The sequence below is a fragment of the Pseudonocardia petroleophila genome, assembly GCF_014235185.1.
GTDB classification, from domain to species: domain Bacteria; phylum Actinomycetota; class Actinomycetes; order Mycobacteriales; family Pseudonocardiaceae; genus Pseudonocardia; species Pseudonocardia petroleophila.
Genome location: NZ_CP060131.1, coordinates 5473625 through 5587603 on the forward strand (window position 1 = coordinate 5473625; position 113979 = coordinate 5587603).

At 75.4% G+C, this 113979-nt stretch carries 107 protein-coding genes (2 of these 107 only partly in view); 26 read left to right on the forward strand and 81 right to left on the reverse strand.

Going from position 1 to position 113979, the window contains the following annotated elements; translation table 11 throughout:
• From msrB to H6H00_RS26980, 3 genes are all read left to right on the forward strand, one after another.
• Positions 1-39, forward strand: partial view of a peptide-methionine (R)-S-oxide reductase MsrB gene (msrB, locus tag H6H00_RS26970; protein ID WP_185718461.1) — the 3' portion only. 390 nt of this gene lie to the left of the window's left edge; only the last 39 of its 429 coding nucleotides appear in the window; its start codon lies beyond the left edge, outside the window; the stop codon is at positions 37-39.
• Between the two features lie 39 nt (positions 40-78).
• Entirely contained in the window at positions 79-1437 is a 1359-nt protein-coding gene (locus tag H6H00_RS26975) for an alpha/beta hydrolase (protein WP_185718462.1), read from the forward strand.
• A gap of 64 nt (positions 1438-1501) precedes the next feature.
• Positions 1502-2452, forward strand: coding sequence for a DMT family transporter (locus H6H00_RS26980; RefSeq protein ID WP_185718463.1), 951 nt, complete (start codon positions 1502-1504; stop codon positions 2450-2452).
• Here H6H00_RS26980 and acs read toward each other — a convergent pair.
• Positions 2396-4309, reverse strand: coding sequence for an acetate--CoA ligase (gene acs, locus H6H00_RS26985; RefSeq protein WP_255425390.1), 1914 nt, complete (start codon positions 4307-4309; stop codon positions 2396-2398). The two genes, H6H00_RS26980 and acs, sit on opposite strands and share 57 nt — an antisense overlap.
• 98 nt (positions 4310-4407) lie before the next feature.
• On the opposite strand from acs, the gene H6H00_RS26990 reads away from it, so the two are divergent.
• Positions 4408-4587: a hypothetical protein gene (locus tag H6H00_RS26990; protein WP_185718464.1), complete on the forward strand. Its 180-nt coding sequence runs from the start codon at positions 4408-4410 to the stop codon at positions 4585-4587.
• A 3-nt stretch (positions 4588-4590) separates the two neighbouring features.
• On the opposite strand, the gene hemQ is transcribed toward H6H00_RS26990, so the two are convergent.
• The 3 genes from hemQ to hemE all read right to left on the reverse strand — a co-directional run bounded on the left by hemQ (position 4591) and on the right by hemE (position 7845).
• Positions 4591-5286 carry a hydrogen peroxide-dependent heme synthase gene (gene hemQ / locus H6H00_RS26995; protein ID WP_185718465.1) on the reverse strand — a complete coding sequence of 232 codons (696 nt, stop codon included), beginning with the start codon at positions 5284-5286 and terminating at the stop codon, positions 4591-4593.
• Between the two features lie 76 nt (positions 5287-5362).
• Entirely contained in the window at positions 5363-6778 is a 1416-nt protein-coding gene (gene hemG, locus H6H00_RS27000) for a protoporphyrinogen oxidase (protein ID WP_185718466.1), read from the reverse strand.
• Entirely contained in the window at positions 6778-7845 is a 1068-nt protein-coding gene (gene hemE, locus H6H00_RS27005) for a uroporphyrinogen decarboxylase (RefSeq protein WP_185718467.1), read from the reverse strand. The genes hemG and hemE overlap by 1 nt, the downstream gene beginning before the upstream one ends.
• A gap of 117 nt (positions 7846-7962) precedes the next feature.
• On the opposite strand from hemE, the gene H6H00_RS27010 reads away from it, so the two are divergent.
• The 3 genes from H6H00_RS27010 (at position 7963) to H6H00_RS27020 (ending at position 10767) form a co-directional block, all read left to right on the forward strand.
• Entirely contained in the window at positions 7963-8559 is a 597-nt protein-coding gene (locus H6H00_RS27010) for a DUF3000 domain-containing protein (RefSeq protein WP_185718468.1), read from the forward strand.
• Between the two features lie 295 nt (positions 8560-8854).
• Positions 8855-9508 carry a LuxR C-terminal-related transcriptional regulator gene (locus H6H00_RS27015; protein ID WP_075949948.1) on the forward strand — a complete coding sequence of 218 codons (654 nt, stop codon included), beginning with the start codon at positions 8855-8857 and terminating at the stop codon, positions 9506-9508.
• A complete protein-coding gene (locus tag H6H00_RS27020; RefSeq protein ID WP_185722807.1) occupies positions 9508-10767 on the forward strand; it encodes a ribonuclease D in 1260 nt (419 codons plus the stop codon). Before H6H00_RS27015 ends, H6H00_RS27020 begins: the two co-directional genes overlap by 1 nt.
• Before the next feature lie 9 nt (positions 10768-10776).
• Here the strand turns inward: H6H00_RS27020 and H6H00_RS27025 are convergent, their stop codons facing one another.
• The 8 genes from H6H00_RS27025 to H6H00_RS27060 all read right to left on the reverse strand — a co-directional run bounded on the left by H6H00_RS27025 (position 10777) and on the right by H6H00_RS27060 (position 20212).
• Positions 10777-11877, reverse strand: a complete 1101-nt coding sequence (locus H6H00_RS27025; RefSeq protein ID WP_185718469.1) for a sensor histidine kinase — start codon at positions 11875-11877, stop codon at positions 10777-10779.
• A 4-nt stretch (positions 11878-11881) separates the two neighbouring features.
• Positions 11882-12547 carry a response regulator transcription factor gene (locus H6H00_RS27030; RefSeq protein ID WP_185718470.1) on the reverse strand — a complete coding sequence of 222 codons (666 nt, stop codon included), beginning with the start codon at positions 12545-12547 and terminating at the stop codon, positions 11882-11884.
• Positions 12547-14472, reverse strand: a complete 1926-nt coding sequence (gene dxs / locus H6H00_RS27035; protein WP_185718471.1) for a 1-deoxy-D-xylulose-5-phosphate synthase — start codon at positions 14470-14472, stop codon at positions 12547-12549. The genes H6H00_RS27030 and dxs overlap by 1 nt, the downstream gene beginning before the upstream one ends.
• A gap of 35 nt (positions 14473-14507) precedes the next feature.
• Entirely contained in the window at positions 14508-15800 is a 1293-nt protein-coding gene (locus H6H00_RS27040; RefSeq protein WP_185718472.1) for a GGDEF domain-containing protein, read from the reverse strand.
• A gap of 80 nt (positions 15801-15880) precedes the next feature.
• Complete coding sequence (locus H6H00_RS27045) at positions 15881-17152, reverse strand: GGDEF domain-containing protein (protein ID WP_185718473.1); 1272 nt, start codon at positions 17150-17152, stop codon at positions 15881-15883.
• Between the two features lie 733 nt (positions 17153-17885).
• Entirely contained in the window at positions 17886-19112 is a 1227-nt protein-coding gene (locus H6H00_RS27050; protein ID WP_185718474.1) for an MFS transporter, read from the reverse strand.
• Between the two features lie 57 nt (positions 19113-19169).
• A complete protein-coding gene (locus tag H6H00_RS27055) occupies positions 19170-19784 on the reverse strand; it encodes a histidine phosphatase family protein (RefSeq protein ID WP_185718475.1) in 615 nt (204 codons plus the stop codon).
• A 2-nt stretch (positions 19785-19786) separates the two neighbouring features.
• On the reverse strand, positions 19787-20212 hold the full coding sequence (locus H6H00_RS27060) for an HIT family protein (protein WP_185718476.1): 426 nt from the start codon (positions 20210-20212) through the stop codon (positions 19787-19789).
• Between the two features lie 26 nt (positions 20213-20238).
• On the opposite strand from H6H00_RS27060, the gene H6H00_RS27065 reads away from it, so the two are divergent.
• Both H6H00_RS27065 and glgX read left to right on the forward strand, forming a co-directional pair.
• Entirely contained in the window at positions 20239-20700 is a 462-nt protein-coding gene (locus tag H6H00_RS27065) for a PPOX class F420-dependent oxidoreductase (protein WP_185718477.1), read from the forward strand.
• A 68-nt stretch (positions 20701-20768) separates the two neighbouring features.
• On the forward strand, positions 20769-22937 hold the full coding sequence (gene glgX / locus H6H00_RS27070; RefSeq protein ID WP_185718478.1) for a glycogen debranching protein GlgX: 2169 nt from the start codon (positions 20769-20771) through the stop codon (positions 22935-22937).
• Between the two features lies 1 nt (position 22938).
• Here the strand turns inward: glgX and H6H00_RS27075 are convergent, their stop codons facing one another.
• From H6H00_RS27075 to H6H00_RS27085, 3 genes are read right to left on the reverse strand one after another with little or no spacing between them, the layout of a single operon-like run.
• A complete protein-coding gene (locus H6H00_RS27075) occupies positions 22939-24540 on the reverse strand; it encodes a thiamine pyrophosphate-dependent enzyme (RefSeq protein ID WP_221775681.1) in 1602 nt (533 codons plus the stop codon).
• The gene (locus tag H6H00_RS27080) at positions 24537-25769 is read right to left on the reverse strand and encodes an MFS transporter (protein ID WP_185718479.1); all 1233 of its coding nucleotides are present in this window, start codon (positions 25767-25769) and stop codon (positions 24537-24539) included. Before H6H00_RS27080 ends, H6H00_RS27075 begins: the two co-directional genes overlap by 4 nt.
• Entirely contained in the window at positions 25766-26563 is a 798-nt protein-coding gene (locus tag H6H00_RS27085; protein WP_255425391.1) for an IclR family transcriptional regulator, read from the reverse strand. The genes H6H00_RS27080 and H6H00_RS27085 overlap by 4 nt, the downstream gene beginning before the upstream one ends.
• A gap of 63 nt (positions 26564-26626) precedes the next feature.
• On the opposite strand from H6H00_RS27085, the gene treY reads away from it, so the two are divergent.
• A complete protein-coding gene (gene treY / locus H6H00_RS27090) occupies positions 26627-28933 on the forward strand; it encodes a malto-oligosyltrehalose synthase (protein ID WP_185718480.1) in 2307 nt (768 codons plus the stop codon).
• Between the two features lie 45 nt (positions 28934-28978).
• On the opposite strand, the gene H6H00_RS27095 is transcribed toward treY, so the two are convergent.
• Positions 28979-29839, reverse strand: coding sequence for a DUF8692 domain-containing protein (locus H6H00_RS27095; protein ID WP_185718481.1), 861 nt, complete (start codon positions 29837-29839; stop codon positions 28979-28981).
• Between the two features lie 314 nt (positions 29840-30153).
• Between H6H00_RS27095 and treZ the strand changes: the two genes are divergently transcribed.
• Positions 30154-31893: a malto-oligosyltrehalose trehalohydrolase gene (treZ, locus tag H6H00_RS27100; RefSeq protein ID WP_255425392.1), complete on the forward strand. Its 1740-nt coding sequence runs from the start codon at positions 30154-30156 to the stop codon at positions 31891-31893.
• Here treZ and H6H00_RS27105 read toward each other — a convergent pair.
• Together H6H00_RS27105 and H6H00_RS27110 are read right to left on the reverse strand one after the other, a co-directional pair.
• Positions 31890-32426: an OsmC family protein gene (locus H6H00_RS27105; protein WP_255425393.1), complete on the reverse strand. Its 537-nt coding sequence runs from the start codon at positions 32424-32426 to the stop codon at positions 31890-31892. The two genes, treZ and H6H00_RS27105, sit on opposite strands and share 4 nt — an antisense overlap.
• Before the next feature lie 192 nt (positions 32427-32618).
• Positions 32619-33611, reverse strand: coding sequence for a malate dehydrogenase (locus H6H00_RS27110; protein ID WP_185718483.1), 993 nt, complete (start codon positions 33609-33611; stop codon positions 32619-32621).
• 96 nt (positions 33612-33707) lie between these two features.
• On the opposite strand from H6H00_RS27110, the gene H6H00_RS27115 reads away from it, so the two are divergent.
• Positions 33708-34868, forward strand: coding sequence for a DUF418 domain-containing protein (locus H6H00_RS27115; RefSeq protein WP_185718484.1), 1161 nt, complete (start codon positions 33708-33710; stop codon positions 34866-34868).
• A 10-nt stretch (positions 34869-34878) separates the two neighbouring features.
• The gene (locus H6H00_RS27120; RefSeq protein WP_185718485.1) at positions 34879-35301 is read left to right on the forward strand and encodes a hypothetical protein; all 423 of its coding nucleotides are present in this window, start codon (positions 34879-34881) and stop codon (positions 35299-35301) included.
• Here H6H00_RS27120 and H6H00_RS27125 read toward each other — a convergent pair.
• The 6 genes from H6H00_RS27125 to H6H00_RS27150 all read right to left on the reverse strand — a co-directional run bounded on the left by H6H00_RS27125 (position 35273) and on the right by H6H00_RS27150 (position 40598).
• Positions 35273-35758, reverse strand: a complete 486-nt coding sequence (locus H6H00_RS27125) for a CoA-binding protein (RefSeq protein ID WP_185718486.1) — start codon at positions 35756-35758, stop codon at positions 35273-35275. The genes H6H00_RS27120 and H6H00_RS27125 overlap by 29 nt on opposite strands.
• Positions 35755-37050 (reverse strand): O-acetylhomoserine aminocarboxypropyltransferase/cysteine synthase family protein, encoded by a 1296-nt coding sequence (locus H6H00_RS27130; protein WP_185718487.1) that lies wholly within the window; start codon positions 37048-37050, stop codon positions 35755-35757. The genes H6H00_RS27125 and H6H00_RS27130 overlap by 4 nt, the downstream gene beginning before the upstream one ends.
• Positions 37051-37110: 60 nt before the next feature.
• Complete coding sequence (locus tag H6H00_RS27135; RefSeq protein WP_185718488.1) at positions 37111-38514, reverse strand: hypothetical protein; 1404 nt, start codon at positions 38512-38514, stop codon at positions 37111-37113.
• Positions 38511-38843, reverse strand: coding sequence for a hypothetical protein (locus H6H00_RS27140; protein ID WP_185718489.1), 333 nt, complete (start codon positions 38841-38843; stop codon positions 38511-38513). The genes H6H00_RS27135 and H6H00_RS27140 overlap by 4 nt, the downstream gene beginning before the upstream one ends.
• A gap of 101 nt (positions 38844-38944) precedes the next feature.
• Positions 38945-39535, reverse strand: a complete 591-nt coding sequence (locus tag H6H00_RS27145; RefSeq protein WP_185718490.1) for a DUF3558 domain-containing protein — start codon at positions 39533-39535, stop codon at positions 38945-38947.
• Between the two features lie 154 nt (positions 39536-39689).
• Positions 39690-40598: an acyl-CoA thioesterase gene (locus H6H00_RS27150; protein ID WP_185718491.1), complete on the reverse strand. Its 909-nt coding sequence runs from the start codon at positions 40596-40598 to the stop codon at positions 39690-39692.
• 58 nt (positions 40599-40656) lie between these two features.
• Here H6H00_RS27150 and H6H00_RS27155 point away from each other — a divergent pair, with 58 nt between their 5' ends.
• Together H6H00_RS27155 and H6H00_RS27160 are read left to right on the forward strand one after the other, a co-directional pair.
• Positions 40657-40944, forward strand: coding sequence for an ArsR/SmtB family transcription factor (locus H6H00_RS27155; protein ID WP_185718492.1), 288 nt, complete (start codon positions 40657-40659; stop codon positions 40942-40944).
• On the forward strand, positions 40941-41138 hold the full coding sequence (locus H6H00_RS27160; RefSeq protein ID WP_185718493.1) for an SRPBCC family protein: 198 nt from the start codon (positions 40941-40943) through the stop codon (positions 41136-41138). Before H6H00_RS27155 ends, H6H00_RS27160 begins: the two co-directional genes overlap by 4 nt.
• Here the strand turns inward: H6H00_RS27160 and pyk are convergent.
• From pyk to H6H00_RS27200, 8 genes are all read right to left on the reverse strand, one after another.
• On the reverse strand, positions 41135-42556 hold the full coding sequence (gene pyk / locus H6H00_RS27165) for a pyruvate kinase (protein ID WP_185718494.1): 1422 nt from the start codon (positions 42554-42556) through the stop codon (positions 41135-41137). The two genes, H6H00_RS27160 and pyk, sit on opposite strands and share 4 nt — an antisense overlap.
• 60 nt (positions 42557-42616) lie before the next feature.
• Positions 42617-43252 (reverse strand): DUF2461 domain-containing protein, encoded by a 636-nt coding sequence (locus tag H6H00_RS27170; protein WP_185718495.1) that lies wholly within the window; start codon positions 43250-43252, stop codon positions 42617-42619.
• A gap of 2 nt (positions 43253-43254) precedes the next feature.
• Positions 43255-44241 (reverse strand): prolipoprotein diacylglyceryl transferase, encoded by a 987-nt coding sequence (gene lgt, locus H6H00_RS27175; RefSeq protein WP_185718496.1) that lies wholly within the window; start codon positions 44239-44241, stop codon positions 43255-43257.
• Between the two features lie 102 nt (positions 44242-44343).
• Entirely contained in the window at positions 44344-45150 is an 807-nt protein-coding gene (gene trpA, locus H6H00_RS27180) for a tryptophan synthase subunit alpha (RefSeq protein WP_185718497.1), read from the reverse strand.
• Positions 45147-46499, reverse strand: coding sequence for a tryptophan synthase subunit beta (trpB, locus tag H6H00_RS27185; RefSeq protein WP_221775682.1), 1353 nt, complete (start codon positions 46497-46499; stop codon positions 45147-45149). The genes trpA and trpB overlap by 4 nt, the downstream gene beginning before the upstream one ends.
• Before the next feature lie 14 nt (positions 46500-46513).
• Complete coding sequence (gene trpC / locus H6H00_RS27190) at positions 46514-47398, reverse strand: indole-3-glycerol phosphate synthase TrpC (protein ID WP_185718498.1); 885 nt, start codon at positions 47396-47398, stop codon at positions 46514-46516.
• A gap of 1 nt (position 47399) precedes the next feature.
• Complete coding sequence (locus tag H6H00_RS27195) at positions 47400-47954, reverse strand: Trp biosynthesis-associated membrane protein (protein WP_185718499.1); 555 nt, start codon at positions 47952-47954, stop codon at positions 47400-47402.
• A complete protein-coding gene (locus H6H00_RS27200) occupies positions 47951-49486 on the reverse strand; it encodes an anthranilate synthase component I (protein WP_185718500.1) in 1536 nt (511 codons plus the stop codon). The genes H6H00_RS27195 and H6H00_RS27200 overlap by 4 nt, the downstream gene beginning before the upstream one ends.
• Positions 49487-49524: 38 nt before the next feature.
• Between H6H00_RS27200 and H6H00_RS27205 the strand changes: the two genes are divergently transcribed.
• Entirely contained in the window at positions 49525-50136 is a 612-nt protein-coding gene (locus tag H6H00_RS27205; protein WP_185718501.1) for a TetR/AcrR family transcriptional regulator, read from the forward strand.
• Here H6H00_RS27205 and H6H00_RS27210 read toward each other — a convergent pair whose 3' ends face one another.
• Together H6H00_RS27210 and H6H00_RS27215 are read right to left on the reverse strand one after the other, a co-directional pair.
• Positions 50137-50817, reverse strand: coding sequence for a response regulator transcription factor (locus tag H6H00_RS27210; RefSeq protein WP_221776037.1), 681 nt, complete (start codon positions 50815-50817; stop codon positions 50137-50139).
• Positions 50805-51986, reverse strand: coding sequence for a sensor histidine kinase (locus H6H00_RS27215; RefSeq protein WP_185718503.1), 1182 nt, complete (start codon positions 51984-51986; stop codon positions 50805-50807). The genes H6H00_RS27210 and H6H00_RS27215 overlap by 13 nt, the downstream gene beginning before the upstream one ends.
• 106 nt (positions 51987-52092) lie before the next feature.
• Here H6H00_RS27215 and H6H00_RS27220 point away from each other — a divergent pair, with 106 nt between their 5' ends.
• Positions 52093-52761, forward strand: a complete 669-nt coding sequence (locus H6H00_RS27220; protein ID WP_185718504.1) for a hypothetical protein — start codon at positions 52093-52095, stop codon at positions 52759-52761.
• 250 nt (positions 52762-53011) lie between these two features.
• Here H6H00_RS27220 and hisI read toward each other — a convergent pair whose 3' ends face one another.
• From hisI to H6H00_RS32525, 4 genes are all read right to left on the reverse strand, one after another.
• Positions 53012-53362, reverse strand: coding sequence for a phosphoribosyl-AMP cyclohydrolase (gene hisI, locus H6H00_RS27225; protein WP_221776038.1), 351 nt, complete (start codon positions 53360-53362; stop codon positions 53012-53014).
• Positions 53363-53370: 8 nt separating this feature from the next.
• Complete coding sequence (gene hisF, locus H6H00_RS27230) at positions 53371-54159, reverse strand: imidazole glycerol phosphate synthase subunit HisF (RefSeq protein ID WP_185718506.1); 789 nt, start codon at positions 54157-54159, stop codon at positions 53371-53373.
• A gap of 185 nt (positions 54160-54344) precedes the next feature.
• A complete protein-coding gene (gene priA, locus H6H00_RS27235) occupies positions 54345-55136 on the reverse strand; it encodes a bifunctional 1-(5-phosphoribosyl)-5-((5-phosphoribosylamino)methylideneamino)imidazole-4-carboxamide isomerase/phosphoribosylanthranilate isomerase PriA (protein ID WP_185718507.1) in 792 nt (263 codons plus the stop codon).
• Between the two features lie 23 nt (positions 55137-55159).
• Positions 55160-56884: a serine/threonine-protein kinase gene (locus H6H00_RS32525; RefSeq protein WP_185718508.1), complete on the reverse strand. Its 1725-nt coding sequence runs from the start codon at positions 56882-56884 to the stop codon at positions 55160-55162.
• A gap of 73 nt (positions 56885-56957) precedes the next feature.
• Between H6H00_RS32525 and H6H00_RS27245 the strand changes: the two genes are divergently transcribed.
• Positions 56958-57650, forward strand: coding sequence for an SDR family NAD(P)-dependent oxidoreductase (locus H6H00_RS27245; RefSeq protein WP_185718509.1), 693 nt, complete (start codon positions 56958-56960; stop codon positions 57648-57650).
• Here the strand turns inward: H6H00_RS27245 and hisH are convergent.
• From hisH to nadA, 8 genes are all read right to left on the reverse strand, one after another.
• Entirely contained in the window at positions 57647-58282 is a 636-nt protein-coding gene (gene hisH / locus H6H00_RS27250; RefSeq protein WP_185718510.1) for an imidazole glycerol phosphate synthase subunit HisH, read from the reverse strand. The genes H6H00_RS27245 and hisH overlap by 4 nt on opposite strands.
• Positions 58282-58881 (reverse strand): imidazoleglycerol-phosphate dehydratase HisB, encoded by a 600-nt coding sequence (hisB, locus tag H6H00_RS27255; RefSeq protein WP_185718511.1) that lies wholly within the window; start codon positions 58879-58881, stop codon positions 58282-58284. Before hisB ends, hisH begins: the two co-directional genes overlap by 1 nt.
• Positions 58878-59981, reverse strand: coding sequence for a histidinol-phosphate transaminase (locus tag H6H00_RS27260; RefSeq protein ID WP_185718512.1), 1104 nt, complete (start codon positions 59979-59981; stop codon positions 58878-58880). The genes hisB and H6H00_RS27260 overlap by 4 nt, the downstream gene beginning before the upstream one ends.
• Positions 59978-61297, reverse strand: a complete 1320-nt coding sequence (gene hisD, locus H6H00_RS27265; protein WP_185718513.1) for a histidinol dehydrogenase — start codon at positions 61295-61297, stop codon at positions 59978-59980. The genes H6H00_RS27260 and hisD overlap by 4 nt, the downstream gene beginning before the upstream one ends.
• A gap of 32 nt (positions 61298-61329) precedes the next feature.
• The gene (locus H6H00_RS27270; RefSeq protein ID WP_185718514.1) at positions 61330-61548 is read right to left on the reverse strand and encodes a hypothetical protein; all 219 of its coding nucleotides are present in this window, start codon (positions 61546-61548) and stop codon (positions 61330-61332) included.
• A 130-nt stretch (positions 61549-61678) separates the two neighbouring features.
• Positions 61679-62527 (reverse strand): carboxylating nicotinate-nucleotide diphosphorylase, encoded by an 849-nt coding sequence (nadC, locus tag H6H00_RS27275; RefSeq protein ID WP_185718515.1) that lies wholly within the window; start codon positions 62525-62527, stop codon positions 61679-61681.
• Entirely contained in the window at positions 62524-64137 is a 1614-nt protein-coding gene (locus H6H00_RS27280) for an L-aspartate oxidase (protein ID WP_185718516.1), read from the reverse strand. Before H6H00_RS27280 ends, nadC begins: the two co-directional genes overlap by 4 nt.
• Positions 64134-65123 (reverse strand): quinolinate synthase NadA, encoded by a 990-nt coding sequence (nadA, locus tag H6H00_RS27285; protein WP_185718517.1) that lies wholly within the window; start codon positions 65121-65123, stop codon positions 64134-64136. Before nadA ends, H6H00_RS27280 begins: the two co-directional genes overlap by 4 nt.
• Before the next feature lie 139 nt (positions 65124-65262).
• On the opposite strand from nadA, the gene H6H00_RS27290 reads away from it, so the two are divergent.
• Positions 65263-66021 (forward strand): NUDIX hydrolase, encoded by a 759-nt coding sequence (locus H6H00_RS27290; protein WP_304632931.1) that lies wholly within the window; start codon positions 65263-65265, stop codon positions 66019-66021.
• 46 nt (positions 66022-66067) lie between these two features.
• Positions 66068-66703 (forward strand): LON peptidase substrate-binding domain-containing protein, encoded by a 636-nt coding sequence (locus H6H00_RS27295; RefSeq protein ID WP_379539808.1) that lies wholly within the window; start codon positions 66068-66070, stop codon positions 66701-66703.
• 12 nt (positions 66704-66715) lie between these two features.
• Here H6H00_RS27295 and H6H00_RS27300 read toward each other — a convergent pair whose 3' ends face one another.
• The 8 genes from H6H00_RS27300 to H6H00_RS27330 form a co-directional block, all read right to left on the reverse strand.
• On the reverse strand, positions 66716-67237 hold the full coding sequence (locus H6H00_RS27300; RefSeq protein ID WP_185718519.1) for a type II toxin-antitoxin system PemK/MazF family toxin: 522 nt from the start codon (positions 67235-67237) through the stop codon (positions 66716-66718).
• A gap of 68 nt (positions 67238-67305) precedes the next feature.
• The gene (gene bsaP, locus H6H00_RS27305) at positions 67306-67497 is read right to left on the reverse strand and encodes a biotin synthase auxiliary protein BsaP (RefSeq protein WP_185718520.1); all 192 of its coding nucleotides are present in this window, start codon (positions 67495-67497) and stop codon (positions 67306-67308) included.
• Positions 67497-68507, reverse strand: a complete 1011-nt coding sequence (gene bioB, locus H6H00_RS27310; protein WP_185718521.1) for a biotin synthase BioB — start codon at positions 68505-68507, stop codon at positions 67497-67499. Before bioB ends, bsaP begins: the two co-directional genes overlap by 1 nt.
• Positions 68504-69196 (reverse strand): dethiobiotin synthase, encoded by a 693-nt coding sequence (bioD, locus tag H6H00_RS27315; protein WP_185718522.1) that lies wholly within the window; start codon positions 69194-69196, stop codon positions 68504-68506. Before bioD ends, bioB begins: the two co-directional genes overlap by 4 nt.
• Positions 69193-70326, reverse strand: a complete 1134-nt coding sequence (locus H6H00_RS27320; RefSeq protein WP_255425395.1) for an 8-amino-7-oxononanoate synthase — start codon at positions 70324-70326, stop codon at positions 69193-69195. Before H6H00_RS27320 ends, bioD begins: the two co-directional genes overlap by 4 nt.
• Positions 70327-70335: 9 nt before the next feature.
• On the reverse strand, positions 70336-72459 hold the full coding sequence (locus H6H00_RS27325; RefSeq protein ID WP_185718524.1) for a SulP family inorganic anion transporter: 2124 nt from the start codon (positions 72457-72459) through the stop codon (positions 70336-70338).
• Between the two features lie 111 nt (positions 72460-72570).
• The gene (locus H6H00_RS32530; RefSeq protein ID WP_255425396.1) at positions 72571-72696 is read right to left on the reverse strand and encodes a hypothetical protein; all 126 of its coding nucleotides are present in this window, start codon (positions 72694-72696) and stop codon (positions 72571-72573) included.
• Between the two features lie 18 nt (positions 72697-72714).
• Positions 72715-73983, reverse strand: a complete 1269-nt coding sequence (locus tag H6H00_RS27330) for an adenosylmethionine--8-amino-7-oxononanoate transaminase (RefSeq protein WP_185718525.1) — start codon at positions 73981-73983, stop codon at positions 72715-72717.
• Positions 73984-74017: 34 nt separating this feature from the next.
• Between H6H00_RS27330 and H6H00_RS27335 the strand changes: the two genes are divergently transcribed.
• Entirely contained in the window at positions 74018-74890 is an 873-nt protein-coding gene (locus tag H6H00_RS27335; protein ID WP_185718526.1) for a PaaX family transcriptional regulator, read from the forward strand.
• Between the two features lie 10 nt (positions 74891-74900).
• Here the strand turns inward: H6H00_RS27335 and H6H00_RS27340 are convergent, their stop codons facing one another.
• A complete protein-coding gene (locus H6H00_RS27340; protein WP_185718527.1) occupies positions 74901-75941 on the reverse strand; it encodes a hypothetical protein in 1041 nt (346 codons plus the stop codon).
• Between the two features lie 126 nt (positions 75942-76067).
• On the opposite strand from H6H00_RS27340, the gene H6H00_RS27345 reads away from it, so the two are divergent.
• Together H6H00_RS27345 and H6H00_RS27350 are read left to right on the forward strand one after the other, a co-directional pair.
• A complete protein-coding gene (locus H6H00_RS27345) occupies positions 76068-76745 on the forward strand; it encodes a response regulator transcription factor (protein ID WP_185718528.1) in 678 nt (225 codons plus the stop codon).
• A complete protein-coding gene (locus H6H00_RS27350; RefSeq protein WP_185718529.1) occupies positions 76742-78151 on the forward strand; it encodes a sensor histidine kinase in 1410 nt (469 codons plus the stop codon). Before H6H00_RS27345 ends, H6H00_RS27350 begins: the two co-directional genes overlap by 4 nt.
• 25 nt (positions 78152-78176) lie before the next feature.
• Here the strand turns inward: H6H00_RS27350 and dnaE are convergent, their stop codons facing one another.
• The 4 genes from dnaE to H6H00_RS27370 form a co-directional block, all read right to left on the reverse strand.
• The gene (dnaE, locus tag H6H00_RS27355) at positions 78177-81740 is read right to left on the reverse strand and encodes a DNA polymerase III subunit alpha (protein ID WP_185718530.1); all 3564 of its coding nucleotides are present in this window, start codon (positions 81738-81740) and stop codon (positions 78177-78179) included.
• A gap of 240 nt (positions 81741-81980) precedes the next feature.
• The gene (locus H6H00_RS27360) at positions 81981-83159 is read right to left on the reverse strand and encodes a glycosyltransferase (protein WP_185718531.1); all 1179 of its coding nucleotides are present in this window, start codon (positions 83157-83159) and stop codon (positions 81981-81983) included.
• 44 nt (positions 83160-83203) lie between these two features.
• Complete coding sequence (locus H6H00_RS27365) at positions 83204-84184, reverse strand: DMT family protein (protein ID WP_185718532.1); 981 nt, start codon at positions 84182-84184, stop codon at positions 83204-83206.
• The gene (locus H6H00_RS27370) at positions 84181-84348 is read right to left on the reverse strand and encodes a hypothetical protein (RefSeq protein WP_185718533.1); all 168 of its coding nucleotides are present in this window, start codon (positions 84346-84348) and stop codon (positions 84181-84183) included. Before H6H00_RS27370 ends, H6H00_RS27365 begins: the two co-directional genes overlap by 4 nt.
• 193 nt (positions 84349-84541) lie before the next feature.
• Here H6H00_RS27370 and H6H00_RS27375 point away from each other — a divergent pair, with 193 nt between their 5' ends.
• On the forward strand, positions 84542-85429 hold the full coding sequence (locus tag H6H00_RS27375; protein WP_221775683.1) for an alpha/beta fold hydrolase: 888 nt from the start codon (positions 84542-84544) through the stop codon (positions 85427-85429).
• Complete coding sequence (locus H6H00_RS27380; RefSeq protein ID WP_185718534.1) at positions 85426-86490, forward strand: glycosyltransferase family 4 protein; 1065 nt, start codon at positions 85426-85428, stop codon at positions 86488-86490. The genes H6H00_RS27375 and H6H00_RS27380 overlap by 4 nt, the downstream gene beginning before the upstream one ends.
• Positions 86491-86498: 8 nt before the next feature.
• Here the strand turns inward: H6H00_RS27380 and H6H00_RS27385 are convergent, their stop codons facing one another.
• The 6 genes from H6H00_RS27385 to ileS all read right to left on the reverse strand — a co-directional run bounded on the left by H6H00_RS27385 (position 86499) and on the right by ileS (position 94432).
• Positions 86499-87149 (reverse strand): hypothetical protein, encoded by a 651-nt coding sequence (locus H6H00_RS27385; RefSeq protein ID WP_185718535.1) that lies wholly within the window; start codon positions 87147-87149, stop codon positions 86499-86501.
• Positions 87146-88030 carry an RluA family pseudouridine synthase gene (locus H6H00_RS27390; protein ID WP_185722814.1) on the reverse strand — a complete coding sequence of 295 codons (885 nt, stop codon included), beginning with the start codon at positions 88028-88030 and terminating at the stop codon, positions 87146-87148. Before H6H00_RS27390 ends, H6H00_RS27385 begins: the two co-directional genes overlap by 4 nt.
• Positions 88031-88067: 37 nt before the next feature.
• A complete protein-coding gene (lspA, locus tag H6H00_RS27395; RefSeq protein WP_255425397.1) occupies positions 88068-88607 on the reverse strand; it encodes a signal peptidase II in 540 nt (179 codons plus the stop codon).
• Between the two features lie 15 nt (positions 88608-88622).
• Positions 88623-90101: a potassium/proton antiporter gene (locus H6H00_RS27400; protein ID WP_185718537.1), complete on the reverse strand. Its 1479-nt coding sequence runs from the start codon at positions 90099-90101 to the stop codon at positions 88623-88625.
• A gap of 22 nt (positions 90102-90123) precedes the next feature.
• Positions 90124-90888: a class I SAM-dependent methyltransferase gene (locus H6H00_RS27405; RefSeq protein ID WP_185718538.1), complete on the reverse strand. Its 765-nt coding sequence runs from the start codon at positions 90886-90888 to the stop codon at positions 90124-90126.
• Positions 90889-91288: 400 nt separating this feature from the next.
• The gene (gene ileS / locus H6H00_RS27410) at positions 91289-94432 is read right to left on the reverse strand and encodes an isoleucine--tRNA ligase (RefSeq protein ID WP_185718539.1); all 3144 of its coding nucleotides are present in this window, start codon (positions 94430-94432) and stop codon (positions 91289-91291) included.
• A gap of 299 nt (positions 94433-94731) precedes the next feature.
• On the opposite strand from ileS, the gene H6H00_RS27415 reads away from it, so the two are divergent.
• On the forward strand, positions 94732-95238 hold the full coding sequence (locus H6H00_RS27415; RefSeq protein WP_185718540.1) for a nuclear transport factor 2 family protein: 507 nt from the start codon (positions 94732-94734) through the stop codon (positions 95236-95238).
• 71 nt (positions 95239-95309) lie between these two features.
• Here the strand turns inward: H6H00_RS27415 and H6H00_RS27420 are convergent, their stop codons facing one another.
• From H6H00_RS27420 to H6H00_RS27495, 16 genes are all read right to left on the reverse strand, one after another.
• A complete protein-coding gene (locus H6H00_RS27420) occupies positions 95310-96758 on the reverse strand; it encodes a hypothetical protein (protein ID WP_185718541.1) in 1449 nt (482 codons plus the stop codon).
• A gap of 67 nt (positions 96759-96825) precedes the next feature.
• Positions 96826-97704 carry a DivIVA-like cell division protein Wag31 gene (gene wag31 / locus H6H00_RS27425; protein WP_185718542.1) on the reverse strand — a complete coding sequence of 293 codons (879 nt, stop codon included), beginning with the start codon at positions 97702-97704 and terminating at the stop codon, positions 96826-96828.
• A gap of 56 nt (positions 97705-97760) precedes the next feature.
• Positions 97761-98045, reverse strand: a complete 285-nt coding sequence (locus H6H00_RS27430) for a YggT family protein (RefSeq protein WP_141277182.1) — start codon at positions 98043-98045, stop codon at positions 97761-97763.
• A gap of 3 nt (positions 98046-98048) precedes the next feature.
• Complete coding sequence (locus H6H00_RS27435; protein ID WP_185718543.1) at positions 98049-98723, reverse strand: cell division protein SepF; 675 nt, start codon at positions 98721-98723, stop codon at positions 98049-98051.
• 61 nt (positions 98724-98784) lie between these two features.
• Positions 98785-99510, reverse strand: coding sequence for a YggS family pyridoxal phosphate-dependent enzyme (locus H6H00_RS27440; RefSeq protein ID WP_185718544.1), 726 nt, complete (start codon positions 99508-99510; stop codon positions 98785-98787).
• Positions 99507-100220, reverse strand: coding sequence for a peptidoglycan editing factor PgeF (gene pgeF, locus H6H00_RS27445; protein ID WP_185718545.1), 714 nt, complete (start codon positions 100218-100220; stop codon positions 99507-99509). Before pgeF ends, H6H00_RS27440 begins: the two co-directional genes overlap by 4 nt.
• A 103-nt stretch (positions 100221-100323) precedes the next feature.
• Positions 100324-101706: a cell division protein FtsZ gene (gene ftsZ, locus H6H00_RS27450; protein ID WP_185718546.1), complete on the reverse strand. Its 1383-nt coding sequence runs from the start codon at positions 101704-101706 to the stop codon at positions 100324-100326.
• A 138-nt stretch (positions 101707-101844) separates the two neighbouring features.
• Positions 101845-102753, reverse strand: coding sequence for a cell division protein FtsQ/DivIB (locus tag H6H00_RS32700; protein WP_185718547.1), 909 nt, complete (start codon positions 102751-102753; stop codon positions 101845-101847).
• Between the two features lie 368 nt (positions 102754-103121).
• Positions 103122-104525, reverse strand: coding sequence for a UDP-N-acetylmuramate--L-alanine ligase (gene murC, locus H6H00_RS27460; protein WP_185718548.1), 1404 nt, complete (start codon positions 104523-104525; stop codon positions 103122-103124).
• Positions 104522-105595: an undecaprenyldiphospho-muramoylpentapeptide beta-N-acetylglucosaminyltransferase gene (murG, locus tag H6H00_RS27465; RefSeq protein WP_185718549.1), complete on the reverse strand. Its 1074-nt coding sequence runs from the start codon at positions 105593-105595 to the stop codon at positions 104522-104524. Before murG ends, murC begins: the two co-directional genes overlap by 4 nt.
• Complete coding sequence (ftsW, locus tag H6H00_RS27470) at positions 105592-106917, reverse strand: putative lipid II flippase FtsW (RefSeq protein WP_185718550.1); 1326 nt, start codon at positions 106915-106917, stop codon at positions 105592-105594. Before ftsW ends, murG begins: the two co-directional genes overlap by 4 nt.
• Entirely contained in the window at positions 106914-108275 is a 1362-nt protein-coding gene (gene murD / locus H6H00_RS27475) for a UDP-N-acetylmuramoyl-L-alanine--D-glutamate ligase (protein WP_185722815.1), read from the reverse strand. The genes ftsW and murD overlap by 4 nt, the downstream gene beginning before the upstream one ends.
• The gene (gene mraY / locus H6H00_RS27480) at positions 108275-109345 is read right to left on the reverse strand and encodes a phospho-N-acetylmuramoyl-pentapeptide-transferase (RefSeq protein ID WP_185718551.1); all 1071 of its coding nucleotides are present in this window, start codon (positions 109343-109345) and stop codon (positions 108275-108277) included. The genes murD and mraY overlap by 1 nt, the downstream gene beginning before the upstream one ends.
• Positions 109342-110757 carry a UDP-N-acetylmuramoyl-tripeptide--D-alanyl-D-alanine ligase gene (locus tag H6H00_RS27485; RefSeq protein ID WP_185718552.1) on the reverse strand — a complete coding sequence of 472 codons (1416 nt, stop codon included), beginning with the start codon at positions 110755-110757 and terminating at the stop codon, positions 109342-109344. Before H6H00_RS27485 ends, mraY begins: the two co-directional genes overlap by 4 nt.
• Entirely contained in the window at positions 110754-112277 is a 1524-nt protein-coding gene (locus tag H6H00_RS27490) for a UDP-N-acetylmuramoyl-L-alanyl-D-glutamate--2,6-diaminopimelate ligase (protein ID WP_379539790.1), read from the reverse strand. The genes H6H00_RS27485 and H6H00_RS27490 overlap by 4 nt, the downstream gene beginning before the upstream one ends.
• Positions 112278-112553: 276 nt before the next feature.
• A protein-coding gene (locus H6H00_RS27495; protein ID WP_185718553.1) for a peptidoglycan D,D-transpeptidase FtsI family protein crosses the window boundary here: on the reverse strand, positions 112554-113979 show its 3' portion. Its footprint extends 413 nt past the window's final position; the window shows 1426 of its 1839 coding nt (coding positions 414-1839); the start codon falls outside the window, past its right edge; the stop codon is at positions 112554-112556.

A 113979-nucleotide genomic window follows, 5' to 3' on the forward strand; every position in this document is an offset into this window, starting at 1 on the left:
TGCATCAACTCCATCTCCCTGCGCCTGCAGGAGAAGTAGCCGGGGGCGGGCGGCCGGCCCGCGTGGAAGGATCTTCGCGTGATCCGCCGCGCGGGCGCCCTGCTGGCCGCCACCGTCCTGCTCGCCCTCGCCGCGTGCGGCTCGGCCGACGACCCGGGCTCCGCCCCGCTGCCCGGCTACACGCTCGACCTGCCGGACCTCGAGCCGCTCGACACCCCCGCCGGCCCCACCCAGGTGCTCTCGGGCGTGCTCGGCAGCGCCGGGTACCTCGTCGAGGTCCCCCCGGAGTGGAACGGCGACCTGGTCGTGTGGACGCACGGCTACCTCGGCAACTCCGACGCGCTCGTCGTCGACGCGCCCTACTACGGGCTGCGGCAGCGGTTCGTCGAGCAGGGCTACGCGTGGGCGGCGTCGTCGTACGACCGCAACGGCTACGACGTCGCCTCGGGCGTGCGCTCGACGCGCGAGCTGGCCGACGCGTTCGCCGGGCTCGCGGGCACCCCGACCGCCCCGACCCGCACCTACCTCGCGGGGATCTCGATGGGTGGGCACGTCGCGGCGCGGTCGGTCGAGGAGTACCCCGACCGCTACGCCGGCGCGCTGCCGCTGTGCGGGGCGCTCGGCGACGTCGCGATCTTCGACTACTTCCTCGGCGTCCAGCTCGTCACCGAGGCGCTGGCCGGGGTGCGGTACTACCCGCCGGGCCCCGCGTTCGCCGACACCGTGCTCCCCCGCCTCCACGCCGCGCTCGGGCTGACCCCCGGCGACCCCGCGGTGACCTCCCCCGCCGCGCAGCAGCTGCGCGCGGCGGTCGTCCTCGGCTCCGGTGGCGCGCGCCCCGGCACCGACGCGGCGTTCGGCTTCTGGAAGGACGTGCTGCTCGAGCTGGGCGTGCGGGAGCCGGCCGGGCCCGTGGGGGGCGTGGCCGCCGACCCCGAGGTCGTGGCCACCAACGTCGGCGCCGACGTGCAGCCGGGCACGCCCGTCGACCTGAACGCGGCCGTGCGGCGCGTGGCGCCCGCCGATCCGGCGACCCGCGCGTCCACCGCGCTGACCGCGGTGGCGCCGATCGCCGGCCGCCCGGCCGTCCCGGTCCTCAGCCTGCACGCGCTGGGCGACCTGTACGCGCCGTTCTCGATGGAGCAGGTCTACGCCACCGAGGTGGCCGCGTCGGGGCGGTCGGCCGACCTGGTGCAGCGGGCGATCCGCAACGCCGGGCACTGCGAGTTCTCCGACGCCGAGGCCGGTGCCGCGTGGGACGACCTCGTCACCTGGGTGACCGACGGCCTCCGGCCGGACGGCGACGACGTGCTCGACGCCGCCGCCGTCGCCGATCCCGCGTACGGCTGCCGGTTCTCCGATCCGGAGGCGTACCGGATCGCGCCGGAGCCGTCGGAGGCCGACACGCGCCGCCTGTTCGATCCCTGCCCGACCTGACGACCGTCGGTGACCCGTCCCACCCCGCTTTGACACGATCGTTAGCACTACGAACAGTGGGGTGGTGTCCCGCCTCGATCGTCTCGCCGTACCCGCCCTCAGCGTGGCCTTCGTGCCGCTGTGGGCCTCCGGGTTCATCGCGGGCAAGCTCGCGACCCAGCGGATGGACGTGGCCACCACCCTGCTGTGGCGGTTCGTCGTCGCCGCCGTCGTGCTGGGCGCGGTCATGGCCGTCACCCGGCCCGCCCTGCCGCGCGGCCGGGCGTGGCTGCACCTGGCCGTCACCGCCCTGCTGCTGCAGGTCGGGCAGTTCTCCGCGGTCTACACCGGGCTCTCGCTCGGGGTGTCGGCCGGCCTGTCGAGCCTGGTGCTCGGGATGGCGCCGCTGCTCGTCGGCCTGCTGACGCCGCTGCTGCTGGGCGACCGGCTCGGCCCGGCCCCGGTGCTCGGGCTGCTGATCGGCGCGGCCGGGGTCTACGTGGTGCTCAGCGACGAGCTGGGCGACGCGCGGCTCGGCGCGGCCGTGCTGCTGCCGGTGCTGGGCATGCTGGCCCTGGCCGCGGGCACGCTCTACCAGAAGCGGTTCGGCGCGGGGACGGCGATCAGCATGAGCGTCTCGGTCCAGATGCTGACCTCGCTCGCCGTGCTGCTGGTCGTCATGCCGTTCACCGGGGCGGCCTGGCTGCCCCCGACGCCCGGTGCGTGGGCCGCGGCGGTCTGGCTGGGCGTGTTCAACTCCGCGCTCGCGTTCGCAGCGATGTTCGTGCTGCTGCGGAGGGTCTCCACCGTGCACGTCAGCGCCCTGCTCAACCTCGTGCCCGCCACCGTCGCGCTGGGGGCCGTGCCGATCCTGGGCGAGGCGCTGACGCCGCAGGCCGTGATCGGCCTGGGCATCGCGCTCGTCGGGATGTACGTCGGGCTGGGCCACCTGGGACGGGTGACGGTCGGGCGGCGGCGCTCAGCGTCGCCGGAAGTCCGCGGCGAGGGTCGCGAACGCGTCGGGATCGACCAGTGACGTCGTGTCGCCCGGCTCCCGCCCGGCGGTGACGTCGAGCAGCAGCCGGCGCATGATCTTGCCGGAGCGGGTCTTGGGCAGCTCGTCGACGACGATCACCTCCCGCGGCCGCGCGACCGGCCCGAGCTCGCGGCCGACGTGGGCGCGCAGGTCGGCGTCGAGGTCCTCCCCCGGCGCGGCCTCCCCCGCGGTGACGACGAACGCGACCACGGCCTGCCCGGTGGTGCCGTCCGGTGCCCCGACGACCCCCGCCTCGGCGACGCGCGGGTGGCTGACCAGCGCCGACTCCAGCTCGATCGAGCTGAGCCGGTGCCCGGACACGTTCATCACGTCGTCGACGCGGCCCTGCAGCCAGACGTAGCCGTCGGCGTCGACCCGGGCGCCGTCGCCGGCGAGGTACCAGCCCCGGTCCCCGAACCGCGCGTAGTAGGACACCACGAACCGCTCGGGGTCGCCCCACACCGTGCGGGCCATCCCCGGGCCGGCGCGGTCGATCACCAGCAGGCCGCCCTCGTCCGGGTCGCAGGTGCGGCCCGCCTCGTCGACGACCCGCACCGACATCCCCGGCAGCGCGCGGGTCGCCGAGCCGGGCTTGAGGACGGTCACGCCGGGCAGCGGCGCCACGACGGCGGCCCCGGTCTCCGACTGCCACCACGTGTCGACGACCGGGCAGCGCCCGCCGCCGATCACCCGGTGGAACCAGCGCCACGCCTCGGGGTTGATCGCCTCGCCGACCGACCCGAGCAGCCGCAGCGACGACAGGTCGTGCGCGGCGGGGACCTGCTCGCCCCACTTCATGTACGTCCGGACCAGCGTGGGGGCCGTGTAGTACACGGTGACGCCGTGCTTGGCGATGATCGCGAAGTGCCGGCCCGGCTCGGGGGTGTCCGGGGTGCCCTCGTAGAGCACCTGCGTCACGCCGTTGGACAGCGGCCCGTACACCTCGTAGGTGTGCGCGGTGACCCACGCGAGATCGGCGGTGCACCAGTAGACGTCGTCGGGCCGGTGGTCGAAGCAGGCCCACGCCGTCCAGGACGCCTGGGTGAGGTAGCCGCCCATGGTGTGCAGCAGGCCCTTCGGCGTGCCGGTCGTGCCCGAGGTGTAGACCAGCATGAGCGGGGACTCGGCGGGGAACGCGGCGGCCTCGTGCGTGCCCGGCTGCGGGTCGACGACGTCGTGCCACCAGACGTCGCGGCCGTCGGTCCAGTCGACCTCGCCGCCGGTGCGGCGGACGACGAGCACGTGCTCGACCGAGCCCACGCCCTCGACCGCGGCGTCGGCGTTCCGCTTCACCGGCACCGCCCTGCCCCTGCGGTACTGGCCGTCCGTGGTGACCAGCAGCTTCGCCGCCCCGTCGGTGACCCGGAAGCGCAGCGCCGCGGCGGAGAAGCCGCCGAAGACCATCGAGTGCACGGCGCCGATCCGGGCGCACGCCAGCATCACCACGACCGTCTCCACCAGCACCGGCAGGTAGACGACCACCACGTCGCCCGGTCCCACCCCGAGCGCGGTGAGCGCGTGCGCGCAGCGGGCGACCTCGGCCGCCAGCTCCGCGTAGGTGACGCGCCGCTCGTCGCCCGGCTCGCCCTCCCACAGCAGCGCGACCTTGTCCCCCAGCCCCGCCTCCACGTGCCGGTCGACGCAGTTGCGGGCCACGTTGAGGGTGCCGTCGGCGAACCAGGTGACGGCGGGGAACGCGCTGCCGTCGTAGCCGTGGCGGGGCTCGCGCCCCCACTCCAGGCGCCGGGCCTGCCGCAGCCAGAACGCGTCGGGGTCGGCGGCCGCCTCGGCGTAGACGTCGGCGCGGACGTTCGCGGAGGCGGCGAGTGGGGCGGGGGGCGGGAACGACGAGGTCACCGAGCCCAGCGTGCCACCGCACTTCCGGCCGAGGGGCTCTCAGGTGATCAGTACCTCCGGCCGAGGTTCCTCACGGCTTCCGCGCGCACGCTGGAGCCATGACCGATCTCCTCGCCGTCCTGGGTCCCGCGGGTGGTGTGGCGGTGCTCGCCGTGATGGCGATCGTGCCGCTGCTGCTCGACCTGCCGCAGCGTCGGCGCGCACCCGTCCCCGAGCTGGTCGTCCCGCGGCAGCGCACGGCCCACCCGGAGCGGCGCGCGGTCCCCGCGGGCCGCTGAGCGCTACGGGAGCGCGTTCACCAGCGCCTCCACCCGCACCCGCGGGCCGGTGTAGAACGGGATCTCCTCCCGGACGTGCCGGCGGGCCTCGGTGGCGCGCAGGTCGCGCATGAGGTCGACGATCCGGTCCAGCGCGTCGCACTCGAACGCGAGGATCCACTCGTAGTCGCCGAGGGCGAACGCGGGGACGGTGTTGGCGCGCACGTCGGCGTACCCGCGGGCGGCCTTGCCGTGGTCGGCCAGCATCGTGCGGCGCTCGTCGTCGGGGAGCAGGTACCAGTCGATGGACCGGACGAACGGGTAGACGCAGACGTACCCCTTGGGCTCCTCCCCCGCCACGAACGCGGGGATGTGGCTCTTGTTGAACTCCGCGGGCCGGTGCAGCGCGACCTGGCTCCAGACCGGCGTGCTCGCGCGGCCGAGCGCGGTGCTGCGGCGCAGGTCGGCGTAGGCGCCCTGCAGGGCCTCGACGTTGTCGGCGTGCCACCAGACCATGTAGTCGGCGTCGGCGCGCATGCCGGCGAGGTCGTAGACGCCGCGGACGGTGACGCCCTTGCCCTCCAGACCGTCGAGGAACTCCGCCGCCTGGGCGGCCGGCTCCGTGCGGTCGTCGCCGAGGCGGCCGGGTTCGGCGCGGAACACCGACCACATCGTGTAGCGGATGGTGCTGTTGAGCTCGGCGTAGTCGAGGCGGGCCATGGCCCCATCGTGCCACCCGCGGCGTCCGCGGGACGGCGGTGGTCGGGTGGCCGCGGTGGTCGGGTGGCCGCCGTGGTCAGGTGGCCGCGGTCGTGCCGGCGGCGATCCGCTCCGCCGCCGCCCGGGCCGTCGCCACGCACGCCGGCACGCCCACGCCGTGCAGGGCGGCGCCGGCCACCGCGATCCCGGCCGGGAGCCCGCCCTCGACCGCGGCGACGCGGTCGAGGTGCCCGACGCCGTACTGCGGCAGGCCCCCGCCCCAGCGCTGGACGACCGCCGCGACGGGCTCGGCCGTGACGCCGGTGAGCACCGCGAGGTCGGCGCGGACCCGGGCGACCAGCTCCGCGTCGTCGACCTGGAGGGTGGCCGCCTCCCCGAACCGGCCGAGCGACGCCCGGAGGCGGACCAGGCCGTCATCGCCGAGGTGGGCCCACTTCGTCGACGAGTGCGTGACCCCCTTGACCCCCAGCGGTTCCCCCGCGGCGACCAGGGTGCCCGACGTCGCGGGGAGGCCGACGCCGCCCGGGTAGGCCAGCGCCACCACGGCGGACGAGGCCAGCTCGATCTCCCCCGCCGCCCGGGCCGGGCCGGGCGCGACCGGCGCGAGCAGCTTCGCCGCAGCGGGGGCGGGCACGGCGAGCACGACGGCGTCGACGTCGAGGGGTTCGGGGGCCGTCGTCGGGCCGAGGACCAGCCGCCAGCCGGCCTCGCGGCGCTCCAGCGCCCGGACCGTCACGCCGAGCCGCAGCTCCGGGCGGGCGGCCGCGAGCAGCGCGTCGAGCAGGACGCGGTAGCCGCCGCGGACGGCCCCGAACACCGGGCCACCGGTCGCGAGGGCCGGGTCCGGCGCCCCGCGGGCGGGGGTCGCGCGACCCGCGGGCGGGGCCGTCGCCCGGTCCGCCGCCGCCGTCACCGACGGGGCTCCCGCGTCCAGCGCCCTGGCCAGGGCCGGGATCGTGGCGCGCAGCCCGAGCGCGTCGACGCGGCCGGCGTAGACCCCGCCGAGGAGGGGGTCGGCGAGGCGGTCGGCGGTCTCGTCGCCGAAGCGCCCGCGCAGCAGCGCCCCGAGCGCGACGTCGGCCCCCGGCTCCCACGACAGCGGCCGGGACGGCTCGGCGGCGACCGCGGCGAGACCGGCCGGGGACAGCAGCGCGTCGAGCCGGGCGGCGCCGGTCGGCACCCCGAGCAGGGTGCCGCCGGGCAGCGGCGCGGTGCGCCCACCGGCCCGGACCGTGGCCGACGCGGCCGTCGGGTGCACCGCGGGGTCGAGCCCCAGCTCGGCGAGCAGGGCCGGGACCTCCGGGCGACGCGCGAGGAACGCCTCGGCGCCGACGTCGAACGCCATCCCGGCCAGGTCGACGGTGCGCAGCACCCCGCCGACGCGGTCACGCTGCTCCAGCACCGTGATCCGGGCGTCCGGCCCGAGCAGGGTGCGCAACCGGTGGGCGGCGGCGAGGCCGGAGATCCCGCCGCCGACGACGGCGACCCGCATCACACCGGCTGGCGGTGCACCAGGTCGACCACGCGGGTGATCACGTCGGGGTCGGTGTCGGGCAGCACGCCGTGGCCGAGGTTGAACACGTGCCCCGGCGCCCGGCGGCCCTCCGCGGCGATCCGCTCGACCTCGCCGGTGATCGACGCCCGGTCGGCGAACAGCACAGCCGGGTCGAGGTTGCCCTGCACCGGGTGGGTGCCGCCGGCGCGGCGGGCCGCGTCGTCGAGCGGGATGCGCCAGTCGACGCCGACGACGTCGGCCCCGGCCTCCGCCATCGCCCCGAGCAGCTCGCCGGTGCCGACGCCGAAGTGGATGCGCGGCACGCCCGCGTCGACCAGGCCGCCGAGCACCCGGGCGGAGTGCGGCAGGACGTACTCGCGGTAGTCGCGCTCGGACAGGGCCCCGGCCCAGGAGTCGAACAGCTGCACCGCGTCGACGCCCGCGGCGATCTGGGCGCGCAGGAACGTCGAGGTCATGTCGGCGAGGCGCCCGAGCAGCGCGTGCCAGACGTCGGGGGCGCTGCGCATCAGCGCCTTGGTGCGCTCGTGGTTGCGGCTCGGCCCGCCCTCGATGAGGTAGGAGGCGAGCGTGAACGGGGCCCCCGCGAAGCCGATCAGCGGGGTGTCGCCCAGCTCGGCCAGCAGCAGCGCGATCGCGTCGGTGACCGGGGTGATCTGCTCGTCGTCCAGGACCGGGAGCCGGTCGACGTCGGCGGCGGTCCGCACGGGGTGCGCCACGACCGGGCCGGTGCCGGCGACGATGTCGACGCCGACGCCCGCCACGTACAGCGGGACGACGATGTCGCTGAACAGGATCGCGGCGTCGACGCCGTGGCGGCGCACCGGCTGCAGCGTGATCTCGCACGTGAGGTCGGGCGTCAGGCAGGCCTGCAGCATCCCGCTGTCCTTGCGCAGCGCCCGGTACTCCGGCAGCGACCGGCCGGCCTGGCGCATGAACCACACCGGCAGGCGCGCGGGTCGCCCCCCGCGGGCGGCGACGAGGAACGGGGCGGACGCGAGATCGCGTCGGGCACCGGTGGGGGCGGGAGCTGTGTGCGCGACCATGGCCCCGCCATCTTCCCACGCCGGTGAACCGCCCCGCCGGGTGAGGGCGCCACCGGAACGTGGGGGCCCGGCGCGCCTCGCCGACCAGGCGTGTCGCGCGACCTAGAGTCCCGGCTCGTGCCTGATGCGACCGCCTCCCCACCACCCGAGTTCCGCCGCGCGGTCGCCTCGCTCGGCACCCTCCGGCCGCGCCCGGAGCTGATCGTCACCGCGCTGGACGCCCCGCCGCGGCTCGCGCCGTGGACGTGGGCGCTGTCGGTGGAGGTCGCCGACTCCACGCTGGGCCGCGCGGCCGCCGAGGACGGCGTCGACGAGTCCGACACCTCGGGGCGGCTGATCCTGCTGCACGACCCGGCCGGGCAGGACGCCTGGGAGGGCACCTTCCGGCTCGTCTGCTTCGTCCAGGCCCGCCTGGAGCCCGAGCAGCTCGGCGACGAGATGCTGCCGGTCGTCGGATGGTCGTGGCTGACCGAGGCCCTCGAGGACCACGGCGCCGACCACGTGGCGCTGGGCGGCACCGTCACGCAGACCTCCTCGGTGCGCTTCGGCGACATCGCCGGGCCCCGCCGCGACGACGACGTGGAGCTCCGCGCGTCGTGGACGCCGAACGGCACGGACCTGTCCCGGCACGGCGAGGCGTTCTGCGCCTTCGTCGCGTCGGCCGCAGGGCTACCGCCGGTCGGCGCAGTTCCTCTCGCTCATCGAAGTTCTTGAACCGCGTGCCCACCTGCGGTTACACCGCCCGCGGTGATCGGGACCGTCACCCGATCGTGTGGACGGGGAGCGACAAGGCTGTAACTTTCACCCCGCTAAGTTCGATCCGATACACGACGTTAGACCGCTTGGGGGGCTACGCTTCCTCCACGACACCTCCTCGGGCGGTCTCTTCGCCGGCCGAGGTCTGGTGCCGGTCGGGGGCAACGACCGACTCCAGGGAGGTAACACCGTGGCCGTAGTTGGCCAGGGCGCACCAGTTCGCACCGCACCCGGTGCTGTGCTGTCGCCCGCAATGGTCCCGCACCCGCGGGAAGAGCTCTTCTCGGTCCTCGTGGTCGACGACCACCCGCTGCTGCGGGAGGCCATCGCCGCCCGGCTGCGGTCGATGGGGGCCGGCACCGTGTACGAGGCCGCCTCGGTGGCCGAGGCGCGGGCACGTGCGCACGCCAACGGGCCGTGCGACCTCGCGATCCTCGACCTCGGCCTGCCGGACGGCAGCGGGCTCGACCTCGTCACCGAGCTGCGCTCGCTGGGCTGGAACCGGCTCGTGGTGCTGGCGTCCTCGGACGACCCGTACGCGGTGCGCTCGGCCTTCCAGGCCGGGGCGCAGGCCTACCTGCTGAAGTCCGCGTCGGCGGCCATCGTCACCGACGGTGTGAAGCGCGTCCTCGACGGCGGCGTGTACGCCGACCCGACGGTCGCCCCGCTGCTCGCGACGGGCACCCGCGTGCCCGGCACCGACAACACCCCGCGCGAGCTGTCGGCGCGCGAGGTCGAGGTCCTGCAGCTCGTCGCCGACGGGCAGTCCAACAAGGAGATCGGCGAGGCGCTGAGCCTCTCCGCGCTCACCGTGAAGAGCCACCTGTCGCGCATCGGGCGCAAGCTCGGCACGGGTGACCGCGCGCAGATGGTCGCGCTGGCGATGCGGGCCGGGGTCATCCGCTGATTCCAGAGGGCCCAGATCGGTCGAGCACCGACGGTTCAGCGGCGGAGGAGGGGACGCCGGAGGGACCGGCACCCACCCCCCTGCTGGCGCCGGCCGACGGGCTCCCCCCCGTCGTCGCCGACCGCGACGCCCTGCGCGCCACCGCGGCGGCCTTCGCCGCCGGGACCGGCCCCATCGCCGTCGACGCCGAGCGGGCCTCCGGGTTCAAGTACTCGCAGCGCGCCTACCTGGTGCAGCTGCGCCGGGCGGGCGCGGGCACCGCCCTGGTCGACCCCATCCCCATGGGCAGCGACCTCTCCGACCTCGCCCCGGCGCTGACCGGGCCGGAGTGGGTCCTGCACGCGGCCTCCCAGGACCTCGCCTGCCTCGCGGAGACGGGTCTCGCGCCGAGCCGGCTGTTCGACACCGAGCTGGCCGGGCGCCTGGCCGGGCTCCCCCGCGTCGGGCTCGGCCCGATGGTCGAGAACCTGCTCGGGCTGGCCCTGGAGAAGGGTCACGGCGCCGCCGACTGGTCGCGCCGCCCGCTCCCCCAGGACTGGCTGGTCTACGCCGCACTCGACGTCGAGGTGCTGGTGGAGCTGCGCGACGTCCTCACCGCGCTGCTCGACGAGCAGGGCAAGCTCGACTGGGCCCACCAGGAGTTCGAGGCGGTCCGCACCGCGGGCCCGCCCACCCCGCGGGCCGAGCCGTGGCGGCGCACCTCGGGCATCCACAAGCTGCGCAAGCCCCGCCAGCTCGCCGCCGTGCGCGCGCTGTGGGAGGCCCGCGACAGGCTCGCCGCCGAGCGCGACATCGCGCCCGGTCGCGTCCTGCCCGACGCCGCGATCGTCGACGCCGCCGTCACCGCACCGGAGACGGCGGGCGCGCTGGGCGGGCTGCCGGTGTTCCGGGGCCGGTCGCAGCGGCGGCTGACCGCGTACTGGTGGTCGGCGCTGGCCGCGGCCGAGCGCCTCGACGCGGCCGACCTCCCCCGCCCGACGGCCCCCGCCGAGGGGCCGCCGCCGGTCGCCCGCTGGGCCGACCGCGACCCCGACGCCGCCGCCCGCCTCGCCGCCGCCCGCGCCGCCGTCGCCGCGATCGGCACCGAGCGCACGGTGCCGGTGGAGAACCTGCTGCAGCCCGACCTGCTGCGCCGCCTGTGCTGGACCCCGCCCGAGGACGGCGACGTCGCCGGCTTCCTGCGCAAGGGCGGGGCCAGGGAGTGGCAGATCGAGCTGCTGTCCCCCGGCCTCGTCACGGCACTGGCCGCCCGCGCCTGACGCCCCCGGTCAGCCGGGGAGGCGGACCGTCACCGTCAGCCCGCCGCCGGGCACCGGCTCGGCCGACACCGAGCCGCCGTGGGCCCGCACCACCGCCCGCACGATCGACAGGCCCAGCCCGGAGCCGGGGGTGTCGCCCGTGCGCTCGACGGGACCGCGGCGGAACGGCTCGAACAGCTCCTCGACCCGGTCGACCGGGCGCCCCGACGACGCCACGCACAGCTCCGCGCCCCCGTCGCGGACCCCGGTGACGACCTCGATCCAGCCGCCGGTGACGTTGTGGCGCACCGCGTTCTCCAGCAGGTTGCCCGCCACGCGCTCCAGCAGCACCGCGTCCCCGGCGACGGGGGCGTGCGCGGTGCGGACCTGCACGCGCAGCCCGCGGTGCCCGGCCTCGACGCGCACCGCCGCCAGCGCGGGCACCACGACCGCGGCCAGATCGACCGGGCGGACGTCGGCGAGATCGGCGCCCTCGGTGCGCGCGAGCAGCAGCAGGCCGGCGACGAGGTCGTCGGCGCGACGGGTGGCGTCGCGCACCACCGCTCCCATCCGCCGCAGCTCGGCCTCGTCGGCGGCCGGGTCGGACAGCGTCACGTCGACCTCGGTCCGCAGCACGGCGAGCGGGGTGCGCAGCTCGTGGCTGGCGTTGGCCACGAAGCGGCGCTGGGCGTCGAACGCGGCCTGCAGGCGGTCGAGCATCGCGTCGAACCCGGCCGCCAGCTCCGCGACCTCCCCGCGCGCCGAGGCCAGCCCCAGGCGGGTGTCGAGGGTCTCCACGGTGAGCCGCCGCGCGGCCGCCGTGACGGCGTGCAGGGGCCCCAGCACCCGCCCGACCAGCACCCACGACACCAGCGCCGCGGCCAGCACCACCAGCGGGAACGCGACGAGGCCCGCGCGCAGCACCTCGTCCTGAGCGGCCCGCCCGACGGCGTCGCCGAGGCCGTCGGCCGGGACCGTGATGCCGTCGACGCGCACGGTGCTGCCCGGCGGCAGCGTCGGCACGGCCTGCGCCACGTCGCCGACCAGCAGCCAGCCCAGCCACAGCAGCAGCGCGCTGACCAGCGCCACCAGCCCCGTGGCGAGGGCCGTCAGCCGCGGTCGCAGACCCACGGGCTCACCCCGCGGCCGGTACGCGGTACCCCGCGCCCACCACCGTCTCGATCACGCCGGGCTCGCCGAGCTTCTTGCGCAGGGTCATCACCGTGACCCGCACGGTGGTGGTGAACGGGTCGGCGTTCTCGTCCCACACGCGCTCCAGCAGCTCCTCGCTGCTCACGACGCTGCCGCCCGCGGAGATGAGCACCTCCAGGACGCCGAACTCCTTGCGCGTGAGCTCCACCGGCCGCTCCGAGCGCAGCACCGTGCGCCGGGCCGGGTCGAGCGCGACGTCGCCCGCGACGAGCATCGGCGGGGCGGCCGGGGTGGCCCGCCGGCCGAGTGCGCGCAGGCGGGCGACGAGCTCGGGGAAGTCGAACGGCTTGGCGAGGTAGTCGTCGGCGCCGCGGGACAGCCCGTCGACCTTGTCGGCCAGCGTGCCGCTCGCGGTGAGCATCAGCACCCGCGTGGTGGCCCCGGAGGCCACGATCTCCCCGCACAGGACGTCGCCGGACATGCCCGGCAGGTCGCGGTCGAGCACCACCACGTCGTAGCGGGTGACGGTGGACTTCTCGTGGCCCGAGTCGCCGTCGTAGGCGACGTCGACGGCCATGCCCTCGCGCCGCAGGCCGCGCGCGATCGCGTCGGCCAGCGGGTGCTCGTCCTCGACGACCAGCACGCGCATCAGGAGTCCGCCCGGATGTCGCGGGCGGCCAGGTCCGACGGGCCCGGCGTCGTGAACGACGGCAGCGCCGACGCCCACTCGGTGACCCGCCGGGCCACGTCCTGCGCGGTGAGCCCGGTGGCGGCGAGCACGTCGTCGCGGCTGCCGTGGTCGAGGAAGCGCTGCGGGATCGCGACGTCGCGCAGCGGCACGTCGCACTCCGCGTCGCGCAGCGCGGCCGAGACGACGGACCCGAAGCCGCCGTGGCGGCCGCTGTCGCTGACGGTGACGACCAGCCGGTGCGCCCGCGCCAGGTCGACGACCGCGTCGGGCACCGGGAGCACCCACCTCGGGTCGACGACCGTGACCGCGACGCCCTGCGCCGACAGCCGCTCCGCCGCCGCCACCCCCAGCTGCCCGAACGCGCCCGCGCAGACCAGCAGCACGGCGGCGTCGGGGCCCTCGTGCAGCACGTCGACGCCGTCGACCCGGCGCACGGCGGGCACCGACTCGATCACCGACCCCTTGGGGAAGCGCAGCGCGGTCGGCCCGTCGTCGACGGCGACCGCCTCGGCCAGCTCCTCGCGCAGCGTGGCCGCGTCGCGCGGGGCGGCGACCCGCATGCCGGGGACGATGCCGAGCAGCGAGAGGTCCCACATGCCGTTGTGCGACGGCCCGTCGCTGCCGGTGACGCCCGCGCGGTCGAGCACCAGCGTGACGGCCTGCCGGTGCAGCGCGACGTCCATGAGCAGCTGGTCGAAGCCGCGGTTGAGGAACGTGGAGTAGAGCGCGACGACCGGGTGCAGCCCGCCGGCGCTCAGCCCGGCCGCGCAGGTCAGCGCGTGCTGCTCGGCGATCCCGACGTCGATCCAGCGGTCCGGGTGGGCGTGCGCGAACGGGGCGAGCCCGGTGGGGCCGAGCATGGCCGCGGTGATCGCGACGACGTCGGTGCGCCGCTTCCCGAGCTCGACCATCTCCTCGGCGAACACGCTCGTCCACCCGACCGACGGCGCCCCGGTGGGCAGGCCCGTCTCGGGGTCGAAGGCGGCCGGGCTGTGCATCTGCTCCAGCTCGTCGTTCTCCGCGGGGAGGTAGCCGTTGCCCTTGCGGGTGACGGCGTGCACGATCACCGGCCCGCCGAACCGCTTGGCCCGGCTCAGCGCCGACTCCATCGCGGCGACGTCGTGCCCGTCGACCGGGCCGAAGTACTTGATCCCCAGGTCGGAGAACAGCTCCTGCGGGCTCAGCGCGTCCTTGAGGCCGGCCTTCATCGCGTGCAGGCCCGCGTAGAGGGTGCCGCCGACGACGGGCGTGCGCGCGAGTGCGGCCTTGCCCGCGTCGAGCACGCGCTCGTAGCCGGGCTGCAGCCGCAGCGAGGCGAGCCGGTCGGCCAGCCCGCCGATCGTCGGGGAGTAGGAGCGGCCGTTGTCGTTGACGACGATGACGACGTTGCGGTCGGCCGCCGCGATGTTGTTGAGCGCCTCCCAGGCCATGCCGCCGGTCAGCGCGCCGTCGCCGATCACCGCGACGACGTGGCGCTGCTGGCCGGTGAGGGCGTAGGCGCGGGCGATGCCGTCGGCCCAGGACAGCGACGACGACGCGTGGCTGGACTCGACGACGTCGTGCTCGCTCTCGGCCCGGCTCGGGTACCCGGACAGGCCGCCGGTCTTCTTCAGCCGGTCCCAGCCGTCGTGGCGGCCGGTGAGCAGCTTGTGCACGTAGGCCTGGTGGCCGGTGTCCCAGACGACCGTGTCGCGCGGGGAGTCGAAGACGCGGTGCAGCGCGATCGTCAGCTCCACGACGCCCAGGTTGGGCCCGAGGTGCCCGCCGGTGCGCGAGACGCACTCCACGAGGAAGCGGCGGATCTCGGCCGCGAGCTCGGGCAGCCGGTCGGGCCCGAGGCGTCGGAGGTCGGCGGGACCACTGATCGTTCGGAGCACGGTCACCGGCCCAGTCTACGGACGGTGACCCGCGGGCGCCGTCACGCCGTGGGGCGGCGCGGGGACGGGACGTGGCCGTCCGCGGCGATGCGCACCAGGTTGCGGCCGGCCTCCTTGGCCGCGTAGAGCGAGCTGTCGGCCGCCCTGAGCACCTGGTCCAGCGTGGTGCCGTCGGTGGGGACGGTCGCGCCGCCGACCGAGACGGACAGCCCGGTGACGGTGCAGACGCCCCCGGATGTGGCGACCCCCACGTCGAGCCGGGCCACCCGGTGGCGCAGCCGCTCGGCGACGTCCCACAGCTCGGTGCCGCCGGGCCGCAGGTCGGGCAGCAGCACCACGAACTCCTCGCCGCCGAACCGGCCGACGAGGTCCTGCGGCCGCACGCCGGCGCGCAGCTCCGCGGCCACCGCGGCGAGGACGTCGTCGCCGGCGAGGTGGCCGTGGGTGTCGTTGACGATCTTGAAGTGGTCGAGGTCGAGGATCAGGATCCCGGCCCCTGTGCCCGCGCGGTGCGCCCGCCGGACCGTGCGCAGGGCCTCCGCGCGCCAGGCGGCCACGTTGAGCAGGCCCGTCTTGGCGTCGGTGCTCGCGTCCTGCTCCAACTGCCGGACGAGCACGGCGCGGTGCAGCACGAGGATCGGCGGGAGGACGAGCGCGACCAGGCCGGGCGTCGAGGCGAGCGCCACGGCGGCCAGCGCGCCCATGCACAGGGTGGCGACCTCCAGCGCGTTGTCGTCCCAGCGCCCGAGGAGGTCGCGCAGCGCGACGCGCGGCTCGGTCAGCGCGATCGCGGCCCCGACCAGGACGGTGTTGACCAGCACGTACGCGACGACGGCCAGACCGACCGCGATCACCACGGCGGGCCGGGCGGGGTCGGCGGGCAGCCCCCCGGCGAGGGCGACGACCTCGTGGGCGGCGCGGACGGCGAGCAGCACGGTCGCGGTCGTGTAGAGGTGGCGGTAGAGCGGGATGCCGGCCGGGGCCCACACGCGGTGCCACAGGTGCAGGTAGACCAGCACGACGACGGCGACGGCGAGCCCGGGCGGGAGCAGCAGCGCGGCGGCGAAGGTCCAGACCGAGGACAGGTCGAAGTAGGAGTTCTCCGACGCCCGGCGCCGGACCCGCTCGATCCCGGTGGCGAGCTCGGTGTGCACGACGCTCAGCGCCGTCAGCCCCAGCGCCAGCAGCAGCGGCCCACCGCCCGGCGGCAGGGCCGCGATCCCGGCGACGGCGACGACGAGCGCGGCGAGCTCCACCGACAGCGCGACCGCCACGAGCCCCGGGCCCAGACCCCACAGGGTCCGCGCTCCCGGTGCGGGTGACGGCTCGTCCACGCCCCGAAGGCTAGTGAGCGGGCCCCCCCGTGTCAGGGTGGCTGGAGTCGCACGACGGGGTGGAACCGTCACCCCCGGGCTCACACTCCGTAGCGGCGACCGGGCGTCGAGTTCTCCGCCGCGCGGGGCTGCGGGGCCGTCGGCTGGACGCCCATGCGCACGACGTTGCGGCCGGCGCGCTTGGCCGCGTACAGCGCGGTGTCCGCCACCTGCAGCAGTTCGCGCAGCTCACGGCCGTCGTCAGGGTAGAGCGAGCAGCCGACCGACGCGCTGAGCCCGGCCACGGTGAGCGGCCCGTCGGCGGTGGGCATCTCGACGCGCAGCTCGGCGATGCGCGCCCGGATCCGCTCGGCCACGACCTGCATCTCCCCGGTGCCCGCGCCGGGCTCCCCGAGGGCACCGAGCAGCACGACGAACTCCTCGCCGCCGAAGCGGCCGACGAGGTCGCGGTCGCGGACCTCGGCCCGCAGGGTGTCGGCGACCGCGGCGAGGACGCGGTCGCCCGCGAGGTGGCCGTGGGTGTCGTTGACGTCCTTGAAGTGGTCGAGGTCGATGACGAGGACCGCCCGCGGCCCCGACCGGCGCTCGGCCCGGCGCAGCTCGCGCTCGGCCTGGGTGTGCCAGGCCGCGGCGTTGAGCAGGCCGGTCTTGCCGTCGGTGCTGGCCGCGACCTCGAGGTGGCGCACCAGCACCGCCCGGTGCAGCACCAGCAGCGGCGGGAACACGAACACGACCAGCCACGGGTTGACCGCCAGCGCGGCCGCGGTGAGCGCACCGAGGCACAGCGTGGCGATCTCGAGCAGGTTCTCGTCCCACTCCCCCACGATCGAGGCGACGTCGGCCTGCGGGGAGTTGACCGCGATCACGCCGGCCACCAGCGCCGTGTTGACGGTGAGGAAGACGAGCACGCCGAGGGCCAGGACGTGCAGGTCCCAGCGGCCGCCGGCGCCCTCCGCGGTGACCGCCTCGATCACCCCGGAGGTGGCGAGGCAGGTGAGCACCATCGTGGCCGAGCTGAACAGGTGCTTGAAGACGGGGTTGCGCGGCCGGGCCGACCTCAGCCACAGGTGCAGGTGGATCACGAACGTGCAGAGCACCGCGTAGATCGGCGGGAGCAGCACGATGGCCGCGAAGAACCACACCGAGCCCAGGTTGACGTGCACCTCGCCGTTCACGCGGCGCCGGATCTGCTCCACGCCCCGCGCGATCTCGGTGTGCAGGAGGCCGAGTCCGACGATCAGGAGCACATCGCGCACGGTGCGCCCGTCGGGTGCGGAACTGCCCATCGCGAATACGACGACCAGTGCGAGTGCCGTGAACTCGACCGTCAGGATCGCCGCCGACAATCGCACGGGCAGATTCCAGATGGGCCATCCCGCGACGATCGCCGGCAGCCTCCGGCCGGGCGCGGGGCGCCCGGTGCTGAGGCCAGGACTCATCGGTCTCCTAGATCGTCTCGGCGTGCCACGTCGACGCTAGCCCAGTGCGGGAGTGACGTCATCCCTGACCGCGACGCTGCGCCGACCGGTTCCGTTCATCCCAGAGCGATCATTCGGACACTGACCCGAACGGCCTAACAACGTCGTCCAGATGCAGTCCATGCGGCCGGACGGAGTCGCACGCGCCGTCCGGTCGGCGACCCTGATGCCGTCCGGCGGAACCGGGCGCGTCCGACCATCCGCGGACGGCGCGACCGGAGCCGGGAGCGACGACCCCGACGGCCCCGACCAGGAAGGAGACGCCCGTGACCGGCAAGGACTGGAACTGAACCCCTGCACCCGCGATCGACGTCGAGCACGGGAAAGGAGGGGAAATGGGCAAGGACTGGAACTGAGCCGACGACCCCGCACCCCACAACCGGAAAGGACCGCCTCATGGGCAAGGACTGGAACTGACCCCCACCACCCCACACCCCACAACCCGAAAGGACCGCCTCATGGGCAAGGACTGGAACTGACCCCCACCACCCCACACCCCACAACCCGAAAGGACCGCCTCATGGGCAAGGACTGGAACTGACCCCCACCACCCCACACCCCACAACCCGAAAGGACCCCCCATGGGCAAGGACTGGAACTGAGACGGTCAGGCGGCGGCCGGCAGGGGCCGCCCGACGTGGTCGTCCGCCGAGGCGGACCGCCACGCGAGCGCCCCGCCGAGCGCGATCGCCACACCCGCGGCCCCGCAGACGGCGATCGCCGTCGAAGGGGTCCAGAGATCGGCGAGCAGGCCACCGGCCAGCACGGCGACACCCTGACCCGCGACGATGCCGGAGGCGGCGACGCCGATGGCCCGGCCGCGGATCGCGGTGGGGGTGGCCCGGACGAACGACGCCTGGGCCTGCATGACGTACGCCGTCGACGCCATGCCGGACACGCCGAACAGCAGGAGCGCGACCGGGACCCCCGGGACCAGGACGGTGAACAGCAGAGGGACGCCGGCGGCGACGGCGAGCACGCCGATCAGGCGCGCTCGCCGCGCCGGCGACACGAACCGCACGAACAGCCACGCGCCGAGCACGCTGCCCAGCGGGTCGGCGGCCATCAGCAGCCCGACGACGGCCGGGCCGGCCCCGATCTGGGCGGCGTACGGCGCGGCCAGCGCCTCGGGCACCACGTAGAGGCCGACCATCCAGACGAGCAGGACGAGTGCGCGCCGCCGCGGGTCGGCGACGACGTCGGTGATCCCGGCGAGCAGGTCGCGGGCCCCGGTCCGCGGCGTCCCGTCGGCCCGGGGCCGCCGCGCGAGCCCGAACCGGAACAGCGCGCCCGCGACGAGGAACGTCACCGCGTTCAGCGCGAGCGCCGCGGACGGGCTGACCGCCGCGACGAGCAGGCCCCCGGCGGCGAACCCCACGACCTGGGCGGTCTGGCCGGTGATCTGCGCGACGGCGAGGCCGCGCTCGTAGAGGTCGCCGGGCAGCAGGTCGGGCAGCAGCGCCCCCCGGGCCGCGGTGTGCGGGGCGCCGAGCAGCACGACGAGCACGAGCAGCCCGCACAGCACCGGCAGCGGCACCTGCGGGACCGCCATCACCCCGACCAGCGCGGCCCGCGCGACGTCGGTGACGACGAGGACCTCGCGGCGCGGGAAGCGGTCGGCGACCCCGGACAGGAGCACGCCGCCGACGATCGCGGGCAGGAACGTCAGCGCGTAGGTGGCCGCCGCCCAGGCCGCCGACCCGGTGCGCCCGTAGACGAGCACGGCCAGCGCCACCCGCGCGAGCTGGTCGCCCGCGACGGAGAGCAGATCGGCCAGCCACACCGTGCGGTACTCCCGCACCGCGAAGACCTGCCGCAGCGTCCTGTCCGTCATCGGTACCCCCGGACCGAGCGTAGGCACCCGTACGCCCCGCGTCATGTCGGACGCGGCTCAGTCGCTGCCCGCCGTCCGGGTCAGCAGGTCGGCGACGTGCGCGATCTCGTTGACCGTGCGCACCAGCCTGCGCCCGTCGCGCACGGCGAGCACACGGCTGATCCCGGTGTAGTCCAGCGGGAACGCGAGCGGGCGGTCGATGCCGAGCAGGTGCGCGAGCCAGCAGTTGACGACGCCCGCGTGCGCGACGACCACGACGGTGCCGCGGCCCGGGTGGTCGGCGATGATCCGCTCCAGCGCGGCGGCGACCCGGCCGGTGAACTCCGCGACGTCGACGCCCTCGGGCAGCAGCCCGTCGACGATCCGCTGCCAGCCCGCCGGGTCGACGACCGGCATCTCGTGCACCGGCACGTAGTGCGCGGCGTCGGCGTCGTACTCGCGCAGGTCGTCGACGAGCACCGGCTCGACGCCCAGCGCGGCCGCGAGCGGCGCGGCGGTGGCGCGGGCCCGGGCCATCGGGCTGGAGTAGAGCGCCTCCACCTCGGGGCCGACGGCGTCGACGACGCGGTGCGCCTGCTCCAGCCCCAGCGGGGTGAGCGGCGGGTCGGCGACCCCGCCGGCGGCGCCGTCGACGCGCTCGGGCAGGGCGTGGCGGACCAGTACCAGCTGCACCGTCAGGCCGGGACGTGCGCGGAGTGGCCCGCGTCGCGCAGCGCGGCCCGCAGCGCGTCGCGGTGGCCGTCCTGCTCGGCGGCGTCGACGGTGGCGGCGGCGTTCGCGAAGTCGAACGCGGCCATGTCGCCGGCCGGGAACACGTGCAGGTGCAGGTGCGGGACCTCGAACCCGGCGACGAGCAGCCCGACGCGCGGCGGGGAGTACACGGTGCGCACGGCCTCGCCGATCGCGTGCGCGACCGACGTGAGGTGCGCGAGGAGCGCGGGGTCGGCGTCGACCCAGTGGTCGACCTCGGCCCGCGGCACGACGAGCGTGTGCCCGGGGGCGAGCGGGTTGATCGAGAGGAAGCCGACGGCGAGGTCGTCGGCCCAGACGAAGCGCCCGGGGAGGTCGCCGTCGATGATCTTCGTGAACACGGTGGTCATAGGAGGCACACACTAACGTGGGGATCATGGCCAGAACCATCGCGACGAACACGACCGTCGACCGCGCGGAGCTCACGGAGTTCCTCCGCCCCCGCCACCACGTGATCCTCATGACACCCCGCAACGACGGGTCCTGGCAGGGCTCCCCGGTCACCTCCGGTGTCGACCCCGAGGGCCGGATCGTCATCGCGACCTACCCGGAGCGCGCCAAGTCGCGCAACGTCGCCCGGCACGGGAAGGCCTCGGTCGTCGTGCTGTCCGAGGAGTTCGACGGGGCGTGGGTGCAGGTGGACGGCGACGCCGAGCTGATCGAGCTGCCCGACGCGGTGGAGCCGCTCGTCGACTACTTCCGCTCGATCTCCGGCGAGCACTCCGACTGGGACGAGTACCGGCGGGCGATGGTCGACCAGGGCAAGGCGCTGATCCGGATCACCCCGACCCGGTGGAGCCCGATCGCCACCGGAGGGTTCCCCGCGCGGCTCGCGTGAGGCAGGGCGTCGGCCCGTCCCGGTAACCTCGCGCCGTCGTCCCCCACCGAATCGATTGCGAGAACCACATGCGGCCGTGGCCGGGTCACGCCTATCCCCTGGGTGCCACCTACGACGGCGCGGGCACGAACTTCGCCCTGTTCTCCGAGGTCGCCGAGCGGGTCGAGCTCTGCCTGTTCGACGAGGCGGGCACCGAGGAGAAGGTGCCGCTCACCGAGGTCGACGGCTTCGTCTGGCACGGCTACCTCCCCACCGTGGAGCCCGGGCAGCGCTACGGGTTCCGGGTGCACGGCCCGCACGACCCGAACCAGGGCCTGCGCTGCAACCCGAACAAGCTGCTCATCGACCCCTACGCCAAGGCCCTCGACGGCCCGGTGAAGTGGGACGAGGCCGTGTTCGGCTACCCGTTCGACGACCCGGACGCGCGCAACGACGCCGACTCCGCGCCGTTCGTGCCCAAGTCCGTCGTGGTCAACCCGTTCTTCGACTGGGGCTCCGACCGGCCGCCGAAGATCCCGTACAACGAGTCGGTCATCTACGAGGCGCACGTCCGCGGGCTGACGATCGCCCACCCCGACATCCCCGAGGCGCTGCGCGGCACCTACACCGGCCTCGCGCACCCGGCGATGATCGAGCACCTGAAGAACCTGGGCGTCACGGCCGTCGAGCTCATGCCGGTGCACGAGTTCCTCAACGACCACCACCTCCAGGAGAAGGGGCTGTCCAACTACTGGGGCTACAACACCGTCGCCTTCCTGGCCCCGCACCACGCCTACGCCATGGGCAACAACCGCCCCGGCAACCAGGTGCAGGAGTTCAAGGCCATGGTCCGCGACCTGCACGACGCGGGCATCGAGGTGATCCTCGACGTGGTCTACAACCACACCGCGGAGGGCAACGACCGGGGCCCCACGCTGTCCATGCGCGGCATCGACAATCACGCGTACTACCGCGTCGTCGAGGACGACCCGCGCTACTACATGGACTACACGGGCACCGGCAACTCGCTCAACGTCCGCAACCCGCACACCCTGCAGCTGATCATGGACTCGCTGCGCTACTGGGTCACCGAGATGCACGTCGACGGGTTCCGGTTCGACCTGGCGTCCACCCTGGCCCGCGAGTTCTACGACGTCGACCGGCTGAGCGTGTTCTTCGACCTCGTGCAGCAGGACCCGGTGATCAGCCAGGCCAAGCTCATCGCGGAGCCGTGGGACGTCGGCCCCGGCGGGTACCAGGTCGGCAACTTCCCGCCCCTGTGGACCGAGTGGAACGGCAAGTACCGCGACACCGTCCGCGACTTCTGGCGCGGCGAGCCCGGCACGCTCGGCGAGTTCGCCCAGCGCCTCACCGGCAGCTCCGACCTCTACCAGAACGACGGCCGCCGCCCGTTCGCCTCGATCAACTTCGTCACCGCGCACGACGGGTTCACCCTCAACGACCTGGTCTCCTACAACGAGAAGCACAACGAGGCCAACGGCGAGGACAACAACGACGGCGAGAGCCACAACCGGTCGTGGAACTGCGGCGTCGAGGGCCCCACCGACGACGCGGGCGTGCTGGAGCTGCGCGCGCGGCAGCAGCGCAACATCATCGCCACGATGCTGATCAGCCAGGGCGTGCCGATGCTGCTGCACGGCGACGAGCTGGGCCGCACCCAGAACGGCAACAACAACGTCTACTGCCAGGACAGCGAGATCGCCTGGGTCGACTGGTCGCTGGCCACGAAGAACGCGCCGCTGATCGGGTTCACCGCGGGCATGGTCGCGCTGCGGCACGCGCACCCGGTGTTCCGGCGGCGCCGGTTCTTCGCCGGCCGGCCGATCGCGCCCCGGCGGCGCTCCGACCCGGCGGCCGCGCTGCCCGACATCGCCTGGTTCACCCCCACCGGCGAGGAGATGACCGAGGGCGACTGGGACTCCGGCTTCGGCAAGTGCGTCACGGTGTTCCTCAACGGCGACGCCATCTTCGACGTCGACGCGCGCGGCGAGCGGGTCGTCGACGACTCCTTCGTCATCGCCCTCAACGCCCACTACGAGGACATCGACGTCGTGCTGCCCGGCACCGACTACGGCTCGCAGTGGGCCGTGGTGGTCGACACGACCTCCGGGCTGGTCACGACGCTCGCCACGGCTCCCGGGATGCCCCCGTCCGAGCCGCAGACGGTCGCGGCCGGGGCCACCTACCGGGTCACGGCCCGCTCGCTGGTGGTGTTCCAGCGCACCGAGGGCCCGTGAGCTAGGGCGCGAAACCCGCGTCGGGCACCACGGCCACCTCCAGCACGAGCGGGGTGCGCCGGGTGCCGAGGCCGGGCACCTCGGCGTCGAGGACCGCGAGCAGGTCGTCGTGGTCCTCGACGCGCCGGGCCGGGCAGCCCAGCGCCGTGGCCAGCCCGGACACGCTGACCTCGGTGAAGGCCGGCCAGGGGGCGCGACCGCCGTGCTGCTCGGCGAGCCGGTCCATCACCGCGTAGCGGCCGTTGGCGAGCACGACGACCAGCACCCCCACCCCGTAGTGGGCCGCGGTCCACAGGGCCTGGATCGCGTACAGCGAGGACCCGTCCCCCACGACGGCGACGACCGGAGTCCCCGGCCGGGCCATCCGCACGCCGACCGCGGCGGGCAGCGCGAACCCGAGCCCGCCCATCGCGGCGCTGAGGAAGCCCAGCGGCCGGCGGGCGGGCAGCAGCCGGTGCAGGTCGGGGCGGCTCGACGGGGTCTCCTCCACCACCACCGACTCCGCGGGCAGGCGCGCGGCCAGCGCGGCGAGCACGTGCCCGGCGCGCAGCTCCTCCCCCGGTCCGGGCGGTGCGGGCGCCGTGCGGTCCGGGCCCGCCACCGGCGTGGCCGCCCGGGCCCGCACGGCCGTCGCGAGCGCCCGGCACACCGCGGCGGGCGGGGCCAGCAGGGCGAGGTCGGCGACGCTGTGGTGGGCGTCCTCCGCGTCGTCGGTGACCAGCGCGACCCGGGTGCCGGGCCCGACGAGCGGCCCCGGCTCGAACGGGTACTGGCGCAGCACCGGCGCGCCCACGGCGAGCACGAGGTCGTGTCCGGCCAGCGCCGCCCGCAACCGGGCGCGGCCGGCGGGGAGGTGCCCGGCGAAGCGCGGGTGGTCCTGCGGGAAGCCGGCGCGCGCCGCGAACGGCTCCTGCCACACCGGGCAGCCCAGCCGCTCCGCCAGCGCGACCAGCGCCGCCCAGGTGGCGGGGTGGTCGGCGTCCGCCCCCACCACCAGCGCCGGGGCGTCCGCGTCGTCGACGAGCGCGGCCAGCTCGGCCACCGCGTCCGGGTCCGCGGCGCCGGCGTGCCGCAGCACCGTCGGCGCCGGGTGCTCCTCGTCGTCGGCGGGGGCGGCCCAGTCGTCGCTCGGCACGATCACCAGGGCCGGCCCGCGGCCGGTCACCGCCTCGTGCCGGGCCCGCGCGACCATCCCCGGCACGTCCTGGGGGCGCTCGGGCCGCCCGACCCACACGGGGTGGCTCCCGGCGAGCCCGTCGAGGTCGCCCGCGAGGAACGGTCGGTACGCGAGATGGCGACGGTCCTGCTGGCCGACGAGGACCACCAGCGGCACCCGGTTGACCCGGGCGGTGGCCAGCGCGCCGACCGCGTTGCCCAGCCCGGCCGTGGTGTGCAGCACGGCCAGCGCGGGCCGGTCGTGCGCGGTGGCCCAGCCGGTGGCGATGCCCACCACCGAGCCCTCGTGCAGGGCGAGCACGAACTCCAGGTCCGGCGGGAGGCCGGTGAGCAGGGTGATCTCGGTCGACCCGGGGTTGGCGAAGACCGTGGTCAGCCCGTGGCGGCGCAGGACGTCGAAGGTCGCGTCGCGGACGGTGCGGGTCACGCCTTCCGCCCCCCGCCGACGACGGCGGCGACGGAGACGGCCCCGACCGCCGCCACGCCCGCGAAGATGTAGAAGCCCCAGGGGTAGGCGATCCCGGCGGTGAGCAGCGCGCCGCCGATCAGCGGACCGGCGATCGCGCCGATCCGGCCCACCCCGCTGACGCTGCCCAGCGCCGTGCCGCGCACCGCCGCCGGGTAGTGCTGCCCGACGAAGGCGTAGCAGAGCACCTGCGCGCTGAACACGAAGATCCCGGCCAGCAGCACGCTGACGTACACCCCGATGCCGGGCAGCCGGACGCTCAACAGGGCCAGGAACAGGGCGCCGAGGGCGAACCAGGTGACCGTCGCGAGGCGGGTGCCGATGCGGTCGGCGACCCGGCCCGCCACGAGCAGGCCGATCACGGCGCCCGCGTTGAGCGTGAGCAGCAGGGCCAGCGAGGCGTCCAGCTCGTAGCCCGCGGAGATCATGATCTGCGGCAGCCAGGTGTTGAGCCCGTAGACGAGCAGCAGGCCCATGATCGAGGTCACCCAGAACGCGACCGTGGCGCGCAGGTAGCCGTCGCGGAACAGGGCGCGCACCGGGTTGGCCGGCGCCGGGGCCTCGACGGCCGCGGAGGCCCCCGCCCCGCGGGCGCGCAGGAAGTCGACGGACTCGGGCAGGAACCGCCACAGCAGGGGCACCAGCACGATCGCGGGCAGGGCGCCGAGCACGAACATCGCCTCCCAGCCCCAGACCGGGATCACCGCGATCCCGAGCAGCGCGGTCGCGACGGCACCGACGTGGTACCCGGTCATCAGGACGGTGGTGGCACTGCCGGAGCCGCCGGGCGGCGCGTACTCGTTGACCATCGCGAGCGCCACCGGCAGCACCCCGCCGAGTCCGAGCCCGGCCAGGAACCGCAGCAGCCCGAAGACCTCGGGGCCGGGGGCGAAGGCGCACGCCAGCGTCAGCACCGAGAACCCGACGACGGTGAGCAGCATGGTGCGCCGCCGCCCGATGAGGTCGGCGACCGGACCGATCGCCAGCGCGCCGACCATGATCCCGAGCAGCCCGACCACCGAGATCAGGGCGCCCGAGTTCGGGTCGAGGCCCCAGTCGCTCCTCAGCAGGGACGGCAGCACCACCCCCAGCACGACAATGTCGTAGCCCTCCAGGGCCACCGCCGCCCAGCACAGGGGCCGCACCCACCCCGCTCCCACCTGCGTACGCGCCGCCGACTCCGTCGTCATGGTCCGGGAGTGTGACCCCCGCCGCGGTCCGGCGTCAGGGGGCGTTCCCACTCAGTGAAGAGCGAGCGCGACACCGCCGTCGCCGCCATCCGCACGGCCGGGACCAGCAGCGCCAGGTTCTCGGTGTCGCTCGGCACCACCACCGAGATCCCGGCCAGCACCTCCCCCGCCGGCCCCACGACCGGCGCGGCGACCGACGCCGCCCCGTCGGTCATCTCCTCGCGCGAGAGGCAGTGCCCGGTGCGCCGGATCTCCGCCAGCGCGGCGGTGAGGCGGCCCGGGTCGGTGATGGTGCCCGACGCGACGCGCGGCAGCCCGCCGGCCAGGACCGCGTCCAGGACGTCGGGCGGCGCGTGGGCGAGCAGGACCTTCCCCGGCCCGCTGGCGTGCAGCGGCAGGCGCTTGCCCACCTGCGAGCGCAGCTCCAGCCGGGTGTGCCCGGCCAGCCGCTCCAGGAACAGGGCGTGGGTGCCGTCGAGGACGACCAGGTGCACCGGGTACCCGGTGACCGCGCACAGGTCCTGCAGGACGGGGAGCGCGGCGTCGCGCAGGCCGCGGGCGACCGGCGCGAGCGACCCGATCTCCCACAGCCGCATCCCGACCCGGTACCGGCCGCGGGCCACCCGCTCCAGCGCACCCCACCCGACCAGCTCCGCCACCAGCCGGTACGCCGTGGCCGACGGCAGCCCGGACGCCTGCGCGATCGCGCGCAGCGTCTGCTCGGGGCGGTCCGGGGTGAACGTGCCGAGCACGGCCAGGCCCCGGCCGAGCACCGACCGCGTGGCGGGGCTCACGTCCGCCGACAGTAGGGCCCGCTCGCCCGGCCGGGGAGGGGGTCGTCGGCTAGGTTCCTGCGCGTGCCAGATGCTCGGAGAACAGCGGCCCCGTCGTCCACCTACCGGCTGCAGTTCTCGAAGGACACCACCTTCGACGACGCGGTCGGCCTGCTCCCCTACCTCGACGCCCTCGGGATCGGCGCGCTCTACGCGTCGCCGCTGCTGGAGTCCGGGGCGGGCTCCAACCACGGCTACGACGTCGTCGACCCCACGCGCGTCTCGGCCGAGCGCGGCGGCGAGGAGGGCCGGCGCCGGCTCGTCGACGCCGTGCGCGCGGCAGGGCTCGGGTTCGTGCTGGACATCGTGCCCAACCACGTCGGCGTGGACGTGCCGAAGGCCAACCCGTGGTGGTGGGACGTGCTGCGGCTGGGCCGCGACTCCGAGCACGCGGCCACGTTCGACGTCGACTGGGACGCCGGGCCGATCCTGCTCCCCGTCCTGGGCGACGACTCGCTCGACGACCTGGCGGTCGAGGGCGACGAGCTGCGCTACTACGAGCACGCCTTCCCGATCGCCCCCGGCACGGGCGGGGGCACCCCGCAGGAGGTGCACGAGCGGCAGCACTACCGGCTCGTGAACTGGAAGCGCGGCGCCGCCGAGCTGACCTACCGCCGCTTCTTCGACGTCTCCACGCTCGCCGCGGTGCGCGTCGAGATCCCGGAGATCTTCGAGAAGACCCACCGCGAGGTGCTGCGCTGGGTCGACGCCGGTGACGTCGACGGGATCCGCGTCGACCACCCCGACGGCCTGTCCGACCCCGGCGCCTACATGCGCCGCCTGCGCGCGGCCATCGGGCCGGACCGCTGGCTGCTCGTCGAGAAGATCCTCGGCGTCGGCGAGGACCTGCCGCCGTCGTGGCCGGTCGACGGGACGTCGGGCTACGAGGCGCTGCGCGAGGTGCAGGGCGTGTTCGTCGACCCCGACGGCGCCGGCCTGCTCACCCAGCTCGCCGCCGAGCACACCGGAGGGCGGCAGAGCCTGCACGGCGCGGAGCACGACGCCCGCCGCGAGGTGGCGGGCACGATCCTGGCCGCCGAGGTGCGCCGGATCGCCGGGCTCGTGCCCGGCGACACCGACCGCACCCGTGACGCCGTCGCCGAGCTGCTGTGCGGGTTCCCGGTCTACCGCTCCTACCTGCCGGAGGGCCGCGACTCCCTCGACGTCGCCGTCTCCGTCGCCCGCACCCACCGCCCCGACCTCGCCGACGTCCTCGACGCGATCCGCGCGACGATGCTCGCCGAGCCCGCGGGCGAGCTCGCCACCCGCGTGCAGCAGACGTCCGGGATGGTCATGGCGAAGGGCGTCGAGGACACGGCGTTCTACCGCTGGAACCGGTTCGTCGCCCTCAACGAGGTCGGCGGCGACCCGTCGCGGTTCGGGGTCTCCCCCGGCGAGCTGCACACCGCCCTCGCCGTCCGCGAGGCGTCCTGGCCCGCCACGATGACCACGCTGTCGACGCACGACGCGAAGCGCTCCGAGGACGTCCGCGCCCGGCTCGCCGTGCTCGCCGAGATCCCCGGCGAGTGGGCCGACCGGTTCCGCCGCTGGTCGGCCGCGCACCCGCTGCCCGACCCCTCGCTCGACCTGCTGGCCTGGCAGAACCTGGTCGGCGCCTGGCCCATCTCGGAGGAGCGGCTGGCGTCCTACCTGGGCAAGGCCTCCAAGGAGGCCAAGCTCGTCACCAGCCACGTCGAGGCGGTGGCCGAGGTCGACGAGGCCGTCGCCGCGTGGCCAGCCGCCGTGCTCGGTGACGCCGCGCTGGTCGCCGAGATCGAGGAGTTCGTCGCGCGCGTCTCCGGGCCGGGCCGGTCGAACTCGCTGGGTCAGAAGCTGCTGCAGATCGCCGGGCCCGGCGTGCCCGACGTCTACCAGGGCACCGAGCTGTTCGAGTACTCGCTGGTCGACCCGGACAACCGCCGCCCGGTCGACTGGGCCGTCCGGCGCGACCTGCTCGCCGGGCTCGACGGGGGCGCGCTCCCCGACGTCGACGCCGACGGGGCGGCGAAGCTGCTGGTCACCGCACGGGCCCTGCGGCTGCGCCGCGACCGCCCCGAGGTGTTCGACGGCTACCGCGCGGTGCCCGCCCAGGGCCCCGCCGCCGCCCACGCGGTCGCGTTCGCCCGCTCGTCGTCGCTGGTGGCGGTCGCGACGCGGCTGCCGGTCGGGCTCGCCGCGCGCGGCGGCTGGGGCGACACCGTGCTCCCGCTCCCCGACGCCGCGGGCGACTGGGTCGACGTCGTCACCGGCACCGCGGTCGAGGGCTCCGCACCGGCGCTGGCGACGCTGCTCGCGCGCTACCCGGTGGCGCTGCTGGTGCGCCCGGCCTGAGCCCTCCGGCGCCGTCCCGCGGCGGAGGGACGGCGCCGGGGACGGTCAGCGACGGGCCGACACCACGGGCAGCCGGTCGGTGACGGCCGCGTCGTCGGCCACGACCGGCGGCACCGGAGCGGGGGCCTGCGCCTCGTCCCCGGGCGGGTCGCCGGCCACCAGGGACCGGTCGGCCACCCGCAGGGCGACCCCGCCGCGCGACCGCCGGACCTCCAGCAGCGACAGCGCACCGCGCAGCACGAGGATCATCCCGAGGTTCTCGGTGATCTCCTCGACGTGCGTGCCGATCTGCAGCGGCATCCCGTCGGTGCCGGGGCGGTCGAGGAACCCGTTGACGGTCTCCAGCCCCAGCGCCGCGACGAAGAACACCGCGATCCCGACCAGCAGGTCGCGCCGGGGGGCACCGCCCAGCCGGGTGGCCAGGCGCCAGAACGCCCACACCACCCCGGCGCCGATGACGGCACCCGGCAGCACCCAGGCGTACTCGAACACGCCGAGGTCCCGGTCGGCCATCAGCTCGCCCAGCGCCTTGAGGCGCTCGTGCAGCGCCGCGAAGTCGTCGAACGCGAGCAGCGCCAACAACCCGGCCGTCACCAGGAACGGTGCGCGCAGCCGTCCCCCGACCAGCACACCGGCCAGCGCGAGGGCTCCGGCCGCGGCGAGGAACGTCATGACGCTGAAGAACGTCGGGAGGTTCATCTCCTCGGAGACGCCGAAGAACAACCGCACCGGGGAGCCGGGGGCGGCCATGACGTCGACACCCGGGGCGATGTTGGGCAGGCCGATGCTGAGCGCGCCGAGCACGAACGCCGTGATCACCAACGCGCGGGGCAGTCGGGGTGCCAGGGCGCGCCACCCGCCGTCCGGGCGGGGCTCGCCGTCCTGCCCGCGTCGGTGTCCCGCCATGCGTCCTCCCGGTGCGCTCTACCGGGCATCGTATGGGTGAACATCAGGAGGCCCGTGACCGACTCCCGGATGACGGGCGTCCGGTGGTGCTCACCCGTAGTTCTCCGGAGGTGTCGCTGCGTCACCGGTCATTACCGTCCCCGGCGTGTCGATCACGGCCTTCCGCCGGCGGATCACGACGGGGCCGGTCTCCGGCGCGGCGCCGCTGCCCGGCGGCGTGCTGGTCCGCACCGCGGACGGGCTGGTGGCGTACGCGGAGTGACGCTCGCGGCAGGCCGTGCGTCGCCGGAGGTCGCCTGGAAGGATTCAGCCCCGTGACCGACTTCGAGGTGTGGGCCCCGCACCGCAACCAGGTACGCGTGCTCGTCGACGGGGCGCCCCACCCGATGACCCGGGACGGGGCGGGCTGGTGGCGCGCCGCCGTCGACTCGGCCGGCCCCGGCACGGCGTACGCGTTCCTCCTCGACGACGACGAGACGCCGCTGCCCGACCCCCGCTCGCGCTGGCAGCCGACCGGGGTGCACGGGGCGTCCCGCGTCTACGACGAGGCCGGGCACCGCTGGCAGGACCGCATGTGGACCGGCCGCGCGCTGCCGGGCAGCGTCCTCTACGAGCTGCACATCGGCACGTTCACCCCCGACGGCACGTTCGACGCGGCGATCGGCAAGCTCGACCACCTCGTCGCCCTGGGCATCGACATGGTCGAGGTGCTGCCGGTCAACGCCGTCGACGGGCCGCGCAACTGGGGCTACGACGGCGTCGGCTGGTACGCGGTCACCGAGAACTACGGGGGCCCGGACGCGTTCAAGCGGTTCGTCGACGCCTGCCACGTCCGCGGGATGGGCGTCGTGCTCGACGTCGTCTACAACCACCTCGGCCCGTCGGGCGCCTACCTCGACCGGTTCGCGCCGTACTTCTCCGGCAGCAACATCTGGGGCCCGTCGGTCAACCTCGACAAGGCGCACTCCGAGCCCGTCCGCCGCTTCGTCGTCGAGAACGCGCTGATGTGGCTGCGCGACTTCCACGTCGACGGACTGCGCCTCGACGCGGTGCACGCCCTGCACGACGAGCGCGCCACGCACGTGCTCGAGCAGCTCGCGATCGAGGTCGAGGCCCTGTCGACGCACGTCGGACGCCCGCTCTCGCTGATCGCGGAGTCCGACCTCAACGACGCGAAGCTGGTGACGGCCCGCGAGGGCGGCGGCTACGGCCTGCACGCGCAGTGGTGCGACGACATCCACCACTCGCTGCACTCCGCGCTCACCGGCGAGGGCCAGGGCTACTACGCCGACTTCGCGACCGCGGGCCTGACCGGCCTCGCGCACGTGTTCACCCGCGCGTTCCTGCACGAGGGCACGTGGTCGAGCTTCCGGCAGCGGCTGCACGGCGCGCCGGTCGACACCCGCCGCGTCCCCGGCCACCGGTTCCTGGCCTACCTGCAGAACCACGACCAGATCGGCAACCGCGCCACCGGCGACCGGCTCACCGAGACGCTGTCCCCCGGGCTGCTGGCCTGCGGGGCCGCGCTGCTGTTCGGCTCCCCGTTCACCCCGATGCTGTTCATGGGCGAGGAGTGGGGCGCGCGCACGCCGTGGCAGTTCTTCTCCCACTTCCCCGACCCCGCGCTGCGCGAGGCCGTCCGGAAGGGGCGCACCGCGGAGTTCGCCGAGCACGGCTGGGGCGAGGTCGAGGTGCCGGACCCCAACGCCGAGAGCACCTTCACCGACTCGAAGCTCGACTGGGACGAGCAGCTCGCCGAGCCGCACGGCACCCTGCTCCAGGTGCACCGCCAGCTGATCGCGCTGCGCCGGGAGTGGGCCGAGCTGTCGGACCCGTGGCTCGACGAGGTGGAGGTCGACATCGACGAGTCCGCCCGCACCGTCGTCCTGCACCGCGGCAGGCTGCGGGTGGCCTGCAACCTCGGGCCCGACCCCGTGACCCTCGCCCTGAACGCCCCGGTCCGCCGGATCCTGCTGGCCAGCGAGCCGGTGCAGGGTCAGGACGGCGCCCTGACCCTGCGCCCGGAGTCGTTCGCGATCGTGCAGGTGGGCTAGCTCGTCACGAGCTGCGTGGTCACCGGCGTGGTGTTGCGGAACAGGTCGAGCACCGGGCAGTGCTCGTCGACGGCGGCGGCGAGCGTCCGGTACTGCTCGGGCGTCGCCGGGCCGGACAGCGTGACCGTCACGCGCACCTCGCCGAAACCGGGGCGCACGGCGTCGTCGAGCCCGAAGAAGCCGCGGACGTCGAGGTCGCCCTCGACGTCGACGGCGATGTCCTCGAGCGGGATGCCGAGCTTCACCGCCCAGAACCGGTAGGTGACGACCTGGCAGGACAGCAGCCCGGCCAGGGCGTTCTCCACCGGGTTGGGGGCGTCGCCTGCACCGCCGAGGGCGGGCGGCTCGTCGACGACGACGCTGTGGCGGCCGATGCGGATCTCGGCCCGGACGCCGTCACCGCCGGTGCCGGAGGCCCGGAACCGGACCGCGGCCCGGTCGGGGTCGTCGGCGAGCGTGGCTCCCGTGGCGTCGAGGATCGTGCTCAGGGTCCGGTCGCGCTCGGTGGCGGACGCCGGGGGCTGCACGGACACGGGATCGCTCCTGGTGGTCGGGCGGGTGCGGGGGTCAGCGGGGACCCGGACACGCGCAGCTGCTGACCAGCGGGAAGTCGATGTGGCGCCGGCGCACGAGGATCTGCGAGGCGGCCACGGGGGCCTTCCTACCGGACGGCCCCCGACCTGTCGAGAGGTCGGGGGCCGGTCGGGGCGGCGGGGCGGCGCGCCCTACAGCAGGCCGAGTGCCTTCACGGCGTCGCGCTCCTCGACGAGCTCCTGCGCGCTGGCGTCGATGCGCTCGCGGGAGAAGTCGTTGACGTCGAGGCCCTGGACGATCTTCCAGGCCCCGTTCTCGGAGGTGACCGGGAAGCTGGAGATGATGCCCTCGGGCACGCCGTACGAGCCGTCGGACGGGATGGCCGCGGAGACCCAGTCGCCCTCGGGGGTGCCGTTGACCCAGTCGTGGACGTGGTCGATGGCCGCGTTGGCGGCCGACGCGGCGGACGACGATCCGCGGACCTCGATGATCTCGGCGCCGCGCTTGGCGACGCGCGGGATGAACTCGTCGCGCAGCCAGGCCTCGTCGACCTGCTCGGCGGCGGACTTGCCGTTGACCTCGGCGTTGTAGAGGTCGGGGTACTGGGTGGCCGAGTGGTTGCCCCAGATCGTCAGCTTCTTGATGTCGGTCAGCGGCACCGAGAGCTTGTTGGACAGCTGCGCGAGAGCGCGGTTGTGGTCGAGCCGGGTCATCGCGGTGAAGCGCTCGGCCGGCACGTCGGGTGCGGCGGCGGAGGCGATGAGCGCGTTGGTGTTGGCCGGGTTGCCGACCACCAGGATGCGGATGTCGTCGGCGGCGCCGGCGTTGATCGCCCGCCCCTGCGGGGCGAAGATGCCGCCGTTGGCCTCCAGCAGGTCGCCGCGCTCCATGCCCTTGGTGCGGGGCCGGGCGCCGACGAGCAGGCCGACGTTGGCGCCGTCGAACGCCTTCGTGGCGTCGTCGGTGATGTCGACGCCCGCGAGCAGCGGGAACGCGCAGTCCTCGAGCTCGAGCGCGACGCCCTCGGCGGCCTTCACCCCCTGCGGGATCTCGAGCAGGCTCAGGCGGACCGAAGTGTCCGGTCCGAGCAGCTGGCCGGACGCGATGCGGAAGAGCAGCGCGTAGCCGATCTGTCCGGCGGCTCCGGTGACGACGACGTTGACGGGTGCGGTAGGCGCAGACACGGCAGGGAATCTAGCCCTCGACGTCCGCGGGCGCCGCGACGGGCGGCACACCGGCGCCCCGGAGTGCGCAGCGACACACCTGGGAAGGTGGTCCCCATGACGACCGCGGCCGACCCCGGCGCGACCCCCACGACGGAGCGGGCACCCGCCCCCGACCTGGCCCGCGGCGGGATGCTGCTGCTCATCGCGCTGGCCAACGTCCACACCTACCTGTACGCGCAGGGGGCGGGCGTCCGGTCCTACCCCGGTGACCTCGACGGGCCGGACCGGGTCGTCGTGCTGGTCCAGATGCTGCTCGTCGACGGGCGGGCGTACCCCCTGTTCGCGCTGCTGTTCGGCTACGGCGTCACGCAGCTCGCGTGGCGCCGGGCCGCCCTCGGGCTGCCGGCGCAGGCCGTCATCGGGCTGGTGCGCCGCCGCGGGCTGGTCATGATCGGCATCGGGTTCGCGCACGGGGTGCTGCTGTTCTCCGGCGACATCGTCGGTGCGTACGGCCTGGTCGCGGTCGCGCTGGCCACCGCGCTGGTGACGGGCTCGGACCGCACGCTGCTCGTGACCACCGGAGCCGGGATCGTGGTGGGCGGGCTGCTGTCGCTGCTCAGCGGGCTGCCGATCCCCGAGGAGGTGGCCGACGCCCGGTCGGTCGCGGTGCCGGACGTGCTCGGGGCCCTGGCCTTCCGCGGGATCGAGTGGGTGCTGAACGGGCTGCTGGTCCAGGCGGTCGCCGTCGTCGGGATGGTCGCGCTCGGGGCCTGGGCGGGCCGGCGCCGGCTGCTCGACGACCCGGCCGCGCACCGCGTCCTCCTGACGCGCGTCGCGGTCGCCGGCGTCGCGCTCGCCGTGCTGCTGGGCCTGCCCTTCGCCCTCGCCGCGTCCGGGCTCGGGCCCGAGCAGGGCGTCGGGCTGCAGGTCGCGGGGGCCGGGCTGCACACCGTCGGCGGGTTCGCGGGCGGGGCCGGGCTCGCCGCGGCGTTCGGGCTGCTGACGCTGCGCGGGTCCGGGCCGGTGTCGGCGGCGCTGGTGGCGTGCGGTCGGCGGTCGCTGTCGTGCTACCTCGCGCAGTCGGTCGCGTTCGTCGCGCTGCTGCCCGCGTGGACGCTCGGCCTCGGCGCCCGGATCGGCGTCGCGGAGGCCGCGCTGGTCGCCGTCGGGGTCTGGCTGGTGGTGCTGCTCGTCGCGGTGGCGTCGGAGCGGGCCGGCCTCCGCGGGCCGGCCGAGACGCTGCTGCAGCGGCTCGTCTACGGCGCGCGGCGGTAGCGTCCCGGCCATGACACGTCCCGACGACGGGCGCCCGTCCTGGATGGGCGCGCCCGGCTACTCCCCGCCGCCGCCGAACCTCGCCCCGCACGCCCCCATGCCCGGCGCGCCGCCGTACCCGCCGCACGTCGAGGAGCCGCTGCCCCCGGTCGGGGGGCGCGGCCGCACCCGCTACCTCCGCGCGCTCGGCGCGGCGGCCGTGTGGGCCGCGGTGAACCTCGTGCTGGTGCTCGTCGTCGACGGGCCGGCGCCGTCGGCGGAGGCGCTGGGCCGCGTCGTCGGCGGCCTGCTCGTCGCGGCGCTGCTCGCCGCGCTCGGCACCTGGCTGGTGCTGCGCAGGCGGGCCAGCGCGTTCTGGGTCGTCGTGCTGGTCGCGCTCCCGTTCTTCGTCGTGGTACGCCTGCTCACCGCGGTGGGCGGCGCCGCGAGCTGATCACGCCGGTGTCGAACCCGGCGATGTGCAGGCCGCCGTGGAAGCGCGCGTGCTCGACCTTGAGGCAGCGGTCCATCACGACCTCCAGCCCGGCCGCCTCGGCCCGGGTGGCCACGGCCTCGTCGAACAAGCCGAACTGGAGCCAGAACGTGCGGACGCCGTCGGGCAGGGCGAGCACCTCGTCGAGGACGCCGGGCAGGTCCGCCGGCCGCCGGAAGACGTCGACGAGGTCGGGCACGACGGGGAGGTCGGCCAGCGCCTTGTGCACCGGCCGCCCGAGGATCTCCGTGGCGTTCGGGTTGACGAAGTGCACGTCGTAGTCGGTGCTGGCCAGCAGGTAGGTGGCCACGAAGTTGCTGGCCCGCGCCGGGTTCGGCGACGCCCCGACGACCGCGACGGACCGCGTCTCGCGCAGGACCTGCTGGCGACGGGTCGCGGTCGGGTTCTCCCAGCTCATGAGGCCACCTTCGCGGCCGCGGCGAGCGCCTGGTCGAGGTCCCACAGGATGTCGTCGACGTCCTCCAAGCCCACGCTGATCCGCACCAGGTCCGGTGGCACACCCGCGTCGCGCAGCTGGTCGTCGGTGAGCTGCTGGTGGGTGGTGGAGCCGGGGTGGATGACGAGCGTGCGGGCGTCGCCGATGTTGGCGAGGTGGCTGCACAGCTGCACCGACTCGATGAACCGCTGCCCCGCCTCGCGGCCGCCGGCCACGCCGAAGGAGAACACCGCGCCCGGGCCCAGCGGCAGGTAGCGCGCGGCGCGGTCGTGGTGCGGGTGGTCGGGCAGCCCGGCCCACTTCACGTAGGAGACGCGGGGGTCGGCGTGCAGCCACTCGGCGACGGCCCGCGCGTTCGCGACGTGCGCCTCCATCCGCTGCGGCAGCGTCTCCACGCCCTGGAGCAGCAGGAACGCGCTGTGCGCGGCGAGGGTGGCCCCGACGTCGCGGAGCTGCTCGGCGCGGAGCTTGGTGAGGAAGCCGAACTCCTGGAAGTTGCCCCACCAGTTGAGCCCGCCGTAGGACGGGATCGGCTCGGTCATCATCGGGAAGTTGCCGTTGCCCCAGTCGAAGCGGCCGGACTCGATCACGACCCCGCCCAGGGTCGTGCCGTGTCCGCCGAGGAACTTGGTGGCGCTGTGGATCACGATGTCGGCGCCGTGCTCGATGGGGCGGCACAGGTACGGGGTGGCCATCGTGGCGTCGACGACGAGCGGCAGCCCCGCGGCGTGCGCGACGTCGGCGAGCCCGGCGAGGTCGGCCACCTCGCCCCCGGGGTTGGAGACGACCTCGGCGAACACGAGCTTGGTCTCCGGGCGGATCGCGGCGGCGAAGTCGGCCGGGTCGCCCCCGGGCACGAACGTGGTGTCGACGCCGAAGCGGCGCAGCGTCACGTCGAGCTGGGTGATCGTGCCGCCGTAGAGGCCGGCCGCGGCGACGATGTGGTCGCCCGCGCCGGCGAGCGCGGCGAAGGTGAGGAACTCCGCGGCCTGGCCCGACGCGGTCGCGACGGCCCCGATCCCGCCCTCGAGGCTGGCGAGCCGCTCCTCCAGCACCGCGACGGTCGGGTTGGCGATCCGGCTGTAGATCAGCCCGTACTTCTGCAGCGCGAACAGGCTCGCCGCGTCGGCGGTGTTCTCGAACACGAAGCTCGTGGACTGGTAGATCGGCACCGCCCTCGCCCCGGTCGTGCCGTCGGGCACGTGGCCGGCGTGCACGGCGCGCGTGCGGAAACCCCAACTCCGATCACTCATGCCGTCCATCTTGCCCTGCGAGCCGCCCGTGCTCGTCGCGGACGAGGTCACCGGGCGCGATCACGGCGGGCTGGACCCAGCGCCGGTCGACGAACGCGTCGGAGTCGTCGACGAGGTAGGCCGGGCGCCGCCGCTCCGATCCCTGCCCGCCGCCCCCTGCACCGGCCGTCGGGGGGTACACCCCGTGCGACGGCGCGGTCCGCGCCCCGGCGGCCGCTCCCCCGGACCCCGGGCGCCCGGCGGTCTCCCCGGCCGCCCGCGGCGGCGGCTCGGCGGGGAGCAGCACGCTGCGCCAGCCCGGTGACGCCGGGCGCTGCGGTGCTCCCGGGGCGACCGGCCCGCCCGCCCGCGGCTCGGCCGCGCGGCTCCACGGACCCGGGCCGGTACCGCGGCCGCCGGGTGACGGGGCGGGCCTGCCGACCGGGCTCGGCAGCAGGCCGGCGCCACCGCCGGGCGACGGCGCTCCCGCCCGGATCCCGCTCCCCGCCCCGCCGCCCGCGGGGGGCGCCCGGTCGGCGCTGCGGCCGGGGCTCGCCCGGCGGCCGCACCGGCCGTGCCCGGCCCCCGTCCGAGACTCCCCGGGCCGGGCGTTCCCGGCCGTCCGGCCGCGTCCCCCGGCGCCCGCCCGCCCGGCCCCGTGCCGGCGATCGGCCCCGCGCCACCGCCCGGCCCGTTCCCGCCGGCCCGCCCCGTTCCGCCGCCCTGCCCCGCTTCGCCGCCCGGTCCCGCCCCGCCGCCCAGGAGGGCTCCACCGCTCGACACGTTCCCGGCGCCTCCCGCCCCGCCGACACCGGGTGCGTCCCCGGCCCGACCGGTCGCGGCGACCGGCACCTCGGCCGGCGCCCCGACGGTGGGGCCGACCGGCCCGCCCGCACCCGACGGCCCACCGCCCGGGCCCGCCGCCGGCTCGACCGTGACGGTCGGGGGCACGGACCAGAAGTCCAGCGTGCGCCGGGACTCGAAGCCGATGTTCTCGTAGACGCGGGCGTCGGCGACGGCCTTCGCCGCGGCCTCGTCGCGGCGGGCCTGCTCGGCCTGCACCACCGCCAGGTCCGCCGGTGTCGCCCCCTGCGGGCCGTAGGTGGCGTTGCGCTCGAGCGCCTGCATGATCGTCTCGGGTGGCACGGGCGGGTTGTCGCGCAGCTGGCGGCGCAGGGTCGCGGCCCCGTACGCGTGGGCGGTGACGGCCTCCGCCGTGTTCGCCGCATCCTGCGCGGCGTCCACGGCCCACCGGCCCAGCGGGCTGATCCCGGTGCGGGCCGCGTCGGCCGCGGCGCCCGTCCACTCCGACTCGCTCTCCCGCACCGCCGCACTGAGCCGACCCTCGATCTCGGTGATCAGCTTCCCCATCCGCCGCCACTGCTGCTCGGCGTCCATCGACACCGCCGGCCCCAGCCCGCCGTTCACGACGGCCTCGTGGAGAGCGGTGTGGTCGAGCCCCTGCCAGGTCAGCGGTCCGGTCACAACCGCCCCAGCAGCTCGGCGTTCTCGCCCTCGGTGCGGCGGTACTCGGCCTCCATCGCCGCGAGCTGGTCGCGCACCCGGACGAGCTCCGCCTCGTAGGCCAGCAGAGCGTGGTAGGGCCCGTCCGGGGCCTCCATCACCCGCCGGTTGTAGAACTCGAGGGTCTTCTGGCTGACCGGGTCGCCCAGCCAGGGGCCCCTGAGTCGACCCACGTCATCGAGTCGGCGCAGCTCCGCCCGAAGGTCGTCCAGCGCGGCCTCGTACGCGGACCGCATCCTCAGGAACGCACGCGGTTCGACCCGCAGGGTCATCGGCGGATAGTCAGGCATCGGACCTCCCTGGCTGTCGGCGAGCCCGCGCAGGCTAGATCGTCGGCTTCGGCGTGCGGAGCCGTTCTGTGCAGCCGTGTGCACCTGCGAACGGCTGACGATCAGACGAGGGACAGGAGCGTCCGCATCGCCGAATCGGCCGCGGCGCGGGCTCCGGGACACAGCTCCTCGGTCGGGATGGGAGGTTGCCCGCTTCCGTCGCGGTACTGCACATTCAGTGCCGCACCGGGACCGACATCGACGACCACCGTGCAGGACTTCAGCGCGCCTACCGGATCAGCCTGGACAGCCGGGAATCCCTGCACCTCCAACGCAGCAACTGTCCCCCTCACCCGCGCCGGCGCGAACGCATCTACACCCAGGCCGTCGTAGGGGAGCGCCACCCCCACCGCCAAGGCCGGTTCGTACCCGCTGATCGTGCAGGCCGGTTCCGGTCCGTCGAACAGAGGCGAGCGCTGGACGTCGTACGTCGGCTCGCCGTCCAGCCCCAGCTCCGCCCGCTGCTCCTCGGTCAGCAGCGCGCACGGGTCGACGCCGCGGATGTCGATGTCCCGGGGCCTCGGCGGCAGCGGGACCTCGGTGGCCGGGGACTCGGGAGCCGGCGACGCTCCGGCACCCACCGTCTCCCGCACGCACCCGGCCAGTGCACCGCACAGCAGCACCCCGACCAGCACCACCGCCACCCGTCGCACGCGGGAACGGTAGCGCGAGGGGGTCGGTCCGGGCGGTCGTTCCGACCGCGCAGACCCCGTGGTCACCGCGCAGACCGCCGGCGGTCTGCGCCGCGCTTCCCGGCCTGCGCGGTGCTCCCGGGCCGGGTGGTGAGCGCGGGCGGGCGGGGCGGGCTCAGCGCGGGACCCGCACCAGCCCCTCCTGCACCGTCGTGGCGATGAGGGTGCCGTCCTCGGTGGTGAAGCGGCCGGTCGCGAGGCCGCGGGCGCCGGAGGCCGCGGGCGAGAAGGTGGTGTAGAGCAGCCACTCGTCGGCGCGGAAGGGCCGGTGGAACCACATCGCGTGGTCCAGGCTCGCCATCTGCGCGGGCTGCTCGGGCCGGTCGTGGCGGGCGAGGACGGAGCCCAGCAGCGTGAGGTCGCTGGCGTAGGTGAGCAGGCAGACGTGCAGCAGGCGGTCGTCGGGCAGGCGGCCGTCGGCGCGCATCCACACCCGGTTCGGCTCCTCGGAGGCGGAGACGCGCTGGTCGGACCACACCGGGTCGTCGACGAACCGCATGTCCAGCGGCCGCGGGATCTGGCTCATCCAGCCGGCGCCGCGGCCCTCGGCGACGCGCTGGCCGAGGTCGGGCAGGGTGAGCGGGGCGGGCACGTCGACCGGGGCGGGGGTGCTGTGCTCCAGCCCCTCCTGCGGCAGCTGGAACGACGCCGACAGCGAGAAGATCGCCTCGCCGCGCTGGATCGCGAGGACGCGGCGCGTGGTGAACGAGCGCCCGTCGCGGACCCGCTCGGCCTCGTAGACGATCGGGATGCGCGGGTCGCCGGGGCGGATGAAGTAGGCGTGCAGGGAGTGGACCTCGCGGTCGTCGGGCACCGTCCGCCCGGCCGCCACCAGCGCCTGCGCGGCGACCTGCCCGCCGAACACCCGCGTGGGGCTCTGCGGCGGGCTGACGCCGCGGAACAGGTTGGTCTCGAGCGTCTCGAGGTCGAGCAGCTCGACCAGCGCGTCGAGGACGGCCTGGCCGCGCGGCATGCCGTCGGCGGCGAGCTCGGGTTCGGGCTGGGTGGTGGTCACGACGGGCATCCTCTCAGGACACCGGCCCGACCTTGACACGTGACCTTTCGGTCACCTATCTCGTCCCGTGGACGACGACGACCGGGTCTTCCAGGCACTCGCCGACCCGACCCGTCGCCACCTGCTCGACCGGCTCTTCGCGCGTGACGGCCGCACGCCCACCGAGCTCGAGTCCGACCTGGAGATGTCGAGGTTCGGCGTCATGAAGCCCCTCGAGGTGCTGGAGGACGCGGGTCTCGTCGTCAGCAGGAAGTCGGGGCGGGAGAAGCTGCACTTCCTCAACCCCGTGCCGATCCGGCTGGTCCACGACCGGTGGATCGGCAAGTTCAGGCCGACCCGCCGCGGCGGCTCGTGACGACGTTCCGGATGCTCATGGACCCGGGCACCGCGGCCGAACCGGCATCCCGGATCACCCACGAGCTGGAGGGCTCGCCGAAGCTCGCCGCCGTCGTCACCGGGACGGTCGACTGCCCGGGCGGCGGGGGCCACGCCTGGGTCCTCAGCGACCTCGAGTCGCTGCTGGAGACGGGCGCCCCGCTGGCCGGCTAGCCCATGTCCTCCTCGCCCAGGCGGTGCACCCGGATGAGGTTCGTGGAGCCCGCGGTGCCGGGCGGCGAGCCGGCGACGATGACCACCAGGTCGCCGGGCTGGAAGCGCTCGATGGACAGCATCGCGTGGTCGACCTGGCGCACCATCGCGTCGGTGGACTGCACGAAGTCGACCAGGAACGTCTCGACGCCCCAGCTCATCGCGAGCTGGCTGCGCACCTCGGGCGTCGGGGTGAAGGCCAGCAGCGGGAGCCGGGTGTGCAGCCGCGACAGGCGCCGCACGGTGTCGCCGGACTGCGTGAACGCGACGATCGCGCGGGCGGAGAGCCGCTCGCCGATGTCGCGCGCGGCGTAGGACAGGACGCCGCGCTTGGTGCGGGGCACGTGGTTGAGCGGCGGGACGGTCACCGGCCCGTCCTCGACGGCCTCGATGATCTGCGCCATCGTGCGGACCGTCTTGATCGGGTAGCGGCCCACGCCGGTCTCGCCGGAGAGCATCACCGCGTCGGCGCCGTCGAGCACGGCGTTGGCGACGTCGGAGGCCTCGGCGCGGGTCGGGCGCGAGTTGGTGATCATCGACTCCAGCATCTGGGTCGCCACGATCACCGGCTTCGCGTTCTCCCGCGCGATCTGGATGGCGCGCTTCTGCACCAGCGGCACGTGCTCCAGCGGGAGCTCGACGCCGAGGTCACCGCGGGCGACCATCACCGCGTCGAAGGCCAGGACGATGGCCTCGAGGTTGTCGACGGCCTCGGGCTTCTCCAGCTTCGCGACGACCGGCAGCCGCGCGCCGCGCGCGTCCATGATCTTGTGGACGAGGTCGATGTCGGCCGGGCTGCGCACGAACGACAGCGCGACGACGTCGACGCGCAGGTCGAGCGCGAACTCCAGGTCGGCGATGTCCTTCTCGCTCATCGCGGGCACGGAGACGTTCATGCCGGGCAGCGAGATGCCCTTGTTGTCGCTGACCGGACCGCCCTCGGTGACGCGGCAGACCACGTCGAGGCCCTCGACGGCGGTGACCCGCAGGCCGACCTTGCCGTCGTCGACGAGCAGGCGGTCGTCGGGGCGGGCGTCGGCGGCGAGGCCCTTGTAGGTGGTGGAGACGCGGTCGTGGGTGCCGGCGACGTCCTCGACGGTGATCCGCACCTCCTCGCCGGTGCGCCACTCGGTGGGGCCCGCGGCGAAGCGGCCGAGGCGGATCTTGGGGCCCTGGAGGTCGGCGAGGATGCCGACGGCCCGGCCCTCGGCGTCGGCCGCCTCGCGGACCATCTCGTAGACGCGCTTGTGGTCGTCCCGGTTGCCGTGGCTGAAGTTCAGCCGGGCGACGTCCATCCCCGCCTGCACGAGTTCCCGGATGCGGTCCGGGGTCGCGGTGGCGGGACCGATGGTGCAGACGATTTTGGTGCGACGGGTCACAGGCTCGGAGTCTAGACCGTTCTCTGGAACGATCAGGAAGGCCCTGCGTGAACTCTTCGGTCAGCGGCGCGGCTGGTCGCTGGGGCCCACGTGGTCGGTCAGCCACTCGGTCAGCGGGCCCAGCGCCCGCCACGTCGTGACGACGCGGTCGAGCGCCCCCGGCTCGTGCAGGACGTCGTCCGGCGGCCACTCGCGCCACCCGTAGAGGCCCTTGTGCCGCAGCAGGTCCAGGCGCGGGTGCGTGGGGTCGACCCCGCGCGGGCGGGTCTTGAGCTTCTCCCCCGCGATGGTGATGCCGGCGCCCTCCAGCGCCGCGAGGCGGGCCTGCAGGTCGGTGCCGCGGCGCTCGTCGTCGACGGCGGTGCGGAAGCGCGCCACCTGGTCCGGCGCCATCCAGTAGTAGCCGCCCGCGGCCAGCAGCCCGTCGCTGCCGACCTGGACGTAGAACTCGCCCGCCGTGGCCCCGCAGTGCGTCTTGTACGGCGTCTTGTCCGCGGAGAACCGCACGTCGCGGTACGGACGGAAGACCTTGCCCGTGCCGAACTCCGGCTCGCACGCGGCGAGCAGCTCGAGCATCGGGCCGCGGACGTCGCGCTCGTAGACCTCGCGGCGGTCGGTCCAGTAGGCCTTCGAGTTGTCGGCGAGCAGGCCGTCGTAGAACTCGACGGAGTACTCGCCGAACCCGGAGAACGCCACGGTCAGGACGTGCGCTCGGACGGCGCGGGGTCGGGCTCGGGATCGACGGGGTCCCGCTTGTCGAGGTCGACCGCCGGCTCCGCCGCGGCGTCCGGCTCCGCGTCGGGGTCGTCGTCCGCCCGGGCCGGGGGCAGCACCTCCCGGCCGCGCGGGGCCAGCACGAAGTACGCCGTCGCGGCGAGGAACACGACCACCGAGACGACGTTGTTGATCCGGATCCCGCCGAACACCTCGGTGGCGGGGTCGGTGCGCATGAGCTCGATCCAGAACCGGCCCACGCAGTACGCCGCGACGTAGAGCGCGAACGCCCGCCCGTGCCCGAGCCGGAAGCGCCGGTCGGCCCACACGACGAGTGCGGCGACGGCGAGGTTCCACAGCAGCTCGTAGAGGAACGTGGGGTGGAAGACGCCGATCGGGGTGGTGTCGAGCGCGACGCCGTTGAGCGGGTCGGGGGCACCGGTGGCCGGGTCGACGCGCTCGTAGATCTCCAGGCCCCACGGCAGCGTCGTCGGGCCGCCGTAGAGCTCCTGGTTGAACCAGTTGCCGAGCCGGCCGATGGCCTGCGCCACGACGATGCCCGGCGCCACGACGTCGGCGAAGAACGGCAGCGGCACGCCGCGGCGGCGGCACCCGATCCACGCCCCGACCGCCCCGAGCGCCACCGCGCCCCAGATCCCCAGGCCGCCCTGCCAGATGTAGAGGGCCTCGATCGGGTTGCGGCCGGGGCCGAAGTAGGTCTGCCAGTCGGTGGCGACGTGGTAGAGCCGCCCGCCGACCAGGCCGAACGGCACCGCGAACACCGCCACGTCGGTGACGACCCCGGCCTCTCCCCCGCGCGCGACGAACCGCCGCTCGCTCCAGGTGACCGCCACGACGATGCCGGCGATGATGCACAGCGCGTAGGCCCGGATCGGGATCGGACCGAGCATCCACACCCCGCGGTCGGGGCTCGGGATGGCGGCCAGCACGGCGGTGACGACAGGGCTCACGGCACCCACGCTAGCGCCCCGCCCGACGGCGACCGCGCCCGCACACACCGCGCGGGTGCCGCGCCCGGGACCGGGCCGGTGCGCGGACCCGGCGGGCCGCGGTCAGGCCGGGGTCGGGGCCCGGTCGCCCGCGCTCGCGATCCCGGCCGCCAGCTCCTGCGCCAGCGCCCGCACCCCGTCGACGCCGCCGGTCTCCGCCGCGGTGACGAACGCCGACCCGACGATGACGCCGTCGGCGAACCCCGCGACCTCCGCCGCCTGCTCCCCCGACCGCACCCCGAGCCCGACACCGATCGGCAGCGCGGTGTGCGCGCGGCAGCGGGCGACGACGCCCGGTGCCGCCCCGCCCACCGCGTCCCGGGCGCCGGTGACGCCCATGACCGAGGTGGCGTAGACGAACCCGCGCGACGCCGCCGTGGTGGACGCGACCCGCTCCTCCGTCGACGACGGCGCGACCAGGAAGATCCGGTCCAGGCCGTGCTCGTCGGAGGCGGCCAGCCACTCGTCGGCCTCGTCGGGGATGAGGTCCGGGGTGATCAGGCCGAGCCCACCGGCGGAGGCGAGGTCGCGGGCGAACGCGTCGACGCCGTAGCGCAGGACCGGGTTGAAGTAGGTCATGACGACGGCCCGGCCCCCGGCCGCGGTGACGCGCTCGACGACCGTCAGGACGTCCCGCAGCCGGAACCCGGCGCGCAGCGCGGTCTCGGCGGCGGCCTGGATCGTCGGTCCGTCCATCACGGGGTCGGAGTAGGGCACGCCGATCTCCAGCAGGTCGCACCCTCCCTCGACCATGGCGTCGAGCAGCTCGACGGACCCGTCGAGGGTCGGGTAGCCCGCGGGCAGGTACCCGATCAGCGCCGCCCGTCCCTGGTCCCGGCACGAGGTGAAGACCGCTCCGACACCGCTCACGACTGCACGCCCCCCGTGTCCGAACCCGCGGGCGACGGCTCGTCGGCCAGCGTGCGGTCGGCCGTCGCGCCCTCCGCGATCGCCGTGCCGCTCGCGTCGGCCGCGCTCTGCCCCTCGGCGATCATGCCGAACCACTTCGCCGCGGTGTCGACGTCCTTGTCGCCGCGCCCGGACAGGTTCACCAGCACGACCCCCTCGGGGCCGAGCTCGCGGCCCAGGCGCAGCGCACCGGCGATGGCGTGCGCCGACTCGATCGCCGGGATGATCCCCTCGGTGCGGCACAGCAGCGCGAACGCGTCCATCGCCTCGGCGTCGGTGACCGGCTCGTAGGTGGCGCGGCCGATGTCCTTGAGCAGCGCGTGCTCCGGGCCGACGCCGGGGTAGTCGAGCCCCGCGGAGATCGAGTACGACTCGCTGGTCTGCCCGTCCTCGTCCTGCAGCAGGTAGCTCATCGCCCCGTGCAGCGCGCCCGGCGACCCCTCGGTGAGCGTGGCCCCGTGCCGCCCCGTCTCCACGCCGTCACCGCCCGGCTCGAAGCCGACCAGCCGCACGTCGGCGTCGTCTAGGAAGGCGTGGAAGATCCCGATGGCGTTGGACCCTCCGCCGACGCAGGCGGCGATCGCGTCGGGCAGCCGGCCGGTGCGGGCGAGCACCTGCTCGCGCGCCTCCAGCCCGATGATCCGGTGGAAGTCGCGCACCATCATCGGGAACGGGTGCGGCCCGGCGACCGTGCCGAGCAGGTAGTGCGTCTCGTCGACGTTGGTGACCCAGTCGCGCAGGGCCTCGTTGATCGCGTCCTTGAGCGTGCGCGACCCGGTCTTCACCGGGACCACGGTGGCGCCGAGCAGCCGCATCCGGGCGACGTTGAGCGCCTGGCGCTCGGTGTCGACCTCGCCCATGTAGACGACGCACTCCAGGCCCATCAGCGCGCACGCGGTGGCCGTGGCGACGCCGTGCTGGCCCGCCCCGGTCTCGGCGATGACGCGGGTCTTGCCCATCCGCTTGGTCAGCAGCGCCTGACCCAGCACGTTGTTGATCTTGTGGGAGCCGGTGTGGTTGAGGTCCTCGCGCTTGAGCAGGATCCGGGCGCCCCCCGCGTGCCCGGAGAGCCGGGTGGCGTCGGTGAGCGGCGAGGGCCGGCCGGAGTAGTCGCGGTGCAGGCGGTCGAGCTCGTCGAGGAACTCCCGGTCGCCGCGGGCCTTCTCGTAGGCCACCTCGAGCTCGTCGAGCGCCGCGACCAGTGCCTCGGGGACGAATCGGCCGCCGTAGCGCCCGAAGTGCCCGCGGTCGTCGGGCTCGTGTCCCGAGGGCGTCTCGATGCCCTCGCTGGCCTGCGCTGTGGTGCTCACACCGGAACCCTAGGTCAGCGGACCATCCGGCTGCACGAGGGATGAAAGCCGGCCGCCACCAGGCCGCGCACCGCGGCGAGCGGGTCGCCGCTGGTGACCAGCCCCTCGCCGACGAGCACCGCGTCGGCGCCCCATCCGGCGTAGGTGAGCAGGTCGCCCGGGCCGCGCACGCCGGACTCGGCGATCCGCATGACGTCGCTGGGCAGGCCGGGCGCGATCTGCCCGAACACCGTGCGGTCGACCTCGAGGGTGTGCAGGTTGCGCGCGTTGACGCCGATGACCTTGGCCCCCGCCTCCAGCGCGCGGTCGGCCTCCTCCTCGGTGTGCACCTCGACGAGCGCGGTCATCCCGAGGGACTCGACGCGGTCGAGCAGGGAGTCGAGCGCGTTCTGCTCCAGCGCGGCGACGATCAGCAGCACCAGGTCGGCGCCGTAGGCCCGCGCCTCGTGCACCTGGTACGGGCTGACGATGAAGTCCTTGCGCAGCACCGGCACGTCGACGGCGGCGCGCACGGCCACGAGGTCGGCGAGCGAGCCGCCGAAGCGCCGCTCCTCGGTGAGCACGCTGATGACCCGCGCACCGCCCTCGGCGTAGGACGCCGCGAGCTCGGCCGGGTCGGCGATGGAGGCCAGCGACCCCTTCGACGGGCTGGCCCGCTTGACCTCCGCGATCACGCCGATGCCCGGGGCGCGCAGCGCGGCCATGACGTCGCGGGCCGGGGCGGCCGCGGCGGCGCGCCGCTTGATCTCGGCGAAGTCGACGGCGGCCTCCCGCACCGCGAGATCGGCGCGTGCCCCGTCCACGATGGACTCGAGGACACTTCCGCCTGCAGAGCTGTGGTCCACGCGGTATCGCCCCCCTTCCGGATCGCACCTACCGGTCTGGATCCCGCCGGTCATGCTAGTCAGGCCCCGCCGTCGGGTCCCGACCGGCGTCGAGGTCCTGCCAGGCGGCGCGGTCGGGATCGGTCGGCGCCGGGCGGGCCCCGGGGGCGGCGTAGCGGGCCCCGAGGCGCGGCAGGCGGCGCTCGCGGACCAGCACGACGGCCCCGACGACGACCGGCAGCGCGCCGCCGAGGACGGCGAGCCACCACGCGGGCGTGGTCGACGTCGGGACGTCGCCGGGGGGCACGGCGGACGTCACCGCCCCCACGGCGACCGCGGCCCCGGCCAGCACCAGCAGCACCCCGACGGCGCGGCGCACCAGCCCTCCGGTCGCGACGACGCCCGCCACCCCCGCCAGTGCCAGCAGCGCGACCCCGCCGAGCGCGGGAAGGGCGTCGGCGCCGGTGACGTCGGCGACCTGCCGCCCGCCGCCCGCCACCGCGGTCGTGACGCGGTACCAGACGGCCTGCGAGGCGCCCCAGAGCGCGGCCGCCGCGGCGACCAGCCCGGCGCAGACCAGGCCGAGGGTGCGCGGGGACCGGGGCTCCCCGGCCGCTCCGGTCGCGGTCACGCCGGTCGCAGCGTGGCCGCCGTCGCCACCGCCGACAGCACCGCGCGGGCCTTGTTCAGGCACTCGGTGTCCTCGGCGACCGGGTCGGAGTCGGCCACGATCCCGCCCCCGGCCTGCACGTACGCCACCCCGTCGCGGACGAGCGCGGTGCGGATGGCGATCGCGGTGTCGGCGTTGCCGGCGAAGTCGAGGTAGCCGACGATCCCGCCGTAGAGCCCGCGCCGGGTCGGCTCCAGCTCCTCGATGATCGCCATCGCGCGCGGCTTCGGCGCCCCGGACAGCGTGCCGGCGGGGAAGCAGGCCGTCACGGCGTCGAAGGCGTTGCGGTCGCGGCGCAGGCGCCCGGTCACCGTCGACACCAGGTGCATGACGTGGCTGTAGCGCTCCACCGAGAAGAACGAGTGCACCTTGACCGTGCCGGGATCGCAGACGCGCCCGAGGTCGTTGCGCCCGAGGTCGACGAGCATGACGTGCTCGGCGCGCTCCTTCTCGTCGGTGCGCAGGTCCTTCTCGAGCTGGAGGTCCTCCTCCTCGGTGGCCCCGCGCCAGCGCGTGCCCGCGATGGGGTGCGTGGTGGCGACCCCGTCCACGACCGTGACCAGCGCCTCCGGGGAGGACCCGACGATGTGGAAGCGGCTCGCGTCGGCGGCCTCCAGGTTGAGCAGGTACATGTACGGGCTGGGGTTGGTGGCGCGTAGGACGCGGTAGACGTCGAGCGGGTCGGCGTCGCACGCGGTCTCGAAGCGCTGCGACACGACGACCTGGAACGCCTCCCCGGCCCGGATCTGCTCCTTGGCGACCTCGACGGCGGCGTGGTGCTGCGCGGGGGTGCGGCGGCGGACGAAGTCGGGTTCGGCCGGCGCGTACACCGCGACCGTCGACGGGGCGGGGGCGGCCAGTTCCCCGGTCATCCGGTCCAGCCGGGCGACGGCGTCGTCGTAGGCCTCGTCGACGCGCTCGTCGGAGGCGTCCCAGTTGATCGCGTTGGCGATCAGCGTGATCGTGCCCTCGTGGTGGTCGACCGCGGCCAGGTCGGTGGCCAGCAGCATCACCAGCTCGGGGATGCCCAGGTCGTCCTCGGCGAGCGACGGGAGCCGCTCCAGCCGGCGCACGACGTCGTAGCCGAGGTACCCGACCATCCCCCCGGTCAGCGGCGGCAGCCCGGGCAGCGGCTCGCTGTGCAGCTCCTCGACGACGGTGCGCAGCGCCGCGATCGGGTCGCCCTCGGTGGGGAGCCCGGCCGGCACGTCGCCGGTCCAGGTCAGCTCCCCGTCGACGACGGTCAGCGCCGCCGCGGACCGCGCACCCACGAACGACCAGCGCGACCAGGACCGCCCGTTCTCCGCGGACTCGAACAGGAACGTGCCGGGACGGTCACCGGCCAGCTTGCGGAAGACCCCGACGGGGGTCTCGTCGTCGGCGAGCAGGCGGCGGGAGACCGGGATGACCCGGTGCCCCGCCGCCAGCGCGCGGAACTCCTCACGGCTGGGGGTGACCGCGCCCAGGGTGGGGGCCGAGAACAGTGCGGTCATGGGGCCATCCTCGCAGGAGCGGGGTGGATGATGTCGGGGTGTCCGCCCCCCACGACCCGCCCGCCACCCGTCGCCGGGGCCGCCGCCGGGCCGGCGAGGAGACCCGCACCGCCCTGCTCTCCGCCGCGCGGTCGGCGTTCGCCGAGCGCGGCTACGACGGCGCGACGATCCGGCACATCGCCGAGCGGGCCGGCGTCGACCCCGCGATGGTCAACCACTGGTTCGGCTCCAAGGACGCCCTGTTCACCGCGTCGCTCGACATCCCGCTCGACCCCGCCGTCGTCTTCCCCGAGGTGCTGCGCGGCGACCCTGACCAGCTGGGCGAGCGACTGGTCACGCGGTTCCTCACGATCTGGGACGCCACCGGCGGCGGCCCGATGGCGTCGCTGATCCGCAGCGTCGCCGCGCACGACGCGGCCGCGCGGATGCTGCGGGAGTTCGTCACGCGGGTGATCCTCGCGCGGGTCGTCGCGACGCTGGGGCCCGACCAGGCCGACCTGCGGGCGTCGCTGGTCGGCTCGCAGCTGATCGGGCTGGGGATGGCCCGCTACGTCGTGAAGCTGGAGCCGCTCGCCTCCGCCGACCACGCGACGGTCGCGGCCGCGGTCGCGCCGACCATCCAGCGCTACCTCACCGGCCCGCTCACCTGATCAGTCGGCGGGCCGGAACGGGTCGATGAAGCCCGACTCGTAGGCGCGCACCACGGCCTGCGTCCGGTCCCGGGCGTCCAGCTTGGCCAGGACGTTGCCGACGTGCGTCTTCACCGTCTCGACGCCGAGGACCAGCTCGCGCGCGATCTCCGCGTTCGACAGCCCGCGCGCGACCCACCGCAGCACCTCCCCCTCGCGCTCGGTGAGGCCCGCGCCGCGCAGGGCGTCGCCGCCGCCCGGCCCCGGCTGACAGCGCCCGCGGGTCGCCACCAGGTCGCGGACGGCGACGGGGAACAGCAGCGACTCCCCCGCCGCGACCGTGCGCACCGCCTGCACGATCTCCACCGGCCGGGCGCGCTTGAGCAGGAAGCCGGTCGCGCCCGCGGCGAGGGCGTCGTAGACGTGACCGTCGTTGCCGAACGTGGTGAGCACGAGCACCCGCGGCGGGTGGTCCATCGTCGAGACGAGGTGGCGCGTGGCGGCGATGCCGTCGACGTCGGGCATGCGGACGTCCATCAGCACGACGTCGGGCCGGTGGCGCCGGACCAGCCCCGGCACCTCGGACCCGTCGGCGCCCTCGCCGCGCACCTCGATGTCGGGTTCCGCGTCGAGGATGGCCCGCAGGCCGGCGCGGACGAGCTCCTCGTCGTCGACGAGCACCAGACCGATCACGCCGTCGATCCTGCCAGCGGGAGCCGCGCGTGCACCCGCCACTCGCCCGACCCGGGTCCCGCCGTCAGCTCGCCGCCCAGCACCGCGATCCGCTCGCGCATGCCGGTGATCCCGCGCCCGCCGCCCGCCCGCCCGGCGGCGCCGAGGGGGTTGGCCAGCTCCAGGACCACGGCGTCCCCGTCGACGGCCACGCGCAGCCGCACCGGCGCCGACCCCGCGTGGCGCGCGGCGTTCGTGAGTCCCTCCTGCACGATCCGGTACGCCTCCCGCGACACCGCGGGCGGCACGACGTCCGGGGCGCCGCCGACGTCGGCGGTGATCTCCACGCCCGCGGCGCGCGTGGAGTGCAGGAGCGCGTCGAGGTCGCGCAGGTCGGGCTGCGGGACTCGGTCGGGGGCGTCGTCGGCGCCGTCGCGGAGCAGGCCGAGGACGTGGTCGAGCTCGTCGAGCGCGGTGCGCCCGGCGTCGGCGATGGCGTCGAGGGCGCGGGCGACGAACGCGGGATCGGAGTCCAGGACCCGGGCCGCGGCACCCGCCTGCAGCGTGGTGACGGTCAGCGCGTGGCCGACGGAGTCGTGCAGCTCGCGGGCGAGGCGGTTGCGCTGCGCCAGCGCCCGCTCCGCCTGCCGGGACCGGGCCAGCTCGGCGGCCATCCGCTCGGCCGCCGACGGGCCGAGGAGCACCGGGGCGAACCGGGCCACCCCGGCCCCGACGAGGGCGAGCGCCGCGACGAGCGCCGCGACGAGCAGCAGGCCGACCGGGGGCGTCCAGAACGCGGCGGCCCCGGTGGGCAGGGGCGGGAACGACGACCACGGGGCCAGGACGAACGCCGCCGCCGCCGGCACCGCGACGAGCACGAGCAGCGCCACCGCCCCGCCGAGCAGCGCGTTGAGCACCAGCCAGGCCGCGGCGCGGCGCCGGGCCGACCAGGTGTCGGTGTCCGGGTCGGGCAGGTCGACGCCGAGCAGCGTCCGGGCGGCCGCGATCTCCAGCACCCGCACCCCGGGGACGAACGCCACCCCGATCCCGATCGCGACCGCCGGTGCCAGCAGGACCAGCAGCTCGGCCCGTCCCAGCCCGGCGGCCGAGGACGCGAACAGCCAGCCCAGCGCCACGTAGGGCAGCAGCAGGACCGCTCCCAGCAGCAGGTGGACGATCCGGCGGGTGATCAGAGCCATGGGTCGATCGTCGCAGCCCCGGCGGTCCGCGACCTCCCTCGCGCGGGGGAGGCCGTCCGCCCGCGCGAGGGAGGTGCGGGGGCCGCCGCGCGGACAGGCTCCCCCCATGACACCTCTCGCGCACCGCGCCCTCGGCTGGGCCGCCGCCACCGGAACCCTGCCGTACCTGACCCTCAAGGCCCTGTGGCTCACCGGCAGCGACGTCGGCACGACCGATCCCGCGCTGGTGCACAGCCCGGCGATGGTCGTGCTCAACGGGGTCACCGCCGTGCTCGACCTCGTGGTGATCGCGCTGGCGCTGGCCCTGACCCACCCGGTCGGGCGACGGCTGCCCGCGTGGCTCGTGCTGCTGCCGATGTGGGTCGGTAGCGGCCTGCTGGTGCCGGTGGCGGTGGGCGTCCTGCCTGCGACGCTGCTGGCGAGCGCCGACCCGTCCACCCCGCCGGACTTCCTGGAGTCCTGGGTGCGGCCGCTGGTCTACGGCGGGTTCGCCTGGCAGGCGGTGTTCCTGCTGGCCGCGTTCGCGCTGCACGCCCGGGCGCGGTGGTCACCCGCCCGCGGGACCTCGCCCCTGCTCCCGGTCACCGCCACGGGCGGGATCGTGCTGGCGATGCTCTCCGGGGTGCTGCACGTCGTCCTCGCGGTGCGGACCGGCGTGCCCGCCGCGGCGGTGCAGGAGACCGTGAGTGCGCTGCTCGCGCTCCTCGGGGCGGCCGGGGTGCTGGGACTGGTCCGGGGGTCCGCGCACCGGGTCGCCGCCGTGGTCGCGGCCTGACCGGCAGCGCCGCGCTGTTCGCCTGGGGCCTCTGGACGACGGCGCTGGTCGCGACGGCCGCCCCGCTGGTCACCCCCGACGCGGTCGCGGGCGCCGCCCACCTGACCGGTCTGCTCGGCGGCTTCGCCCTGGCGGTGGCGGCCCTGCTGGCGGTGACGCCGGACGCCGCCCCGACCCGCACACCCCCGCGAGCCGCCGTCCCCACGCCCGTGGGTCGCTGAGCCTCCGGCCGAGGGCGGGGTGGTGGGGGTCAGGCCGGCGGCAGCAGGACGTCGGTGTCGAAGCAGGTGCGGGTGCCGGTGTGGCAGGCCGGACCGGTCTGGTCGACCACCACGACCAGCGCGTCGCCGTCGCAGTCCAGCCGCACCTCGTGCACGGCCTGGGCGTGGCCCGAGCTCTCGCCCTTGACCCAGTACTCCTCGCGCGAGCGCGACCAGTACGTCGCCCGGCGGGTGGTGAGGGTGCGGTGCAGCGCCTCGTCGTCCATCCAGGCCACCATCAGCACCTCGCCGGTGCCGCGCTGCTGGGCGACGGCGCACACGAGCCCGTCCGCGTCGCGCTTGAGCCGGGCCGCGATCGCCGGGTCCAGCGCGGAGTCCAGGACCCGGGTCATCGGACCTCCACCGCAGCCTCCTTGAGCGCCTGCTTGACGTCGCCGATCCGGAAGTGCCCGAAGTGGAACACCGTGGCCGCGAGCACCGCGTCGGCGCCGGCCCGGACCGCGGGCACGAAGTGGTCGACCTCCCCCGCTCCCCCGCTGGCGATCACCGGCACGTCCACGCGGGCCCGGACCGCGGCGATCATCCGCAGGTCGAACCCGGCGCGCGTGCCGTCGGCGTCCATCGAGTTGAGCAGGATCTCCCCGACGCCGAGCTCCTGGCCCCGCGCCGCCCACTCGACGGCGTCGATACCGGTTCCGCGACGCCCGCCGTGGGTGGTGACCTCCCAGCCCGACGGCGTCGGCTCGGCCCCGTCGGGCACGGTCCGCGCGTCGACCGACAGCACGATGCACTGCGACCCGAACCGGCGGCTGGCCTCGTGCAGCAGCTCCGGCCGGGCGATGGCCGCGGTGTTGATCGACACCTTGTCGGCGCCGTTGCGCAGGAGCACGTCGATGTCGTCGGTGGCCCGGATGCCGCCGCCGACCGTCAGCGGGATGAAGACCTGCTCGGCGGTGCGCCGCACGACGTCGAGCATGGTGGCGCGCTCGCCGGAGGACGCGGTGACGTCGAGGAACGTCAGCTCGTCGGCCCCCTCGGCGTCGTAGACGCGGGCCATCTCGACCGGGTCGCCCGCGTCGCGGAGGTCGACGAAGTTGACGCCCTTGACGACCCGCCCGCGCCCCTGGTTGTCGGAGGAGACGTCGAGACACGGGATCACGCGCACGGCCACACTCACGCCGGGCAGCCTACTGACGGACGGTTCCCGCCCCCGCCGCGGACGGTCCTCGGGTCCCGTCGGGACTCGGCTTTGCTCTGCTCACCGATACGCACCGGTCCGGCCCCGGGTGGTGCGTACCGGTAAGCAGAGCAAAGGAGGTTCGGCCCACGGGGGTCCGGCGAACCGGGGAACGAGCGCCGGGGTCAGCCCGCCTGCTGCGCGGCGCCCCCGCGCGCGGCGACCGCGCGCATGGCCTCCAGCGCCTCGGGCAGCGTGAACCGGCCGGCGTAGAGCGCCTTGCCGACGATCGAGCCCTCCAGGTTGACGCCCTCGGCGGCGACCTCGGCCAGCGCCTCCAGGTCGGAGATCTGCGAGATCCCCCCGGAGACGATCAACGGGGCCGAGGTGGCGTTCGCGACCTCGCGCATGAGGTCGGTGTTGGGACCCTTGAGCATCCCGTCCTTGCTGACGTCGGTGACGACGTAGCGGGCGCACCCGTCGCGGTCGAGGCGGGCCAGCGTCTCCCACAGGTCGCCGCCGTCGGTGGTCCAGCCGCGGGCGGCGAGCCGGTGCCGCGTCGATCCGTCGGGGCCCTCGGAGACCCGGACGTCGAGGCCGACCGCGATCCGCTCCCCGTGCGCCGCGATCGCCCGCGCGCACCACCGCGGGTCCTCCAGCGCCGCGGTGCCCAGGTTGACCCGCGCGCAGCCGGTGGACAGCGCCCGCTCCAGCGACGCGTCGTCGCGGATGCCGCCGGACAGCTCCACCTGCACGTCCAGCTCCCCGACGACCGAGGCCAGCAGCTCCGCGTTGGAACCGCGGCCGAACGCGGCGTCGAGGTCGACGAGGTGGACCCACTCCGCGCCGTCGTTCTGCCACTGCAGCGCGGCGTCCCGGGGAGCGCCGTAGCCGGTCTCGGTGCCGGCCTCGCCCTGGACCAGGCGGACGGCCTGGCCGTCGGCGACGTCGACCGCGGGCAGCAACACGAAAGTCACGGCGCGCAGCGTACCCATCCGGTTCAGAACGGCGTGTGCGAGATCCACCAGGTGTAGACCTCGCCGGGGTCGGAGCCCGCGACGTAGCCCTGGATCCGCGACGTCCGCGTCCCCCAGGCCATCACGTAGGCGCTGGTGCCGTCGCCGAGCACCCGCGTGCCGCAGACCAGGTCGTAGCCCGCGTACTCGACGAACGTGTCGCCGCCGATGGCGCAGTCCTCGTCGTCGCCGTTCGTGGCCGCGTCGACCGCGGTGAGCGCGGCGCCGTAGGTCGCGACGTCGGCGAACCGGCGGAACTCCACCTCGGTCACCGACGCGTCCCCGGTGGTGCACCGGATCTGCTCGGTGGCGCCGTCGGTGGTCGGGGCGTCCACGCAGGTCTCGGCGAAGAAGCCGTCGGGGTCGAGCTCGGCGAGGAGGTCCGCGGCGGCCGGGCCCCCGCCGGTCGCGGCGGTCCCGGTGCCCCCGCCCGCGGCGGTCGGGTCCGGGGTGGCGGACCCGCGCGGCCACAGCAGCACCCCGGCGACGACCATGGCGACGAGTGCGGCCGCCGCCGCGATCAGCGGCAGGCGCCGACGCCCGCCGGCGTCCGGTGCACCGGACGGCCGCGACGCCTGCGACCCCGGCGACCCGGGACCCTGCGGGGGCCCGCACGCGGCCGGGCCGTGCCCGGCGGGTCCGTACGCGGCCGGGCCGTGCGCAGCAGGTCCGTGCCCAGCGGGTCCGTACCCAGCCGGGCTGTACCCGGCCGGGCCGTACCCGGACGCGCCGTGGGCGTTCGTCGGGCCGGCCGGCGCCGGGTACCCGCCCGGCCGGCCGCCGGCGAACCCGGTCCCCGCCGGCGGCCCGACGCGGGTGCCCGACGGGCCCCCCGGCCACGCCGGGGTGGTCGCCGTCCAGCTCGGGCCGCCCGGGTGGGCCTGCGTCATCGGCGCACCCCCGAGCGCCCGGGTCGCGGCCGCGGCCAGCTCGCCCGCGCTGGCGAAGCGGTGCGCCGGGTCCTTCGCCATGCCCCGGGCCACGACGGCGTCCAGGGCGGTCGGGATGCCGCCCACCAGCCGGCTCGGCGCGGGCGGCTCGGTCGACAGGTGCGCGTGCATCAGCGCCGGGCCGGTGACCCCGGCGAACGGGGTGCGCCCGGTGAGCAGCTCGAACAGCACGCAGGCCAGCGCGTAGACGTCGACGCGGTGGTCGACGGCGTCGCCGAGGAACCGCTCGGGCGCCATGTACCCCAGCGTGCCGACGGTGGCGCCGGTCGCGGTGAGGGCCGAGTCGCGGGACCCGTCGACGGCGCGGGCGACGCCGAAGTCGGCCAGGTAGGCGAAGTCGCCGGTGAGCAGCACGTTGGCCGGCTTGACGTCGCGGTGCAGCAGCCCGCTCGCGTGGGCGGCGTCCAGGGCGCTGGCCACCTGGGCCACGATCGGCACGGCCCGCGCGGGCGCCAGCGGGCCGCCCTCGGCGAGCACGTCGGCCAGGTCGCGGCCGGTGACCAGGCGCATGTCGAGGAACAGGCGCCCGTCGATCTCGCCGAAGTCGTGGATGGGCACGATGTGCGGCTCGGTCAGCCGGGACGCGACGGCGGCCTCCTTGCGGAAGCGGGCGCGGAAGTCCGGGTCGGCGGCCAGGTGCGCGGGCAGGCGCTTGAGGGCGACGATGCGGTCCCGGCGCGTGTCGTAGGCCCGGTAGACCTCGCCCATGCCGCCGCGCCCGACCAGCTCCTCCAGCCGGTACGGCCCGAACTGCTCCATGACGATCACTCCCTCTGCTCGTTCCGATGGAGTCGCCGCGCGCGGTCGAGGTTTCGGACCTAGCGTGCGCAGTATGGATCTCGACGGGGCACGTGTGGTGGTCGCAGGCGCGAGCGGTGTGCTGGGTGCGGCGATCGCCCGCTCGCTGCACGGCCGGGGTGCCCGGCTGGTGCTGGCCGGGCGCGACGCCGACCGGCTCGCGGCGGTCGGCGTCGACGCCCCCGTGCTCACCTTCGACGCGCTCGACCTGGAGCGCTGCGCCGCCGTCGTCGACGAGGCCGCGGAGCTGCTGGGCGGCCTCGACGTGCTCGTGGTCGCGTTCGGCGTCGCCGCGTTCGGGCCCGCGGAGCAGGCGGGCGACGTGATCACCGAGCACCTGCTGACCGTCAACACGATGGCGCCGATGGCGATGGTCCGGGCCGCCGTGCCGCGGTTCGATGGCGACGGGACGGCCGTGGTGCTCAGCGCGATCCTCGCCGACCACCCCACCGCCGGCATGGCCGCCTACACCGCCAGCAAGGCCGGGCTCTCCGCCTGGCTCACGGCGGTGCGCCAGGAGCAGCGCCGCCAGGGCGTCACCGTCTTCGACGTCCGGCCGCCGCACATCGAGACCGGCCTCGCCGACCGCGCGATCGAGGGCGAGGCCCCGTCGATGACGGCAGGGGCGACGGTGGAGGAGCTGGTGGAGCTGGTCGTCGACGGCATCCGCGACGGGCGTCGCGAGCTGCGCTACGACCTCAAGGAGCGGGCCTTCGCCGGGCACTAGCCGACGACGTCCCGCAGCCAGTTCTGCAGCACCGCGGCCCCGGCGTCGCCGGACTTCTCCGGGTGGAACTGGGTGGCCGCGAGCGCGCCGTTCTCCACCGCCGCCACGAAGTCCTCGCCGTGGTGGGCCCAGGTGACCAGCGGCGGGCGCAGCACCTCGGAGGGCTCCAGCTCCCAGCGCCGCACGCCGAAGGAGTGCACGAAGTAGAAGCGGGTGTCGGCGTCGAGGCCGTGGAACAGCGCCGACCCGGCCGGCGCCGTGACGGTGTTCCAGCCCATGTGCGGGAGCACGTCGGCCTTGATCTGCTCGACGGTGCCCGGCCACTGCCCGCAGCCGACGGTGCGCTCGCCCCACTCGACACCCAGGTCGAACAGCACCTGCATGCCGACGCAGATCCCGAGCACCGGGCGGCCCCCGGCCAGGCGGCGGTCGATGATCCGCGGCCCGCCGATGGACTGCAGCCCGGCCATGCACGCCGCGAACGCCCCGACCCCGGGGACGACGAGACCGTCGGCCTCGGCGGCCTCGTCGGCGTCGGAGGTCACGGTGACGTCGGCCCCGACCCGGCTCAGCGCGCGTTCCGCGGAACGCAGGTTGCCCGACCCGTAGTCGAGCACGACGATCCTCGGCATCAGAGCGTGCCCTTCGTGGACGCGATCCCGGTGATCCGGTCGTCCGGCTCCACCGCGGCGCGCAGGGCCCGGGCGACGGCCTTGAACTCGGCCTCGGTGATGTGGTGCGGGTCGCGGCCGTCGAGCACGCGGACGTGCAGGGCGAGGTGGCCGTGGAAGGCCAGCGACTCGAACACGTGCCGGTTGAGCACCGTCGGGTAGTGCCCGCCGACGACGAACCCCGTCATGACGTCGGGCTCGCCGGTGTGCACGGTGTACGGGCGCCCGGAGACGTCGACGACGGCCTGCGCCAGCGCCTCGTCCATCGGGATCCAGGCGTCGCCGAAGCGGCGGATGCCCTTCTTGTCGCCGAGCGCCTGGAGGATCGCCTGGCCGAGCACGATCGAGGTGTCCTCGACGGTGTGGTGCGCGTCGAGGTCGACGTCGCCGGTGGCGCGCACGGTGAGGTCGAACGCCCCGTGCTTGCCGAAGGCGTCGAGCATGTGGTCGAAGAACGGGACGCCGGTGGCGATCTCGGTCCTCCCGGTGCCGTCGAGGTCGATCTCGACGAGGACCGTGGACTCCTTGGTGATCCGCTCGACGCGGCCGATCCTGCTCATGCGAGCTCCTTCGTTGCGAGGTCGACGGCCACGGCCAGGAACGCGTCGTTCTCCTCGGGTGTCCCGACGGTGACCCGCAGCCGCCCCGCGATCCCGACGTCGCGGATCAGCACGCCGCGGTCCAGGAAGGCCTGCCAGGCGCGGGGCGCCTCGGCGAACGCGCCGAACAGGGCGAAGTTGGCGTCGCTGGGCACGACGTCGTAGCCCGCGCTGCGCAGCTCGTCGACGACGCGGTCGCGCTCGTGGCGCAGCAGCGCGACCGAGCCGAGGGTGGCCCCGGCGTGGCGCAGCGAGGCGCGCGCGGCGGCCTGGGTGAGCGCCGAGAGGTGGTAGGGCAGCCGGACGAGCTGCAGCGCGTCGACGACGGCGGGCGCGGCCGCGAGGTAGCCCAGCCGCCCGCCGGCGAACGCGAACGCCTTGCTCATCGTGCGGCTCACGATGAGCTTGTGCCCGTGCGTCTCCAGCAGCGTGACGGCGCTGGGCCGGTCGGAGAACTCCGCGTAGGCCTCGTCGACCACCACGATCCCCGGGGCCGCGTCGACCAGGACGGCCAGCTCGGCGGGCTGCAGTGACTGGCCGGTGGGGTTGTTCGGGCTGGTCAGGAACGTGATGTCCGGTCCTGCCGAGCGCAGGAGCGCGGCGGCGGCGTCGACGTCGATCGCGAAGTCGGCCTTCCGCGGGGCGGGCAGCCACTCGGTGCGCGTGCCCGCGGCGATGATCGGGTGCATCGAGTAGCTGGGCTCGAACCCGACGGCCGTGCGGCCGGGCCCGCCGAAGCACTGCATGATCTGCTGCAGCACCTCGTTGGACCCGTTGGCGGCCCAGACGTGCTCCGGGCCCAGCGGCACGCCGGTGGCGGCCGTCAGGTAGGCGGCGAGGTCGGTGCGCAGCGCCGTCGCGTCGCGGTCCGGGTAGCGGTGCAGGTCGGCCGCGGCCTCCGCGGCGGCCGCGGTGACGTCGGCGACCAGCTCCGGCGGCGGCGGGTACGGGTTCTCGTTGGTGTTGAGCCGCACCGCGACGTCGAGCTGCGGGGCGCCGTAGGGGGACTTCCCGCGCAGGTCGTCGCGCAGGGGGAGGTCGTCGAGCGTGATCTCCTTCATGCGCGGAACCGCGCCGTGACGGCCTGGCCGTGCGCGGGCAGGTCCTCGGCCCCGGCCAGCGTGACCACCGAGTCGGCGACCTCGCGCAGCGCGTCCTGCGAGTAGTCGACGACGTGCACGCCGCGCAGGAACGTCTGCACCGACAGGCCCGCGGAGTGCCGCGCGCAGCCGCCGGTGGGCAGGACGTGGTTGGAGCCCGCGCAGTAGTCGCCGAGGCTGACCGGCGCCCACGGCCCGACGAAGATCGCGCCGGCGTTGCGGACGCGCAGGGCGACCGCGCGGGCGTCGGCGGTCTGGATCTCCAGGTGCTCCGCGGCGTAGGCGTCGACCACGGCGACCCCGTCGTCGAGGTCGGAGACGAGCACCGTGCCGGACTGCGGCCCGGTGAGCGCCTCGCGGATCCGCTCGTCGTGCTTGGTGGCGGGGACCTGCACGGCCAGTTCGGCGTCGACGGCGTCGGCGAGCGCGGGCGACGTCGTGACCAGCACCGACGCCGCGGCGGGGTCGTGCTCGGCCTGGGAGATGAGGTCGGCGGCGACGTGCACCGGGTCGGCCGTGTCGTCGGCCAGCACGGCGATCTCGGTGGTGCCGGCCTCCGCGTCGATGCCGATCAGGCCGCGCAGCAGCCGCTTGGCCGCGGTGACGTAGATGTTGCCGGGGCCGGTGACCATGTCGACGGGCTCCAGCTCGCCGCCGTCGGTGTCGGTGCCGCCGTACGCCAGCAGCGCGACGGCCTGCGCTCCCCCGACCGCCCACACCTCGTCGACGCCCAGCAGCGCGGCCGCGGCGAGGATCGTGGGGTGCGGCAGCCCGCCGTGCTCGGCCTGCGGCGGCGACGCGACGACCAGCGACTCGACCCCCGCCTCCTGCGCCGGGACGACGTTCATGACGACGCTCGACGGGTACACCGCGCGACCGCCCGGCGCGTAGAGCCCGACGCGGCGGACCGGCACGAACCGCTCGGTGACGGTGCCGCCGGGGACGACGTGGGTGACGATGTCGGTGCGGCGCTGCTCGGAGTGGACCTTCCGGGCCCGCTCGATCGACACCTCGAGCGCGGCGCGCACCTGCGGGTCCAGCGCGTCGAGGGCCGCGGTGATCGTCGCCGCCGGGACGCGCACGGACGCCGACCGCACGCCGTCGAAGCGCTCGCCGAACTCCAGCGCCGCCTCCGTGCCGCGGTCGCGCACGGCCTCGACCAGCGGCCGGACCTGGTGCAGGACCGTGTCGACGTCGACCTCCGCGCGCGGCAGCAGGGCCCGCAGCGCGGCGGTGGTGGGGAGCTTCTGGGGGCGCAGGTCGGTCCGGCGGAGCATGGTCCCCAGCCTACGGCCGCCGCCCCCGGCGCTCAGGCGCGGTAGCCGCCGATGCCCCGTGCGGTGTCCCACGACCCGGTGTCCGGGCGCTCGTGCGGCGCGGGCCGGGGCGTGGCGCAGACCGTGAGGTGGACGTAGGCGTACATCCAGGTGACGCTGCCGTCGGGGTGGGCGTGGTCGATGTGCGCCAGGCGCACCAGCGACTCCCCCTCGCCGATGGGGGCGTAGCAGCGTTCGCAGATCATCGTCATGACACTCCAGACCGGGAGCCTGCAGGGAGGGTGTGGTGGAGGTCGTCGTTGACGCGTACCCATCACGATTGTCCCCCGCCGGGCGTGGAACGACCGAATCCTGCGGACGTGGCGTCGCCCACGCTCCCCGTCAGCCCGGCAGGAGGTCCAGGCCCAGGTCCAGCGCGGTGACGGAGTGGGTGAGCGCACCGACGGCGAGGAAGTCGACCCCGGTCTCGGCGTAGGCCCGCGCGTTCTCCAGCGCCAGCCCGCCCGAGGACTCCAGCCGGGTCGGGGCGCTCCCCCGCAGCGCGACGGCCTCACGGGTGCGCTCGACGGAGAAGTTGTCGAGCAGCACGAGCTCGGCGCCCAGGTCGAGCACCTCCCGCAACTGCTCCAGCGAGTCGACCTCCACCTCGCACGGCAGGTGCGGCGCCCGCTCGCGCGCGGCCCGCAGCGCCGCCCCGACCGACCCGGCCGCCGCGACGTGGTTGTCCTTGATGAGCACGGCGTCGCCGAGCCCGAGGCGGTGGTTGACGCCCCCGCCGCAGCGCACCGCGTACTTCTCCAGCAGCCGCAGGCCGGGCAGGGTCTTGCGGGTGTCGCGGATGCGCGCCCCGGTGCCCGCGACGGCGTCGACCCAGGCCGCGGTGGCCGTCGCGACGCCGGAGAGGTGGCAGAGCAGGTTGAGCGCGGTGCGCTCGGCGGTGAGGAAGGTGCGGACGGGCGCGCGGACGGTGAGCGCCGGGTCGCCCGCCTCCAGCCGGTCGCCGTCGGAGGCCGCGGAGAGCACCTCGTAGTCGCCGACCACGGCGTCGAGCACGGCGAGCGCGGCCGGGACGCCGGCCAGCACGCCGGGGCGGCGCGCGGCGAAGGCGCCGACGGCGATCGCGTCGGCCGGAACCGTGGCCTCGGTGGTGGCATCGGGGCCGTAGCGCAGGTCCTCCTCCAGCGCGGTGGCGACGACGCGGCGGAGATCGTCGGGATCGGGGCCGTTCACACCGACACCGCCTTGACCGTGCGGACGACCGGGCCGCCCGACCCGTCGAGCGCGACCTCCAGGCTCGCGCGCTGCCACACGTCGTCGCGGGCGGGGAAGTCGGTGCGCACGTGGCAGCCCCGGCTCTCGGTGCGGGTGCCCGCGGCGGCGAGCACCGCGCGGGCGAGCAGGGTGAGCGCGGCGTCCTCGACGCCCGCCCGGTCGATCGGGACCGCGAGGGCGGTGGCCGCGTCGACGGCGTCGGAGGCGGCGGCGAGGCCGGCCCCGTCCCGCCCGACGCCCGCCGCGCCCGACATGGCCCGTTGCACGACGCCGCGGTCGGCGAGGGGGACGGCGGGGGCCGGGACGGCAGGAAGGCCACCGTCCCGCCACGAGGCGGCGGCATGGTGGCCGTGCTGCAACTCCGCCACCACCGCCGACGCCGCCCTCGCCCCCATGACGAGCCCCTCCAGCAGGCTGTTCGAGGCCAGCCGGTTCGCCCCGTGCAGGCCGGTGCGGGCCACCTCCCCCGCGGCGTACAGGCCGGGGACGGCGGTGCGGGTGTGCAGGTCGGTGACGACCCCGCCGCACGAGTAGTGCGCCGCGGGCGTCACCGGGATGGGCTCGCGCACCGGGTCGATCCCCGCGGCGCGGCACGCCGCGTACACCGTCGGGAAGCGCGTGGCGAAGCCGTCGAGGGCGCGGGCGTCGAGGTAGACGCAGGCCGTGCCGGTCTCGGCGAGGCGGCGGGTGATCGCGGCGGCCACGACGTCGCGCGGGGCCAGGTCGGCGAGCGGGTGCACGCCGGTCATGAAGCGGCGCCCGGCGCGGTCGAGCAGCACCGCGCCCTCGCCACGGACGGCCTCGGTGACCAGCGGGCGGCGCCCGACGGCCGGCCCGGTGTAGAGGACGGTCGGGTGGAACTGCACGAACTCGAGATCGGCCGCCGACGCCCCGGCCCGCAGCGCGAGCGCGACGCCGTCGCCGGTGGCGGTCTCCGGGTTGGTCGTGGAGGAGTAGAGCTGGCCGTAGCCGCCGGTCGCGAGGAGCACGGCGGCGGCGCGCAGCACGCCGGGGCGGCCCTCGTCGTCGAGCACGGCCAGGCCGGCGGCCCGCCCGTCGGGGGTGCGCAGGACGTCGACCGCGACGTGCCCGATCAGCAGCGGCAACCCGTCCGCGGCGTGCACGAGGGCCCGCTCGACCTCGGCCCCGGTGGCGTCGCCGCCGGCGTGCACCACACGGAACGCGGAGTGCCCGCCCTCGCGGGTCCGGGCGAGCCGTCCGTCGGGGCCCGCATCCGGATCCGCCCGGTCGAAGCGCGCTCCCCGCTCCCGCAGCCGGGCCACGGCCGCGGGACCGTCGGCGATGATCGACGCCACCGCCGCGGCGTCGCACAGGCCGCCGCCGGCCTCGAGGGTGTCGGCGACGTGGGCCTGCACGCTGTCGCCGGGGACGTCACCGACGACGACGGCGACCCCGCCCTGCGCCCAGCGCGTCGACCCGGCGTCGACCGCGTCCTTGGTGACGACGACGACCCGCAGGCCCGCCGCGGCGGCGTCGAGGGCGGCGGTCAGCCCCGCGACCCCGCTGCCGACGACGACGAGGTCCGCCTCGGCCTCCCACGCGCTCACTCCCCGCCTCCGGGCTGCCCGATCGCGATCATCCGCTGCACCGCGGCGCGCCCGCGCTCGGCGAGCTCGGGGTCGACGTGCACCTCGTCGCGGCCCTCGCGCAGCGCCCGCAGGAGCTTCGCCGGGGTGATCATCTTCATGTAGTGGCACGACGCCCGGTCGTTGACCGCGCGGAAGTCGACCTCCGGCGCCGCCCGCCGCAGCTGGTGCAGCATCCCGACCTCGGTCGCGACCAGCACCGTGCCGCCGGGCTTCGCCTCGCGGGCGGCGTCGAGCATGCCGCCCGTCGAGAGGATCTTGACGTGCTCGGCGGGCACCGCGCCGGCCCCGGCGAGGTAGAGCGCCGAGGTGGCGCACCCGCACTCGGGGTGCACGTAGAGGTCGGCCTCGGGGTGGGCCTCGGACTGCGCGGTGAGCGCCGGGCCGCTGATGCCCGCGTGCACGTGGCACTCCCCCGCCCACACGTGCATGTTCTGCCGGCCGGTGATCCGGCGGACGTGCGCGCCGAGGAACTGGTCGGGCAGGAACAGCACCTCGCGGTCGGCCGGGATCGACTCCACGACCTCGACGGCGTTCGACGACGTGCAGCAGACGTCGGTCTCCGCCTTCACCGCCGCCGTCGTGTTGACGTAGCTGACGACCACCGCGCCGGGGTGCTCGGCCTTCCAGGACCGCAGCTGGTCGGCGGTGATCGAGTCGGCCAGCGAGCAGCCCGCCCCCGCGTCCGGGATCAGCACCGTCTTCTCGGGTGAGAGGATCTTCGCGGTCTCCGCCATGAAGTGGACGCCGCAGAACACGATCGTCGACGCGGTCGACTCCGCCGCGATCCGGGACAGGGCCAGCGAGTCACCGGTGAAGTGCGCGACGTCCTGGATCTCGGGGAGCTGGTAGTTGTGCGCCAGCACCACGGCGTCCTGGGCCTGGGCGAGCGCCCGGACCTCCTCGGCCCATCCGGCGTCCACCGCCGGGGCTTCGGTCGTCGTCATGACCCCTCCTCGTGTTTTCGACTAGTAGTCGTAAACTAGGCACGATGCTAGCAGTGGAGCCTCCGGGAGGCACGCACCGCGTGACCTGCGCCTCACCTGACGGACATCCGCCGTTCACCCGCTCCCCTACGATCACGCTGTGAGCGCGACCGGACACGAGGTGCTCGCGGCGGTGCTGCGCGTCGGGGACACCGGGGGCGTGCAGGTCCTCGCCTGGGAGCGGGCCCGCGAGCCGGACAAGGGCCGGTGGGCCCTGCCGGGCGGGCGGCTGGGCGACGACGAGGACGTCGAGGCGTCGGTGCTGCGCCAGCTCGCGGAGAAGGTCGACGTCCGCGAGGTCGCGCACGTCGAGCAGCTCGGGGTGTTCAGCGACCCCGGCCGGGTGCCGGGGACCCGCCTCATCGCGACGGCGTTCCTCGGCCTCGTCCCGTCCGACGTCGACCCGGCGGTCCCGGACGACACGGCCTGGCGCACCGTCAGCCCGCCGCCCGCCGACGGCGCCCCCGCCCCGGACGCCCTGCCCACCCCGGTCCGCACCCCCGCGCTGGCCGGCGCCGCGTTCGACCACGGCACGATCGTCGCCGCCGCGCGCGACCGGCTCCGGGCGAAGCTGTCCTACACCAACCTCGGGTTCGCCCTCGCCCCGCGCGAGTTCACCATCTCCGCCCTGCGCGACCTCTACGTCACCGCGCTCGGCCACCCGGTCTCCGCCACCAACCTGCAGCGCGTCCTGACCCGCCGCGCGCTGCTCGAACCGACCGGCGCCGTCGCCCCTCCCGGACCCTCCGGCGGGCGGCCCGCGGCCCTGTTCCGGTTCACCGACCGGACCCTGCGCGTCACCGACGCCTTCGCCGTGCTTAAGCCGCCGGGCGAGCACGGACGGGGCGCCGTACCGTAGGCGCGTGGCCGAGACCGTCCCCGTGTTCCCCCTGGGAACCGTGCTCATGCCGGGGGCCCTGCTGCCGCTGCACATCTTCGAACCGCGCTACCGGCAGCTCACGATCGACCTGGTCGCCGGGGCCGTCCCCGACAAGGAGTTCGGGGTCGTCGCGGTGCGCGAGGGCTGGACCCCCGACGACGACGGCGTCGCCGGGCTGCACGCCGTCGGCTGCACCGCCTCCCTGCGCGACGTCCGCCGGCTGCCCGACGGGCGCTTCGACATCGTCACCCGTGGCGCCCGGCGCTTCCGCCTGCTCGACCTCGACGCGGAGTCCAAGCCGTACCTCATGGGGTCGGTGGAGTTCCTGCCCGACAGCGCGTTCGAGGGCGGCGACGACCTCACCTCGATGCTCACCACCGCCGCCCGCGACGCCCACCGCCGCTACTGCGGCACCGCGTGGAAGACCGACGACTGGTCCGAGCCGGACGCCGACATCCCGCCCGCGGAGCTGCCGGGCGCCCTCGCCGCCGACTGCCTGCTCCCGCTGACCGACAAGCAGTCCCTGCTGGAGGAGGTCTCCCCCACCGAACGGCTGCGGATGGTCCGGATGCTGCTCGCCCGGGAGACCGGGCTGCTCACCCAGCTGCGGGCGGTCCCCGCCCCGATCACGACGTTCTCGGTGGAGCACAGCGCCAACTGAGGCGCCCGCGCGTCAGCTCCAGCCGAAGCGCCCGCGCAGCTCACCGGCGACGCGCTCGAACCGGTCGCGGTCGAGCACCGCGCCCTCGCGGCGGATGTCGTGCTCCCCGACCTCCAGGACCCGGTCGAGCCGCACGAACGACTCGCGCCCCTCGCGGTCCCACGCCCCGGACCCGATCGAGACCCAGTCGCGGTCGTCGGCCCGGTCGTGCTGGCTCGACAGCATCAGCCCGACGAGGTCGCCCTCCTGCCGCCCGACGACGAGCAGCGGGCGGTCCTTGCCGCGCCCGTCGTTCTCCTCGAACGGCACCCAGGCCCAGACGATCTCGCCCGGGTCGGCGGACCCGTCGAGGTCGGGGGCGTAGGCGATGGTGCGCGGGGAGTCGCCGGTGGGCGCGCTGCGGGCCTGCGTCCGCGGCCGCGGGGCCGCCGGGCCGCCCGAGGGGGGCCTGCCGGTCGGCTGCTGCGAGGACCGCGACAGCAGGTCCATCCCGATCTTGGCCGCCTGCCGCAGCAGGTTTCCCCAGTTCGCCATGCGCCCAGCATGGCCGACCTCCCGGTCGGCCGTGCGCGCGCCCTCCGCCCGGGTCGCGGGACCGGCCGCTACGCGCTCCGGAGCTCGCCGTGCCTGCTGCAGCGGGCCGTCCAGCCCACCGGGTTGACCTGCACGACCATCCGCCGCGCGCAGTCGGGGCAGTAGCGCGGCGGCTCCAGGTCGCGCCGGGCCGCGCAGCGCGGGTGGTCCCCGGCGGGCTGCCCGCACTGGTCGCAGAAGACGTGGTCGGGGGAGGCCATCAGAGGGTGTCGTTCAGCGCCTTGATCGGCATCTGCAGCTCGCCGAGCAGGTCGATGTCGGACTCCGCGGCCCGGCCCAGCGTCGTCAGGTAGTTGCCGACGATGACGGCGTTGATCCCGCCCAGCAGGCCCTTGCGCGCACCCAGGTCGCCCAGCGTGATCTCCCGGCCGCCCGCGAAGCGGAGCACCGTGCGCGGCAGCGCGAGCCGGAACGCGGCCACCGCGCGCAGCGCGTCGGCGCCCGCCATCGGCTCCTGGTCCCCGAACGGCGTGCCCGGGCGCGGGTTGAGGAAGTTCAGCGGCACCTCGTCCGGGGTGAGCGCGGCCAGCTGCGCCGCGAACTCCGCGCGCTGCTCCAGGGTCTCCCCCATCCCCAGGATCCCGCCGCAGCACACCTCCATGCCGGCCTCGCGCACCAGCCGCAGCGTCTCCGCCCGCTCCTCCCAGGTGTGCGTGGTGACCACGTTCGGGAAGTGCGACCGGGCCGTCTCCAGGTTGTGGTTGTAGCGGTGCACGCCCATCGCGGCGAGCTGGTCGACCTGCTCCTGGTCCAGCATCCCCAGCGAGCACGCGATGTTGATGTCGATCTCGTCCTTGATCGCCGCGATGCCCGCCGCGACCTGCGCCATCAGCCGGGCGTCCGGACCCCGCACCGCCGCGACGATGCAGAACTCCGTCGCCCCGGTCTTCGCGGTCTGCTTCGCCGCCTCGACCAGCGCCGGGACGTCGAGCCACGCCGAGCGCACCGGTGAGGCGAACAGGCCGGACTGCGAGCAGAAGTGGCAGTCCTCGGGACACCCGCCGGTCTTGAGCGAGATGATCCCCTCGACCTCGACCTCCGGCCCGCACCAGCGCATCCGCACGTCGTGGGCGAGCTGGAGCAGGTCGTCGAGCGCGTCGTCGGGCAGGCGCAGCACCTCGAGCACCTGGGCCTCGTCGAGGCCGACTCCCTCCTCCAGCACCTGGGCGCGGGCGGTGGACAGGATGGCGGCGGCTTCGGTGGTCGTCACGATCCGGGACTATGCCATTTCCCGCCCAGTTCGGGCGAAAGACTGTGACGGGCGACGGCCGCGAACTCCTCCGGGGGCAGCGTCCCCGCCCCCTCGGCGACCGCGCCGAGCAGCGGCGCCCCGGTGACGGCGGGCAGGTCGGCGAGGTTGCAGCGGGCCGCGAGATCGGGGTCGCGCGGCCACGACCCGATCACGACCCCGGCGCAGCCCAGCCCGCGCGCCGCCAGCGCCTCGGTGGTCAGCGCGGTGTGGTTGAGCGTGCCCAGACCGGCGGCGGCGACGACGAGCACCGGCGCGTCGAGGGCCGCGGCGACGTCGGCGAGCGTCCCGTCGTCGTCGAACCGGACGAGCAGCCCGCCCGCCCCCTCGACGAGCACGAGGTCGTGGTCGGCGGCCAGCTCCCGGGCCGCCGCGGCCGCCGCGGCCGGGGTGACCGGCGGCACGCCCGCGCGGCGGGCGGCGGTGCCGGGGGCGAGCGGGTCGGGGTAGCGGCCGAGCTCGCGGCCGGTGACGCCGGGGACGAGGCGACCGACGTCGGCGAGGTCACCGGGCTCGTCGGGCCCCACCCCGGTCTGGGCGGGCTTGAGCACGGCGACGCGGCCCGTCGCCAGTGCCGCCACCGCCGCGGTGACGACGGTCTTGCCGACGCCCGTCCCGGTGCCGGTGACGACGAGGACCCGCCCGCTCACCGGGCCGCCGCCGGGGCCAGCACCTCGGCGAGCACCGCGCGGACGCGGTCGAGCTCGTCGGCGGTGAGCGTCGCGCGCGCGGTCAGCCGCAGCCGGCTCGTGCCCACCGGCACCGACGGCGGCCGGAAGCACCCGACCCGCACGCCCAGCTCCGCGCACCGCCGCGCCGCGGCCAGCGCCCGCTCCGGCTCGCCGAGCACCACCGACACCACCGAGGACTCCGGAACCGGCACCCCGGCGGCGTCGGCGAGGTCGGCGGCCGCGCGCAGCACCGCGGCGGGCAGCGCCGGCTCGGCCGCGAGCACGCGCAGCGCGGCCAGTGCGGAGCCGACGCAGGCCGGGGCGAGGCCGGTGTCGAAGATGAAGGAGCGCGCGGTGTCGACGAGGTGCGCGGTGACCGCCGCCGGCCCGAGCACCGCCCCGCCCTGGCTGCCCAGCGCCTTCGACAGCGTCACGGTGGCGACCACGTCGTCCGCCCCGGCCAGCCCGACGGCGGCCAGCAGCCCGCGCCCGCCCGGGCCGCAGACCCCCAGCCCGTGCGCCTCGTCGACGACGAGCAGCGCGCCCCGCTCCCGGGTGACGGCGTGCAGCGCGCGCAGCGGGGCCAGCCCGCCGTCGACGCTGTTCACGCTGTCGGTGACGACGAGGGCGCGGGACTCGGTGCGCGCGGCCAGCGCGGCGTCGACGGCAGCGGGGCCGTCGGCCACCACGATCCGGGCCCGGGACAGGCGGCAGGCGTCGACGAGCGACGCGTGGTTGGCGACGTCGGAGACGATCAGCGCCCCCGGCCCGGACAGCGCGGTCAGCGCGCCGAGGTTCGCCGCGTACCCGGAGGAGAACACCAGGGCCGACTCCGCCCCGCAGAACGCGGCGACCTCGCGCTCCAGCTCCGCGTGCAGCGCGGTGGTGCCGGTGACCAGGCGCGACCCCGTCGACCCCGCCCCCCACGTCCGGAGGGCCTCGATCCCGCCGGCGACCACCCGCGGGTCGGTGGACAACCCGAGGTAGTCGTTGCCGGCCAGGTCGATCCCGGGTTCACCGGCCGGGCGCGGCCGCAGCTCCCGGCGCAGTCCGGCGGCGCGGCGGGCGTCGGCGTGGGCGTCGAGCCAGGCGAGGGGGTGGTCGGCCACCACCCGACCCTAGTGCCGGAACTCCCGGGCCTCCCGGTCCAGGGTGAGCACCCGGGCGGTGGGGATGTCGAAGAACAGCCCGACGAGGTCGGCCCCGGTGTGCTCCAGCGCGTCGAGCTGCACCGCGACGTTGACCATCGCCAGCGCCTCCGCCTCGCCGAAGCCGTCGCGCAGGGCCGCGGCGCCGACCGGGTGCCCCGAGCGGAACGCCTCCAGGCTGGGGGTCGCCGCCCGCAGCCAGTCCCCCAGCGCGCCCTCGGCGGTGCCGTCGAGCAGCCCGCGCATCGCGCCGCAGCCGGAGTGCCCGCACACCGCGAGCGTGGGGACCCGCAGGACCGTCGTCGCGTACTGGACGGCCGCCCGCGCCGAGGTGCCCGCGACGAGGTTGCCGACGTTCTGCACGGTGAACAGGTCGCCCGGGCCGCTGCGGGTGATCACGCTGGGCACGACGCGGGAGTCGGCGCAGGTCAGCAGCAGGCCCGCGGGCGCCTGCCCGGAGCCGAGCGAGCGCAGCGTCGGCCGCAGCGCGGCCGACTCCTCGTGGAACGCCGCCACGCCCGCGAGCAGCGGGTTCGCCTCGGACCCCTGCCACTGCGACCAGGTCGCGTACCGGCCGCGGCGCGCGCCCCCGGCCCCCGGCGGCTCCGTCACCTCGGTCGGGGCGCCGCTCGCGCGGTGCCGGGTGGTCCAGGTGTCGAGGTGGTCGTAGGCGGCGTGGTCGAGGTAGTCGACGACGAGGTCGACCTGCACCGGCGCGCCCGGGGGCACCGCGCCCAGCGTCCGCGCGAGCGCCGGGACGGACAGGAAGCTCAGCGTCCCCCCGACGACGACGCGGTGCGGCTCGCCCTCGGCCGCGGGCGGCTCGTGCTGCAGGTTCGCCGAGAGCGCGCGGCGCAGCATGAGGAACCCGGCGACGGCCAGCCCGACGCCGACGCCCTCCAGCAGGTTGAGCGCCAGCACGCCGGCGATCGTGGCGAGGTAGACGGCGAGGTCGCCGTGGCGGCGGGCCTGCGTCACGTCGACGGGCTTCACCAGCTGCAGCCCGACCATGATCAGCAACCCGGCCAGCGCGGCCAGCGGCACCAGCTCGATGATGCCGATCAGGGCGATCGCGAACACCGCGATCCAGACGCCGTGCAGCACGGTCGACGCCCGCGTGCGCGCCCCGGCGCGGACGTTCGCCGAGCTGCGCACGATGACGCCGGTGACAGGCAGGCCGCCGAGCAGCCCCGACACGCCGTTGGCGGCGCCCTGGCCGATCAGCTCGCGGTCGGGCCGGGTGCGCGGGCCCTGGCTGCCGTCCGGGCGGCGCATGCGGTCGACCGCGACGGCCGAGAGCAGGCTCTCCACGCTCGCGATCAGCGCGACGGTGAGGATGCCGCCGGCGATCCCGGCCCAGTCCCCCGTCGGCAGGACCGACGGCAGCGCGATCGACTCCAGCAGCCCGCCGGGCAGGTCGACCCGCGGGACGGCGGGCCAGATCACGGCGACCGCGGTGGCCGCGACGACCGCCACGAGCGGCCCGGGCACCGCCCGCACCGCCTTCGGCACCAGCGGCCAGGCCAGCAGCATCGTGATCGTCACGCCGCCGACGGCCGCGGCGGCCGGGTCGGCGGCGAGCAGCCGGGCGGGCAGGCCGAGCAGGCTCTCCACGGCACCGGAGGGCGGGGTCCCGCCCAGGACGACGTGCAGCTGGCCGAGCACGATCGTCAGCCCGATCCCGGCGAGCATCCCGTGCACGACGGCAGGCGGGATGGCCTGGCTGAAGCGGGCGACCCGCAGCAGCCCGAACACGATCTGCAGCAGCCCTGCGCCGACCGTGATCAGGCAGGTGACCTGCCAGCCGAACCGCGCGACCAGCTCGGCGACGACGACGGTGAGACCCGCCGCGGGCCCGCTGACCTGCAGCGGAGAGCCGCCCAGCAGGCCGGCCACCACACCCCCGACGACCGCGGCGATGATCCCGGCCATGATCGGCGCGCCGGAGGCGAGCGCGATGCCCAGCGACAGCGGGACGGCGACGAGGAACACCACGAGCGAGGCGCCGACGTCGGCGCGCAGGGCGGCCAGGCGGCCGGGCGGCGCGGGGGGCGGCGGGGCGTGCTGGGCTGGGCGGACGTCGGACGCGGTCATCGAGAACTCCGGAGGTCGGTCGGTCAGGGCGGGCGCCTCGGTGCACCGCGACCCATCGAACGGCACATCACCGGTGTCCGTTCCGCGCCGTCTGTCCGCCTTGTCCGGCGTTCACGTGGTGGTCATGTTCATCTGCGCGGGGGGGTCCGCGCAGGTCGGCGGGACGCGGCGCCGGAGCCCGGCCCGCGGCACCGCCGCGACCGTCACCCGGTCCGGCGACACCCTCCGGGTGATCATGGGTGTCCATGATCACCTCTATCCCGCGGCGGCCGCCGCGCACACCGCCGCGGAGATCGACGCCAGGTCGTCCGGGGTGCAGACGTAGGGCGGCATCGTGTAGACGAGGTCGCGGAACGGGCGCAGCCACACCCCGGCGTCGATCGCCGCCGCCGAGGCCGCCGCCATGTCGACCCCGTGGTCGAGCTGCACGACCCCGATCGCGCCCAGCACCCGCACGTCGACGACGCCGGGCAGCGCGCGGGCCGGGGCGAGCCCCGCGGTGAGCGCCCGGGCGATGCCGGCGACCTCGCCGCGCCAGTCGCGCTCCCCCAGCAGCCGCACCGACGCCCCCGCCACGGCCGCGGCGAGCGGGTTGCCCATGAACGTCGGGCCGTGCATGAGGACGCCCGCGGCGCCGTCGGAGATCCCGCGGGCGACCTCCGACGTGCACAGGGCGGCCGCCATCGTCAGGTAGCCGCCGGTGAGGGCCTTGCCGACGCACAGGACGTCCGGGGCGATGCCCGCGTGGTCGGCCGCGAACATCTCGCCGGTGCGCCCGAACCCGGTGGCGATCTCGTCGAACACGAGCAGGACGTCGTGGGTGAGGCACAGCTCGCGCAGGACGTGCAGGTAGCGCGGGTCGTGGAAGCGCATCCCCCCGGCCCCCTGCACGACCGGCTCGACGACGACCGCGGCCAGCTCGTGGGCGTGGGTCTCGATCAGCTCCGCCAGCTCCGCGACGTAGGCCGTCTCGAACTCCCGCGGCGGCGCGGACGCGAACACCTGCTGCGGGAGCACGTCGGTCCACAGCGCGTGCATGCCGCCGTCGGGGTCGCAGACGCTCATCGCGCCGAACGTGTCGCCGTGGTACCCGCCGCGCCAGGTCATCAGCCGGTGCTTCTCCGGCCGGCCGCGCGAGCGCTGGTACTGCAGGCACATCTTGATCGCGACCTCGACCGACACCGAGCCCGAGTCGGCCAGGAACACGTGCTCGAGCCCGGCCGGGGTCACGTCGACGAGCAGCCGGGCGAGGTCGACGGCGGGCGAGTGCGTCAGCCCGCCGAACATCACGTGGCTCATGGCGCCGAGCTGGTCGCGCACCGCGGCGTCGAGGACCGGGTGCGCGTAGCCGTGGATGGCCGCCCACCACGACGACATGCCGTCGACGAGCTCGCGACCGTCGGCCAGGTGCAGGCGCACCCCCGCGGCCGAGGTGACCGGCAGGGGCGTCGACGTCGCCGGCATCGGGGCGTAGGGGTGCCACACGTGCTGCCGGTCGTCCGCCACGAGGCGCTCGATGTCCACGTGGGCAGACAGTAGTGACTACGCTGGGCCGGTCATGTCCGCTGCCGAGTCACTCCCCGTCCTCCCGGGCAACGAGCACCCCGCGCTGTCGCGGCGCCGCGAGCTGGGCGCGACGAGCGCCCGCTCCCTGCTGCTCACGGTGCTGGGCGAGTTCGTGCTCCCGCGCGACGAGCCGGTGTGGACGCAGGTGCTGCTCGACGTCCTCGGCGCGCTCGACGTCGAGCCCAAGTCGGCGCGGCAGGCGCTCGCCCGCACGGCGGCGGAGGGGCTCCTGGAGTCCGACCGGGCCGGGCGGCGGGTGCGCTGGTCGCTCACCCCCTCGGGCCGGCGGCTGCTCACCGACGGCGCCGAGCGCATCTACGGGTTCGGGACGGCGGCGAAGCCGTGGGACGGGCGGTGGCTGGTGCTGCTGGTCAGCGTCCCGGAGGCCCGCCGCCAGCTGCGCCACCGGCTGCGCACCCGGCTGGCCTGGGCCGGTCTCGGGTCGCCCGCGCCGGGCGTGTGGGTCTCGCCCGACCCGGGCAAGCAGCCCGAGGTCGCCGACGTCCTCGCCGACCTCGGGCTCGCCGCGGTCAGCAGCTCGTTCGTCGGGCCGTTCGGGGGGATCGGCGCCCAGGGCGACGTCGTCGCCCAGGCCTGGGACCTCGCCGAGGTCGAGCAGGCCTACGAGGAGTTCCTCGACGAGTTCTCCGGCGCCGAGCCCACCGCCCCGGCCGAGGTGCTCGCCCACCAGATCCACCTCGTGCACGCCTGGCGGCGCTTCCCCTTCCTCGACCCCCGCCTCCCCTCGGAGCTGCTGCCCGCGCACTGGGCGGGCACCCGGGCGGCCGAGCGGTTCGCCCACCTGCACGCCCGGTGGGACCGCCCGGCCCAGCAGTACTGGCAGGGTCTCGCCGGGCGGCCCTGAGCAGTCCCGGTCAGCGCCCGACCGTCACGACCTCGCCGGTCACGGTGTCGGTGATCGTCGACGCGTGCAGGTGGGTCTCCTCGCCGGGCCCGGTGTGCCGCCCGCCCTCGACCCGCAGCGCCGTGCCCACGGCGAACCGCTCCGCCGTCACGTCGCCGTGCGGCGGGAGCAGCACGACCGTGCCGTCGGCCAGCACCAGTCCGTCGGTGTCGCCCGCCGGGCCGGTGCGGTAGGAGGCGACGGTGCTCTCGACGGTCGTCGGGGTCTCGGCGATCGCCGCGGGCCCGCAGCCCGGCCCGCGCCCCGGCCCCGCACCGGGGGCGGGCGGTGCGATCCCGTCGGACGGGGCGGGCGGGGTGGCGCCGTCGGACGGGGCCGTTCCGTCGGCCGGGGCCGGCGGGGCCGCACCCGGTGCGGGCGGGGCCGGCACCGCCCCCGGCGCGGGCGGAGAGCCGCCGTCGGACGGCGCGGGCGGGGTGGGGCCGGCGTCGGACGCGGGCGGGGTGCTGCCGTCGTCCGGCGCCGCCGGGAGTGCACCGTCGGCCGGGGCGGGCGGGGCGGCCGGGGCCGCCGGAACCGTGCTCTCGGCCGGGGCGGGCGGGGCCGCAGGGGCTGCCGGAACCGTGCCGTCGGACGGCGCGGGCTGGGCCTCACCCGGCGCAGCCGGGGTGCCGCCGTCGGACGGCGCCGCCGGGACGGCGCCCTCGACCGGAGCGGGCGGGGCCTCACCCGGCACCGGCGGGCTGGGCGGGGTCTCGCCCCCGGCCGGGGCGGGCGGGGTGCCGCCCTCGGCCGGAGCGGGCGGGGCGGCCGGCGCGGGCGGGGCGGCCGGAGCCGCCGGGACGCCGCCGTCGGCCGTCGCCCCGTCCGGGGCGGGCGGGACGGGCGGCGGCAGGCAGGGGCCGGACCCCGGCCCGTCCGCGGGCGCCGTCTGCGACGGGGTGCCGGAATCGGCCGGGCCGGTGTCGGCGAGCGCGGCGGGGGCCACCAGCAGCAGGGTGGCGGCGGTGAGCGCGGCGCCGCCCGCCGCGAGGAGTGTCGTGCGGGTCATCTCGGACCTCTCGGTTGGGGACTGTCCCGACCGACGCTGGCGACCGTTGCTGAATCGGGGCTGAGGACCGGGCCCCGACGGCGGTTCGCTCAGCTCCGGCTCAGGTGCGGCGGGCCAGGATGGGTCATGGGCAACATCAGCGGGGCGCCGCGCGTGCTCGTCGTCGAGGACGCCGAGACCATCCGGGAGATGGTCGTCGAGGCCCTCGCCGACGCCGGCTACGTGACGGGCGGCCGGGCCGACGGCGGCGGGCTCGAGGACGTCCTCGACGCGTTCCGCCCCGACCTCGTCCTGCTCGACGTCATGCTCCCCGGCCGCGACGGGTTCGCCCTCGTCGACGTCGTCCGCGGCTGGGGCGACGCCGGGATCGTCATGCTGACCGCCCGCGACGCCCTCGACGACCGGGTCCGCGGCCTCGACGGCGGCGCCGACGACTACGTCGTCAAGCCGTTCCAGCTCGCCGAGCTCGTCTCGCGGGTCGGGGCGGTGCTGCGCCGGCGCGGCGTCGTGGCCTCGGCGATCCAGCTCGGCGACCTCGTGCTCGACCCGGACGCCGGCACCGCGAGCCGCGCGGGCACCGTCCTCGACCTCACCGCCACCGAGCTGCGCCTGCTCACCTACCTCGCGCAGCAGCGCGGCCGGACCGTCGGCAAGGACCAGATCCTGGCCAGCGTGTGGGGCTACGACGCCTACGACCCGAACCTGGTGGAGGTCTACATCTCCGCGCTGCGCCGCAAGATGGGCGAGCCGCGGATCCTGCACACCGTGCGCGGGCTGGGCTACGTCCTGCGGGCCGGGTCGTGAGCACGCCCACCCCGTCGCTGCGGCGCCGGGCGACGGTGGCGGTGCTCGGGCTGTTCGCGCTGCTGCTCGTCGTCGTCGGGGTGGTCATCGACATCGCGCTGGGCGCCCAGCTGCGCACCGAGCTCGACACGCGCCTGGCCGACCGCGCGGAGCGCGCGGAGGCGTTCACCGAGGCCGGGTTCCCGGCGAGCGCGCTGCCCGACCTGCTCGGCGGGCAGGACATCCGCGTCCGCGTCACCACCCCGGACGGGCGGACCTACGGCGACCCCGGCGTCGTCCCGGCCGCCCCCGACGCCCCCGCGGCCGCGGCGACGCTGACGGCCGAGCCGGCGCCGCCCGGTCCCCCGCGCGGTCCCGGTGGCGGCCCGCCGCCGGAGCCGCCCGCGGTGTCGAGCACCTCGCGCACGGTCGTGCTGTCCGACGACACCCGCGTGCTGCTCGTCGCCGACACCACCCAGATCGAGGGGGTCCGCACCCAGCTGCGGGCGATCATGCTGGTCGCGGGCCTGGCGACGCTCGGGCTCGCCGGCGTCGCCCTGCTGACGGTCGTCGCGCGCGCCCTGCGCCCCCTCGACGAGCTCACCGCGCTGGCCGGCCGGACCACCGCGGGCGACCGCGGGCAGCGGCTGCGCCCCGACCGCGCCGGCACCGACCTCGGTCGTGCGGGCGCCGCCTTCGACGGGATGCTCGACGCCCTGGAGTCCGCCGAGGCCCGCGCGCAGGGCGCCGCCACCGACGCCCGCCGGGCCGAGGCGCAGACCCGCCGGTTCCTCTCCGACGCCGCGCACGAGCTGCGCACCCCGCTCGCCGGGATGCAGGCGGTGGCCGAGCAGATGCTCAACCGCTCCCCCGGCCCCGACGACCCGAACCACCGCCGCGTCACGCTGCTGATGCGCGAGACCGCGCGCACGTCGCGCCTGGTCACCGACATGCTGGAGCTCGCCCGCATCGACAGCGGCCTGCCCCTGCGCCCCGCCGACGCCGACCTCGCCGCGATCGTCGACGCCGAGACCGAGCGGCTGCGCACGCTCGCCCCCGGCCTCACCGTGACCCGGACCGGCGCCCGCGGGCCCGTGCCGGTGCACGTCGACGCGGGCCGGATCGCACAGGTGCTCGCCAACCTCGGCGACAACGCCCGGCGCCACACCCCGCCCGGCGGGGAGATCACCCTCGACCTGACCGGCCACGCCGTGACGGTCACCGACACCGGCCCCGGCGTGCCGCCCGGGGAGCGGGAGCGGATCTTCGAGCGCCTGGTGCGCCTCGACGACGCCCGCGACCGCGAGTCCGGCGGGGCCGGCCTGGGCCTCGCGATCGCCCGCGGCCTGGCGAGGGCCCACGGCGGCGACCTGACCCTCGTACCGGGTCCGACGGGCGCGAGCTTCCGCCTGACCCTCCCGGCCTGACCGCCCCGCACCGGTACCGGGGCGCTCAGCCCAGGCAGCCCGGACCGAGCAGGGCCTTCAGGTCGCCCATCAGTGCGGAGGACTGGGTGACCTTCAGCCCGTCGTCGAGCTTCCAGACCTTCGTGCCGCTCCCGCCCACGAGCGCCAGGTGCACCTCGGACGTGCCCGGGTGGTGGCTGAGCACCTCCTTGAGCCGCGAGACCCGCTGCGGGGTGACCAGCTCGGTGCGCATGCTCACCTTGACCGGGGCGCCGGGACCGCCGCCCGCGACGGTGAGGTCGGGCAGGGCGAGGTCGTTGACGATCAGCGAGACGCGGTCGTCGCGGCGGTTGACCCGGCCCTTGAGCAGCACGATCGCGTCCTCGGCGACGTCGACGCCGACCACCTGGTAGCAGCGGGGGAAGAACAGCACCTCGAGCCCGCCCGCCAGGTCCTCCAGCTGCGCCGACGCCCAGGGCTCGCCGTTCTTGTTCACCCGCCGGTTCACCCCGGCGAGGATGCCGCCGATGGTGACCTGGTGCCCGTCGGGCACGTCGCCGCCGACGATCGCGGAGATCGGGGTGTCGGTCTTGGCCGCCAGCACCTGCTCCACGCCGTGCAGCGGGTGCCCGGAGACGTAGAGCCCGAGCATCTCCCGCTCCACGGCGAGCTTGTGCTTGGTCTCCCACTCGTCGTCGGAGACCTTGACGTCGAACACCGAGTCGAGCTCGGACGGGCCGGACCCGTCCATCGAGCCGAACAGGTCGAACTGGCCCATCGACGCAGCCTTCTTCGTGCTCATCACCGCGTCGATCGCGTCGGCGTGCACGAGGAGCAGGCCCTTGCGGGTGTGGCCGAGCGAGTCGAACGCCCCGGCCTTGATCAGCGACTCGATGACCTTCTTGTTGCAGACCACCGCGTCGACCTTGCGCAGGAAGTCGGAGAAGTCGGTGAAGTCGCCCTTGTCCTTGCGGGCCTTGACGATCGCGTCGACCACGTTGACGCCGACGTTGCGGATGCCGCCGAGCCCGAACCGGATGTCGGTGCCGACCGGCGCGAAGTTGCGCACCGACTCGTTGACGTCGGGCGCGAGCACGGTGATGCCCATGCGGCGGCACTCGGCCAGGTAGACCGCGGCCTTGTCCTTGTCGTCGCGCACCGAGGTGAGCACGCCGGACATGTACTCGGCCGGGTAGTTGGCCTTGAGGTACGCCGTCCAGTACGACACCACGCCGTACGCGGCGGAGTGGGCGCGGTTGAACGCGTAGTCGGAGAACGGGAGCAGGATGTCCCAGAGCGTCTTGACCGCGGCCGCGGAGTAGCCGTTGTCCTTCATGCCCTGCGCGAAGCCGGCGTACTCCTTGTCGAGGATCTCCTTCTTCTTCTTGCCCATCGCGCGGCGCAGCAGGTCGGCCTTGCCGAGCGTGTAGCCGGCCAGCACCTGCGCGATCGCCATGACCTGTTCCTGGTAGACGATCAGGCCGTAGGTCTCGCCGAGCACCTCCTTGAGCGGCTCCTCCAGCTCGGGGTGGATCGGGGTGACCGGCTGCCGCCCGTTCTTGCGGTCGGCGTAGTCGTTGTGGGCGTTGGCACCCATCGGGCCCGGCCGGTAGAGCGCGCCGACCGCGGAGATGTCGTCGAACTCGGTGGGGGCCATGCGCCGCAGCAGGTCGCGCATCGGGCCGCCGTCGAGCTGGAACACCCCGAGCGTCTCGCCGCGGGCGAGCAGGTCGTAGGTGTTCTGGTCGTCGAGCCCGACGTCCTCGATGACGAGCTTCGGCTTGCCGTTGAGCTCGATGTTCTCCAGCGCGTCGTCGATGATCGTGAGGTTGCGCAGGCCCAGGAAGTCCATCTTGAGCAGCCCGAGCGTCTCGCAGGCGCCCATGTCGAACTGCGTGATGATCGCGCCGTCGGCCTCGCGGCGCTGGATCGGGATGACGTCGATCAGCGGCTTGCTCGACATGATCACGCCCGCGGCGTGCACGCCCCACTGCCGCTTGAGGCCCTCCAGGCCGCGCGCGGTGTCGATGATCTCCTTGACCTGCGGGTCGACGTCGTAGAGCGCGCGGACCTCGGTGGCCTCGGAGTACCGCTTGTGCGTGGGGTCGAACACCCCGGACAGCGGGATGTCCTTGCCCATGATCGCCGGCGGCATCGCCTTGGTGATCCGGTCGGCCACCGCGTAGCCGGGCTGTCCGAACAGCACCCGCGCGGAGTCCTTGATCGCGGCCTTCGCCTTGATCGTGGAGTAGGTGATGATCTGGGCGATCCGGTCCTCGCCGTACTTCTCCGTGGTGTAGCGGATCATCTCGCCACGCCTGCGCTCGTCGAAGTCCATGTCGATGTCGGGCATCGAGATGCGCTCGGGGTTGAGGAACCGCTCGAAGAGCAGCTTGTGGTGGATCGGGTCGAGGTCGGTGATGCCCAGCGCGTAGGCGACGAGCGAGCCGGCCGCCGACCCGCGACCGGGCCCGCACCGGATGCCGACCTTCTTCGCGTGCTGGATCAGGTCGGCCGTGACCAGGAAGTAGCCGGGGAAGCCCATCTGGATGATGACGCCGACCTCGTAGTCGACCTGCTTGCGGTACTGCTCGGTGAAGCCGTTCGGGAAGCGCTGGTGCATCCCCCGCTCGACCTCCTTGACGAGCCAGCTCTCCTCGGACTCGCCCTCGGGCACGGGGGCCCGGGGCATGAGGTCCTGGCCCTCGACGAAGTTGACGTCGACCCGCTCGGCGATCGCGAGCGTGTTGTCGCAGGCCTCGGGGAAGGCGTCGTCCCACTGGGCCCGCATCTCGGCCGGGGACTTGAGGTAGAAGTCCTGCGCGTCGAACCGGAACCGGTTGGGGTCGGCGAGGGTCTTGCCGGTCTGCACGCACAGCAGCACCTCGTGCGGCTTGGCGTCCTCGGCGTAGGTGTAGTGCAGGTCGTTGGTGGCCAGGCCGGGCAGCTCGAGCTGCTTCTTGAGCCGGTGCAGGTCGTCGCGGACCCGGCGCTCGATCTCGATGCCGTGGTCCATCAGCTCGCAGAAGAAGTTGTCCTTGCCGAAGATGTCGCGGTAGTCGCTCGCGGCCTGCACGGCGGCGTCGTACTTGTCCTGCTGGAGCAGCCGCTGGACCTCGCCGGAGGGGCAGCCGGTGGTGGCGATGATCCCCTTGCCGTAGGTCTCCAGCAGCTCGCGGTCCATGCGGGGCTTGTAGTAGTACCCCTCCAGCGACGCGAGCGAGGAGAGCCGGAAGAGGTTGTGCATCCCCTCGTTGTTCTCGGCGAGCAGCGTCATGTGGGTGTACATCTCACCGGGGTTGTCGGTGTCGTCCGCCCCCGACGCGCCCCGGGCCAGCACGGCGCGCTTGCGCTCGTGGCGGCTCCCCGGCGCGAGGTAGCCCTCCATGCCGATGATCGGCTTGACGCCCGCGGCCTTCGCCTTGCGCCAGAACTCGTAGGCCCCGAACACGTTGCCGTGGTCGGTCATGGCCAGCGCGGGCATCTCCATCCGCGCGGCCTCCTTGAACAGGTCGTCCAGGCGCGCGGCCCCGTCGAGCATGGAGAACTCGGTGTGGGTGTGCAGGTGGACGAAGCTGTCGCCGGAGGAGTCGGCACCTGAGCTGGCCATCGGGGTGGGGAGCTCCCTCCTGGCACGGCCCGCCCGGGCCGCGCGATCGTCGCGTCCCGGCGGCAGGACGTTCCTCGGTCGGGCCGGCACCGTGGTGCGGCCCGGCCGACGGGCCGCGGGGATGGCTCAGGTTAACCCCGACCCCCGACAGTTCCGGCGCTCCGGTACCGCCCGGCGCCGAACGCGCTGCTCACCCCGCCCGGCGGCGTGTCGACCACCGGACCGGGCCGCGGGAGGGGCTCAGGCGGCGCGGACCGCCCCCGCCTCGCGGCGACCCAGCAGGCGCTCGTAGATCCCCTCGAACGTGCTCAGGGTCGCCCCGAGCTCGTGGGAGGCCACCAGCTCGCGGCTCGCCGCGCCCATCCGCCGCCGCATGTCGGCGTCGCCGACGAGCGTGGCCAGTCGCGTGGTGAGCTCCGGCACGTCGCCGGGGGTGTAGAGCCAGCCGTTGCGGCCCGGGCGGACCAGGTGCGGCAGGGCCATCGCGTTGGCGGCGACCACCGGGGTGCCCGCGGCCATCGCCTCCAGCGTCACGAGGCTCTGCAGCTCCGCGATGCCGGGCATGCAGAACACCGACGCCCGCTGGTAGGCGGCCACGAGCTCGTCCTCGTCGACGAAGCCGCGGAAGTGGGTGCGGGTGCCGATGCCGAGCTCCGCGGCGAGCCCCGTCCACTCCTCCCGCATGACGCCCTCGCCGATGATCTCCAGCTCGGCGCGGGTGCCGGCGGGCAGCGCGGCGAACGCGCGCAGCAGCTCGTCGACCCGCTTCTCCTGGTCCATCCGGCCGACGAACAGCACGCGCAGCGGGGCGGACGGGTCGGGCTCGGACCCCCGGTACTTCGCGACGTCGATGCCGCAGGACACGGCGAGCGAGCCGGTCATCCCGGTGGCCTTCTCCAGCAGCTCGACGGCGCGCGGGGTGGGCGCGGTGACGACGTCGGCGTGGCGGTAGATCAGGTGCATGTCCCACCAGCCGAGCCTGGTGACCGGCTTCTGCAGGGGCTTCGGCACGCGCGCGTGCCCGACCAGGTTCTCCGGCATGAAGTGGTTGGTGGCGACGATCGGCGTGCCGGCGGCGCGGGCGGCGTGCACGAGGCCGCGGCCGACCGGGAAGTGCCCCTGGACGTGCAGGACGTCGGGGGCGATCTCGGCGAACAGCCGGGCCGTGCGCGGGCGCGTGGTCCACGGCCACGCCACGCGGAAGTCGGGGTGGCTGAACCAGCGGTGCGACTTCAGCGTGTGCACGGTGACGCCGTCCTCGACGCGGACCTCCGGCGGCCCGTCGTGCGACGGCGCCACCACGTGCACCTCGTGGCCGCGCTCGGCCAGGCCAGCGGCGAGCCGCGAGGAGAAGCGCGACAGTCCGTTGACGTCGGGCGCGTAGGTGTCTGCGCCGATGACGATGCGTAGCGGCTTCACGGGGAGTGATCCTTTCGGATGCGGTCGGCCGGGGCCGACGCTGGTCACGGGCGGGGAGCGTGCCGCGGCGCCGCGGCGGGTTCGTCGGAGGGGGCGGGACCGTTGGGGGACGCGGAACCGGCCGCGCGGGCGGCGGCGCGCGCACGTCGGGCGTCGGGGTGGTAGCGGGCCAGCGAGACGACCCCGGCGGCCGCGGCGGCGGCGCAGGCGAGGAGTACGACGGCCTCGACCCCGGACGTCGCGGGGCCCTCGCCGAGCAGGACGATGCCCAGCAGCACCGCGACGATGGGGTCGACGACGGTGAGGCAGGCGATGACCACCTCGGGCGGGCCGGAGGCGAACCCCTGTTGGATCAGCCAGCCGCCGACGAGCAGGGCGACCCCGATGCCGGCGGCGGTGCCGAGCAGGCGCGGGTCGTTCCACGCGACGAGGCCGGTGGTGATCTGCAGCGACAGCGCCCGCACCAGGGCGGACACCAGGCCGAAGGCGACGGCGCCCGCGGTGACGTAGGCGACGCAGCGGCGCCAGCCGCGGGTGAACGAGGCGATCCCGACCAGCACCAGGATCAGCGCGGTGCTGATGCCGCCGGCGATCAGCGTGGCGAAGTCGGGGACGCGGGTGGCCGACGTGGAGTTCGCGGCGATCGTGACGAACGCCGCGACGCCCGCCACGCTCAGCGCGACCCCGAGCAGCACCCCGCGGCCGGGGCTCTCGTGGGTGCGCCGGGCGGTGAGCAGCACCGCGATCGGCACGGCCAGCACCCCGATCGGCTGCACGACCGAGAGCGGGCTCAGCACCAGCGCGACGGCGTGCAGGCCGGAGCCCGCGCCGGCCGCGGCGAGACCGAGCAGCCACCCGGGGCGGCTGACCAGCGCGCGGAAGGCGCGCAGGCCCAGCCGCCTGCCGTCGGTGGAGACGTCGTCGACCGCGTCGTGCTGCAGGGTGGCGGCCACCGCGAAGCAGCCCGCCGCGACCACCGCCAGCGCGATGGCCGGCGTGGACGCCAGGAGGGTCGGGGTGGTCACGCGGTCTCCCCGCAGTCGGCCCGGTCGCCCAGCGGCGCCGGCACGTGGGTGGCGGCCCGGGCGAGCACCACGGGGCCCGGCTGCGGGGCGACGACCAGCGCGCCGAGGACCACCGAGTCCCCCGCCCATGCGGTCCGCGTCGCGGACCTACCGATCGTCGTCATGATCCCACCGTGGCATCCCGAAGCTGAGACGTACATCAGGATCACTACCGAGTGGTATCGGGGGTTACCCCGAAACGCGCACGTCACGGCAGTGTTCTCCGACTCGTGGCCCCGCCGACGCCGTACCGTGACCCGACCGTATCCTTCGCGACCGGGTGCCTGCGTGACCAGGAGGCCACCTACACTCCGCGCGGTGGCCAGCCTCCCCTCCGCATCGCGCTCGGAGCGTCTGCCGGGCCGTCGTCACGAGGTCGACCTCCCGACGGGAATGGTTCCGTACCGGACGTACGGCGACGTCACCGCCCCTCCCCTGGTCATGCTGCACGGCCTCCGGGGCGACCACCACGGCCTCGAACCGATCGTCGCGCACCTGTCCGGCTTCCACGTCGTGGTGCCCGACCTGCCGGGGTTCGGCGAGGCCCCGCCGCTGACGTCCGGCACCCACGATCTGGCCGGTTACGCCGCCTGGACCAGCAGGTTCGTCCGCACGGTGGCACCTGGCGCGGCCCTGCTGGGGCACTCGTTCGGCTCCATCGTGGCCGCGGCCGCCGTCGCCGACGGGCTGGCGGTCCCGAGGCTGGTGCTGGTCACCCCGGTCGCCGGGTCCGCGCTCGCCGGGCCCCGCCAGGTCATGACGAAGGCCACCGTGCTCGTGCACCGGCTGTGCGCCGCGCTGCCCGAGCGCCTCGGCTCGGCGGTGCTGCGCAGCCGGCTGTTCACGCGCGTCGCGAGCGTCGCGATGGTGAAGACCCCCGACCGGGAGCTGCGGCGCTGGATCCACGCCGAGCACGACCGGTACTTCGGCGGGTTCGCCGACCGCCGGGTGCTGATGGAGGCGTTCGGGGCGTCGGTGTCGCACGGGGTGGACGAGTCGGCCGCCCGGATCCTGATACCGACGCTGCTCATCGGCACCGAGCTCGACGACATCACCGCCCCCGCCGAGCAGCGGCGCCTGGCCGCGGTGTTCCCGGACGCCCGGCTGGAGGTGCTCGACGGGACCGGGCACCTCGTGCACTACGAGCGTCCCGACGCCGTCGCCGCCCTGATCACCGCCTTCCTCTCGGGCGAGGGCCCCGCGTGAGGATCGCCGTCGACTGCCGCTACGTGCGCGTCGACCACCACGACGGGATCAGCCGCTACACCGCGGGGCTGGTGGCGGCCCTGGCCGGGCTGCACCCCGTCACGATGATCATCAGCGACCCGCGGCAGCTCGGGATGCTCCCGGACCTGCCGTCGTTCCGGGTGAGCGGACCCACGAGCGTCCGGGAGCCGCTGGTGGCCCGGCAGGTCAACCGCCTCGCCCCGGACGTCGTGTTCAGCCCGATGCAGACCATGGGCACCTGGGGCCGCCGCTACGGCCTGGTGCTCACGCTGCACGACCTCATCTACTACCGGCACGCCACTCCCCCGCGCGACCTCCCGGCCCCGATCCGGCTGCTCTGGCGGCTCTACCACCTGGCGTGGTGGCCGCAGCGGGTGCTGCTGGACCGGGCCGACGCCGTCGTCACGGTGTCGGGGACGACGGCGGGGCTCATCGCCGACCACCGGCTCACCCGGCGCCCGGTGACGGTGGTGCCGAACGCCGCGGACCCGCTGCCCGCGACGCCCGCCGCACCCGGCAGGCGGCTGGTCTACATGGGCTCGTTCATGCCGTACAAGAACGTCGACGTGCTGGTCCGGGCGGCCGCCGCGCTGCCCGGCCACGAGCTGCACCTGATGAGCCGGGTCGCCCCGGCGGAGCGGGCGCGGCTGGAGGCGCTGGCCCCGTCGGCGCGGCTGGTGTTCCACGACGGCGCGTCCGACGCCGAGTACGCCGCGGCGCTGCGGGGCGCGACCGCGCTGGTCTCGGCCTCGCGCGACGAGGGGTTCGGCATCCCGCTCGTCGAGGCGATGGGGGTGGGCACGCCGGTGGTGGTGAGCGACATCCCGGTGTTCCGCGAGGTCGGGGCGGACGCGGGGGCCTACGTCGACCCCGACGACGTCGACGGCTTCGTCGCGGCGGTCCGGGCGCTCGACGACCCGGCGGTCCGCGCGGCCCGGGGCGAGGCGGCGCTGCGGCGGGCGGAGCACTACAGCTGGGCCGCGAGCGCGCGCACCCTGCTGGACCTGCTGGAGCGCGTCGCGACGCAGCGCCGCCCCTGACGCGCGCGTCAGGGAGGCGGGGGGTCGCCGTCGTCGGGGGGCGGGTCGGCCGCGTCGGTCTGGGCGGGCAGCAGCGGGGACAGGGCCAGCTCCACCGGCTGCGCGTCGGCCGGGGCCGCGTCCACCGCCCGCACCTGCTCGCGGGCCGCCAGCGCGTCCAGCGCCGCCCGGTCCCCCCGCACGAGCAGCGCCACCACGCACGCGCACCCCGGATCGGCCAGCGCGCGGGCCTCGGCTGCCGCGATCGCGGCGGGGCGGCCGGTGAGGCGCGCGGCCTCGTCCGCCGCGGCGGCGGCGGCCCGGGACCGGGCCAGGTCGATCGTGCCCAGGCCCTCGAAGCGCAGCGCCGTCTGCACGCGCTCGACGGGGACGCGGAACACCGCCGACACCGGGCCCGTCCCGTCGACGGCGGCCAGGGCGGCCGGGCCGGTCTGCTCGGTCCGGAACTGCACCAGCGCGTACGCGGGCGCCCCCGGGGGAGGCAGCGCGGCGGGCAGCCGCGCGAGGTAGTCGGCGACCGGCTCCCCCGCCTCGGGACCCAGCCGCACCGACCCCGGCGTCGGGCCGGGCGTCGCGGGCTCGAACCGCGATCCCGCGTACCAGGCCGTCAGCAGCGCGACGACCACGCACCCGGCCAGGACGGCGAGGCGGCGGTTCACTCGCGCAGCAGGTCCAGGGCGCGGGCGAGGTCGGCCGGGTACGGGCTGACGTACTCGACCCACCGCCCGTCGCCGGGGTGCTCGAAGCCCAGCGCGTGCGCGTGCAGCCACTGCCGCTCCAGCTGCAGCCGCTTGGCGAGCGTGGGGTCGGCCCCGTAGGCGAGGTCGCCGACGCAGGGGTGGCGCAGCGCGGACAGGTGCACGCGGATCTGGTGGGTGCGCCCGGTCTCCAGGCGCACGTCGAGCAGCGACGCGGCGCGGAACGCCTCGATGGTGTCGTAGTGCGTGACGCTCGGCTTGCCCCCGGCGACGACGGCGAACCGGTAGTCGTGCTTGGGGTGGCGGTCGATCGGGGCGTCGATGGTGCCGCTGCTCGGATCCGGGTGCCCCTGCGCGACGGCGTGGTAGCGCTTGGACACCGTGCGCTCCTTGAACGCCCGCTTCATCACGGTGTACGCGTGCTCCGAGGTGGCGACGACCATCACGCCGGTGGTGCCGACGTCGAGGCGGTGCACGATCCCCTGCCGCTCCTCCGACCCCGACGTCGAGACGCGGTAGCCGAGCGCGGCCAGCCCGCCGACCACGGTCGGCCCGGTCCAGCCCGGGCTGGGGTGCGCGGCGACGCCGACCGGCTTGTCGACCACGACGATCTCGTCGTCGGCGTGCAGCACCGTCAGCCCGTTGACGACCTCGGGCGGCGCGGAGATCGTCGTGGGCGCCTCGGGCTCGGGCAGCGTGACCTGCAGCCAGGACCCGGCGATCAGCCGGTCGGACTTGCCCGCGGCCCGCCCGTCGACCTCGACCCGGCCGTCCTCGGCCAACCCGGCGACGACGGTGCGCGACATCCCGAGCAGGCGCGCGAGCCCGGCGTCGACGCGCATCCCGTCGAGGCCGTCGGGGACGGGGAGGCTGCGGAGGTCACTCACCCGCGTTCTCCTGCTTCTTCGACGGCGTGCGGGTGCCGTCGAGCTCCCGGCCCAGCAGCGCGAGCACGACGAGCAGCGCACCGCCGCAGACGATCGAGGAGTCGGCGAGGTTGAACACCGGGAAGACGCGGCCGTCGGGGGCGAACGGCGACACGAGGTCGACGACGTGGCCCTGCAGCGGCCCGGGGGCCCGGAAGATCCGGTCGACGAGGTTGCCGAGCGCGCCGCCCAGGATCAGCCCGAGCGCGACGGCCCAGCCCGTGGAGCGCAGCTTGCGCGCCACCCGGATGATCACGACGACGACCCCGAGCGCGATCAGCGACAGCACCCACGTGTAGCCGGTGGCCAGCGAGAACGCGGCGCCCGGGTTGCGCACGAGCTGCAGGTTGATCAGACCGCCGAGCAGCTCGACGGGCTCGCGGCCCTCCAGCAGCGCCACGCCGACCACCTTGGTGGCGATGTCGGCGGCCAGGATCAGGACCGCGATCAGGGCGAGCAGCCGGACTCGGGGGGCGGTTGCGGGGTCACTCACACCGGCCATCATCCCTCAACGCGGGGTGCTGCCGCGCCAGCGGGCCAGGCGCCCGCCGGCGTCGACGGCCCGGATGCGCTCCTCGGCCGCGTGCCGGGCCCCCGAGGTGGCGACGACGAGCAGCTGGTCGCGCTCGCGCAGCCGGGTCTCGCCGTTCGGGGTGAAGGCCTCCTCGTCGCGCACGACGAGGCTGACGGTGGCCCCCGTCGGCAGCCGCAGCTCGCTCAGGTAGACCCCGCGCAGCCGCGACCCGACCGGCACGCGGACCTGGATGAGATCGGCGCCCAGCTGGTCGAGCGGGGCGGCGTCGACCTCGATGTCCTGCGTCTCGACGGTCTGGGTGACGCCGAGCAGCCGGGCGACGACGGGCAGCGTGGTGCCCTGCAGCAGCGTCAGCACCACCACCAGCACGAACACGACGTCGACGAGCCTCCCCGCGCCCGGGGCGCCCTCCGTCAGCGCGATGAGGGCGAGCACGATCGGCACCGCCCCGCGCAGCCCCGACCACGACAGGAACGCCTGCTCCCGCCACGGGACCCGGAACGGGGTGGCGGCCGCCAGCACCGACAGCGGACGCGCCGCCACCAGCAGCACGAGCCCGGCGATCAGGGCGGGGACGAGGGCGTCGAGCAGGCGCGACGGCGTCGCGTACAGCCCCAGCAGCACGAACAGCCCGATCTGGGCGAGCCAGCCGGTGCCCTCCGCGAAGGACTGCACCCCGCCGCGGTGGGGCAGCTCGGAGTTGCCGAGCACGAGGGCGCAGACGTAGGTGGCGAGCAGGCCGGACGCGTGCGCGAACTGCCCGGTGGAGTAGGCGAGCACGCAGACGGCGATCGCGGCGAGCGGGTACAGGCCCGTCGAGGGCAGGGCGGCCCGGCGCAGGGCCCACGCCCCGCCGAGCCCGAGCAGCACCCCGATCGCGGCCCCGGCGCCCAGCTCGTAGACGACGAGGACCGGAGTCAGCCAGGTGATCGGGTCCCCGGCGGCGAGCAGGAGCACGGCGAGCACGACCGGGGCGTCGTTCATGCCGGACTCCAGCTCCAGCGCCCCGGCCAGGCGTCGGGAGACCCCGACGCCGCGCAGCACGCTGAACACCGCGGCCGCGTCCGTCGACGACAGCACCGCGCCCCAGAGGAACGCGGTGCGCCACTCCAGGTCGAGCAGCACGTGCAGCGCCACCCCGACCACGCCGATGCTGACGACCACCGCCACCGTCGACAGCGCGATCCCGACGCCGAGCGAGGGCTTCACCGCGTCCCAGCGGGTGGTCAGACCGCCCTCGACGAGGATGAGCACGAGCGCGGCGAGCCCGATCGACTCCGTCAGCAGCGCGTCGGAGAACTCGATGCCCAGCACGGACTCGCCGAGCAGCACCCCGATGCCGAGGTAGAGCAGCAGCGACGGCAGGCCCACCCGCACGGAGATCCGCACGGCCAGCACGCCGATGAGCACGACCGCGGCCGCGATGCCGAGAAGGATCTCCAGATCGGGCATATCACCTCCGCTGGAGCCGACTCTAACCGGGCGCGTCCCAGGTGAGCGTGGCGGCGTGCCGCGGGCGGGGCGGGGTGGCGGCGAGCGCGGCCGCCACGTCGGGCTCCCGGTCGGCGGGCAGGCACAGCCGGCGCGTGACCCATCCGGGGTCCTGCTTCGGCGGGGTCCGCCGCTCCCAGCGCCGCACGCGCGGGGTGATGCCGAGCTCGCGGAGCACGGCGACGGCGTCGTCGGTGGTGGCGGGCGGCGGCCGGTGCAGGTCGTGGAAGGCGACCCACAGGCCGTCGAGCCAGGCCATCGGGTGCTCGGCGAGCATCTCGACGACCACCCCGCGGCGGGCGGCGGCGGTGAGCGCGAGCAGGAAGGGCGGCAGGTCGACGACGTTGTGCAGCACGTGGTGGCTCACCACGACGTCGGCGGTGCCGGCCTCGGCGGCGACGTCGGGCCAGCGGCCGTGGACCGTGCGGAACGGGACGCCGCGGGCCGTCGCGGTCGCGGCGAAGGTCTCCAGCATGTCGGCCTGCTGGTCGTTCGCGGTGATGTGGGAGACGGCGCCGGCGAGGGCCAGGGACGCGTCACCGCCGCCCGCCCCGACGTCCAGCACGGTGCCGCCCGCGCCGAGCAGCTCCAGGCCGGCGTCGCGGGACGGGGTGTCGGTCGGCACCTCCGGCGCGACGAAGTACGACGGATCGTGCACCCAGGGCGGGGCGGGGGCCTGCGCGAGGATCTCCGGCGGGATCCCGCGCCCCTCCTGCAGCTCCGCCCACCGCCGCGCCGCACTCCCCATGCGGCCCACCCTAGGAACGACCCGTCCCCCCGGCGAGCCCACCACCCACCCCCGCGAGTTTGCCGCCCACCCCCGGCGAGTTTGCCGTCCAGATCCGGCGAGTTTGCCGCTCCCGCTCGGCGAGTTTGCCGCTCCCGCTCGGCGAGTTTGCCGACCAGAGCCGGCGAGTCGGCCGACCGGGCCCGGCGAGGTGGCCGACCAGGCCCGGCGAGTTTGCCGCCCGCCCCCGGCGAGTCGGCAGACCGGACCCGGCGAGGTGGCCGGTCCGACCACATCCGGGCGCCGCCCACCGGGCGGGGACGGCCAACTCGCCGGGTGGGGGCGGCAAACTCGCCGGGCGGGGACCGCAAACTCGCCGGGGGCGGGCGGCAAACTCGCCGGGAGGGGGTGGGGGTGCGCGTCAGGTGCGCGTCAGGTGCACCGTCAGGGGGACGGTCGTGTTGTCGGGGCCGGTCACCGTGCCGGTCAGGGTCGGGTCCGTGACCGCCTCGTACCGGACGGAGGTGGCCAGCACCTCCCCCGCCACGAACGCCTGGTGGGCGCGCACGGCGTCGAGCACCGGGAGGTCGGCGTCGAGGACGAGCGCGATCCGGTCGGACACCTCGAGCCCGGCGTCGCGACGGGCCTGCTGCACCACCCGCACGACGTCGCGGGCGGTGCCCTCGGCCGCCAGCTCCGGGGTGACCGCGGTGTCGAGCACCACGAGCCCCGTCGAGCCGGGGAGCGCGAGCGTCTCCTCGGGGTCGGCGGCCACCAGCTTCTCCGTGAACTCCCCGTCGAGCAGCGTGATGCCGCCCGCGGTCACGGTGCCGTCGGCCGCCTGCTCCCACTCCCCCGCCTTGACCGCGCGGATCACCTTCTGGGTGTCGCCACCCAGGCGCGGGCCGCAGGCGCGGGCGTTGACGGCGATCTCGAAGCGGCCGTGGGCGGCGACGTCGGTCGTCAGCACCACGTCCTTGACGTTGACCTCGTCCCGCAGGACGTCGGCGAACGGCTCGAGCGCCGACGCGTCGGCCGCGGCCACCGTCAGGCGGGCCAGCGGCAGGCGCACCCGCAGCTTGCGGGCCTTGCGCAGCGACAGCGCGGACGACGCCACCTGCCGCACCCGGTCCATGGCCGTGACCAGTGCGTCGTCGTGCGGGAGCTCCCCGGACGCCGGCCAGTCGGTCAGGTGCACCGACCGTCCACCGGTGAGCCCCTGCCAGATCCGCTCGGTCGTGAGCGGCAGCAGCGGCGCCGCGACGCGCGCGGTCACCTCGAGGACGGTGTGCAGGGTGTCGAGCGCGTCGGCGTCGGCGTCCCAGAACCGCTCGCGCGAGCGGCGCACGTACCAGTTGGTGAGCACCTCGGCGTGGTCGCGCACGTGCTCGCACGCCCCGGCGATGTCGTGGACGTCCAGCGCCGCCGTGACCGCGTCGACCAGCGACGCCGTCTTGGCCAGCACGTACCGGTCCAGGACGTGCGTCGAGTCGGTCCGCGTGACCGGGGTGTGGCCGGCCGCGTAGAGCGACAGGAAGTACCACGTGTTCCACAGCGGCAGGATCGCCTGCCGCACGCCCTCGCGGATCCCCTGCTCGGTGACGACGAGGTTGCCGCCGCGCAGGATCGGCGAGGACATGAGGAACCAGCGCATGGCGTCGGAGCCGTCGCGGTCGAACACCTCGGTGACCGCGGGGTAGTTGCCGCGCGACTTGCTCATCTTCGTGCCGTCGTCGCCCAGCACGATCCCGTGCGCGACGCAGTCGCGGAACGCCGGCCGGTCGAACAGCGCCGTGGCCAGCACGTGCAGCGTGTAGAACCAGCCGCGGGTCTGGCCGTTGTACTCGACGATGAAGTCGCCCGGGTAGTGGTGCTCGAACCAGTCGCGGTTCTCGAACGGGTAGTGCACCTGCGCGAACGGCATCGAGCCCGACTCGAACCAGCAGTCGAGCACCTCCGGCACCCGGCGCATGACCGAGCGGCCCGTGGGGTCGTCCGGGTTGGGCCGGGTGAGCTCGTCGACGTAGGGGCGGTGCAGGTCGGTCGGCCGCACGCCGAAGTCGCGCTCCAGCTCGTCGAGGGAGCCGTAGACGTCGCGCCGCGGGTAGGCCGGGTCGTCGGACTCCCACACCGGGATGGGGCTGCCCCAGTACCGGTTGCGGGAGATCGACCAGTCGTGGGCGCCCTCCAGCCACTTGCCGAACTGGCCGTCCTTGACGTGCTCGGGCACCCATGTGATCTGCTGGTTCAGCTCCACCATCCGGTCGCGGAACGCCGTGACCTGCACGAACCACGAGTCGACGGCCCGCTGGATCAGCGGGTTGCCGCAGCGCCAGCAGTGCGGGTACGGGTGGTCGTAGGTCTCGTGGCGCAGCAGGACGCCGTGGACGAAGGACGCCGTGCCGTCGCGGAGGTCACGGATGATCTGCCCGTTGGCGTCGAACACCTGCATCCCGGCGTAGGGCGCGACGCGGGCGTCGAACTCGCCCTTGCTGTCGACGGGGACGACGGCCTCGATCCCCGCCGCGTCCGTGACGACCTTGTCCTCCTCACCGAACGCCGGCGCGATGTGGACGATGCCGGTGCCGTCGTCGGTGGTGACGTAGTCGGCGGCCAGGACGACGTGGGCGTTCTCCCAGCCGGCGAAGAAGTCGAACGGCGGGGTGTAGGACAGGCCGACGAGGTCGGAGCCGCGGTAGGTGCCGAGCAGCTCCGGCTCCTCCCCCAGCTCGCGGGCGTAGGCCGCGACGCGGGCGGCGGCGAGCAGGTAGCGCTCCCCGTTCGCGGACACGAGCGCGTAGTCGACGTCGGAGTTGACCGCCATGGCCAGGTTGGACGGGAGCGTCCACGGGGTCGTCGTCCAGATGAGGGCCAGCGCCCCGTCCAGATCGGACCCGGGAGCCGCGAGCCGGAGCCCGACGGTGACGGCCGGGTCCTGCCGGTCCCGGTAGACGTCGTCCATCTTGGTCTCGGTGGCCGACAGCGGGGTGCCGTCGTGCCAGCAGTACCAGAGCACGCGGAACCCGGAGTAGACGAGACCCTTGTCCCACAGGGTCTTGAAGGCCCACATGACCGATTCCATGTAGTCCAGGTCGAGCGTCTTGTAGTCGTTGTCGAAGTCGACCCAGCGCGCCTGGCGGGTGACGTAGGCCTGCCACTCGTCGGTGTAGCGCAGGACGGACTCGCGGCACGCGGCGTTGAACGCGGCCACGCCCATCTCGTCGATCTCGGACTTGTCCTTGATCCCGAGCTGCTTCTCGGCCTCCACCTCGGCGGGCAGGCCGTGGGTGTCCCACCCGAACCGCCGCTCGACGCGCTTGCCGCGCATCGTGCGGTAGCGCGGCACGACGTCCTTGACGTAGCCGGTGAGCAGGTGCCCGTAGTGCGGGAGGCCGTTGGCGAAGGGCGGGCCGTCGTAGAAGACGAACTCGTTGGCGCCGTTCTCCCCGGCCTCGCGGGCCTCGACCGAGGCGACGAACGTGCCGTCCTTCGCCCAGAAGTCGAGGACCTCGCGCTCCAGCTCGGGGAACGACGGGTGCGGCGGGACGGCGGGGTAGCCGGTCATCGGGGATGCTCCTGGCGGTGTGGTCGCGTGCGGCTCGGAACTGCCTGCACGGGGACGACGTCCCGCCCGGATCGGACGGGCACCGCGGTACCACCCCGCTTGCCGCGCTCGGGGCGCGACCACTCGTGGTCGGCTGTGACGGGCCGTCCCGTCCGGTTCTACTCCGCGCGCCGACCTGCACCGCGCGTTTCTTCCGGAGGCTCCCCGGTGATGGCCGGATCGGTGCCTGTGACCCCAGGGTAGCGCCGGGGCGCCACCGGGTTCTCCGCGACCCCGGGGCGGTCCCTACGGTACGCCGCATGATGACCGTGATCACGAGGGCCGCCGCCGCCGCGGTCCTCGTCCTCGCCGCCTCCTGCTCCTCGACCGGCACCCCGGCCGCCCCCACCGGCGCGGAGCCGACCACGGCCCCCGCCGCGACCGCGTCGGCCGGGGCCCCGCCCGAGGACCGGGCGGCGATCGAGCAGGTGTTCGCCGACTACAACGCCGCCCTGCTCGCCCGCGACTTCGCCGCGAGCTGCGCGCTCACCGCCCCCGAGGCCGTGCAGCAGCTGATCGACGCGGTCGCGGCGCAGGGGGCGCGGGCCGGCACCTGCGAGGAGGCGTTCGCCGCCGTCTACGCCGTGCCGGAGGCGGCCGCCCCCCTCGACTCCGCGGCCCGCACCGCCGAGATCCAGGACGTCGCCGTCGACGGCGACACCGCGTCCGTGACCTTCTCCGGCGAGGCGAACGGCCGGCGCGTGGAGGGTCTGGTCAACCGGATGCAGCGCATCGACGGCCGGTGGCGCCTGCTGGGAAGCTCCTGACCGGCGCCGGTCCGGCCGGGCCCGCCGCCCCGGCCGGACCCGACGGTCGGGATCGGGCCGGGCGGGACGGGTCAGCGCGCGTTGGCCGGGTGGCGTCCGGCGAGCGTGCGGTCGGGGGTGCACCAGCCGCACGGGCTGAACCCGAGCTCCACGGCCTCGCGGGCCGGGAGGGGGATCAGGGCCGCCGCGACGAGCGAGCGGCAGCCCGGGACGTGGTAGCGCGGCTGCTCGTCGATCACGAGGACCTCGTCCTCCAGGCCGGCGACGATCACCGCGACCGCGGGCTCGGGCCGTTCCTCGGGGATCTCGCCGTCCGACGCGGGGGCGGTGTCGGCGGGAGTGCCCGCACCGCCGGTGTCGACGACCACGGTCGCCTCCGCCGGGTTCGACGGCGGCGTGCCGGCGCCGGTGGGGGCGTCGGCCGCTGCGGGAGCACCGGCCCCGGGCGGCGGGACGGCCGCGCCGGGAGCGGAGCCGCCGACGGCGGACGTCGCCGCCGCTGCCGCGGTCGCGCCCGTGCCGAAGCTGGCGTCGGGCGCACCGGAGGCGCCCGCGGCCCGCGTCTCGGCCGGGCTGGTGAACAGCGAGTCGGGATCGGTGCCGGTGGCCGCCGGACCCGTGGTGCCCGACGCCACTCCCGTACCGGGGGCGTCGGCACCGACCGCGGGGGCCACCGTGGTGGCCGACCCGGACCGCTCCGCGTCGTCGCCCGCGGGGGCGTCGGCGGCGGGGGCCTTGGTCAGCGACGGGCCCGCGGACGCCGGCTCGGCCGACCCGGGGGCTCCCGATGCCGCGGCCCCGACCCCGGCTACCGCGGTGGTGGCGGCAGCGGCGTCGACCGCGGAGTCCGGAGCCTCCGCGTCCGGCCCCCCGGCTGCCGACACCGCAGCGTCCGACCCCGCCGTGCCCGACCCCGCCGTGCCCGACGGAGTCGCGACGGTGGCCCCGTCCCCACCCGACGGGCGGTCGGAGTCAGGGGCCGGAGTGGAACGAGCGTCCGTCGCCGTGGTTACGGTGGGTGACGCAGAACCGCTCGATGGTGTGATCGCAGGGGTAGCGCCGGACGGTCCCGACGGAGAGCCGGACGGTTGTACGGCGGGGATCATGACCGTCTGCTGGGCGTCGGCGTCGGGATCGAAGCGGGGGTCGACGGCCCGGGTGGGCCCGTCCACGCCGGATCCCCGGGCCCCCGCGGGACCCGGCAGAGCGGAACCGGAGGGCCGGACCACCGGGATGACCTCGGTGACCGGGTCGATGTCGCCGGCCGTCCCCGGGGACGCGAACGGTCGCGCCGCCCCGTAGGACGGCACGTCCTCCGGCTCGGCGGACCCCGCCCCGGCGCCCGGATCGTCGCCGGCACGGACGGCCGACCTGCGCTGCAGCGTGTCGTAGAGCAGGACCAGGGCGGCGGCGACACTCACGGCCACCGACACCCAGGCCCACATCACGCTGCTCGACAGGAAGCCGACGAGCAGCAGGCCGAAGGCGATCAGGACGAGGATCAGAACCAGCAGCAGCACTCTTCACTCCGGATGCGGCGGCGCGGTCGGACACCGCGCCGCCGTGTAGGTGTACGGGTGCGTCTGGTCAGCTACCCGCGTCGGCGCGCTGACCGTACCCGGTGGCGGCGTAGCCACCGTCCCGCGTGTTCCGACCGTCGGTCGGCGCAGCGGAGCCACGACCCTCCAGGTCCCTGAGCTGGGACTCCAGGTAGGTCTTGAGGCGGGTGCGGTACTCGCGCTCGAAGGTGCGGAGCTCGTCGATCTTCTTCTCGAGCACCGTCTTCTCGCGGGTGATGCTGCCGATGATCTCGTTCTGCTTGCGCTCGGCGTCGCCGACCAGCGTGGCGGCCTTGTCACGCGACTGGCGCTCCAGGGTCTCCGCCCTGGTCCGGGCGTCGTTCAGCATCGTCTCGGCCCGCGCGCGGGCGTCGTTGACGAGGCCGTCGGACTTGGTCCGGGCCTCCGACAGCAGCTGCTCGGACTTGGTCCGGGCGTCGCTGAGCATGGAGTCGGCCTCGGACTTGGCCTCGGCGGTGAGCCGCTCGGCCATCTCCTGGGCCATGGAGAGCACCTTGGCGACCTGTACGTGGTGGTCACCACCCTGGTCGCCGGGTTCGGCCATCTGCGGCGGCGGCGCCGACATGGAGCGCTGGGGCTCCATCGGCGGACGCATCGGCGGCGGCTCCACCTGGCGCTGGATCTGCTGCGTCGGTGGGGACACCGGCGCAGAGACAGCGGCAGGCGGGCGCGACCGCGCCTCCTCCAGGTCGGCCTGTGCGTTCCCGAGTCGCTGCTCGAGCTCCGAGACCTGTTCGCGCAGGTCCTCGTTCTCCTCGATCAGTCGAGCCAACTCGGCCTCGACAAGGTCGAGGAACGCGTCGACCTCGTCCTCGTTGTACCCCCTCTTCCCGATAGGGGGTTTGCTGAACGCGACGTTGTGAACGTCGGCGGGTGTCAGCGGCATCGGATCACCTCATGCAGTCCTCGGCGGCGAAACCGGGTGACTGGGGCTCACTCCGGCTACGGCTGGGCAACGCTCATCAGTATGAACACGACCAGCAGGAGAACCATAATCGACAGGTCCAGTCCTACGCCGCCTATCCGGACGACCGGGATCACTCTCCGCAACAACTTCACGGGCGGATCGGTGGCGGTGAAGATCAGCTCCAGGGCGACGGCACTGGGCCCGGCGGGCACCCACTGACGCGCGAAGCTGCGCACGAGCTCGGCCACGATGCGGCCGATGAGCAGCAGCCAGAAGAAGAACAGCAGGTAGTACAGGACGAACTGGATCGCGAGGGGCACGGCTCAATCCTGGCGGAAGATCCCGCGTTCTGCGAGCTTCCGGGCGTCGTCGGCGGAGACCTCGACGTCGGCGGGTGTGAGCAGGAAGACCCGGTTGGTGACCTTGTCGATCGAGCCGCGCAGCGCGAACGCCAGCCCGGCCGCGAAGTCGACGAGCCGCTTGGCGTCCGCGGCGTCCAGCTCGGTCAGGTTGATGATCACCGGCTGGCCGTCGCGGTAGTGCTCGCCGATCGTCCGGGCTTCCTTGTAGCTGCGCGGCTGCAGCGTCGTGATGCGGTTCAGCGCAGCCGCGCCGCGGTCCCGCTGTTCGGGCACGACCTGCGGAGACGGCGGCACGGGCAGCCGCACGGGCTCGCGCAGCACCGCGTCGGTGTCGATGGCCAGCGCGCCGCGCGTGGCCCCCGCTCCGAGGCCGGAGAGGCCGCTGCGGGAGTCGCGGTCCGGCGTCACCGCGCGGACCGGCCTGCGGTCCCACTCGCGCTCGGCACGGACCGGCTCGGGGCGTGCGGGGGGCTCGTCGTCGTCGGCGTAGGAGAAGCGGTCGTCCCACCGCTCGTCGGCGTAGTCACGACCGCGGCGAGGGGCCGGGTAGCGCTCGGCGGGCTCGTCGGCGTAGTCGGCCAGCTCCTCCGCCGGAACCATCCCGAAGTAGGCCTTGAGCCGGTACATCGCGCTCATCGGCGCTCCAATCGTTGCCACTGCCCCCGACACACCGGAGGCCCGTCCCGACCTCCAGCGATCACCGCGAGGTTATCCGTCTGTCCCCCACAAGGGCCGTTCCGACACGCACCACGTCCGAACCGTGACTTATGGCGACGTCGAGGTCGCCGCTCATGCCCGCCGACAACGTCCTGGCCTGCGGAAACGCCGCCCGGAGCCGGTCCGCGGCGGCGGCGACGGCAGAAAAAGCACGCTCCGTGTCCATGCCGAGCGGCGCGACCGCCATGAGCCCGTCGAGTCGCAGCCCGGCGCACCCGGCGACGTGTTCGGCGAGCGGGAGGAGCCCGTCGAGGGGGGTTCCCCCGCGTCCGGGGTCCCCGTCGACGCTGAACTGGAGCAGTACGGGCAGGGCGTCGGAACGGTCACCGGCGTCCTGCGCGCGCCGGACGGCGGCGTCGAGGGCCGAGGCGAGCCGCTCGGAGTCGACCGACTCCACGCGGTCCGCCCAGCGGACCGCCGCACGGGCCTTGTTCCGCTGCAGTCCGCCGACGAGGTGCCAGCGGGCACCGGGGTGCGTCGCGGCGACCTCGTCGACCTTCGCCCCCGCCTCCTGGACCCGGTTCTCGCCGAACGCGGTCAGCCCGAGGTCCATGAGGATCGTCACATCGGACGCGGGCAGGGTCTTGGTCACGGCGAGCAGCGCGACGTCGTCGGGCGACCGGCCGGCCGCGGCGCACGCGTCGGCGATCCGGGCGCGGACGGCGGCGAGCCGCTCGGCCAGCTCCGCGCGGCGGTCCCCGGTCATGTCGCGTCCAGCCAGGTGATCGCGGCCTGGCGCCCGGTGGGGGCGTCGCGGCGGTGGCTGTAGAGGTCGCGGGTCTCCATCGTGCAGCGCGGGTCGCCGCCGATGCGGGCGACCCCGAGCGCGGTGAGCTGGTGGTAGAGGCCGGCGCGGAGATCGAGCCCCGGCGTGCCCTTCCGGGTCCGGACGGCGCTGCCGGGCAGCGCGGCGTCGACCTCGGCGGCCATCGCGGCCGGCACCTCGTAGCAGCCGCCGCAGACGGCGGGCCCGAGCAGCACCTCGACGTCCCCGGTCCGGGCCCCGAGCGCCACCATCGCCTCGACGACGGCGGGCAGCACGCCCGCCGCGGCCCCGACCCGCCCCGCGTGGGCGGCGCCGACGACCCCGGCACGGGGGTCGGCGAGCAGCACGGGCACGCAGTCGGCGGCGAGCACGGCGATCCCGACGCCCGGCAGCGCGGTGACCGCCGCGTCGGTGCCGGGGACGTCGGGGGCACCGGCGGCCGGCACGGCGTCGACGGTCTCGACGCGCGTGCCGTGGACCTGCTGCAGGTAGACGACCGGCACCCCGAGCTCGCGGGAGACCCGGGCCCGGTTCGCCGCGACGGCGCCCGGGTCGTCGTCGACGCCGGTGGAGAGGTTGAACCGGGCGAACCGGCCCGTCGACCGGCCCCCGGCGCGGGTGGTGACGACGCGGCGCACGCGCGGGGTCACGCCGTCCTCCGACCGCGCACACAGGCCGCGGGGCCCGCGCACAGGTCCGAACCTGTGTGCGAGCCCGCGGAGGTGTGTGCCGGAGGTGTCGTCGCCGGCACCGTCAGCGCTTCATGAACGGCGGCACGTCCACGTCGTCGTCGAGGTCGTCGGCCGGGGCCGACTGCCCGAAGGACGGGACCGGCCGCTCGGCCACCGGCGCGGGCGGCGGCGTGTGCGCGGGGGGCGGGGTGTACGCGGGCGGGGTGTACGCCGGCGGCTCGGGGGCGGGCTCGGTGACCGGCCGGGCCGACTCGGGGCGCCGCGGCTCCGGGAACCCGGACGGCGCGGCGGCAGGCGGGAGCGTCCCGGACTGGTTGGCCCCCCCGTGCCCGTTCCCGTTCGAGGCCCCCTGGTAGGGCGGCGGCGGGGTGCTGCCGTTGGCCGGGGCGGACGGGGTGGCCGGGGCCGGGGCGGTGCTGCCGCTGACGCCCGGCGCGATGACGCCCTTGCCGCCGCCGGTGCCGTACGCGGCCGGGTCGAGCTTCTTGTGCGTCGGGCCGCCCGCCTCGAAGCCCGCGGCGATGACCGTGACCCGGACCTCGTCGCCGAGCGAGTCGTCGATCACCGTGCCGAAGATGATGTTGGCCTCGGGGTGCGCGGCCTCCTGCACCAGCGAGGCGGCCTCGTTGATCTCGAACAGGCCGAGGTCGGAGCCACCCGCGATGGACAGCAGCACGCCCTGGGCGCCGTCCATCGACGCCTCCAGCAGCGGCGAGTTGATCGCCTTGCCCGCCGCCTGCACGGCGCGGCCCTCCCCGCGGGAGGAGCCGATGCCCATCAGGGCGCTGCCCGCCCCGGACATGACGCTCTTGACGTCGGCGAAGTCCAGGTTGATCAGGCCCGGGGTGGTGATCAGGTTCGTGATGCCCTGCACACCGGACAGGAGCACCTCGTCGGCGGAGCGGAACGCGTCCATCAGGCTCACGCCCACGTCGCCCAGCTGCAGCAGGCGGTCGTTGGGGATGACGATGAGCGTGTCGCACTCCTGGCGCATCCCGCCGATCCCCTCCTCCGCCTGGCCCGCGCGACGGCGGCCCTCGAAGGTGAACGGGCGCGTGACGACGCCGATGGTCAGCGCGCCGAGCTTGCGCGCGATCGACGCGACGACGGGCGCGCCGCCGGTGCCGGTGCCGCCGCCCTCCCCCGCCGTGACGAAGACCATGTCGGCCCCCTTGAGGACCTCCTCGATCTCCTCGCGGTGGTCCTCGGCGGCCTTGCGGCCGACCTCGGGGTTGGCGCCCGCGCCGAGCCCGCGGGTCAGCTCGCGACCGATGTCGAGCTTCACGTCGGCGTCGGACATGAGCAGGGCCTGCGCGTCGGTGTTCACCGCGATGAACTCGACGCCCTTGAGGCCGACCTCGATCATGCGGTTGACGGCGTTGACCCCGCCGCCACCGATGCCGACGACCTTGATCACGGCCAGGTAGTTGTGCGGGGGCGTCATGCGCGGTCCCTTTCCTACAAAGTGGGGCCGGGGGATGTTTCCTGATCCGACGGGTCGAACGCTAGGTCGCGCATCGGCAGCGGTCCAGCAGGCGCGCCGCGCGGCGGCAACCCCCCGACCGGGTCCACCTCTGCGTGGTCAGGAGCGCACCGTGGGTAGTGCGGGGCTCGTCACGTCGTAGACGCGGCCGGGCTGGGTCAGCAGGGCGACCAGCACGGAGGCCTTGCGCACGGACTCCTCGGCCGGTCCCCACCGCACCTGGCGGTCCTCGGACAGCCCGAGCGTGACCTGCGGGACACCCCCGCCGATCACGGCGTCGACGGTCGCGACCTGTCCGCGGACGTCCTCGGGCAGGGCGGACAGGACGTCGAGGGCGGCCCGGGTGGACGGGTCGTCCGGGCCCGCGGCGCCGAAGGTGAGCTGCGGCAGCCCCGGGGGGACCGGGGCGGGGTAGACGACGCCGGAGGCGTCGACGGGCATCGGGCCCTGCGGGGTCTGCACGACGGCGACCGCGGTGCGCTCGACGATCACGATCGTGACGGTGTGCGGCCAGCCCCGGCCCACCTCGACCGACCCGATGCCGGGCAGCTGCGCCACCCGCTGGGCGATCCCGGCGGTGTCGACGCCCGCCAGCGGCCCGCCGGGCAGCACCGCGGCCGCGGCGAGCACGTCGGCCTGCGGCACGTCGAGGGCGCCGGAGACCTCCACGCCCTCGACGTCGAACAGGCCCAGGTCGTAGACGACCACGCGCACGCCCACGGCGAGGACGCCCAGGAGCAGCAGCGCGGCGATCCCGGCCGCGACCCGCCTGCGCCGCCGGTGCACCGGCGACGGTTCGGGCCGGGGGCGCGGCGGCCGGTCGTCCCCCGCCGCCTCGGCGTCGCGGGTGCGGGGCCGGCCGTCGGCGCGCGCGGGGCGGCGGCCGGCGCGACCGGCGGGCTCCGGCCCGGTGCGTCCGCCCGCGGGACGGCCCCCCGGCCCGCCCGGCGGCCCTGCGGTCGCCCGGGGTCCGGGCCCCGCCCGTCCGGTCCCCGCCGGACCGGCCACCGGCGGTCCGGTCGGTAGCGGTCCGGTCGGTAGCGGTCCGGTCGGTAGCGGCCCGGCCACCGGCGGCCCGGTCGGCGGCCGCCCGCTCGTCGGCGACCCGGCGGGTCCGGCCGCCGCGGGCCCGGTCCGGGTCCGGCCCGCCACCGGCGGTGCGGTCACCGGCAGCGGCCCGCGCCGACCCACCCGCGGCCCGGGCCCCGGCCGGCCGCTCCCCCGCCTGCTCCTCGGCGGCGCGGCGGGCCACCGCCTCCCCGACCGTCTCCCGCCGCGGGCTCACCGCGGGCCCCCCGCGGCCCGCTCCCGCGTCCCTCCCGGCCGACCGCTCCCGCCCGGGCGCGCGCCGGCGGCGCAGCGGTGCGCGAGCGGGGTCATCGACGGCGCTCGAGCTCGAGCAGGACCTCCGGACCGAGGACCGTGACGTCGCCCGCTCCCATCGTGATGACCAGGTCGCCGGGCCGCGCGATCCCCGCGACGACGCCCGGCACGTCCGACCAGCCCGGCACGAACCGCACGTGCCCGGCCGGCAGCGGCACGGCGTCGGCGACGAGCGCGCCGGTGACGCCGGGCTCGGGGTCCTCGCGGGCGCCGAACACGTCGAGCACCACGACCTCGTCGGCCAGGGCCAGCGCGCGGCCGAAGTCGGCGGCGAACTCGCGGGTGCGGGAGTACAGGTGCGGCTGGAACGCGACGACGACCCGCCCGGCCCCGGCCACGACGTCGCGCGCGGCGCGCAGCTGGGCCGCGACCTTGCTCGGGTGGTGGGCGTAGTCGTCGTACACGGCGACCCCGGCGGCCCGGCCCTTGAACTCGAAGCGGCGGCGCACGCCGTCGAACGCGGCGAGGCCCTCCAGCAGGTCCGCGGGCGACGCGCCCAGCTCCACCCCGGCCAGGAGCGCGGCGAGCGCGTTGAGGGCCATGTGCTCCCCCGGCACGCCGAGGTGCAGCAGGTGCTCCGCACCGCCGTGGCGGAGCACGACGCGGGCGCCGGGGCCGTCGGGCCGGAAGTCGACGAGCCGGGCGTCGGCCGACTCGTCGCGGCCGTAGCGCAGCACCCGGATCCCGCTGCGCTCGGCGAGCGCGGCCAGGTCGGCGGCTCCGGCGTCGTCGGCGCAGGCGACGAGCGCGCCACCGGGGGTGATCCGGCCGAGGAACTCGCCGAACGCCGCGACGTAGGCCTCGGGCGTGCCGTAGTGGTCGAGGTGGTCGGCCTCCACGTTGGTGACGACCGCGACCTGCGGGTCGAACGCGAGGAAGGAGGCGTCGCTCTCGTCGGCCTCGGCCACGAACACGTCGCCGAGGCCCTCGTGCGCCCCCGACCCGGACGACGCCAGGTCGCCGCCGATGGCGAAGGACGGGTCGAGCCCGGCGTGCTGCAGCGCGACCGTCAGCATCGAGGTGGTGGACGTCTTGCCCGCGGTACCGGTGACGGCGGCCAGCCGGCGGCCCCGGGTGAGGGCGGCGAGGGCCTGCGCGCGGTGCGCGACGTCCAGCCCGCGGGAGCGGGCCGCCGCGAGCTCGGGGTTGGTCTCCCGGATCGCCGAGGAGACGACGACGGTGGCCGGGGCGTCGGGCAGGTGCGCCGGGTCGTGGCCGACCTCGATGCGCGCCCCCAACGCCCGCAGGGCGAGCACGGTGCGCGAGTCCTTGGCGTCGGACCCGGAGACGGCGACGCCGCGGGCCAGCAGGATGCGGGCGATGCCGCTCATCCCGGCGCCGCCGATGCCGATGAGGTGGACGCGGTCGTGCAGCGTCACGGGGCCGGTGGGGGTCATGCGCGGGCCACCTCCAGCACCACGCGGGCCAGCCGCTCGTCGGCGTCGGCGTGCCCGGACGCGCGCGCGGCGGCGCCCATCAGGGCCAGCCGGGCGGGGTCGGTGAGCAGCGGGAGCAGCTCGGTGAGGACGCGCTCCCCGGTCAGCTCCCCGTCGGGGACGAGCACCCCGCCCCCGGCCGCGACGACCGGTCCGGCGTTGAGCGCCTGCTCCCCGTTGCCGTGCGGCAGCGGGACGTAGACGGCGGGCAGGCCGACCGCCGACACCTCGGCGACGGTCATCGCGCCCGCGCGCCCGAGCACGGCGTCGGCGGCGGCGTAGGCGAGGTGCATGTCGTCGATGTAGGGCAGCGGGACGTACCCGTCGGCGGCGGGGGCGGCGGTGCCGCCGCGGCCGTGGGCGTGCAGGACGGCGACGCGGGCGTCGAGCAGGCCGGGCAGGGCCGCGGCGACCGCGGAGTTGAGCGTGCGCGCGCCCTGCGAGCCGCCGAAGACCAGCAGGACCGGGCCGTCGGCGGGCAGGCCGTACTTCTGCCGGGCCTCGGCGCGCAGCGCGGGGCGGTCGAGGGTGGTGACGGCGCGGCGCAGCGGGATGCCGAGCACCTCGGCGCCGGGCAGCCCGGACCCGGGGACGGCGGCGACGACCCGTGCGGCGAACCGGGCGCCCACCTTGTTGGCCAGGCCCGCGCGGGCGTTGGCCTCGTGCACGACGATCGGGACGCGGCCGCGGGCCCCGAGGTAGGCGGGCAGCGCGACGTAGCCGCCGAACCCGACCACGACGTCGGCGTCGACGGCGGCGAGCACCTCGCGGACCCGCCGGACCGCGACGCGGACCCGTCCGGGCAGGCGCAGCAGGTCCGCGCTGGGCCGGCGCGGCAGCGGGACCGGCGGGATCAGCTCCAGCGGGTAGCCGCGGGCCGGGATGAGCGTGGAGTCGAGGCCCCGCTCGGTGCCCAGCGCGGTGACCCGCGCGTCGGGGGCGAGGCGGCGCACCGCGTCGGCGAGGGCCAGCGCGGGCTCGATGTGCCCCGCGCTCCCCCCACCCGCGACGACGACGGACGGGCCGCTCATCGGACCCGCGCCGAGGCCCGGGTCACCGGTGCCCGGTAGGGCTGCGGCGGCGACAGCAGGAGCATCCGCGCGATCCGGCCCTGGCCCGGGCGGCGCAGCACGGCGACCGCCTCCGGCTCGTGGCGGGCGGCGTTGGCGAGGACGCCGAACACGAACATGGTGACCACGAGCGAGGTTCCTCCGGAGGAGATCAGCGGGAGCTGCAGCCCGGTCACCGGCAGCAGCCCCACGACGTAGCCGATGTTGATGGCGGCCTGGGCGACGAGCCAGGTCGTGGACGTGGCGACGACGATCCGCAGCCACGGGTCGGTGGTGCGCGAGGCGATCCGGAACCCGGTGTAGGCCAGCGTGGCGAACAGGGCGAGCACCGAGAACGCCCCGACGAAGCCGAGCTCCTCGCCGATGATCGCGAAGATGAAGTCGTTGTGGGCGTTGGGCAGGTAGCTCCACTTGGCGCGCCCCTGACCGAGGCCGACGCCGAGCAGGCCGCCGTCGGCGAGCGAGTACAGGGCCTGGCGCGCCTGGAAGCCGGCGGCCTGGGTGTCGCTGCTGTCCAGGAACGAGGTGATGCGCGCGAGGCGGTACGGCGCGGCCAGCCCGAGGATCAGCGCGCCGCCCGCGGCGCCCGCGAGCAGCGCCCCCATCAGGCGCAGCGGCGCCCCGCCGAAGTACAGCAGCGAGAGGACCACGACGCCGAGCGTGATCAGCATCCCGAAGTCGGGCTGGAGCACGAGCAGCACGCACAGCAGCAGCGCCACCGGCATGACCGGGGACAGCGCGTACTTCCAGCGGTGCATGACCGCGCGGCGGGCGGCGAGGACGTGCGCGCCCCACAGCGTCAGCGCCACCTTGACGGCCTCCGACGGCTGGATCGTGAACGAGCTCCCGATCGCGATCCACGCCTTCGAGCCGCTGCGCACGGTGCCGAACAGCAGGACGGCCACGAGCGCGACGACGCCGATCATCAGCGCGGCCGGGGCGAGCGAGCGCAGGCGGCGCGGGGAGATCCGCAGGCCGAGCCAGAACATCGCGACGCCGGGCACGCAGAACAGGAGCTGGCGGTAGAACACGTCGTAGGAGGACCCGTCGCTGACCAGCGACTCCACCGACGACGCCGACAGCACCATGACCAGGCCGAACAGCGTGAGCAGCCCGAAGACGCCGAGCACCAGGTGCAGCGAGGTGAGCGGGCGCGAGAGCCACTGGGCCAGCGCGGACCCGGCGCGGCCGACGGCCTGCCGCACGGCCCCCGGCGGCGACGCGGGGCGCCGGGCCGGGCTGCGCGTGCTCGGGCTGCGCGTGCCGGTGCCGCGCGTGCTCACGCGGGGACCTCCGCCAGCGCCGCCACGGCGGCCGCGAACGCCTCCCCGCGGGCGGCGTAGTCGCGGAACTGGTCCATCGAGGCCGCCGCGGGGGCGAGCAGGACGACGTCGCCGGGCTCGGCGAGAGCGGCGGCACGGCGGACGGCGGAGGACATGGGGCCATCGTCGCCCGCGACCACCTCGCTCACGGGGACCTCGGGCGCGTGTCGCGCGAGCGCGCCGAGGATCTCCGAGCGGTCGGTGCCGATCACGACGACGCCGCGCAGCCGCCCGGCGTGGCGGGCCACCAGGTCGTCGACCGAGGCGCCCTTGAGCAGCCCGCCCGCGATCCAGACGACCCGGCCCGGCACCGCGGCCAGCGACGCCGAGGCCGCGTGCGGGTTGGTGGCCTTCGAGTCGTCGACGTAGCCGACGCCGCCGACCTCGGCCACCCGCTCGGCCCGGTGGCGCCCCGGCCGGAACCCGGCCAGCCCCGCCCGCACCGCCTCCGGCCCGACGCCGTGGGCCCGGGCCAGCGCCGCGGCGGCCAGCGCGTCGGTGACGCCGGGCGGGCCGCCGGGCTCGACGTCGGCGGCGGGGAGCAGCGCCGTCCCGTGCCCGGAGGCCCCCTCACCGAACGACCGGTCGACCAGCACGCCGTCGACGACGCCCAGCTCCCCCGCCCGCGGCTCGCGCAGCGTCACTCCGACCTTCCGCGGGGCCGGGGCGGCCGCCAGCAGGGCGGCGGCGCGGTCGTCGTCGACACCGGCGACGGCGACCGGGCCGAGCAGGGCGCGGGCCTTCGCGGCGGCGTAGGCGTCCATCGAGCCGTGCCAGTCGAGGTGGTCCTCGGCGACGTTGAGCACGACCCCCGCGGCCGGGACGATCGACGGCGACCAGTGCAGCTGGAAGCTCGACAGCTCCACGGCGAGCACGCGGTGCCCGGCGAGCACGGCGTCGACGGCGGGGTAGCCGATGTTGCCGCAGGCCACGGCGTCGAGACCGGCTGCGCGCAGCACCGCCTCGAGCATCCCGGTGGTCGTGGTCTTGCCGTTGGTCCCGGTGACGACGAGCCACGCGGGCGGCTCGGGGCGCGCGGCACCCAGCCACCACGCGAGCTCGGTCTCCCCGACGACGGGTACGCCGAGGCGGGTGATCGGGTGGTCGGGGCGGCGCCCGGGCCCGGTGACGACGAGCGCGGTGCCCGGCGGCAGGGCGTCCTCCGACCCGGCGACGGCGCCGTCGGGCAGGTCGACCAGCCGCGACGGCACGGAGTCGGTGACGGTGACCCTGGCCCCGATCCCGACCAGCGCCCTGGCGGCGGCGAGCCCGGAGACCCCCGCCCCCGCCACGACGACGACGGCCCCGCGCAGGTCCATCAGGCCCCTGCGCTCGCCGTCAGCCACTCGCTGTAGAACAGGCCCAGGCCCAGGGCCGCGCACATCGCCGCGAGCAGCCAGAACCGGATGATCACCGTGGTCTCCGCCCAGCCGGCCAGCTCGAAGTGGTGGTGGAACGGGGCCATCCGGAACAGCCGGCGCCGGGTCGTGCGGAACACCACGATCTGCAGCGCGACCGACAGCGCCTCCACCACGAACACCCCGCCGATGACGACGAGCAGCAGCTCCGTGCGCGTCACCATCGACAGCCCGGCGATCAGGCCGCCGAGGGCGAGCGAGCCCGTGTCACCCATGAAGATCCGGGCGGGTGCGGCGTTCCACCACAGGAACCCGATGCAGGCGCCCATCGCGGCGGCGGCGACGAGCCCGACGTCGAGCGGGTCGCGCACCTGGTAGCAGCCCGCGACGGGGTTGATCGCGCACGCGTTGCGGAACTGCCAGAACGCGATGATCACGTAGGTGGCCAGCACCATCGCCGAGGTGCCCGCGGCGAGCCCGTCGAGGCCGTCGGTGAGGTTCACCGCGTTCGACCAGGCCGCGATCACCAGGTAGGCGAACAGCACGAACCCGATCGCGCCGAAGCTCAGCACGGTGATGTCGCGGACGAACGACAGGCTCGTCGAGGCCGGGGTGAGCCCGTCGGAGTTGGCGAAGCGGACCGCGAGCACCCCGAACACGACCGCGGTGATCAGCTGCCCGACCAGCTTGGAGGTCTTGTTCAGCCCGAGGTTGCGCTTGCGGCGGAGCTTGAGGAAGTCGTCGAGGAAGCCGACGGCCCCCAGCGCGGTGGTCAGGAACAGCACGAGCAGCGCGGAGAGCGTGATCGGCTCGCTGGTGAACAGGTGCGAGAGCAGGTAACCCAGCCAGATCGCGATGAGGATCGCGACGCCGCCCATCGTCGGCGTGCCGCGCTTGGCCTGGTGGCTCGACGGCCCCTCCGCGCGGATCTCCTGGCCGAACCCCTGCCGCGCGAAGAAGCGGATCAGGTACGGCGTGAGCAGGATCGACACCGCGAGCGCCACGCCCGCGGCGATGAAGACACCTCTCACCGAGCTCCCTCCGGGCCGTGACCGTCGATCAGACGGGCCGCCAGCCTCTCCAGGCCCGCCGCACGGGAGGCCTTGACCAGCACGACGTCCCCGGGCCGGAGTTCGGCCCGCAGCAGTTCCAGTGCGTCGTCGACGTCGGCGGTCTCGCGGGGCGCCCCGTACTCGGGCGCACCCACCGCCACCAGCTCGTCGACGCCGTGCGCCAGCGCGTCGGCCGCGACCTGCGCGTGCGCGGCGTCGGAGCCCTCCCCCAGCTCGCCGATCCGGCCGAGCACGGCCCAGGTCCGGCGGCCGGTGCCGATCGAGGCCAGCGCCGCGAGGGCGGCCCGCATCGACTCCGGGTTGGCGTTGTAGGCGTCGTTGACGACGGTGACGCCGTCGGGGCGCTCGGTGAGCTCCATCCGCCACCGCGAGGTGGGCTCGGCGAGCGAGAGCGCGGTGGCGACGCCGTCGACGGTGCCCCCGGCCTCCAGGGCCACGGCCGCGGCGGCGAGGGCGTTGGCGACGTGGTGCTCACCGACCAGGCGCAGCGCGACCGGGGCCGACCCGCCGGGGGCGACGAGGGTGAACCGGGCCCGCCCGGCGGCGACGACGACGTCCTCGGCGCGGACGTGCGCGTTGGGGTGCCGCCCGGTGAGCACGACGTGGGCCTCGGTGCGGATGCCCATCGCCGCGACGGCGGGGTCGTCGGCGTTGAGCACCGCCACGCCGTCGGCGGGCAGCGCCTCCACCAGCTCGCCCTTGGCCTGCGCGATCGCGGCGACCGAGCCGAACTCGCCGAGGTGCGCGCTGCCGACGTTGAGCACCACCCCGATCCGCGGCGGCACGGCCGCGGCGAGCGCGGCGATGTGCCCGGCGCCGCGCGCGGAGAACTCCAGCACGAGGTGGCGGGTGTCCTCCCCGGCGCGCAGCGCGGTCCAGGGCAGGCCGAGCTCGTTGTTGAACGACCCGGGCGGGGCGACGGTCTCCCCCAGCGGCTCCAGCACGGCGGCGAGCAGGTCCTTCGTCGACGTCTTGCCCGAGCTGCCGGTGACGCCGACGACCAGGAGGCCCGGCAGGTCCGCCACCGCGTGCCCGGCGAGCCGCGCGAGCGCCGCGAGGACGGCGGCGCCGTGGCCGTCGGGGTCGGTGGCCGCGAGGTAGGTGTCGGTGCGCCGGTCGGGCACCGGCGGGACGACCACGGCCGGGGCGTCGACCTCGCGGCCGGCCAGCACCGCCACCGCGCCCGCGTCGACCGCGGCCGCGGCGAAGGAGTGCCCGTCGACCCGCTCCCCCGGCAGCGCGACGAACAGCCCGCCCGCCCGGACCGCGCGGGTGTCGAACTCCACCGCCGTGACGACCTCGTCGCCGGTCGCCCGGTGCAGGCGCCCGCCGGTGACCGCCGCGACCTGCGCCAGCGTCGTCGGCCTCACGGGCGCACCCCCGCCGCGGACAGCGCCGACGCGAGCTCGGCGGCGTCGTCGAAGGGGTGCTTGACCCCGTGGATCTCCTGGCCGACCTCGTGCCCCTTGCCCGCGACGACGACGGCGTCACCCGGCCCGGCCGCGGCGACGGCGGCCGCGATCGCGGCCCGGCGGTCGCCGATCTCCACGACCTCGCCGCGGCCCGGCTCGGCCACCGCCCCGGCGAGCATCGCGGCGCGGATCTCCGCGGGGTCCTCGGTGCGGGGGTTGTCGTCGGTGACGACCAGCAGCGACGACCGGGCCGCCGCGGCCGCGCCCATCATCGGGCGCTTGCCGCGGTCGCGGTCGCCGCCGCAGCCGAGCACCGTGATGATCCGGCCGTGGACCTCGTCGCGCAGGGCGTCGAGCAGGGCGGCGACGGCGGCGGGCTTGTGCGCGTAGTCGACGACGGCCAGGAACGGCTGCCCGGAGTCGACGCGCTGCATCCGCCCCGGCACCGCGACGCCCGCGATCCCGGCCGCCCCGACCTCGGCCGGCACGCCGACGGCGTCCAGGCAGGCCAGCGCGACGAGCGCGTTGGCCACGTTGAACGCCCCCGGCAGCAGCAGCCGGGCCGGGACCGCGCGCCCGTAGGGGGTGAGCACGGTGAACGTCTGCGAGCCGTCCTGGCCGGTCACGGCGTCGACCGCGCGCCAGTCGGCGGGCGCGCCGGTGCTGCTGACCGTGACCACCCCGGGCGTGCGCGCGGCGAGGCGCTGCCCCCACCCGTCGTCGACGCAGACCACGCCGTGCTGCGCCCACCGGTCGAACAGCGTGGCCTTGGTCTCGAAGTAGTCCTCCATGTCGCGGTGGAAGTCGAGGTGGTCCTGCGACAGGTTCGTGAACGCGCCGACGGCGAACCGCGTGCCGCCGACCCGACCCAGCGCGAGCGCGTGGCTGGACACCTCGACGGCGACGTCGGTGACCCCGGCCTGGGCCATCACCGCGAACAGGGCCTGCAGGTCGGGGGCCTCGGGGGTGGTGAACGAGCTCGGCAGGCGCTGCGCCCCGACGCGGGTGCCGATGGTGCCGATCAGCCCGGTCGAGCGCCCGGCCGCGGCCAGCCCGGTCTCGACGAGGTGGGTGACGGTGGTCTTGCCGGAGGTCCCGGTGACGCCCAGGACGGTCAGCGCGGCCGTCGGGTCGCCGTAGACGAGCGAGGAGGCCGAGCCGAGCACCGTGCGCGGGGCGGGGTGGACCAGCACCGGGACGCCGATCGGGCGCGTCGCGCCGTCGGGGTCGGTGAGCACGGCGACCGCACCGGCGGCGACCGCGGCCGCGGCGAAGTCGGCGCCGTGGGCGCGCGTGCCGGGCAGGGCGGCGAACAGGTCGCCCGGCCGGACGTCGGAGGCGCGCAGCGTCACGCCCGTCACCAGGACCCCGGGCGGGGGCGGGGCGACCCCGATCCGGGCCGCGACGGCGCGCAGGTCCGTCGGCGGCAGCCCCCGCGGACGGGTCGGCACCTCGGTGGGCGGGCTCGGGTACGACACGGGGGGAGGCTACCGGCGGGCACCGCGGCCCCTGCCCGCGCACCGGGCCCCGTCACCGCAGGCCCGGACCGCCCGGCGCAGCAGGATCACCGGTCGTCGCGGGCCCGTCACACGCTGCGCGGCCGCCGTCCGGGCCCCGACCGGTGATCGCGGGCGACCCCCGTCCGGCCGACCCCGGGCCCGGCCCGTCCCGGCCCCGGCGGGGACGGTGGGCCCCGGTCCGGTCACCGCCCCCACCCGGCCGACCACCGATGCCCGGTTCGTCCCCGGGCGGCGTCAGGGGGCGACGAGGGTCTGGACGGGCGCCGGGTCCGCGCTCACCGGCAGCCCCTCGCGCTGGGCGAGGTAGCTGGCGATGTCGTGGAACAGCGGGGCGGCGCTGGAGCCGCCCGCCGGGGCGTCGAGCATGATCGCGATGACGTAGCGGGGGTCCTGCGCCGGGATCATGCCGGCGAAGGTGATCCAGTACGACGACCGCGAGTAGCACGCGCAGGCCGGGTCGACCTGCTGGGCCGTGCCGGTCTTGCCCGCCACCTGGTAGCCCGGGACGGCCGCCTGCGGACCCGTGCCGCGCTGGCCGCGGGCGTCCTGGGTGACCGCGGTGAGCATGGTCCGCACCTGCTCCGCCGTCTCCGGCGACACCACCTGCACCGGCTCCGGGGCCGGCGTCGGGGTGCGCAGGCCGTCGGGCCCGACGGTCCCCGCGATGATCCGCGGCGGGATCCGCACCCCGTCGTTGGCGATGGCCTGGTACATCCCCGCCATCTGCAGCACCGTCATCGACAGGCCCTGCCCGATCGGCAGGTTGCCGAACGTGGAGCCCGACCACGCCTCCCGCGCCGGGACCGACCCGGCGCTCTCGCCGGGCAGGCCGACCTCGGTGCGCGTGCCGATCCCGAACGCGGCGAGCATCGCGGCGAAGCGGTCCTCGCCGACGCGCTGGGCGGTCATGATCGTGCCGACGTTGGAGGACTTCGCGAGCACGCCGGTCAGCGTGTACCGCTCGACCCCGTGGTCCCAGGCGTCCTTGATCGTGCGGTCGGCGACGTCGATGCTGCCCGGCACGGACAGCACCTCGTCGGGGGTGGCCACGCCGTACTCCAGCGCCGCCGCCATCGTGACGACCTTGTTCACCGAGCCGGGCTCGAACGGGCTGGTCACGGCCGGGTTGCCGCCACCGCTGCCGGTGGAGCGGTCGGCGTCGCCGCCGTTGGCCAGCGCGAGCACCTGCCCGGTCGCGACGTCGAGCACGACGGCCGAGGACGACTCCCCCGCCCCGGTGCGCGCGACCTCGTCGGCCAGCGCGCGCTGCACGGTGAACTGCAGGTCCGAGTCGAGCGTGAGCTGCAGGTCCGAGCCGGGCACGACGGGCCGCTCGAACTGCGTGCTGCCCGGGATCTCCGCCGCGCTCTCCTCCGCCTGCCCGACGACCCGCAGCCCGGGCGAGCCGGCCAGCAGGTTGTCCTGCGAGTTCTCCAGGCCCTCACGGCCGGTGATCCGCTCCTCGCCCGCGTCCCAGCGGGAGAAGCCGACGATGCTCGACGCCAGCGAGCCGCCGGGGTACTCCCGCTTCTCGCGGTACTCCTCGGCGATCAGCGGGAAGCGTTCGCGCAGGTCACGGGCCACGTCGGGGTCGACGTACTCGGCGAGCACGACGTAGCCGCGGTCGGCGCTGAGCTTGTCGACGAGCTCCTGGCGGTCC

Bases quoted from the DNA above. Each gene is read 5' to 3' on its own strand.
- H6H00_RS26990 (WP_185718464.1), top strand. From the start codon at position 4,408: ATGACCGATCTCCTCGCCGTCCTGGGTCCCGCGGGTGGTGTGGCGGTG.
- hemQ (WP_185718465.1), bottom strand. From the start codon at position 5,286: ATGGCCCGCCTCGACTACGCCGAGCTCAACAGCACCATCCGCTACACG.
- hemG (WP_185718466.1), bottom strand. From the start codon at position 6,778: ATGCGGGTCGCCGTCGTCGGCGGCGGGATCTCCGGCCTCGCCGCCGCC.
- hemE (WP_185718467.1), bottom strand. From the start codon at position 7,845: ATGGTCGCGCACACAGCTCCCGCCCCCACCGGTGCCCGACGCGATCTC.
- H6H00_RS27015 (WP_075949948.1), top strand. From the start codon at position 8,855: ATGGTCCCGCACCCGCGGGAAGAGCTCTTCTCGGTCCTCGTGGTCGAC.
- H6H00_RS27030 (WP_185718470.1), bottom strand. From the start codon at position 12,547: ATGCGCGTGCTGGTCGTCGAGGACGAGCACCCGCTGGCCGACGCGATC.
- H6H00_RS27050 (WP_185718474.1), bottom strand. From the start codon at position 19,112: ATGACGGACAGGACGCTGCGGCAGGTCTTCGCGGTGCGGGAGTACCGC.
- H6H00_RS27060 (WP_185718476.1), bottom strand. From the start codon at position 20,212: ATGACCACCGTGTTCACGAAGATCATCGACGGCGACCTCCCCGGGCGC.
- H6H00_RS27065 (WP_185718477.1), top strand. From the start codon at position 20,239: ATGGCCAGAACCATCGCGACGAACACGACCGTCGACCGCGCGGAGCTC.
- glgX (WP_185718478.1), top strand. From the start codon at position 20,769: ATGCGGCCGTGGCCGGGTCACGCCTATCCCCTGGGTGCCACCTACGAC.
- H6H00_RS27080 (WP_185718479.1), bottom strand. From the start codon at position 25,769: ATGACGACGGAGTCGGCGGCGCGTACGCAGGTGGGAGCGGGGTGGGTG.
- H6H00_RS27095 (WP_185718481.1), bottom strand. From the start codon at position 29,839: ATGGCGGGACACCGACGCGGGCAGGACGGCGAGCCCCGCCCGGACGGC.
- H6H00_RS27115 (WP_185718484.1), top strand. From the start codon at position 33,708: ATGACGACCGCGGCCGACCCCGGCGCGACCCCCACGACGGAGCGGGCA.
- H6H00_RS27120 (WP_185718485.1), top strand. From the start codon at position 34,879: ATGACACGTCCCGACGACGGGCGCCCGTCCTGGATGGGCGCGCCCGGC.
- H6H00_RS27125 (WP_185718486.1), bottom strand. From the start codon at position 35,758: ATGAGCTGGGAGAACCCGACCGCGACCCGTCGCCAGCAGGTCCTGCGC.
- H6H00_RS27130 (WP_185718487.1), bottom strand. From the start codon at position 37,050: ATGAGTGATCGGAGTTGGGGTTTCCGCACGCGCGCCGTGCACGCCGGC.
- H6H00_RS27140 (WP_185718489.1), bottom strand. From the start codon at position 38,843: ATGCCTGACTATCCGCCGATGACCCTGCGGGTCGAACCGCGTGCGTTC.
- H6H00_RS27150 (WP_185718491.1), bottom strand. From the start codon at position 40,598: ATGCCCGTCGTGACCACCACCCAGCCCGAACCCGAGCTCGCCGCCGAC.
- trpC (WP_185718498.1), bottom strand. From the start codon at position 47,398: ATGACCGGCGGGATCCAGACCGGTAGGTGCGATCCGGAAGGGGGGCGA.
- H6H00_RS27200 (WP_185718500.1), bottom strand. From the start codon at position 49,486: ATGACCGCACTGTTCTCGGCCCCCACCCTGGGCGCGGTCACCCCCAGC.
- H6H00_RS27215 (WP_185718503.1), bottom strand. From the start codon at position 51,986: ATGGCTCTGATCACCCGCCGGATCGTCCACCTGCTGCTGGGAGCGGTC.
- H6H00_RS27220 (WP_185718504.1), top strand. From the start codon at position 52,093: ATGACACCTCTCGCGCACCGCGCCCTCGGCTGGGCCGCCGCCACCGGA.
- H6H00_RS32525 (WP_185718508.1), bottom strand. From the start codon at position 56,884: ATGGAGCAGTTCGGGCCGTACCGGCTGGAGGAGCTGGTCGGGCGCGGC.
- H6H00_RS27245 (WP_185718509.1), top strand. From the start codon at position 56,958: ATGGATCTCGACGGGGCACGTGTGGTGGTCGCAGGCGCGAGCGGTGTG.
- hisH (WP_185718510.1), bottom strand. From the start codon at position 58,282: ATGCCGAGGATCGTCGTGCTCGACTACGGGTCGGGCAACCTGCGTTCC.
- hisB (WP_185718511.1), bottom strand. From the start codon at position 58,881: ATGAGCAGGATCGGCCGCGTCGAGCGGATCACCAAGGAGTCCACGGTC.
- H6H00_RS27260 (WP_185718512.1), bottom strand. From the start codon at position 59,981: ATGAAGGAGATCACGCTCGACGACCTCCCCCTGCGCGACGACCTGCGC.
- hisD (WP_185718513.1), bottom strand. From the start codon at position 61,297: ATGCTCCGCCGGACCGACCTGCGCCCCCAGAAGCTCCCCACCACCGCC.
- H6H00_RS27270 (WP_185718514.1), bottom strand. From the start codon at position 61,548: ATGACGATGATCTGCGAACGCTGCTACGCCCCCATCGGCGAGGGGGAG.
- nadA (WP_185718517.1), bottom strand. From the start codon at position 65,123: ATGACGACGACCGAAGCCCCGGCGGTGGACGCCGGATGGGCCGAGGAG.
- H6H00_RS27295 (WP_379539808.1), top strand. From the start codon at position 66,068: ATGCCGGGGGCCCTGCTGCCGCTGCACATCTTCGAACCGCGCTACCGG.
- H6H00_RS27300 (WP_185718519.1), bottom strand. From the start codon at position 67,237: ATGGCGAACTGGGGAAACCTGCTGCGGCAGGCGGCCAAGATCGGGATG.
- bsaP (WP_185718520.1), bottom strand. From the start codon at position 67,497: ATGGCCTCCCCCGACCACGTCTTCTGCGACCAGTGCGGGCAGCCCGCC.
- H6H00_RS27325 (WP_185718524.1), bottom strand. From the start codon at position 72,459: ATGACCGCGTCCGACGTCCGCCCAGCCCAGCACGCCCCGCCGCCCCCC.
- H6H00_RS32530 (WP_255425396.1), bottom strand. From the start codon at position 72,696: ATGATCACCCGGAGGGTGTCGCCGGACCGGGTGACGGTCGCGGCGGTG.
- H6H00_RS27335 (WP_185718526.1), top strand. From the start codon at position 74,018: ATGTCCGCTGCCGAGTCACTCCCCGTCCTCCCGGGCAACGAGCACCCC.
- H6H00_RS27340 (WP_185718527.1), bottom strand. From the start codon at position 75,941: ATGACCCGCACGACACTCCTCGCGGCGGGCGGCGCCGCGCTCACCGCC.
- H6H00_RS27345 (WP_185718528.1), top strand. From the start codon at position 76,068: ATGGGCAACATCAGCGGGGCGCCGCGCGTGCTCGTCGTCGAGGACGCC.
- dnaE (WP_185718530.1), bottom strand. From the start codon at position 81,740: ATGGCCAGCTCAGGTGCCGACTCCTCCGGCGACAGCTTCGTCCACCTG.
- H6H00_RS27370 (WP_185718533.1), bottom strand. From the start codon at position 84,348: ATGACGACGATCGGTAGGTCCGCGACGCGGACCGCATGGGCGGGGGAC.
- H6H00_RS27390 (WP_185722814.1), bottom strand. From the start codon at position 88,030: ATGCGCGTCGACGCCGGGCTCGCGCGCCTGCTCGGGATGTCGCGCACC.
- H6H00_RS27400 (WP_185718537.1), bottom strand. From the start codon at position 90,101: ATGCCCGATCTGGAGATCCTTCTCGGCATCGCGGCCGCGGTCGTGCTC.
- H6H00_RS27405 (WP_185718538.1), bottom strand. From the start codon at position 90,888: ATGGGGAGTGCGGCGCGGCGGTGGGCGGAGCTGCAGGAGGGGCGCGGG.
- ileS (WP_185718539.1), bottom strand. From the start codon at position 94,432: ATGACCGGCTACCCCGCCGTCCCGCCGCACCCGTCGTTCCCCGAGCTG.
- H6H00_RS27415 (WP_185718540.1), top strand. From the start codon at position 94,732: ATGATGACCGTGATCACGAGGGCCGCCGCCGCCGCGGTCCTCGTCCTC.
- wag31 (WP_185718542.1), bottom strand. From the start codon at position 97,704: ATGCCGCTGACACCCGCCGACGTTCACAACGTCGCGTTCAGCAAACCC.
- H6H00_RS27435 (WP_185718543.1), bottom strand. From the start codon at position 98,723: ATGAGCGCGATGTACCGGCTCAAGGCCTACTTCGGGATGGTTCCGGCG.
- H6H00_RS27440 (WP_185718544.1), bottom strand. From the start codon at position 99,510: ATGACCGGGGACCGCCGCGCGGAGCTGGCCGAGCGGCTCGCCGCCGTC.
- ftsZ (WP_185718546.1), bottom strand. From the start codon at position 101,706: ATGACGCCCCCGCACAACTACCTGGCCGTGATCAAGGTCGTCGGCATC.
- murC (WP_185718548.1), bottom strand. From the start codon at position 104,525: ATGACCCCCACCGGCCCCGTGACGCTGCACGACCGCGTCCACCTCATC.
- murG (WP_185718549.1), bottom strand. From the start codon at position 105,595: ATGAGCGGCCCGTCCGTCGTCGTCGCGGGTGGGGGGAGCGCGGGGCAC.
- murD (WP_185722815.1), bottom strand. From the start codon at position 108,275: ATGGACCTGCGCGGGGCCGTCGTCGTCGTGGCGGGGGCGGGGGTCTCC.